This is a genomic window from Pseudorhodobacter aquimaris (assembly GCF_001202025.1).
Lineage (GTDB): Bacteria > Pseudomonadota > Alphaproteobacteria > Rhodobacterales > Rhodobacteraceae > Pseudorhodobacter > Pseudorhodobacter aquimaris.
In genome coordinates this window covers 1-115,343 of record NZ_LGHS01000069.1, presented here as the reverse complement: position 1 = coordinate 115,343, position 115,343 = coordinate 1, and the positions used below count along the sequence as shown (strand labels likewise).

105 protein-coding genes and 1 tRNA gene (1 of these 106 running past the window's edge) are annotated in these 115,343 nt (G+C 59.3%); 63 read left to right on the top strand and 43 right to left on the bottom strand.

Features of this window, described 5'->3' with window-relative positions; translation table 11 throughout:
- From mepA to AKU94_RS14155, 3 genes are all read left to right on the top strand, one after another.
- On the top strand, positions 1-526 hold the 3' portion of the coding sequence (gene mepA / locus AKU94_RS14165) for a penicillin-insensitive murein endopeptidase (protein WP_050527911.1). Its footprint begins 365 nt before the window's first position; the window shows 526 of its 891 coding nt (coding positions 366-891); its start codon lies beyond the left edge, outside the window; it ends in the stop codon at positions 524-526.
- Positions 499-1,344, top strand: a complete 846-nt coding sequence (locus AKU94_RS14160) for an esterase-like activity of phytase family protein (RefSeq protein ID WP_050527910.1) — start codon at positions 499-501, stop codon at positions 1,342-1,344. Before mepA ends, AKU94_RS14160 begins: the two co-directional genes overlap by 28 nt.
- Before the next feature lie 157 nt (positions 1,345-1,501).
- Positions 1,502-2,125: a queuosine precursor transporter gene (locus AKU94_RS14155; protein ID WP_050527909.1), complete on the top strand. Its 624-nt coding sequence runs from the start codon at positions 1,502-1,504 to the stop codon at positions 2,123-2,125.
- Between the two features lie 62 nt (positions 2,126-2,187).
- Here AKU94_RS14155 and AKU94_RS14150 read toward each other — a convergent pair whose 3' ends face one another.
- The 8 genes from AKU94_RS14150 to AKU94_RS14115 form a co-directional block, all read right to left on the bottom strand.
- Positions 2,188-3,147, bottom strand: a complete 960-nt coding sequence (locus tag AKU94_RS14150) for a GGDEF domain-containing protein (protein WP_232295773.1) — start codon at positions 3,145-3,147, stop codon at positions 2,188-2,190.
- Between the two features lie 66 nt (positions 3,148-3,213).
- Positions 3,214-3,801 (bottom strand): heme NO-binding domain-containing protein, encoded by a 588-nt coding sequence (locus AKU94_RS14145; RefSeq protein ID WP_050527907.1) that lies wholly within the window; start codon positions 3,799-3,801, stop codon positions 3,214-3,216.
- Between the two features lie 189 nt (positions 3,802-3,990).
- Positions 3,991-6,492 (bottom strand): cation:proton antiporter, encoded by a 2,502-nt coding sequence (locus AKU94_RS14140; RefSeq protein WP_050527906.1) that lies wholly within the window; start codon positions 6,490-6,492, stop codon positions 3,991-3,993.
- 82 nt (positions 6,493-6,574) lie between these two features.
- A complete protein-coding gene (locus tag AKU94_RS14135; protein WP_050527905.1) occupies positions 6,575-7,441 on the bottom strand; it encodes a universal stress protein in 867 nt (288 codons plus the stop codon).
- Between the two features lie 129 nt (positions 7,442-7,570).
- Positions 7,571-8,614 carry a tRNA 2-selenouridine(34) synthase MnmH gene (gene mnmH, locus AKU94_RS14130; protein ID WP_050527904.1) on the bottom strand — a complete coding sequence of 348 codons (1,044 nt, stop codon included), beginning with the start codon at positions 8,612-8,614 and terminating at the stop codon, positions 7,571-7,573.
- A gap of 34 nt (positions 8,615-8,648) precedes the next feature.
- Entirely contained in the window at positions 8,649-9,803 is a 1,155-nt protein-coding gene (argE, locus tag AKU94_RS14125; RefSeq protein ID WP_050527903.1) for an acetylornithine deacetylase, read from the bottom strand.
- 67 nt (positions 9,804-9,870) lie between these two features.
- Complete coding sequence (locus tag AKU94_RS14120) at positions 9,871-12,384, bottom strand: ABC transporter permease (RefSeq protein ID WP_050527902.1); 2,514 nt, start codon at positions 12,382-12,384, stop codon at positions 9,871-9,873.
- Positions 12,381-13,073: an ABC transporter ATP-binding protein gene (locus AKU94_RS14115; protein ID WP_050527901.1), complete on the bottom strand. Its 693-nt coding sequence runs from the start codon at positions 13,071-13,073 to the stop codon at positions 12,381-12,383. The genes AKU94_RS14120 and AKU94_RS14115 overlap by 4 nt, the downstream gene beginning before the upstream one ends.
- On the opposite strand from AKU94_RS14115, the gene AKU94_RS14110 reads away from it, so the two are divergent.
- Together AKU94_RS14110 and AKU94_RS14105 are read left to right on the top strand one after the other, a co-directional pair.
- Entirely contained in the window at positions 13,072-13,764 is a 693-nt protein-coding gene (locus AKU94_RS14110; RefSeq protein WP_198144914.1) for an arylesterase, read from the top strand. The two genes, AKU94_RS14115 and AKU94_RS14110, sit on opposite strands and share 2 nt — an antisense overlap.
- A gap of 63 nt (positions 13,765-13,827) precedes the next feature.
- Positions 13,828-15,243, top strand: coding sequence for an FAD-binding oxidoreductase (locus tag AKU94_RS14105; protein WP_050527900.1), 1,416 nt, complete (start codon positions 13,828-13,830; stop codon positions 15,241-15,243).
- Here the strand turns inward: AKU94_RS14105 and AKU94_RS14100 are convergent.
- Positions 15,224-15,955, bottom strand: coding sequence for a BUD32 family EKC/KEOPS complex subunit (locus AKU94_RS14100; RefSeq protein ID WP_050527899.1), 732 nt, complete (start codon positions 15,953-15,955; stop codon positions 15,224-15,226). The genes AKU94_RS14105 and AKU94_RS14100 overlap by 20 nt on opposite strands.
- Positions 15,933-16,877, bottom strand: a complete 945-nt coding sequence (gene hemC / locus AKU94_RS14095) for a hydroxymethylbilane synthase (protein ID WP_050527898.1) — start codon at positions 16,875-16,877, stop codon at positions 15,933-15,935. Before hemC ends, AKU94_RS14100 begins: the two co-directional genes overlap by 23 nt.
- A gap of 118 nt (positions 16,878-16,995) precedes the next feature.
- On the opposite strand from hemC, the gene hemE reads away from it, so the two are divergent.
- The 4 genes from hemE to AKU94_RS14075 all read left to right on the top strand — a co-directional run bounded on the left by hemE (position 16,996) and on the right by AKU94_RS14075 (position 21,380).
- On the top strand, positions 16,996-18,027 hold the full coding sequence (gene hemE, locus AKU94_RS14090; protein ID WP_050527897.1) for a uroporphyrinogen decarboxylase: 1,032 nt from the start codon (positions 16,996-16,998) through the stop codon (positions 18,025-18,027).
- Positions 18,028-18,067: 40 nt separating this feature from the next.
- A complete protein-coding gene (locus tag AKU94_RS14085) occupies positions 18,068-19,462 on the top strand; it encodes a DUF6880 family protein (RefSeq protein WP_050527896.1) in 1,395 nt (464 codons plus the stop codon).
- Between the two features lie 66 nt (positions 19,463-19,528).
- Positions 19,529-20,755: a glutathionylspermidine synthase family protein gene (locus AKU94_RS14080; RefSeq protein ID WP_050527895.1), complete on the top strand. Its 1,227-nt coding sequence runs from the start codon at positions 19,529-19,531 to the stop codon at positions 20,753-20,755.
- Between the two features lie 49 nt (positions 20,756-20,804).
- Positions 20,805-21,380: a DUF1190 domain-containing protein gene (locus AKU94_RS14075; protein WP_050527894.1), complete on the top strand. Its 576-nt coding sequence runs from the start codon at positions 20,805-20,807 to the stop codon at positions 21,378-21,380.
- Here the strand turns inward: AKU94_RS14075 and AKU94_RS14070 are convergent.
- Positions 21,377-21,826, bottom strand: coding sequence for a YtoQ family protein (locus AKU94_RS14070; protein WP_050527893.1), 450 nt, complete (start codon positions 21,824-21,826; stop codon positions 21,377-21,379). The two genes, AKU94_RS14075 and AKU94_RS14070, sit on opposite strands and share 4 nt — an antisense overlap.
- A gap of 120 nt (positions 21,827-21,946) precedes the next feature.
- On the opposite strand from AKU94_RS14070, the gene AKU94_RS14065 reads away from it, so the two are divergent.
- The 5 genes from AKU94_RS14065 (at position 21,947) to AKU94_RS14045 (ending at position 25,581) form a co-directional block, all read left to right on the top strand.
- Positions 21,947-23,113: an alpha-hydroxy acid oxidase gene (locus AKU94_RS14065; RefSeq protein ID WP_050527892.1), complete on the top strand. Its 1,167-nt coding sequence runs from the start codon at positions 21,947-21,949 to the stop codon at positions 23,111-23,113.
- A gap of 159 nt (positions 23,114-23,272) precedes the next feature.
- Positions 23,273-23,902, top strand: a complete 630-nt coding sequence (locus AKU94_RS14060; protein WP_050527891.1) for a 50S ribosomal protein L25/general stress protein Ctc — start codon at positions 23,273-23,275, stop codon at positions 23,900-23,902.
- A 109-nt stretch (positions 23,903-24,011) separates the two neighbouring features.
- The gene (gene pth, locus AKU94_RS14055) at positions 24,012-24,719 is read left to right on the top strand and encodes an aminoacyl-tRNA hydrolase (RefSeq protein WP_050527890.1); all 708 of its coding nucleotides are present in this window, start codon (positions 24,012-24,014) and stop codon (positions 24,717-24,719) included.
- Positions 24,720-24,757: 38 nt separating this feature from the next.
- The gene (locus AKU94_RS14050; protein ID WP_050527889.1) at positions 24,758-25,129 is read left to right on the top strand and encodes a DUF2237 family protein; all 372 of its coding nucleotides are present in this window, start codon (positions 24,758-24,760) and stop codon (positions 25,127-25,129) included.
- A 53-nt stretch (positions 25,130-25,182) separates the two neighbouring features.
- Positions 25,183-25,581, top strand: coding sequence for a group III truncated hemoglobin (locus AKU94_RS14045; protein WP_050527888.1), 399 nt, complete (start codon positions 25,183-25,185; stop codon positions 25,579-25,581).
- Between the two features lie 19 nt (positions 25,582-25,600).
- Here AKU94_RS14045 and trpB read toward each other — a convergent pair whose 3' ends face one another.
- The 11 genes from trpB to AKU94_RS13990 form a co-directional block, all read right to left on the bottom strand.
- Positions 25,601-26,833, bottom strand: coding sequence for a tryptophan synthase subunit beta (trpB, locus tag AKU94_RS14040; RefSeq protein ID WP_050527887.1), 1,233 nt, complete (start codon positions 26,831-26,833; stop codon positions 25,601-25,603).
- A gap of 112 nt (positions 26,834-26,945) precedes the next feature.
- Entirely contained in the window at positions 26,946-27,398 is a 453-nt protein-coding gene (locus AKU94_RS14035; RefSeq protein ID WP_050527886.1) for a GNAT family N-acetyltransferase, read from the bottom strand.
- A complete protein-coding gene (locus AKU94_RS14030; protein ID WP_050527885.1) occupies positions 27,395-28,033 on the bottom strand; it encodes a phosphoribosylanthranilate isomerase in 639 nt (212 codons plus the stop codon). Before AKU94_RS14030 ends, AKU94_RS14035 begins: the two co-directional genes overlap by 4 nt.
- A gap of 3 nt (positions 28,034-28,036) precedes the next feature.
- A complete protein-coding gene (locus AKU94_RS14025) occupies positions 28,037-28,399 on the bottom strand; it encodes a lipopolysaccharide assembly protein LapA domain-containing protein (protein ID WP_332307232.1) in 363 nt (120 codons plus the stop codon).
- A gap of 9 nt (positions 28,400-28,408) precedes the next feature.
- Positions 28,409-28,690, bottom strand: a complete 282-nt coding sequence (gene ihfB, locus AKU94_RS14020) for an integration host factor subunit beta (protein ID WP_050527884.1) — start codon at positions 28,688-28,690, stop codon at positions 28,409-28,411.
- A 190-nt stretch (positions 28,691-28,880) separates the two neighbouring features.
- The gene (rpsA, locus tag AKU94_RS14015; protein WP_083445076.1) at positions 28,881-30,563 is read right to left on the bottom strand and encodes a 30S ribosomal protein S1; all 1,683 of its coding nucleotides are present in this window, start codon (positions 30,561-30,563) and stop codon (positions 28,881-28,883) included.
- Between the two features lie 215 nt (positions 30,564-30,778).
- Positions 30,779-31,411: an NAD(P)H-dependent oxidoreductase gene (locus AKU94_RS14010; RefSeq protein ID WP_050527882.1), complete on the bottom strand. Its 633-nt coding sequence runs from the start codon at positions 31,409-31,411 to the stop codon at positions 30,779-30,781.
- Between the two features lie 114 nt (positions 31,412-31,525).
- A complete protein-coding gene (locus tag AKU94_RS14005) occupies positions 31,526-32,113 on the bottom strand; it encodes a (d)CMP kinase (RefSeq protein ID WP_050527958.1) in 588 nt (195 codons plus the stop codon).
- Positions 32,114-32,128: 15 nt separating this feature from the next.
- Positions 32,129-33,232: a cystathionine gamma-lyase gene (locus AKU94_RS14000; RefSeq protein ID WP_050527881.1), complete on the bottom strand. Its 1,104-nt coding sequence runs from the start codon at positions 33,230-33,232 to the stop codon at positions 32,129-32,131.
- Between the two features lie 4 nt (positions 33,233-33,236).
- A complete protein-coding gene (gene aroA, locus AKU94_RS13995; RefSeq protein WP_050527880.1) occupies positions 33,237-34,580 on the bottom strand; it encodes a 3-phosphoshikimate 1-carboxyvinyltransferase in 1,344 nt (447 codons plus the stop codon).
- Positions 34,581-34,640: 60 nt separating this feature from the next.
- Entirely contained in the window at positions 34,641-35,813 is a 1,173-nt protein-coding gene (locus AKU94_RS13990) for a MalY/PatB family protein (protein WP_050527879.1), read from the bottom strand.
- Positions 35,814-35,969: 156 nt separating this feature from the next.
- Between AKU94_RS13990 and def (AKU94_RS13985) the strand changes: the two genes are divergently transcribed.
- Genes def (AKU94_RS13985) through AKU94_RS13965 form a run of 5 tightly spaced genes read left to right on the top strand, consistent with a single transcriptional unit; the run spans position 35,970 to position 38,645 of the window.
- Positions 35,970-36,491, top strand: coding sequence for a peptide deformylase (def, locus tag AKU94_RS13985; protein ID WP_050527878.1), 522 nt, complete (start codon positions 35,970-35,972; stop codon positions 36,489-36,491).
- Entirely contained in the window at positions 36,491-36,961 is a 471-nt protein-coding gene (def, locus tag AKU94_RS13980) for a peptide deformylase (RefSeq protein ID WP_050527877.1), read from the top strand. Before def (AKU94_RS13985) ends, def (AKU94_RS13980) begins: the two co-directional genes overlap by 1 nt.
- On the top strand, positions 36,958-37,452 hold the full coding sequence (gene def, locus AKU94_RS13975) for a peptide deformylase (RefSeq protein WP_050527876.1): 495 nt from the start codon (positions 36,958-36,960) through the stop codon (positions 37,450-37,452). Before def (AKU94_RS13980) ends, def (AKU94_RS13975) begins: the two co-directional genes overlap by 4 nt.
- A 27-nt stretch (positions 37,453-37,479) precedes the next feature.
- A complete protein-coding gene (gene fmt, locus AKU94_RS13970; protein ID WP_050527875.1) occupies positions 37,480-38,376 on the top strand; it encodes a methionyl-tRNA formyltransferase in 897 nt (298 codons plus the stop codon).
- A gap of 56 nt (positions 38,377-38,432) precedes the next feature.
- Positions 38,433-38,645 carry a hypothetical protein gene (locus AKU94_RS13965; RefSeq protein ID WP_050527874.1) on the top strand — a complete coding sequence of 71 codons (213 nt, stop codon included), beginning with the start codon at positions 38,433-38,435 and terminating at the stop codon, positions 38,643-38,645.
- A gap of 5 nt (positions 38,646-38,650) precedes the next feature.
- Here AKU94_RS13965 and AKU94_RS13960 read toward each other — a convergent pair whose 3' ends face one another.
- On the bottom strand, positions 38,651-39,001 hold the full coding sequence (locus AKU94_RS13960) for a hypothetical protein (protein WP_050527873.1): 351 nt from the start codon (positions 38,999-39,001) through the stop codon (positions 38,651-38,653).
- A 148-nt stretch (positions 39,002-39,149) separates the two neighbouring features.
- Here AKU94_RS13960 and cbiB point away from each other — a divergent pair, with 148 nt between their 5' ends.
- On the top strand, positions 39,150-40,058 hold the full coding sequence (gene cbiB, locus AKU94_RS13955) for an adenosylcobinamide-phosphate synthase CbiB (RefSeq protein WP_050527872.1): 909 nt from the start codon (positions 39,150-39,152) through the stop codon (positions 40,056-40,058).
- Positions 40,013-41,050, top strand: coding sequence for a glycosyltransferase family 2 protein (locus AKU94_RS13950; protein ID WP_050527871.1), 1,038 nt, complete (start codon positions 40,013-40,015; stop codon positions 41,048-41,050). The genes cbiB and AKU94_RS13950 overlap by 46 nt, the downstream gene beginning before the upstream one ends.
- A gap of 5 nt (positions 41,051-41,055) precedes the next feature.
- Here AKU94_RS13950 and AKU94_RS13945 read toward each other — a convergent pair whose 3' ends face one another.
- Complete coding sequence (locus AKU94_RS13945; RefSeq protein WP_050527870.1) at positions 41,056-44,511, bottom strand: chromosome segregation SMC family protein; 3,456 nt, start codon at positions 44,509-44,511, stop codon at positions 41,056-41,058.
- A gap of 274 nt (positions 44,512-44,785) precedes the next feature.
- Between AKU94_RS13945 and AKU94_RS13940 the strand changes: the two genes are divergently transcribed.
- Complete coding sequence (locus AKU94_RS13940) at positions 44,786-45,238, top strand: GNAT family N-acetyltransferase (protein ID WP_050527869.1); 453 nt, start codon at positions 44,786-44,788, stop codon at positions 45,236-45,238.
- Between the two features lie 78 nt (positions 45,239-45,316).
- Positions 45,317-46,531: a TsoY family (seleno)protein gene (locus tag AKU94_RS13935; RefSeq protein ID WP_050527957.1), complete on the top strand. Its 1,215-nt coding sequence runs from the start codon at positions 45,317-45,319 to the stop codon at positions 46,529-46,531.
- Between the two features lie 7 nt (positions 46,532-46,538).
- Here AKU94_RS13935 and mnmD read toward each other — a convergent pair whose 3' ends face one another.
- Positions 46,539-47,180: a tRNA (5-methylaminomethyl-2-thiouridine)(34)-methyltransferase MnmD gene (gene mnmD, locus AKU94_RS13930; protein WP_050527868.1), complete on the bottom strand. Its 642-nt coding sequence runs from the start codon at positions 47,178-47,180 to the stop codon at positions 46,539-46,541.
- 83 nt (positions 47,181-47,263) lie between these two features.
- On the opposite strand from mnmD, the gene AKU94_RS13925 reads away from it, so the two are divergent.
- Together AKU94_RS13925 and AKU94_RS13920 are read left to right on the top strand one after the other, a co-directional pair.
- Positions 47,264-48,295 carry an NAD(P)/FAD-dependent oxidoreductase gene (locus AKU94_RS13925; protein ID WP_050527867.1) on the top strand — a complete coding sequence of 344 codons (1,032 nt, stop codon included), beginning with the start codon at positions 47,264-47,266 and terminating at the stop codon, positions 48,293-48,295.
- Positions 48,296-48,357: 62 nt separating this feature from the next.
- Positions 48,358-50,001 (top strand): thiamine pyrophosphate-binding protein, encoded by a 1,644-nt coding sequence (locus tag AKU94_RS13920; protein ID WP_050527956.1) that lies wholly within the window; start codon positions 48,358-48,360, stop codon positions 49,999-50,001.
- On the opposite strand, the gene AKU94_RS13915 is transcribed toward AKU94_RS13920, so the two are convergent.
- On the bottom strand, positions 49,998-51,944 hold the full coding sequence (locus AKU94_RS13915; protein ID WP_083445075.1) for a lytic transglycosylase domain-containing protein: 1,947 nt from the start codon (positions 51,942-51,944) through the stop codon (positions 49,998-50,000). The two genes, AKU94_RS13920 and AKU94_RS13915, sit on opposite strands and share 4 nt — an antisense overlap.
- Before the next feature lie 154 nt (positions 51,945-52,098).
- Here AKU94_RS13915 and dapA point away from each other — a divergent pair, with 154 nt between their 5' ends.
- The 5 genes from dapA to AKU94_RS20045 all read left to right on the top strand — a co-directional run bounded on the left by dapA (position 52,099) and on the right by AKU94_RS20045 (position 56,095).
- Positions 52,099-52,974: a 4-hydroxy-tetrahydrodipicolinate synthase gene (gene dapA / locus AKU94_RS13910; protein WP_050527866.1), complete on the top strand. Its 876-nt coding sequence runs from the start codon at positions 52,099-52,101 to the stop codon at positions 52,972-52,974.
- Between the two features lie 225 nt (positions 52,975-53,199).
- Positions 53,200-54,153: a Bug family tripartite tricarboxylate transporter substrate binding protein gene (locus tag AKU94_RS13905; protein ID WP_050527865.1), complete on the top strand. Its 954-nt coding sequence runs from the start codon at positions 53,200-53,202 to the stop codon at positions 54,151-54,153.
- Positions 54,153-54,599, top strand: a complete 447-nt coding sequence (locus AKU94_RS13900) for a tripartite tricarboxylate transporter TctB family protein (protein ID WP_050527864.1) — start codon at positions 54,153-54,155, stop codon at positions 54,597-54,599. Before AKU94_RS13905 ends, AKU94_RS13900 begins: the two co-directional genes overlap by 1 nt.
- A 9-nt stretch (positions 54,600-54,608) precedes the next feature.
- The gene (locus AKU94_RS13895) at positions 54,609-55,775 is read left to right on the top strand and encodes a tripartite tricarboxylate transporter permease (RefSeq protein ID WP_198144913.1); all 1,167 of its coding nucleotides are present in this window, start codon (positions 54,609-54,611) and stop codon (positions 55,773-55,775) included.
- Entirely contained in the window at positions 55,772-56,095 is a 324-nt protein-coding gene (locus tag AKU94_RS20045; RefSeq protein WP_198144912.1) for a tripartite tricarboxylate transporter permease, read from the top strand. The genes AKU94_RS13895 and AKU94_RS20045 overlap by 4 nt, the downstream gene beginning before the upstream one ends.
- A gap of 75 nt (positions 56,096-56,170) precedes the next feature.
- Here the strand turns inward: AKU94_RS20045 and AKU94_RS13890 are convergent, their stop codons facing one another.
- Entirely contained in the window at positions 56,171-57,823 is a 1,653-nt protein-coding gene (locus tag AKU94_RS13890; RefSeq protein WP_050527954.1) for an FMN-binding glutamate synthase family protein, read from the bottom strand.
- A gap of 170 nt (positions 57,824-57,993) precedes the next feature.
- Positions 57,994-58,671: a DnaA N-terminal domain-containing protein gene (locus tag AKU94_RS13885; protein WP_050527863.1), complete on the bottom strand. Its 678-nt coding sequence runs from the start codon at positions 58,669-58,671 to the stop codon at positions 57,994-57,996.
- Between the two features lie 507 nt (positions 58,672-59,178).
- On the opposite strand from AKU94_RS13885, the gene AKU94_RS13880 reads away from it, so the two are divergent.
- From AKU94_RS13880 to AKU94_RS13870, 3 genes are all read left to right on the top strand, one after another.
- Positions 59,179-60,486: an AAA family ATPase gene (locus AKU94_RS13880; RefSeq protein WP_050527862.1), complete on the top strand. Its 1,308-nt coding sequence runs from the start codon at positions 59,179-59,181 to the stop codon at positions 60,484-60,486.
- Entirely contained in the window at positions 60,483-61,592 is a 1,110-nt protein-coding gene (locus AKU94_RS13875) for a ParB/RepB/Spo0J family partition protein (RefSeq protein WP_050527861.1), read from the top strand. Before AKU94_RS13880 ends, AKU94_RS13875 begins: the two co-directional genes overlap by 4 nt.
- A 203-nt stretch (positions 61,593-61,795) precedes the next feature.
- Positions 61,796-62,830 (top strand): hypothetical protein, encoded by a 1,035-nt coding sequence (locus AKU94_RS13870; RefSeq protein WP_050527860.1) that lies wholly within the window; start codon positions 61,796-61,798, stop codon positions 62,828-62,830.
- On the opposite strand, the gene AKU94_RS13865 is transcribed toward AKU94_RS13870, so the two are convergent.
- A complete protein-coding gene (locus AKU94_RS13865; protein WP_332307231.1) occupies positions 62,827-63,378 on the bottom strand; it encodes a cupin domain-containing protein in 552 nt (183 codons plus the stop codon). The two genes, AKU94_RS13870 and AKU94_RS13865, sit on opposite strands and share 4 nt — an antisense overlap.
- Positions 63,379-63,817: 439 nt before the next feature.
- On the opposite strand from AKU94_RS13865, the gene AKU94_RS13860 reads away from it, so the two are divergent.
- The 7 genes from AKU94_RS13860 to AKU94_RS13830 all read left to right on the top strand — a co-directional run bounded on the left by AKU94_RS13860 (position 63,818) and on the right by AKU94_RS13830 (position 74,485).
- A complete protein-coding gene (locus tag AKU94_RS13860) occupies positions 63,818-64,777 on the top strand; it encodes a TAXI family TRAP transporter solute-binding subunit (RefSeq protein ID WP_050527858.1) in 960 nt (319 codons plus the stop codon).
- Between the two features lie 106 nt (positions 64,778-64,883).
- Positions 64,884-67,628, top strand: coding sequence for a TRAP transporter permease (locus tag AKU94_RS13855; protein WP_050527857.1), 2,745 nt, complete (start codon positions 64,884-64,886; stop codon positions 67,626-67,628).
- Between the two features lie 17 nt (positions 67,629-67,645).
- Positions 67,646-68,077: a universal stress protein gene (locus AKU94_RS13850; RefSeq protein WP_050527856.1), complete on the top strand. Its 432-nt coding sequence runs from the start codon at positions 67,646-67,648 to the stop codon at positions 68,075-68,077.
- 61 nt (positions 68,078-68,138) lie between these two features.
- On the top strand, positions 68,139-69,158 hold the full coding sequence (locus AKU94_RS13845) for a carbon-nitrogen hydrolase family protein (protein ID WP_083445074.1): 1,020 nt from the start codon (positions 68,139-68,141) through the stop codon (positions 69,156-69,158).
- A 73-nt stretch (positions 69,159-69,231) separates the two neighbouring features.
- Complete coding sequence (locus AKU94_RS13840) at positions 69,232-71,970, top strand: aminotransferase class I/II-fold pyridoxal phosphate-dependent enzyme (RefSeq protein WP_050527855.1); 2,739 nt, start codon at positions 69,232-69,234, stop codon at positions 71,968-71,970.
- A gap of 52 nt (positions 71,971-72,022) precedes the next feature.
- Positions 72,023-73,483, top strand: a complete 1,461-nt coding sequence (locus AKU94_RS13835; RefSeq protein ID WP_050527854.1) for a biotin carboxylase — start codon at positions 72,023-72,025, stop codon at positions 73,481-73,483.
- Positions 73,484-73,504: 21 nt separating this feature from the next.
- On the top strand, positions 73,505-74,485 hold the full coding sequence (locus tag AKU94_RS13830; protein WP_050527853.1) for a C45 family autoproteolytic acyltransferase/hydolase: 981 nt from the start codon (positions 73,505-73,507) through the stop codon (positions 74,483-74,485).
- On the opposite strand, the gene AKU94_RS13825 is transcribed toward AKU94_RS13830, so the two are convergent.
- Together AKU94_RS13825 and AKU94_RS13820 are read right to left on the bottom strand one after the other, a co-directional pair.
- Positions 74,482-75,021: a carboxymuconolactone decarboxylase family protein gene (locus AKU94_RS13825; protein ID WP_050527852.1), complete on the bottom strand. Its 540-nt coding sequence runs from the start codon at positions 75,019-75,021 to the stop codon at positions 74,482-74,484. The genes AKU94_RS13830 and AKU94_RS13825 overlap by 4 nt on opposite strands.
- An 11-nt stretch (positions 75,022-75,032) precedes the next feature.
- The gene (locus tag AKU94_RS13820; RefSeq protein ID WP_050527953.1) at positions 75,033-76,361 is read right to left on the bottom strand and encodes an aspartate aminotransferase family protein; all 1,329 of its coding nucleotides are present in this window, start codon (positions 76,359-76,361) and stop codon (positions 75,033-75,035) included.
- A gap of 288 nt (positions 76,362-76,649) precedes the next feature.
- On the opposite strand from AKU94_RS13820, the gene rfbA reads away from it, so the two are divergent.
- The 9 genes from rfbA (at position 76,650) to AKU94_RS13780 (ending at position 87,346) form a co-directional block, all read left to right on the top strand.
- Positions 76,650-77,525, top strand: a complete 876-nt coding sequence (gene rfbA, locus AKU94_RS13815) for a glucose-1-phosphate thymidylyltransferase RfbA (RefSeq protein ID WP_050527851.1) — start codon at positions 76,650-76,652, stop codon at positions 77,523-77,525.
- 61 nt (positions 77,526-77,586) lie between these two features.
- On the top strand, positions 77,587-78,492 hold the full coding sequence (gene cysD / locus AKU94_RS13810) for a sulfate adenylyltransferase subunit CysD (protein WP_050527850.1): 906 nt from the start codon (positions 77,587-77,589) through the stop codon (positions 78,490-78,492).
- Positions 78,492-80,405 (top strand): sulfate adenylyltransferase subunit CysN, encoded by a 1,914-nt coding sequence (cysN, locus tag AKU94_RS13805; protein WP_050527849.1) that lies wholly within the window; start codon positions 78,492-78,494, stop codon positions 80,403-80,405. The genes cysD and cysN overlap by 1 nt, the downstream gene beginning before the upstream one ends.
- 192 nt (positions 80,406-80,597) lie before the next feature.
- On the top strand, positions 80,598-82,223 hold the full coding sequence (locus AKU94_RS13800; RefSeq protein ID WP_050527848.1) for an ABC transporter ATP-binding protein/permease: 1,626 nt from the start codon (positions 80,598-80,600) through the stop codon (positions 82,221-82,223).
- Positions 82,220-83,854 (top strand): amino acid ABC transporter ATP-binding/permease protein, encoded by a 1,635-nt coding sequence (locus AKU94_RS13795; RefSeq protein ID WP_050527847.1) that lies wholly within the window; start codon positions 82,220-82,222, stop codon positions 83,852-83,854. Before AKU94_RS13800 ends, AKU94_RS13795 begins: the two co-directional genes overlap by 4 nt.
- Positions 83,855-83,972: 118 nt before the next feature.
- Positions 83,973-85,574 carry a cytochrome ubiquinol oxidase subunit I gene (locus AKU94_RS13790; RefSeq protein ID WP_050527952.1) on the top strand — a complete coding sequence of 534 codons (1,602 nt, stop codon included), beginning with the start codon at positions 83,973-83,975 and terminating at the stop codon, positions 85,572-85,574.
- A 5-nt stretch (positions 85,575-85,579) separates the two neighbouring features.
- Entirely contained in the window at positions 85,580-86,746 is a 1,167-nt protein-coding gene (cydB, locus tag AKU94_RS13785) for a cytochrome d ubiquinol oxidase subunit II (protein ID WP_050527846.1), read from the top strand.
- A 14-nt stretch (positions 86,747-86,760) separates the two neighbouring features.
- Positions 86,761-86,904 (top strand): cytochrome bd-I oxidase subunit CydX, encoded by a 144-nt coding sequence (gene cydX / locus AKU94_RS19325; RefSeq protein ID WP_083445073.1) that lies wholly within the window; start codon positions 86,761-86,763, stop codon positions 86,902-86,904.
- 1 nt (position 86,905) lies between these two features.
- The gene (locus AKU94_RS13780) at positions 86,906-87,346 is read left to right on the top strand and encodes a hypothetical protein (RefSeq protein WP_050527845.1); all 441 of its coding nucleotides are present in this window, start codon (positions 86,906-86,908) and stop codon (positions 87,344-87,346) included.
- A gap of 35 nt (positions 87,347-87,381) precedes the next feature.
- Here the strand turns inward: AKU94_RS13780 and AKU94_RS13775 are convergent, their stop codons facing one another.
- Genes AKU94_RS13775 through AKU94_RS13765 form a run of 3 tightly spaced genes read right to left on the bottom strand, consistent with a single transcriptional unit; the run spans position 87,382 to position 90,708 of the window.
- A complete protein-coding gene (locus AKU94_RS13775; RefSeq protein ID WP_083445072.1) occupies positions 87,382-88,914 on the bottom strand; it encodes a phospholipase D family protein in 1,533 nt (510 codons plus the stop codon).
- Position 88,915: 1 nt separating this feature from the next.
- Positions 88,916-89,632: an endonuclease/exonuclease/phosphatase family protein gene (locus AKU94_RS13770; protein WP_050527844.1), complete on the bottom strand. Its 717-nt coding sequence runs from the start codon at positions 89,630-89,632 to the stop codon at positions 88,916-88,918.
- Positions 89,629-90,708, bottom strand: a complete 1,080-nt coding sequence (locus AKU94_RS13765) for an AI-2E family transporter (RefSeq protein WP_232295772.1) — start codon at positions 90,706-90,708, stop codon at positions 89,629-89,631. The genes AKU94_RS13770 and AKU94_RS13765 overlap by 4 nt, the downstream gene beginning before the upstream one ends.
- 188 nt (positions 90,709-90,896) lie before the next feature.
- Between AKU94_RS13765 and ftsH the strand changes: the two genes are divergently transcribed.
- Complete coding sequence (ftsH, locus tag AKU94_RS13760; protein WP_050527842.1) at positions 90,897-92,729, top strand: ATP-dependent zinc metalloprotease FtsH; 1,833 nt, start codon at positions 90,897-90,899, stop codon at positions 92,727-92,729.
- Between the two features lie 15 nt (positions 92,730-92,744).
- Here ftsH and AKU94_RS13755 read toward each other — a convergent pair whose 3' ends face one another.
- The 4 genes from AKU94_RS13755 to AKU94_RS13740 all read right to left on the bottom strand — a co-directional run bounded on the left by AKU94_RS13755 (position 92,745) and on the right by AKU94_RS13740 (position 97,965).
- A complete protein-coding gene (locus AKU94_RS13755; RefSeq protein WP_050527841.1) occupies positions 92,745-93,032 on the bottom strand; it encodes a sll1863 family stress response protein in 288 nt (95 codons plus the stop codon).
- An 80-nt stretch (positions 93,033-93,112) separates the two neighbouring features.
- Complete coding sequence (locus AKU94_RS13750; RefSeq protein WP_198144911.1) at positions 93,113-94,237, bottom strand: ABC transporter permease; 1,125 nt, start codon at positions 94,235-94,237, stop codon at positions 93,113-93,115.
- Positions 94,234-96,954, bottom strand: a complete 2,721-nt coding sequence (gene rbbA, locus AKU94_RS13745; RefSeq protein ID WP_050527840.1) for a ribosome-associated ATPase/putative transporter RbbA — start codon at positions 96,952-96,954, stop codon at positions 94,234-94,236. Before rbbA ends, AKU94_RS13750 begins: the two co-directional genes overlap by 4 nt.
- A 3-nt stretch (positions 96,955-96,957) precedes the next feature.
- Positions 96,958-97,965, bottom strand: coding sequence for an HlyD family secretion protein (locus tag AKU94_RS13740; protein ID WP_050527839.1), 1,008 nt, complete (start codon positions 97,963-97,965; stop codon positions 96,958-96,960).
- Positions 97,966-98,185: 220 nt separating this feature from the next.
- Between AKU94_RS13740 and atpD the strand changes: the two genes are divergently transcribed.
- From atpD to AKU94_RS13690, 10 genes are read left to right on the top strand one after another with little or no spacing between them, the layout of a single operon-like run.
- Positions 98,186-99,592 carry a F0F1 ATP synthase subunit beta gene (atpD, locus tag AKU94_RS13735; protein WP_050527838.1) on the top strand — a complete coding sequence of 469 codons (1,407 nt, stop codon included), beginning with the start codon at positions 98,186-98,188 and terminating at the stop codon, positions 99,590-99,592.
- Positions 99,589-99,996 (top strand): ATPase, encoded by a 408-nt coding sequence (locus AKU94_RS13730; RefSeq protein ID WP_050527837.1) that lies wholly within the window; start codon positions 99,589-99,591, stop codon positions 99,994-99,996. Before atpD ends, AKU94_RS13730 begins: the two co-directional genes overlap by 4 nt.
- On the top strand, positions 99,993-100,271 hold the full coding sequence (locus tag AKU94_RS13725) for an AtpZ/AtpI family protein (protein WP_050527836.1): 279 nt from the start codon (positions 99,993-99,995) through the stop codon (positions 100,269-100,271). Before AKU94_RS13730 ends, AKU94_RS13725 begins: the two co-directional genes overlap by 4 nt.
- Positions 100,268-100,567 (top strand): N-ATPase subunit AtpR, encoded by a 300-nt coding sequence (locus AKU94_RS13720; RefSeq protein ID WP_050527835.1) that lies wholly within the window; start codon positions 100,268-100,270, stop codon positions 100,565-100,567. The genes AKU94_RS13725 and AKU94_RS13720 overlap by 4 nt, the downstream gene beginning before the upstream one ends.
- Complete coding sequence (locus tag AKU94_RS13715) at positions 100,558-101,256, top strand: F0F1 ATP synthase subunit A (RefSeq protein ID WP_050527834.1); 699 nt, start codon at positions 100,558-100,560, stop codon at positions 101,254-101,256. The genes AKU94_RS13720 and AKU94_RS13715 overlap by 10 nt, the downstream gene beginning before the upstream one ends.
- Positions 101,253-101,543 (top strand): F0F1 ATP synthase subunit C, encoded by a 291-nt coding sequence (locus AKU94_RS13710; protein WP_050527833.1) that lies wholly within the window; start codon positions 101,253-101,255, stop codon positions 101,541-101,543. Before AKU94_RS13715 ends, AKU94_RS13710 begins: the two co-directional genes overlap by 4 nt.
- Positions 101,544-101,545: 2 nt before the next feature.
- A complete protein-coding gene (locus AKU94_RS13705) occupies positions 101,546-102,292 on the top strand; it encodes a F0F1 ATP synthase subunit B family protein (RefSeq protein WP_050527832.1) in 747 nt (248 codons plus the stop codon).
- Positions 102,282-103,796 (top strand): F0F1 ATP synthase subunit alpha, encoded by a 1,515-nt coding sequence (locus AKU94_RS13700; RefSeq protein WP_050527949.1) that lies wholly within the window; start codon positions 102,282-102,284, stop codon positions 103,794-103,796. Before AKU94_RS13705 ends, AKU94_RS13700 begins: the two co-directional genes overlap by 11 nt.
- Positions 103,780-104,667, top strand: a complete 888-nt coding sequence (locus AKU94_RS13695; protein WP_050527831.1) for a F0F1 ATP synthase subunit gamma — start codon at positions 103,780-103,782, stop codon at positions 104,665-104,667. Before AKU94_RS13700 ends, AKU94_RS13695 begins: the two co-directional genes overlap by 17 nt.
- A gap of 12 nt (positions 104,668-104,679) precedes the next feature.
- Complete coding sequence (locus tag AKU94_RS13690) at positions 104,680-105,096, top strand: CBS domain-containing protein (RefSeq protein ID WP_050527830.1); 417 nt, start codon at positions 104,680-104,682, stop codon at positions 105,094-105,096.
- On the opposite strand, the gene AKU94_RS13685 is transcribed toward AKU94_RS13690, so the two are convergent.
- From AKU94_RS13685 to AKU94_RS13675, 3 genes are all read right to left on the bottom strand, one after another.
- Entirely contained in the window at positions 105,093-105,836 is a 744-nt protein-coding gene (locus AKU94_RS13685) for a Crp/Fnr family transcriptional regulator (RefSeq protein WP_050527829.1), read from the bottom strand. The genes AKU94_RS13690 and AKU94_RS13685 overlap by 4 nt on opposite strands.
- Positions 105,837-105,963: 127 nt before the next feature.
- The gene (locus AKU94_RS13680; protein WP_050527828.1) at positions 105,964-108,690 is read right to left on the bottom strand and encodes a trypsin-like peptidase domain-containing protein; all 2,727 of its coding nucleotides are present in this window, start codon (positions 108,688-108,690) and stop codon (positions 105,964-105,966) included.
- Positions 108,691-108,876: 186 nt separating this feature from the next.
- Positions 108,877-109,659: a DsbA family protein gene (locus AKU94_RS13675; protein ID WP_198144910.1), complete on the bottom strand. Its 783-nt coding sequence runs from the start codon at positions 109,657-109,659 to the stop codon at positions 108,877-108,879.
- Positions 109,660-110,031: 372 nt separating this feature from the next.
- Here AKU94_RS13675 and AKU94_RS13665 point away from each other — a divergent pair, with 372 nt between their 5' ends.
- Positions 110,032-111,147, top strand: coding sequence for an AI-2E family transporter (locus AKU94_RS13665; RefSeq protein ID WP_083445068.1), 1,116 nt, complete (start codon positions 110,032-110,034; stop codon positions 111,145-111,147).
- 22 nt (positions 111,148-111,169) lie between these two features.
- Here the strand turns inward: AKU94_RS13665 and AKU94_RS13660 are convergent, their stop codons facing one another.
- Positions 111,170-112,087: an XdhC family protein gene (locus AKU94_RS13660; protein WP_198144909.1), complete on the bottom strand. Its 918-nt coding sequence runs from the start codon at positions 112,085-112,087 to the stop codon at positions 111,170-111,172.
- 908 nt (positions 112,088-112,995) lie between these two features.
- On the opposite strand from AKU94_RS13660, the gene AKU94_RS13655 reads away from it, so the two are divergent.
- Together AKU94_RS13655 and AKU94_RS13650 are read left to right on the top strand one after the other, a co-directional pair.
- Positions 112,996-113,085: transfer RNA gene (locus tag AKU94_RS13655), tRNA-Ser, on the top strand.
- Between the two features lie 148 nt (positions 113,086-113,233).
- On the top strand, positions 113,234-114,409 hold the full coding sequence (locus AKU94_RS13650) for a tyrosine-type recombinase/integrase (RefSeq protein WP_050527824.1): 1,176 nt from the start codon (positions 113,234-113,236) through the stop codon (positions 114,407-114,409).
- 352 nt (positions 114,410-114,761) lie between these two features.
- Here AKU94_RS13650 and istB read toward each other — a convergent pair.
- Positions 114,762-115,343: IS21-like element helper ATPase IstB (gene istB / locus AKU94_RS13640; protein WP_050527822.1), on the bottom strand; the 582-nt coding region annotated here is incomplete at its 5' end.

The window sequence follows — 115,343 nt, the reverse complement described above, 5'->3', positions numbered from 1 at the left end:
GGATGCCGATGTCTGGATGCGCCCGCCCAGCCGGTTGAACCTGTCGCGCAGTGAGCGGGAAAAGATCGGCTCCATTCCTGTGCGATCCGCCAACCAGCGCGCTGTGACCAAAAACTGGACGCGCAGCCACCATGCGCTGCTCAAGGCTGCTGCCTCTGACAAGCGGGTGGACCGGATTTTCGTGGCCGCCGCCGTCAAGCTGGAAATGTGCAAAACCGCGCGGCCCTCAGACAAGAAGTGGTTACAGAAAATCCGACCCGTGGCCGGGCATGACACGCATTTTCATGTGCGTCTGAAATGTCCGCGAGGGGCTTCGGGCTGTGTCACACAAAAGCCAAGCGTTGCCACGCTGTCCAAGGGGGGGAACGGCTGTGATGACACATTGCGCTGGTGGGTGACCGATTATCTGAACCCACCCAAAGCCACCCCGAAACCGAAAAAGAAAACCGCCCCCCGCAAAAGACCACGTCAATTCACAATGGCGGACCTGCCGAACCAGTGCAAAAACGTTCTCAACGCACGCTGATTGTCGGGCTGTGCGGGCTGCTTGCACTTGAGGGGAGTGCGGCACCCCTGCGCGGGCCGGGCTTCCTTGCCACCTTTGCCTGGCACAGCGATGACCCAAAACATGGTGGCTTTTCGGGAATGGAAATCTCTGCTGACGGGCTGCATTTCACCGCGATAAGCGACCGTGCCGGCTGGACCGAGGGGCGGATAATCCGCGATGCCCAAGGCAATATAGAGGCAATAGAGGCCACCCCCGTGGCCCCTTTGCGTGACATCGATACCGCCCAGCTAAGCGGGCACCGGGCCGATACCGAAGGCATGGCGCGCGCGCCAGATGGGCAAACCTATATCAGCCTTGAGGGGCATGCCTTCGCGCGGATCATGGCCTTTGACGATCTGGCCCAGCCCGGCCGTGACCTGCCTCGTCCGCCGGAATATGCCACGCTGCGCGACAATTGCGGGTTGGAAGCCTTGGCCATTGATGCCGATGGCGCACTTTATACCCTGCCCGAAAACCCGAGGGGCCGGGGCCCCTTGCCCGTTTACCGCTATGCCAATGGGCGCTGGAGCAAAACCCTGCAAATCCCGCGTACCAGAACATTCGATCCTGTTGGCGCCGATTTTGGCCCCGACGGGCGCTTTTATCTGCTGGAGCGCGGCTTTCACGGGGCGTTCGGCTTTTCCAGCCGGGTGCGCAGCTTTGCACTCAACAGTGGGGGATTTCACGATGAGCAGATCGAGATGCAAAGCCCCCCCCGCAACATACGACAATCTGGAGGCGCTTGCCGTTTGGCGGGATGCCGGGGGGGATATTCATCTGACTATGATGTCGGATGACAATTTCTTTTGGGCGCAGCGCACCGAAATTGTGGAATACCGCGTAATTCGATGACTGGGCCGCATTGACAAACATCCATGCAGGCGCGTAAGGCCAAGACGTCCCGAACATTTTTGGGGCCAAGTCTCCGCCACCTTGATAAAACGGAAAATAGCAATGACCCGAAATCTGATCCCCGGCGTCCTCGCCATGGCGGCCATCGTTGTGGCCTCGAATATCCTTGTGCAATTTCTTTTTGGCCAATGGCTGACATGGGGTGCATTCACCTATCCCTTCGCATTTCTGGTTACCGACCTGATAAACCGCATCTATGGTGCCGCCGCCGCGCGGCGGGTGGTTCTGGTCGGGTTTGGCGTCGGGCTGCTCTGCTCTTTCATCGGCACGCAAATCGTCGGAGACTTCGGGCCGCTGGTCACATTACGCATCGCGATTGCATCCGGCACGGCATTTCTGACAGCCCAGCTGTTGGATATCGTTATTTTTGATCGCCTCCGCAACGGGGCGTGGTGGCGTGCGCCGATGGTTTCCACACTGGTGGGGGCGACGGTGGATACGATGATTTTCTTTACCATCGCCTTTTCGACATGGCTGATCTGGTTGGAGCCGGCCAATGATATTGCATGGGCGAATGAGCCATTGCCCCTGCTCGGTTTTGGTGCGGAGCTGCCCTTGTGGGTATCCCTGGCAGTGGCGGATTGGGGCGTGAAGCTATCGCTCTCGGTGGTCGCGCTGATCCCCTTTCGTTTGATTGTCCAAAGGCTATTACCCAAATCCGCGTGATCATCGGCGCGAGCGTGCCTCGGCCACAAAGGTGGATAGAAACCGGTCCTTTACGACTTTATTCAGTTGCCTGATACGCGCCTGTCATCCATCGGCAACCTGAACATTTGTGCCTGTCCGCGGCCCGCATTCTTGGAGGCATACAACGCCTCATCAGCATCGCTCAACATACGATCCGCTTCTGGCGGGTTGTAGTTTGTGGATATGGTAATGCCGATACTGGCCGAAATGCGGCATGGCTTGCCTCCAAAAAAGGTAGGCTCTCTTAGGCGTTCCACAACGCGGTCAGCGATACCAGAAAGCTTGTCGGCGCTGGTCAATTCCTTGAATATAATAACAAATTCATCTCCACCCACGCGTGCAACGGTATCGCATTCCCGTGTCTCGGACAAAAGCGATCTGGCCACCTCACGCAAGACATGATCGCCCGCGGCATGGCCCAACGTGTCGTTGACGGCCTTGAAGTAATCGAGATCGATATGCATCAAGCCAAAGGGTATCTGCCTGTCGATCAATTCGCTCATCGTAAGATCCAGGGCGCGACGGTTACGCAGCCCGGTCAGCATATCGGTCAAAGCCTGTAGTTCTGCCGCATCACGGGCACCTTTCAGGCGCAAATTCAGCTGGCGCAACTCTTCGGTGACGGCCGTCTTTGCCTCTACCAGATAGAGCAATTCCATCGCCAGATCCGTCGCCGCGAAATCAGCAGCGGTCAGTTGAAAAGCCGAGACCGCCTCAATAACGCCAACCCCGAATGAAAGGTTCAGCAGAACCGACCCTTCCTGCACCAGCGGAACCGCAATTCCGCGCAAGGAATATGCGCCCGATGCAATCCGGGGGCCAATGGATAAGGCCTCTCCCGCGCGGCGGTGCAGATCATCTACTGCGAAAATCCCGCCCGGACCGCGGACCTCGAACACATCGAAAAAGCACTCACCCTCTAACTTCGTTTTGCCAAAAACTTTTCGCAAGGTCGTACCGGCAGATTCGATCACACCCGTTGATGACACCCAGATATGCATTGGCATCAGCCTATTTACGGATGCCCGCTCAATCAGCAGCGGTTGTTTTAAGGCTTCGCTTACCATTTACACACCCCTAAGGGTCAGATCGAAACTCCGCCCCTCTGCATAAGATACTTCCAGCAAATGAATAAGGACCACCTCGCCATCAAGGCTATTGCCGTCATGGTCCAGCAGAACCAGTGCACCGTAATCATCCGCCATTGCACGCAACAAACCCACAAGGACGTGTCCGGTTCCTGCAATCGGGAACTGGCATTGCAGCGCATAAAGAGACGGCGATATCTCATAGAGATCCAACACCGGCAGATCTATGTCCGGCAGCGCAAGCTGCCCGCGTCCCCGCGTATCCTCCAATGTCAGCAAGAAATCCGTAAAAGTGGCACCCCCAAAGCGCAACAAACGGCGCAGGCTATCAAGCCCGGGGTTGGACACAAGGAAGGTTCCCAGATCTTCCAGGATCACCTCACGTGGACGGTTCAGCACCCGTTCTGCGGCGGTCAACACCGCCTCGGTCAGGGAAATATCATAGAGCAACATCGCTTCGAAACCCTCGAAGCCAAGCCCGGCTTGCCGCGCGACCTGAGCCCAAGCGGCATCGCCATGCGTATCACGCACATAGCGTTGAATTGCCCTGTTGATCAGCCCATGCATTCCCGCGGTCCCTGTTACTTGCTACATGACGTTAGGTCCAAAAACCTTAATTATTTCCCAACTAGCGTCTGAAAAACCTAATTTTACGGTTATGGGCGCTTTATCGGTAACAAGATGCCGTTCAAAGCAGCATATATGACGCTTTATGTCATCAGGCCATATTTTGCCCAAAGGCAACACGGCCCCGTCCTATCCCTCCATCGACAGTTGATCGATCGGAATTCCACGTCTTTTAGCACTGGCACGCACGGCCTCCTGAATGGCTTTACTGCGTTTGAGCAGGCGCAAAAACCGGGCCTCATCCAGCATCAGCAAGGTGGAAGGTGCAATCGCGCGGACCGCAGCGCGTGAGGGTTTGCGCATCAGCATCCCCATTTGGCCGAACATCTCTCCTCGTCCCAGACGCCAGGTCTGACCTGCCACATCCATTTCCACCGCCCCGGAGGCGACGAAATAGACGTTGCGGGACGCGCTGTCACGCCGCAGGATCCATTCACCGGGATTGACGTAGCGCGTGACAAGATTGCGGGCCAGGCGGTTCAATACGGCGTCATCCATTTCCGAAAACAGTGGGAACTGGCGCACCAACTCTTTCTTTTGCATCGCCAGATCCAGCAGAGGAGAGGCCTCTGCACGGTCACGGCGCGCACCGATATCCAGTGTCAGCGCCGAATGCACCTCTTCGCCGATCAGGCCGTCTTCCATCAAGGAATCGTATTCACGTTCTTCCAGCCGCAATGCGACACGCCGGATAAAGCGCCGCTCCATCTCTTCGGCATAACCGGGGTATTGCAGCCGCAACCCGTCCAGCGCCTGCTCCACCCCCTCAATCCGGCGGTCGAGCATAGCATGCAGCAATTCCGCCACACGGCGGCCATGGATGCGGCGGATGCGCCCATCAATAAAACCGTGCAAATCCCGCAGAACCAGCCGCTGTGACAGCAGCAATCCAAACCGCGTCGCCGTGATATGTGCCAGAGGACGGGAAAACCGTAGCCGATTGTGCATAAACACCGCCAGACGCAACCAGCGTCCGAAACCAAGACTGCGGTTGGAGGCCGCCTTATAGCCGTCACGCCCGGCAAATCGAGACCCCTCGATCAATGCATCCGCATCCAGCAGCAAACGTTCGGACAAGCCGGCCGAAATTGTCCGGTCCCGAAACCGCGCCAGCAGGGAATCACGCTCGGCACTTGCAAGCGCGACCAGTCCCAGGGTGATCCGGTCACGGTCGGGGATCTCGGTCTTGCCATCAGCAGATTTCACGGCTGATTCCAAACGCTCGCCGAATTTCTTGGCCTCGGCGCGCACGGTTTCCTTGGTCAGGTCATAGTTGTCCGTCACCTTCGCCAGATCTTCGCGCACGGTTTGCAAGGCAACCGCGATCACCTGACTGTAAAGCGCGTTATCCAGCGGTGACAGCTTGTCCAGCCCCAACCAGCCGATCACCAGACGCAGGGTGGTCCCCTGCACCAGCAATGTGAACAGGGTAAAGCCGGTGGCCAGAACCGCGACCTGCCGTTTGATCTCGGGCGGGATGGTAAGGCTCTCGGTGACAGCCAGCGCCAGCGAGAGCGTCACCGCCCCGCGCAACCCCCCCCACATGATCGCCACGCGGTAAGGACGCTCCACCTTGGGTGAAAGACGCAGCCGGGTCAGCAGCGGCAACAAGCCGTAAAGAATGATCGCGCGGGCAAAAATCGCCGCCACAACGACCACCACGATCAAGCCCAGATCCGACCATTGCACCGTTTCCAACATGCGCGGAATCAGCAAGGCTGCCAGAATAAAGATCAGCGCGCCGGCCCAATGCGCCAAAAGCCCCCAAACCTCACGCAGGTTTTGCCATGTTCCGGGCGGCAAGCGCCCCGGCCCCGTAAGTTGCAGCGTCATCGCCGCAACCACAACGGCAATCACACCCGACGCGCCAACGCTTTGCTCCGCGATGATATAGGATAAATAGGGCAAGGTGATGGAAACCGAAATCACCGCCAGCTCATAACGGCTGAAAAGAGCCATGATCCAGATCGTGATCCGCGCGGCAATCCAGCCGACAACAGCCCCGCCGATCAGCAACACCGGAAACTGTGCCAGCGCGCTTTGTACCGACGGGTCGGGGGAATTGGTCCGCACATATTGCATGAACACCGCAGCCAGCGCGATGGCCGCGGCGTCGTTCAACAGGCTTTCACCTTCAATGATCCGCGCCAGACGTCGCGGCGCCGAGATCGACCGAAAGATGCTCACCACCGCAGACGGATCGGTGGTAGAGACAATCGCCCCAACCAGCAATGCCGCCGCCAGACTAAGCGAACTGACATAGGCCAGCGAATATCCGACCACAAAGGTCGCCACAAAAACCGCCACCACGGCCAGCACCAAAATCGGCACCCAATCATCTGCCATGCGCCGCAGGTTCAACCCCAAGGTCACCTGAAACACCAAGGTCGGCAGAAACACATACAAAAACACATTGGACCGTATCGGCAGCGCCAAAATCGCCACTGCCACCGGATTAAGCGCATCGGTCAATTCGGTGCGCAAAAAGAACGTGGCCCCCGCCGCAACCATAATCCCAAGAACAGCAATGATCACCGCATAAGGCAGCCGCAAATGCTTTGCCAAGGGTTCTGCCGCGCCAATCAATAAGAAAAGCGAGGCAATGATGGTGGTGATCACAATAATGTCCATAAAACCCAAATATACCAAAAATCCATAGGGGGTATCAGACGGTGCAACGCTGCGGGCCTGACGGTGAACTATCTACGGGGGGTCATTCCTCTGTTTCAGGCGGAATTATCAGCACATCACGATCAGCGCGGCGCAAAACCTCCTCTGCCACGCTGCCCAGAAGCGTTTTTCTAAGGTCATTGCGGCCTTGGCTGACAGCCACGATCAGATCTGCCCCCTGCTCACGCGCCACCTGCAAAATAGAGTCGGAAACACTGGACTCATAGGGGCTGGCCATCATCTTGGGGCTCATCGGTGCAAGCGATGCAAGGAAGGTTGCAAGCGCGCGATCGGCCTCTCGCTTTAATTCGAACTGGTGCCGCGCCATTTGCTGTGTCGTCAGCGCGCTGCGAAACAGCATCTGTTCGGCCAAGGTCTCATAGACATGGAGCAAGGTCACATCATGCGGATCTGCCAGATTCAGCTTGGCAAGTGTCTGGGCCGCAGCACGCGATGCATCAGAGAAATCCGTGCTCAACATCACATTGCCATAATCACGGGTGGGCGCCGCATTGACCATCAATACCGGCCTGCGCGTGCGGCGGATCGTACGCTGCGCCGTGGTGCCGACAAAGACATCCCGCAACAAGCGGCGGCGATGGGCGCCCAACACCACAAGCGCTGGCGCAACACTGTCGGCCGCTTTGCCGATACCCTCAAACGGGTCGCCCAGCACGACATCGGTGGTGCAGGTCAGCCTGGCATGGGCCGCGCGCAACCTTTGGGCGTCCTCTTGCAACAGCTCCTGCGAAGCGGCGATTTCACTGTCAATAAGCCGCTGTTTCTGGTCATCATCGACGGCATGCACAATATGCAGCCGTGCATCCCTGCGGACGGCGATCAAAGCGGCGCGTTCAACGGCTTGATCTGACCGGTCCGAAAAATCGGTGGCAACCACAATTGTTCCCATGCCGCTCCCTCTTGGTTAATTTGATGACCTTACTGCACATTACTTAAACTGCACCTGATTTGACAGAGGTTTCAGCGCCCCGAAAACCGGCCAATACCGCAAATTTGAACAGCCCGGCCAAGGGCAAAATCATCCCAACTGCATCATCAACCGATCGGCCAGGCGATCAAGCGCCTCACTTTCAAGGCTATCGGTTTCAAAGGTCTCCACCCCTTGATCCAGCCTTGCGCGATGCTTGGCATATCGCGGATCGTAATGCTCGGTCATCAGCCCCGCTGCGAGGTCTTCAAATTCACCCTCGGTGGCCATCGCCAGCCACGCCGTAACCTGCTCTTGCGGTTGTGCGCCACGCAAGCGGGAAATGACCGCGGCCAGCCTTGCGGGGTCTTGCACCATATCGGCATAGGCAGACACAAGATAGCGCGCGCGCGCCGGAACCGGCGCGACCACCTCTAATCGCGGGGCGGCTGTCATCGCCTTCCACAGGCCCGGCGGCAAACGGCAATTCCCGACCTTGGAGCTTTCGGCCTCCACCACCACAACGCGGTCGGGGTCCAGCTTGGCCATTGCGGCGGCAAGACGCGATTCAAAAGTTTTCTGGCTTGGCTGCCCCCCTGCCATCGCGCCGAACAGCGAGCCGCGATGATTGGCCAAACCCTCAAGGTCCAGCATCTGTGCGCCCCGCGCGGCCAATCTGTGCAACAGCGCGGTTTTGGCCGTTCCGGTATCACCGCCAAGCAAGACAACGGGGCTGGGGCATGGCATATCATAAAGCGCATCGACAACCAGATGCCGGTACGCTTTGTACCCCCCCGAAACCAATTCCACCCGCCAGCCGATCTGCGACAGGATCGAGGCAAAAGACCCCGACCGCTGACCACCACGCCAACAGTACACCAAGGGCCGCCAGCCACCGGGCTTATCTGCCAGCGCGCCTTGAAGATGCCGCGCCGCATTGGCCGCAACCAATGCCGCCCCCACTTTTCGCGCCCGAAACGGGCTTTCCTGTTTGTAGATCGTACCGACCTCTGCCCGTTCCGCATCATCCAGAACCGGAAGGTTTATCGCGCCGGGGATGTGATCCTCGGCATATTCTGACGGGCTGCGCACATCGATGATGTCGTCATAGTCAAGTCCTGCGATCTGGGGCAGAGAGGTCAGGGTCAATCCCATAGGCGGTCAATCCTGTCTGCACAATGCATCATGCTCAAAACCCCACCTCGCAGCGTGCCAGCAAAGCATCCAGCATCGCCTCGCAACGTTCCAGCTGGGCAATTTCGACATATTCATCCGGCATATGCCCTTGGGTCATGGAACCAGGGCCGCAGACCACCGTGGGCAGGCCAAGCCGCTTTGCAAACATGCCGCCCTCGGTGCCAAAGGCAACTTTGCCGTGGGTGTTCCCGCCGGTCAGCCCTTTGACAAGGCTGACAACATCGGCATCCGGCGCGGTGCCAAGTCCGGGGTAATCCCACAGGCGTTCTATCTCGATCGCGGCCTCGGGGAAATCACCGCGCAGGGGGGCGACAATCGCCTCGGCCTCGGTCCTTAACCGCTCGATCAGCCGCGCCGGATCGTCCTCGGCAAGCGACCGGATTTCCATATCGATCACACAGGCGTTAGCAACGACATTCACCTGCACCCCGCCGTTGATCTTGCCGACATGCAAGGTGGTATAGGGCACGCCGTAATCGCGATCAAAGGGACCGGATGCGGCCACCTCTGCCTGCAGCTTCCGCACGGCGCCGATAAAATCCGTCGCCAGATGGATCGCGTTCAAGGCATTGGGTGCGGCCGAGCTATGCCCGCCCCGCCCCGTACAGCTGACCCGCAGCGCGATCTTGCCCTTATGGCCAATCGTCGCCTCCATGCTGGTCGGTTCGCCAACAACGCAAAGGCGCGGCTGCACCGGCCATTCGGCCATCGCATCGATCATGGAGCCGACTCCACGACAGCCGATTTCCTCATCATGCGACAGCGCGAGGATCAACGGCACCTTCAAATCCCGCTGAGCCGCCTTGAGCATGCAGACAATCGCGCAGGCATCGAAACCCTTCATATCGGTGGTGCCGCGCCCGTAAAGCCGGTCACCCTCTTGGGTCAGCGCGAAAGGCGGGCGGGTCCAGGCCTGCCCCTCAACCGGGACCACATCGACATGGCCCGACAAAACCACCCCCGGCACATCCTCTGGCCCGACCCGCGCATAGAGGTTCACCTTCTCGCCGGTCTCGTCAAAGATCAGCGTCGAGGTAATCCCCGCATCGGCCAAGAGCCCTTCGACATAGCGTATCAACGGCACGTTGGTCATATGGCTGACAGTTTCAAAACCGATCAGCCGGTCAAGGATGGCACGCATATCCATAGCAATCTCCGGTAAAATATCGCGGCCAGCCTAGCGCAAACCGCTGCCCTTGCCAGCCCCCAAAGCATCATTCCTGCGCACGCAAAACCTGTGCCGGACGTGCCTTGAGCGGCCGCCAGACAAAGGCCAGACCCGCCAGCAATGTCGCCAGAACACCGCCGCCGACGATGGCCAGCGCCGAGACGGGTTCGAACACGAAATCCACTTCCATCACAAAATGCATCACGGCCCATGCCGCCGCCCCGCCCGCAGCAATTGCCACGATGCCCGCCGCCGCCCCCGTCAAGCCCGATCGCAGCGCGAAACTGCCCATGATCTGTGCCCGGCTGGCGCCAAGGGTTTTCAGGATCGCGGCCTCATAAACGCGGCTGCGTTCCCCTGCCGCCGCCGCCCCGATCAGCACGACAAAGCCGGTCAGCAAAGTCGCCCCCGCCGCCCAGGCGGTCGCCGTGGCAATCGCCGACAAGGCATCCGCCACACGGTTGATCGCATCACGCACGCGCACCGCCGTGATATTGGGATAGGCCCCCGCCACATCACGCAGCAAAGCGGCCTCTGCCTCGGGCGTGGAATAGACCGTAGCGATATGGGTATGGGGCGCCCCCGCAAGCGCCGAAGGGTTCAGCATCATCACAAAGCCCATACCGCCGGTGGAAAAATCCACCTCGCGAAAGCTGGTGATCTCGGCCTCGATATCGCGCCCGAGGATATTCACGGTGACGGTATCGCCAAGGGTCAGGCCGATCTCATCCGCCTCCTCTTGGGCAAAGGAGAGCTGTGGCGGGCCTTGGTAATCCTCGGGCCAGAATTCGCCGCCGGTCAGGATGGTATCTTCGGGCAGGGTCGCGGCATATGTCACGCCGCGATCCCCGCGCACGACCCAATGTTCGCCCGCAACCTGCCGCGCATCGACCCCGTTGATCTGGGTCACAACCCCGCGCAACATCGGAGAGCTTTCGACCTTGCTGACCTCGGGGTCATTCTCTGTGCGGTCCAGAAAGCCATCTATCTGGTCGTTCTGGATGTCGACAAAGAAATAGGACGGTGCGATGGCAGGCAAGTCGCGGTCAATCGCGGCGCGCAGGTTTGCATCAATCTGACCCACGGCGGCAAGCACCGTCAGCCCCAGACCCAGCGACAAGATCACCGAGGCCGCCTCATCCCGCGGCCCGCCGATGGCGGCCAAAGCCGCGCGCAAGCCAACCCGACCGCGCGTCATCCGCGACCGCGCCAGCATCCGCGCCCCAAAACGCAAGGCAAAAGCCGCCAGCCACAAGATCGCAAGCGCCGCAACCACGCCCGCCGCCGACCACAGCGCCAAAAGCGCCAGCCCCGAAAGCCATGCCGCCCCGCCAATGAGCAGCACCACAAGTGCCCCCATCGCCAGCCACAACGGCCAGCTTGGCCAAGCGACCTTGCCCTCACCGCCACGGTACAGCACCGCCACCCGCACATTCTGCACCCGCGCCAAGGGCCAGAGCGTGAACAAAAGCGCCGTCACGATCCCGTAGAATGCAGCCTGCGCCAAGGGTGCGGGATAAACCCCGAAGGCCACCGGAAAGGGCAAAGAGGCCGCAATCACCGGCGAAAGCGCCAATGGCACCCCCGCGCCCAGGATCAGCCCCATCATCACGCCCAGAACCGTCAGCACACCGATTTGCATCAGATACGTCTGAAAAATCATCGCCCCCGAGGCACCAAGCGTTTTCAGCGTGGCAATCGTGGTCACCTTGCCTTCCAGATAGGCGCGCACAGCGGCCGAAACCCCGACCCCGCCCACGGCCAGACCAGCAAGACCGACCAGCACCAGAAACGATCCGATCCGGTCAACAAATCGTGCCACACCGGGCGTTGCCCGGCGGCTATCGGACCAGCGCATGCCCTTGTTTCGAAAGGCATCCTCGGCCTGTGCCTTGGCCACGTCCAGCGCGGTATCAGGCGGCAACATCAAACGGTATTGCGATTCAAACAGGCTACCGGCACCAATAAGACCGGACCCTTCAAGGCTCTCGGTCAAAACCATCGACCGCGGGCCAAGGCCAAAGCCGCCCGTAGCGCTATCAGGTTCGGTCACCAGAACGGCCGAAAGGTAAAAGCTCTGACTGCCCATCATAAAGCTGTCGCCAATCGCAAGGCCAAGCCGATCCACCAGCACCCGGTCCAGCACCGCGCCGGGCAGGCCGTCAGCACCCGCAAGCGCCACCTCCAGCGGCATCACCGGATCCAGCACCACCTCGCCGATCAAGGGATAGGCCGCATCCACCGCCTTGACCTGCGTCAGCGCGCGGTCATCGCCCACCACCGCCATAGAGCGGAAATCGATCACCTCGGATGTGGCGGCGGCCATATCCTCCATAAAGGCCAGCTCTTCGGGGTTGGCACGGCGGTAAGTGAATTCCATCTGCGCATCACCGCCCAGCAAGGCCGCACCCTGTTCGGCCAGCCCGCCCTCAATCGCGGCGCGGACCATGCCAACGGCGGCAATCGCGGCAACGCCCAGCGTCAGACAGGCCAGAAACACGCGAAAGCCGCGCAAACCGCCGCGCAATTCGCGCCGCGCAAGGCGAAAGGCCTGCTTCATGCGGCGGCCTCCAGACCTTCGCCATCAATCCGGCCATCTTTCAGACGGATCACACGCGAACAGCGCGCGGCAAGCTCCGGCGCATGGGTGACCATGATCAAGGTCGCCTCATGCCGGTCGCGCAGGCCGAACAGCAAATCCATGATCGCCTCACCGTTTTTACCGTCCAGATTGCCCGTAGGCTCATCCGCCAGCAAAATCGCAGGGCGCGGGGCGGCAGCACGGGCAAGCGCCACACGTTGCTGCTCCCCGCCCGACATCTGGCTAGGGTAATGATCCATGCGCGCACCAAGACCCACAGCATTCAGTTCCTCGGCTGCGCGGCCAAAGGCATCCTGCACCCCGCCCAGTTCCAAGGGCAGTGCCACATTTTCCAGTGCGGTCATTGTCGGGATGAGGTGGAAAGATTGGAACACCACCCCCATATTATCCCTGCGAAACCGTGCAAGCGCATCTTCGTCCATCGCGGTCAGGTCATGCCCCAGTGCAAGCACCCGCCCCGAGGTGGCCTGTTCCAACCCGCCCATCACCATAAGGAGAGATGATTTGCCAGACCCCGACGGCCCGATCAATCCAAGGCTTTCCCCCGGCATGACCTCCAGCGTGATGTCACGTAATATATTTACCGGACCCGCATTGCCTGCCAGTGTCAGGCTTGCATCTTGCAGCCCCAGAATAGGTGTCGTCATGAAATCAGCCCTTCGGTCTTGCCCTGCCCTTGGATATGGGGCTGTGCGCGCAATACGCAACATTGTTTTTACGTCACTGCTTGGGCTTTCCGTCGCAGCAGGGGCGGTTTTTGCCGAACCGCCCCGCATTTTGGCATTAGGTGATAGCTTGACGGCAGGCTACGGATTGCCACAGGCAGATGGTTTTGTGCCGCAGCTACAGGCCTGGCTGGATGAAAACGGTGCCAAGGCGCAGGTGCTCAATGCCGGTGTGTCGGGCGATACCACCGCAGGGGGGGCGGCGCGGCTGGAATGGGCCTTGGCATCAGGGGCCGAGGCGATGATCGTCAACCTTGGCGGCAATGACATGCTGCGCGGGCTTGACCCATCGGTTGCCCGCGCCAACCTCACGCAGATTTTACAAACGGCGCAGGACAAAGGCCTGCCGGTCTTGCTGGTGGGCATGATCGCGCCCAGAAATTACGGTGCGGATTACAAGGCCGAGTTTGAGGCGATCTTTCCCGAGCTGAGCGCCCAGTTCGATACCTTGCTGCTCCCGGTCTATTTCGCGCCCATCGCCGCTGCGGATGGCGGGATCGACCCGGCCTTTATGCAAGACGATGGCATCCACCCCAATGTCGAGGGCGTGAGGCGCATCGTTGCGGCAATGGGCCCGGAAGTTCTGGCGCTTCTGGCCCTGACAGGGGGCTGACAAGCCCTTGCACCCACGGCTGATTTGCGCGACAAACCCCTTGCAAAACAAAGGGGCCGAGACATGAGTTTAATCGCCGATCTGACCGAACTTCTGGGCGAGCCCCATGTGCTGACCGGTGCGCAATGCGCGGCCTATACCACGGATTGGACCGGAAAATACACCAGCGATCCGGTGGCCGTGGCGCGCCCCGCCACGACGGATGAGGTCGCACAAACCCTTAAACTTGCCGCGCACTACGGGGTTGAGGTGGTGCCTATGTCGGGCCGGACCGGGCTTGTCGGCGGCGCCATGACCCAAGGCGGGTTGATCATCAGCCTCGAACGGCTCAACAAGATCCGCGAGCTGCGCCCCGAGACACGCATCGCCATTGTCGAGGCGGGCGTGATCCTTGACAGCCTGCACAGTGCGGCTGCGGCCGAGGGGCTTTACTTTCCGCTTTGGTTTGGGGCGCGCGGTTCTGCGATGATTGGCGGCGTTTTGTCGACCAATGCCGGCGGATCAAACGTGCTGCGCTATGGCTCTACCCGTGCTTTGTGTCTGGGACTGGAGGTGGTTCTGGCCGACGGTCGTGTGCTGAATTTGATGAGCGAGCTGCACAAAGACAATTCCGGCTATGACCTGCGCAACCTCTTCATCGGGGCCGAGGGTACGCTTGGCATCATCACCGCCGCCGTCATGAAGCTGGTTCCGCAACCGCGCGCCTATGCCACGGCCACGCTGGCGGCAAAATCGCTGCCCGACGCGCTGGTGCTGCTGAACCGTCTGCAAGAGGCGACGGGTGGCGCGGTCGAGGCCTTTGAATATATGCCCGCCTCTTACATGGAAGGATTGGCGGCGATGCGGCCCGATATCCGCCAGCCCTTTACCCCGCCCCATCCGGTAACCATTTTGGTCGAACTGGGTGCCACCGCCCCCCGCGATGCCATCCCCGACGATACCGGCGAAATCCCCGTTACAACCTTGCTGCAGGAAATCCTGGCCGGGATGATGGAAGAGGGCACAGTGCTGGACGCCGAAATCGCCCAGAACGAGGCACAGCGCGCAACCATGTGGGAACGCCGCGAGCTTGCCGGCGAGGTGATGTTTGCGCCGAAATCCGCAATCGGCACCGATATTGCGCTGCCGTTGGAACTGGTGGAAACTTTTCTGACGCGTATGGCGGCCCGCTTGCCCCTGTTGGATGCGCAGGCGCGTGACACCTGCGTGGCGCATCTGGGCGATGGCAATGTGCATTATTCGGTTTTCCCAAGCAGTGATGACCCCGCCATTCACGACAAAGTGGTCGAGGCTGTCGAGGATGAGGTTGCAGCCCTGCGCGGCAGTTTCTCGGCGGAACATGGCGTGGGCCTGTCCAAGCGCCCCTCGATGGCGCGGCGCAAAGACCCTGTGGCGCTGGATGTCATGCGCAGCATCAAGGCCGCTCTTGACCCCGACAACCGGATGAACCCCGGCAAAGTTATCCCCGATCGCGGCTGAACAGGCCTAATGTCGGGCCAAAGGCGCGAAAATCGCGTGACCCTGATTTCAACCGCGTAATCGGGGTCAGCCAGCGCAGCCATGCGGCGGTGGTTTGTGCCTGCGCCCAGATGCCGGGGGCCAGATCGCGGTATGCGGTCAGCGCTGCGTTATGCAAAGGCACCGGATCGGGCACCCGAAACCCGTCCGCCACAAGGCTGTGGGCAAACATCAGCAAATCCAGCGCCAAGCCACGCGGGTCGGACTTAACCGGGGAGAACCGTTCCAGATCAATGAAATGGATGTCCGCACCATTCCAGCAAAAATCCCGGATGGCCGGGCGCCCGTGGCGATAACTTTGCAGATGAAGCCGCGCCAGTGCAGTGCCCGCAGCGGCAAAGACAGGCACGATATCGCCCGAATGGTCCCACATCAGATGACGCAAGGTCGGGCCCAAATCAGGGGTGACAAACCAATCCGGCCCCTCGGCCAGAATAGGGGCTGCGGGCAAGCCCGCCTGCCCCAAGATATGCAAACCATCACGTTCACGCGCGAAACCTTTGGCCCCGTCGCCCTTTTGCAACCGCATCCGGCCTGTCAGGCGCTCTGCCCGTTTCAGCCAGACCTTGCGGCCATCGGCCAGATTCAACGCCATAATCCGGTGATAGGGGCCGGTGAGGGCCGCATCAACCGCAGCCCCCAGCATCGGATCAATCCCAGTCAAAGAAGCCACTGGGCGCGCGCGCCTTGAGGCCCCGCGCCAGATCGCGGCCCATTTCCGGCCCGTCGGCAATCGGCCCGCGAATATCATCGGCTATGGATTCGCTGCCGTCGGGGCGCAAAACCTCACCGCGCAACCAAAGCGTGTCACCCTCCAACAGCGCCAGTGCAGCAATCGGGGTTTCACAAGACCCGTCAAGCTCTGCCAAAAAGGCGCGCTCGGCCGTGATGCGGTGGCCGGTCGGGGTGCAATGGATCGCCTCTAGCAGCGCGGTCACCGTCGCATCATCGCTGCGCCGTTCAATGCCAATCGCGCCTTGGGCAACAGCGGGCAGCATCTCTTCGGGCGCGATTGCGGATTTCGCAACATGGGCCATGCCCAAACGGTTCAGCCCCGCCATAGCAAGGAAAGTCGCCACCGCCACACCGTCGTCCAGCTTTTTCATCCGCGTCTGGACGTTGCCGCGAAATTCCACCAGCTTCAGATCAGGGCGCCGCAACGCCAGCTGTGATCGCCGCCGCAAGCTGCTGGATCCGACAACCGCACCTTGGGGCAGTTCCGACAAAGCGTTGATCGAATTGGAGACAAAGGCATCGCGCACATCCTCGCGCGGCAGATAGCAATCAAGCGTCAGGCCGCCGGGTTGCTGCGTTGGCATATCCTTCATCGAATGCACGGCAATATCGATACCGCCATCCAACAGCGCCTCTTCGATTTCGCGGGTGAACAGGCCCTTGCCGCCGATCTCTTTCAGCGCGCGATCCTGGATCATATCGCCGGTGACCTTGATCACCACCACCTCAAAGGCGTCTTGGGGCAGGTCATGGGCCACCATCAGGCTGCGACGGACTTCATGCGCTTGCCACATCGCCAGAAGCGAACCACGGGTGCCAATGCGCAAAGGACGGGCGGGGGAGGGGAGTGCGTGTTTCATGGCCACATCTCTAGCGCCTAGTCGGCGCGCATTCAACGGGCACTTTGACGGGCGATGTGTCATATTGACAACTGCGCCCTATCTTGGGAAGGCAGGGCCAAGCCAGAGGAGATGCCCAATGACCAAAAAGACAATCCTGCGTGCGCTGAAAGGCGAAACCCTGCCGACGCCCCCGATCTGGATGATGCGCCAGGCCGGGCGCTATTTGCCAGAATATCGCGCCACCCGCGCGCAGGCCGGCGATTTCCTGAAACTGTGCTATAATCCAGAACTGGCGGCCGAGGTAACCTTGCAGCCGATCCGGCGCTTTGGCTTTGATGCGGCGATCCTCTTTGCCGATATTTTGCTGCTTCCCCAAGCGCTTGGGGCGGACCTGTGGTTTGTCACCGGCGAGGGGCCACGCCTTTCGACCATCACCGATATGGCGGGTGTGCAGGCCTTGCGCCCCACCGCCGATATTCATGAAACCCTATCGCCGATCTATGAAACTGTGAAAATTCTGGCACAGGAATTGCCCGCCCAGACCACGTTGATCGGCTTTGCCGGCGCACCCTGGACGGTGGCCACCTATATGATCGCAGGGCGCGGCACCCCCGATCAAGCCCCGGCGCATAAGCTCAAAGATACCGACCGCGCAGCCTTTGTTGCGCTGATTGACCGCATCACCGATGGCACCATCGAATATCTGGATGCGCAAATCCGTGCCGGCGCCGAGGTTATCAAACTCTTCGATTCATGGGCCGGCAGCCTGAAGGCGCAGGATTTCCATGATTTCGCCCTGCTCCCGGCCAAGCGCATCATTGCCGAACTGAAATCCCGTCACCCCGGCATTCCCATCATCGCCTTCCCGCGTGAGGCGGGTGACGGCTATATCGGTTTTGCCAAGGCCACAGGGGCGGATTGCGTGGCGCTGGACAATTCGGTCACACCCGAATGGGGCGCCGAACATGTGCAGGTCGATGGCTGTGTGCAGGGCAACCTTGCCTCGCGGCATATGGTCACGGGCGGGCAGGAACTGGTCGATGAAACCCGCCGGATCGTAAAGGCCTTTGCCGGTGGTCCGCATATCTTCAACCTCGGGCATGGGATCACACCCGATGCCGATCCCGATAATGTATCGCGCATGATTGATGCCGTTCGGGACGGGTAAGGACGTTTCTTTCTCTCCCTTCCGGTGCCAAGGTTGACGCATGTCAAAAAAGACCCTGAACCAAACCAATCTGGAGGGGCTGGGCGCGGCCAGTCTGGCGGCCCTGCTGATGGAGGTCAGCACGGGCAGCGCCGATATCAAACGCCGTCTGCGGCTGGAGCTAAGCCATAACCTCGGCGCGGCTGAGCTGGCGCATGAGGTCCGCAAACGCCTGATCGCCCTGCGCAAGGCCCGCAGTTTTGTCGGCTGGCGCAAGCGCAAGGCTTTCGTCAAGGATCTTGAAACCCAACTGTCGATGATCCTTGACAAGATCGCCCCCGAGGATGCCTCCGCTGCCTTTGATCTTTTGTGGAATTTTGTGACGCTGGCCCCATCCATCTATGCGCGCGTCGATGACAGCCGCGGCGAGGTTGGCAATGTCTTTCGCACCGCCCGCGACCATTTCGCCGATATCGCCCCCCGCGCGGCGCTGGAGCCGCTAACGCTGGCCGATCGTATCTGGACCGCCTTGCAAGACAACGCCTATGGGGAATGGGATGGCATCATCACCCTTCTGGCCCCCACGCTTGGGCCCGCTGGCCTGATGCAGCTAAAGGCAGCCGTCGAGGCACATGACCAAACAGAGCCGCCCTTTATACGCGCATTGCGCCGGGAAAGCGGCCAGACCACGACCCGAACATCGCGGCTTGTCAAACGCTGCCTGCAAGAGATCGCCACCTCCATGGGCGATACGGCCGCCTATATCGCCCAATATTCCAAGGATGAGCTGACCCGCAAGGATATCGCCGCCAAGGTCGCTATGCTGATGCTTGAAACCGATGCCAAGGCCGCGCTGGACATCCTGGAAAACGCCGACCAAGCGGGGCGCGATTACGGGCAGGAACCATGGGACACCGCCTATATCGCCTGTCTCACCGCCCTTGGCCGCGGCGAGGACGCCCAAGCCCACCGCTGGACCTGTTTCACCACCCGTCTCGATAGCGGGCATTTGCGCAACTACCTGAAAACCCTGCCTGATTTCGACGATGTCGAGGCCGAGGACCGCGCCAAAGAGCTTGTGCTGACATGGCCCAACACCTCGGTCGCGCTGCGGTTTTGCCGCGACTGGCCCGATCTGTTGACCGCCGCGAAAATAATCGAGACCCGCACCACGGAAATCAACGGCGAGCACTACCCGCTTCTGACCCCGCTGGCCGAGGCCCTTGGTCCCCGCCACCCACGCGCCGCCGTATTGCTTTTGCGGGCGATGATAAATGACACGTTGGAACATGCCCGCACGTCGCGCTACGCCTATGCGGCCAGCCATCTGGCGGATTGCGCCAATCTTGATACAGAGATTGACGATTACGGGTCCCATCCCGACCATGCGCAATATCTGCAATCCCTGAAATCGCAACATGCGCGGAAATCATCCTTCTGGGCGCGGGTCGGGTGATCCGCAGCACTGGCCTTCCCCCCGCAAAACCGCTTTAACATCGACAAACGCCCAAGGGGTCAGCACATGAAGAAAATCACTTTGCCCGAGCGCCCCCATTGGCGCGACCATGCCCGCGAGGTCGGCTTCAGCTTTGCCGATATGCACGGCGAACCCTATTGGGATGAATCCTCGGCCTATGCCTTTACGCTGGAGCAGATCGAAACCGATATCGAGGACCCGTCCACCGAATTGCATGCGATGTGCCGTGAGGCCGTGGCCCATATCCTTGCCAATGACGCATTGATGGAAAAGCTGGCCATCCCCGAGGCGCACCGCGACCTGATCGCCACAAGCTGGCAACGCGGCGATCCTGAAATCTACGGGCGGTTCGATCTGGTCTATGATGGGGAGGGACCAGCCAAGCTGTTGGAATATAACGCAGATACGCCGACCTCACTTTATGAAAGTGCTGCCTTTCAATGGCAATGGCTGGAGGATCAGCTGGGCGCAGGCGTGCTGGAACCGGGTTGTGACCAGTTCAACGGGCTGCATGAGGCGCTTGTGGACCGGTTCAAGGCCGTGTTTGAACCCGAAAGCGATCTGCATTTCACCGCCATCAGCGGCAACCCCGAAGATTACGCCACCGTAGAAGCCATGGGCTGGGCCGCGCGAGAGGCGGGCTTGGGCGCGCATTACTGTGATCTGGAGAAAATCGCGATCAGCAAGGACGGCCAGTTTCTGGATGACGAGGACCGTGTGATCGGCGTGCTGTTCAAGCTCTACCCTTGGGAAGACCTTTTGCGCGATGAATATGCCGATCATATCGCGGGCTCGCGCTGTTTGTTTCTGGAACCGGCATGGAAGGCGCTTTTGTCCAACAAGGGCCTATTGCCGGTACTCTGGAGCATGTTTGAAGGCCATCCGAACCTGCTGCCCGCCTTTTTTGCGGCCGATATCGCCGAGGCACTGGCCGGTCGTGGCCCCGCCGCACCCGATATCGCCGCAAGTTTCGACCGCGCCGCCAACCAATTGGCCAAAGGCCATGTCCGCAAGCCGATCTTTTCGCGTGAGGGGGCCTCGGTCTCTATCCTCAAAAACGGCGCCACGGTGGAGGCGGCACAGAACACCGCCTACAGCGAACACCCCTGCATTCTTCAGGCCTACACCCCCCTGCCGCAGTTTGAGGGCTTTCGCCCCGTGATCGGCGCATGGATTGTCGGAGAGACCTGCGCCGGGATCGGCATCCGTGAGGACCGCTCCCGGATCACCCAAGACCTATCGCGCTTCAAGCCGCATTTTATTTCGGTGTGAACTGCGCTAGATACATAACTGGATTTGACGAAAAGGGAGGCTTGCCACAATGAAACGTTCCAGCCGCGTTGCCATCACCATTCTGGGCGCTGCCGCCTTTACGCTTGCGGGCTGTCAGGAAGAGCAGGTCGACGCGCAGGCCTTTCCTGATCTGCGCAGCTGCATCAACGCCGCGCAAAACGGGGGCATGTTCACGGCCGAGGATTGCGATGCCTCCTTTGCCGAGGCCGAGGCCCTGCACGTTGAGGCCGCCCCCCGTTACGACAGCCTTGCCGTTTGTGAGGAACAGCACGGCGAAGGGGCCTGCGGATCAGAAGAAGCCGCCGCCCAAGGCGGATCGGGCAGCATCTTCATGCCGCTAATGATGGGCTATCTGATGGGCAACATGCTGGGCGGGCGGGGCACGGCAGCCAGCCAGCCTATGTATAAAACCGCCGATGGGAAATATACCAACGCCGCGCGTTCCAGCACGTTTTCCAGCAACTCAGGGGCCGGCAAGCTCAGCACTTCGCAGTTCACCAAGCCTGCCGCAACCGCAGGCAAGGCCCCTATGACCCGAGCAACCGCCACATCACGCGGCGGTTTCGGATCCTCCAGCACGGGCCGTAGCAGCGTGGGCGGTTAAGTGGGCAACTGGCCTTTTAGCACGTAGCGCAGGATCTGGGCGACTTGGGCGGGGTGTTCGACTACGGCCAGCGCGGCGGCGTCCACCTCTTTGAGGGCGTGCTGATGATCGGCACCGTGCAGCACGATCAGCGACTTGCCAAGGGCCGCCGCCTGCCCCGCATCGAATGCCGCGTTCCACTGTTTGTACTTGTCGCCAAAGCGCACAACGACCACATCCGCCGCCCCCAGATCGTGCCGCGTGCGGATCGCGTTCAGCTTGGCCCCTTTGTGGTCATGCCAGAATTTGTCCTCCTCAGCGCCCATGATGGCCACGCCGCAATCATCCGATGCCGCATGATCGGTAACGGGACCGCTGAACACAACATCAAGACCCTCACAGCCCGCGGCGATCTCATCGCGCCAATTGCTGTGGATCTCACCTGCAAGATATACATTTAGCGTCATAATCGCCTCCTCTTTTGTCGCAGCCTAACAGCCACGCGGGTCGAGGCCAAGCCACACAAACTGTTGCGCAACCCTGCTGTGATTGGTAACCAAATCTTACCACATAAAGGAGCTGCCCTCATGCCCGTCATTACCTGCATTGATGACCTCAAGCGCCTGCACAAACGTCGCACGCCGAAAATGTTTTATGATTACGCAGAAAGCGGAAGCTACACCGAACAGACCTTTCGCGAGAACACATCCGATTTCGCCAAGCTGCGCCTGCGTCAGCGGGTGGCGGTCGATATGTCGGGGCGCAGCACCAAAAGCCAAATGATCGGTGAAGATGTGGCGATGCCAGTGGCCCTTGCGCCGGTGGGGTTGACCGGAATGCAGCATGCCGACGGTGAAATTCTGGCCGCCAAGGCCGCCGAGAAAATGGGCGTGCCCTTTACCCTTTCGACCATGAGCATTTGTTCGATCGAGGATGTGGCAGAACACACCACCAAGCCCTTCTGGTTTCAGGTCTATACCCTCAGGGATGATGACTTCATGCGCCGCTTGTTTGAACGCGCGCGGGCGGCAAATTGCTCGGCCATTGTCATCACCGTGGATTTGCAGATCCTCGGGCAACGTCACAAAGACCTCAAGAACGGGCTGTCGGCCCCGCCCAAGCTGACGCCCGCCTCCATCGCCAATATGATGACCAAGGTGAAATGGGGTCTTGGGATGCTACAAACCAAGCGGCGGTTCTTTGGCAATATCGTTGGTCACGCCAAGGGCGTGTCCGACCCCACCAATCTGGCAGCCTGGACGGCAGAGGCGTTCGATATGTCGCTCGATTGGGCGCGCATTGCCAAGTTCAAGGAAATGTGGGGCGGCAAGATTATTCTGAAAGGGATTCTCGATGCTGATGATGCCCGCAAGGCGCTGGCGGTGGGGGCCGATGCGATTGTGGTTTCCAACCACGGCGGGCGCCAGTTGGACGGCGCCATTTCGTCAATCTCAGCATTGCCCAGCATTATCGATGCTGTTGGCGACAAGATCGAGGTCCATATGGACAGCGGTATCCGGTCGGGTCAGGATGTGCTCAAGGCGCTGGCATTGGGCGCCAAGGGCACTTACATCGGGCGTGCCTATGTCAACGGGCTGGGCGCGATGGGTGAGGCAGGCGTGACCAAATCGCTTGAGGTGATCCAGAAAGAGCTGCTGACAACGATGGGCCTTGTGGGTGAACGCAGCATTGACGGCCTTGGGCGGCACAACCTTTTAATCCCCAAAGGGTTCGAAGGCGATTGGGAAAAATAACGCGCCAACACCCATATCCGCGTCAAGAATAGCAAAAGACCCGAGTTTTCACGGTTAAAGCTGTTTTTCACCTTTCAACGCAGACGATTCCCCGCTATGGACCCCAAGTCGCGTCGCACACCCTTGGAGGGCGGCGGATTTAACATATGGAGAATTACAATGGCAAAAGAGATCCCGGATCTTGTAGCCGAGGCACGCGTGGGGACAGGCAAGGGGGCCGCCCGCCAAGCTCGTCGCGATCATTTGGTACCCGGAGTTGTTTATGGTGGCGGCGCTGACCCCCTGCCACTGAACATCAAATACAACTATTTGATCAAGCACCTGAGAGCAGGCCGCTTCCTTTCGACCCTGTTCAACCTCAAGGTTGAAGGTCAGGAAGATGTGCGCGTTATCTGCCGTCACGTTCAGCGTGACGTCGTAAAAGATCTTCCTTTGCACATCGACCTGATGCGTTTGCGTCGTACCAGCCGCATCAAGCTGTTCATCCACGTGGACTTCATCAACCATGAGGCAGCTCCCGGTCTTAAGCGCGGCGGCACCTTGGTTGTTGTACGCAACGAAGTTGAACTGGAAGTTACCGCAGGCGATATTCCGGAAAAGATCACCGTTGATCTGACCGGCCTGAACATCGGCGACGTGGTCCATATCAACGACATCAAGCTGCCCGAAGGCGCAAAGCCAACGGTTGACCGTAACTTTGTTATCGCGAACATCTCGGCCCCATCGGGTCTGCGGTCCAGCGACAACGAAGACGGTGATGATGCCGAAGAGGCAGCAGCCGAAGAATAATCCCCAGCCCTCGGGCCGGATATAAAGACGCGGCGGGGCAACCTGCCGCGTCTTTTGCTTTTCGCGCGGTGGCTGTTATAGACAGCTTGGCAACAACAAGGATCGCATGATGAAACTCTTTGTCGGTCTGGGCAATCCCGGCACGAAATATGCAGGCAACCGTCATAACATCGGCTTTATGGCGATTGACCGGATCGCGGCCGATCATGGGTTTTCCCCGTGGAAAAAGGCGTTCAAGGGGCTAGTCTGCGACGGGCGGCTGGGGGACGCGCGTGTGCTGCTTTTGAAGCCGGAAACCTTCATGAACCTGTCAGGGCAATCGGTTCAGGCCGCAATGGCCTTTCACAAGATCGCGCTGGCTGATGTCGTGGTCTTTCATGACGAGCTGGACCTCACCCCCGGTAAGATGCGCCTGAAACAGGGCGGCGGCCATGCGGGCCATAACGGGCTGCGATCAATTCATGCCTGTGTCGGAGAGGCTTACGGCCGCGTGCGGCTTGGTATCGGCCATCCGGGGCATAAGGATGCCGTGGCCAATTACGTGCTGCATGATTTTGCCAAGGCCGATCAGGGCTGGCTGGATGACCTGCTGCGCGGCCTGTCCGACGGTGCAGAGGCATTGGCCGCCGGTGACGGCGCAAAGTTTTCCAACGCGGTGGCATTGCGAACCGCACCCCAGCGTCCCTCTAGCGGGCAGGCCCGCCCCGAAGGCAAAGCCCCTCGTAAACCGCCAGAGCCGAAACCCGCCAAGCCCGAGGCGCCGCCGGAAACAGACACCCGCAGCGCGCTGCAAAAGCTGGCTGACAGGTTTCGCTAATCGATTCTGACCTATCTAAACATCTCAAGGGGCACGATATGACCAAAGCACAATCCATCAACGTCGTCGGCGGCCCGTTGGCGCCATGTTCCACGGCGCCGCTGACCGGGTATTTCCGCAACGGATGCTGTGATACTGGCCCCGAAGATGTCGGCATGCACACGGTTTGTGCCGTGATGACCGCCGAGTTTCTGGCGCTTTCGAAATATCTGGGCAATGACCTGTCCACCCCGAGGCCCGAGTTCGATTTTGCCGGCCTCAAGCCTGGTGATCGCTGGTGTCTTTGCGCCGCGCGCTTCTTGCAAGCGCATGAAGAAGGCGCCGCGCCCCGGGTAGACCTCGCCAGCACCCATATCCGCACATTGGAGGTGGTCACCCTGAAAATCCTGCAAAGCTACGCATTGAACTAGCTGCGGCAGCATGACGCTTGCAGCAAGGGCCGCGGCGGTCTAATCTTGATGGCATGAGCTTGGCGCGTTTCCCCATCACCCATGAACAGATCGACCTTGTTGTCGCCAGCTTTTACGCGCGCATCCGCAGCCATCCCAAACTTGGCCCCATATTTGCATCCCATGTCACCGACTGGCCAGAGCATGAGGCGAAGATCGCCAGTTTCTGGCGCAACGCGATTTTGATGGAGCGCGGCTATCACGGCAATCCAATGGCGGTTCACAGCGCGGCAGGAAACGTCCGCCCCGGTATGTTTGAACCTTGGCTGGAACTGTTCGACATCACCCTGACCCAACATCTGCCACCTGAAACAGCGGCGCAATGGTCGGCCCTTGCGCATCGTATCGGACGGGGGCTGCGTTATGGTTTGGTACAGCACGACGCGCCCAATGGTGAGGTGCCGCGCTTTTAACGCGCCACCCCTGCGGGCCTTAGGCCTTCATGTCGAAGCCAAGGTGTTTGGCCACGGTAAAGATGTCCTTGTCGCCACGGCCACACATATTCATCACTATGATATGGTCTGCAGGCAGGTTCGGTGCAATCTTCATCACATGGGCCAGCGCGTGGCTAGGCTCCAACGCCGGGATAATCCCCTCCAAGGCGCAGCTAAGCTGAAACGCCTCCAACGCCTCGGCATCGGTGATCGCCACATATTGCGCGCGACCCGTATCATGCAGCCAGGAATGTTCCGGCCCGATACCCGGGTAATCGAGGCCCGCACTGATGGAAAACCCTTCCAAAATCTGCCCGTCGTCATCCTGCAACAGATAGGTGCGGTTCCCATGTAGCACACCGGGCCGACCACCGGTCAGAGAGGCGCAATGCTCCATCCGGTCATCAACGCCTTTGCCGCCCGCCTCAACCCCGATGATATTCACCGAAGGATCATCAAGGAATGGATGGAACAACCCCATCGCATTGGACCCGCCCCCAATGGCCGCGACAAGCGTATCGGGCAAGCGACCCTCGCCCTCTTGCTCGGCCAATTGCCAACGGACTTCCTTGCCGATGATCGATTGGAAATCGCGCACCATCGCAGGATAAGGGGCCGGCCCTGCCACCGTCCCGATGCAGTAAAACGTATCGCGCACATTGGTCACCCAATCACGCAGCGCGTCATTCATCGCATCCTTCAACGTGCCACGGCCCGAGGTGACAGGAACCACCTCAGCCCCCAAAAGCCGCATCCGAAAGACGTTGGGAGCCTGACGTTCGACATCATGCGCGCCCATGTAAACCACGCATTTCAAACCGAATTTCGCACAAACCGTGGCGGTTGCAACACCGTGCTGCCCCGCGCCCGTTTCCGCAATAATACGGGTTTTGCCCATGCGGCGGGCAAGGATGATCTGGCCCAAGACGTTGTTAATCTTATGCGCGCCCGTGTGGTTCAGCTCATCCCTTTTCAGATAAACCTTGGCACCGCCCAGATGTTCGGTCAGCCGTTCAGCATAATAAAGCGGCGATGGGCGACCAACGTAATGCTTCCACAGATCATCCATCTCAGCCCAGAATGTCGGGTCGGTCTTGGCAAATTCATAGCGCTCTTCCAGCTCCAGAATCAGCGGCATCAGGGTTTCAGAAACGAACCGTCCCCCGAAAATTCCGAAACGGCCGCTCTCATCCGGGCCAGTCATGTAGCTGTTCAATCCATTCTCGGCCATCTGTTCCTGCCCTTCGTTCAATCCCTACATACCGCGTCAAATCATTGACGCAGCAAAAACCTAAGTCACCCACCGATCTAGCGCAGCCAAGCACAGTTGGAAAGGTTTCACGTCAGCTTTGATCCAGTCGTTTTTTGAACCCGATGTGCGAAGGCGCATACCCCGCGCGCTCATAAAACCGCAGCGCATCGTCTCGGGTTTTGTCGCTGGTCAGCTGGATCAAGCTGCAGCCCGCATGGGTCGCGCGCATTTCGGCATCCCGCATCAACGCAGAGCCCACGCCTTCGGATCGGACCTTGGCCGCAACACGTACCGATTCCACCTGCGCACGACGGCTGGCGCGCAAGGAAAGGCCGGTGATGAAGGTCAGTTGATAGGTTGCAACCACGCGGCCCTCGGCCTCCCCGACAATCAGCGTATTGCCGTACTCATAGGACATCGCGTCAAAGGCGGCAGTGTAATCGGCGATATCCGCGCTTTCACGGGCTTGGCCCAAGGCATCCTCACGCAAGAGGGCGACAATCGCGGGGACATCGGCGCGCAGCGCCTCACGCCAGCGGATCATGTTGCTGCCTTTACGAATGCATCGATTTTGGCGGCATCCTTGACGCCCGGCGCGCTTTCCACACCAGAGGAGACATCAACCTGCCGCGCACCTGTCAGGCGGATCGCCTCGGCCACGTTTTCAGCTGTCAGCCCACCGGCCAGCATCCACGGGCGCAACCACTTACGGCCCACCAACAAGCGCCAGTCAAATGAAAGCCCATTCCCACCGGGCAAATCCGCGCCTTTGGGTGGTTTGGCGTCAATCAGGATCTGATCGGCCACGAGGGAATAATCCGTCAGCATGGCCAGATCGCCCTCATCCGCGACGCCTATCGCCTTCATGACAGGCAGACCATAACGTTCCCGGATTTCGGCAACACGTTCCGGTGTTTCCTGACCGTGAAGCTGCAGCATATCAAGCGGCACCGCATCAATGATCGCGTCTAGTGCGGCATTGTCTGCACCCACCGTCAGCGCGACCTTGGCAAGTCCCGGCGGTGCTGCAAAGGCCAAAAGTCGGGCCTCTTCCAAGGTCAGATGACGCGGCGATTTCGAAAAAAACACAAAACCGGCATAGCCCGCACCCGCCGCAACGACCGCAGCCATATCAGCAGGGCTGCGCAATCCGCAGATCTTTACTCTGACATCCGCCATATTTCAGCTTGCCTTGGCGGGACGGTCCAGCAGCGCAAGAACCTCATCCTTGGGTTCGGGCTTGGCGCGGCGCAACAACTCCAATTCACGCTCCAACCTCTTGATCTCGCGGGCGCGGGCGGCGGCGGTGGCGCGATGCTTATGCTCACGGAACCATTCCCAGACGAAACCGATCATCAAACCGGCGACGATGCCCGCAAAGATGACCATGTAAAGCGGCACGGTCAGCCCAAAGTTCAGATTGGCAAAAGCCGCAATATCCGCGGGCAAGGCGTTCAAGGTCACAGCCTCCCGGTTGGCCAAAGCCACCGTAAGCAGAACAATGGCCAGCACAACCAGAAGCAAATAACGCAAATAGCGGATCATCTTGGACCTTTACCTTCCGTTCAATCTGTCGCGCAACAGTTTGCCGGTCTTAAAGAAGGGAACCTTCTTATCTTCAACCTGCACTGATTCCCCCGTGCGCGGGTTTCGTCCGATTCTCGCATCGCGTGCCTTGACAGAGAACGCGCCAAAACCGCGCAGTTCAACCCTGTCGCCACGCGACAGCGCCTCAATGATTTCTTCGAACACAGTGTTGACGATACGCTCAACATGGCGCTGCGTCAGGTGCGGATTTTCATCTGCAATCTTTTGGATCAGTTCCGAACGGATCATCCCTACATTCCTCCCCTGAGGCCAACAACGGTTTTGGCACCGCCGAATATTTCATTTTCAACTATAGGGAAAAATAAGTCACTGACAAACAGGAAAACCAGTTAAGTCCGTGCATTAGCAAAGATAAAGCAAAGGCCCCGCAAAAACGCGGGGCCTTTAAAGACGTTTTCAAGCCATCAATAGCCTGAGATCAATCCTTGTCGCCTTTCAGCGCCGCGCCAAGGATATCGCCCAGCGACGCGCCCGAATCGGAAGAGCCATACTGTTCTACGGCTTCTTTCTCTTCTGCGATCTCGCGGGCTTTCACCGACAGACCCAAACGGCGGGTTTTGCTGTCTACATTGGTCACGCGCACATCGATCTTGTCGCCAATGCCGAAACGCTCAGGGCGCTGGTCGGCACGGTCGCGCGACAGGTCGGAACGACGGATGAAGGATTTCATACCGTTGTAATCCACCTCGATGCCGCCCTCTTCGATCGCTGTCACTTCAACCGTGATGATGGAGCCGCGCTTCACGCCGTCAACCGCATCGGAGAAGGTATCTTCGCCAAGGGCTTTGACCGACAGGCTGATACGCTCTTTTTCAACGTCCACTTCGGTAACAGCGGCCTGAACCGTGTCGCCCTTGCGGTAGTTGGCAATCGCTTCTTCGCCGCGCTGGTCCCAAGACAGGTCGGACAAATGGACCATGCCGTCGATGTCGTTGTCGAGGCCGACGAACAGACCGAATTCGGTGATGTTCTTGACTTCGCCTTCGATGTTGGTGCCGACTGGGTGGGTTTCTGCAAACACTTCCCATGGGTTACGTTGCGTCTGCTTGAGGCCGAGGGAAACGCGACGCTTGGCGCTGTCGATCTCCAGAACCATGACGTCAACTTCCTGGCTGGTCGAGACGATCTTGCCGGGGTGTACGTTTTTCTTGGTCCAAGACATCTCGGAGACGTGAACCAGACCTTCGACACCAGCCTCCAATTCGACAAATGCGCCGTAATCGGTGATGTTGGTGACACGGCCTTTGTGCACGGTGCCAAGGGCGTATTGCGTTTCAACCGCATCCCATGGATCCGACTGCAACTGCTTCATGCCAAGGCTGATGCGGTGTGTCTCTTTGTTGATTTTGATGACCTGAACCTTGACGGTTTCGCCAATCGCCAAAATCTCGGACGGGTGGTTCACACGGCGCCATGCCATGTCGGTGACGTGCAACAGGCCGTCAACGCCGCCCAGATCAACAAAGGCACCGTATTCGGTGATGTTTTTCACAACGCCGTCAACAGTTTGGCCTTCGGTCAGGTTGCCGATAACTTCGGCGCGCTGCTCGGCACGGGATTCTTCGAGGATGGCGCGGCGCGACACAACGATGTTGCCACGGCGACGGTCCATTTTCAGAATCTGGAACGGCTGCTTCATGCCCATCAAGGGGCCTGCATCGCGCACAGGGCGCACGTCAACCTGCGAGCCGGGAAGGAACGCAACAGCGCCGCCCAGATCCACAGTAAAGCCGCCTTTGACGCGGCCAAAGATAGCACCGTCAACGCGGGTTTCATCAGCGTATGCACGCTCCAACCGGTCCCAAGCTTCTTCGCGCTTGGCCTTGTCGCGCGAAATCTGTGCTTCGCCACGGGCATTTTCGACGCGGTCGAGGAATACCTCTACTTCGTCGCCGACTTCGATCTCAGCAGTTCCGCCGATTTCGGCAAATTCTTTCAGATCAACGCGGCCTTCCATTTTGTAGCCGACGTCGATGATGGCCTGGCCCGCTTCGATTGCGATAACCTTGCCTTTGACAACAGACCCTTCTTGAGGGGTGTCAATCTCGAGGCTCTCTTCCAAGAGTGCTTCGAATTCTTCCATGGAGTTCATAGTAGCCATTAAAAATAGTTTCCTTTTCGTCGTTTTGCTGGCCTTGCGGTTGTCTCCGCCGGTCTTGGAGTGGAATCGAGCAAAAAGCCAAAAGCGCGCCGAAATGCGGCACGCATGGAATCTTGTCAAGATTGCGCGGGTATTAACGCGGAAAAGCCTTACTGGCAAGGGCTACGCAAAAGCCCGCAAGCAAAGCGGGGCGGATTGCGCCGCCCCCGCTTGGTTCAATCCACAACCGTCACAAAGTCTTCCATCGGGCGGCGCACCTTTTTTGCACCCTTCAACCAGTCGCCTTCATTGGCGCTGTAACCCAAGGGCAAAATCGCCACCGAACGCAGGCCGCGTCCGCGCAAACCAAGGATTTCATCGAATTTTTCAGGGTCGAAGCCTTCCATCGGGGTGGCGTCCACTTCCTCAAAGGCGGCGGCAGTTACGGCAAGGCCAAGGCCGATATAGGCTTGGCGCGCCGCATGTTCGAAATTGGTCTTCGCATCGCGGGGCAAATAGGATTGCTTGAGCCGGTCATAATATCCTGTCAGCGTCTCGGATTTCATCCCGCGCTGATCTTCGGTCATCGACAGTACCCCGTCGATTCGCGCCTCGGTGTAATTGTCCCATGCGGCAAAAACCAGTACGGCGGTGCCGTCGGTGATCTGCGCCTGATCAAAGCCCGCCTCGCGCAATTTCTCGCGGATCCCGGGATTTTTGACCACGATCACCTCGAACGGCTGCAACCCGCTAGAGGTCGGCGCAAGGCTTACCGCCTGCAGAATTCGGTCCAGCTTCTCTTGGGGGACGGTTTTTGACGGGTCCATTTTCTTGGTGGCATAGCGCCAGTTCAAACGTTCGTTCAGCATCCGGTATTCCTATTCTATGGCCTGCTCTTTTCTATGGGACAGACCTAAGCCCTCGCGGCTGTGCAGAAAACACGCATAGGCGCAAAGCTTCTGTGCAAAAATCAGGGAGAATGATCAGCGCCGCGCCGAAACCTCGGCCACCGCCCGTGCCACGGCATCCTCCACCGTCATCGCGGAGGTATCAAGGGTGACGGCCCCCTGTGCCGGTTTCAGCGGTGCATCAAGCCTGTTCATATCACGGTCATCGCGTTCGCGCACTTGGGCAAGGATATCATCGAAATCAGCGTCTTCGCCCAGCTCCAGCCAACGGCGGCGGGCGCGGATCTCGGCGCTGGCGGTAACGTAAAGCTTCACATCCGCATCGGGGCAGATCACCGTGCCGATATCGCGCCCGTCAAGCACCGCCCCACCTGCACGGCGCGCAAAGCACCGCTGGAAATCGACCAAAGCGGCGCGCACCTCAGGGATGGCGGCAACGCGGCTTGCGGCCTGCCCGGCCTCCATGCTGCGCAAATCGTCGCGCGCCAGATCCTCTTCGGTCAGGCTGCGGGCGGCCTCTACCGGATCGCCGCCCTTGACGCCAACGGCACGGTACAAAAGCCCCGTATCCAGATGCGCAAAGCCGAAATGCGCGGCCACTGCACGGCTGATGGTGCCCTTGCCCGCCGCGGCCGGCCCGTCAATCGCAACGATAAATGTCATATCCATATCTCCTGCTTAGGTCAGCGCCGCGTTTATGGCCGCCCAAAGCGGCTCTGCCGGCTCCACCCCCACCGAGAGCCGGATAAAGCCGGGGGCCACATTATCACCCCAGCGCGCACGGCGTTCGCCCGCCGTATGGGTGCCGCCAAAGCTGGTGGTCTGCGTCATCATCGGGCAAGTCGCCAAAAATGCCTCGGCCGCCGCCTCGGAGGCCAGCTCAAACCCGATCAAAAAGCCGAAACCCGACATCTGCCGCCGCGCCAGCGCATAAGAGGGATCATCCGGCAAACCCGGATAACGCACATTGGAAACCGCGGGATGGGCCGCAAGCCGTTCCGCAATGATCTGGGCCGAGGCGCACATCCGCTCCAGCCGCACCTCCAAAGTCTCGATCCCGCGGTGCATCAACCATGCCTCAAAGCCGCCCGGCACAGCCCCCGACAGCTTGCGCCAGTTGCGCACCCTTTCCGCCAGCGCCGCATCGCGGGTGGCGACATGGCCAAACAGCACATCCGAATGCCCGCCCGGCGCCTTGGTATCAGCGGCCACAACCATATCCGCCCCCAGATCGAGCGGGCGTTGCATGAGCGCGGTCATGGTCGTGTTATCCACGATCAACAGCCCCCTCGCCGTGCGCACCCGCTGCGCAATCAAGGCGATATCACAGCAATCAAGCCCCGGGTTGGACGGCGTTTCCAGAAACACCACCGCCCCGCCAGACAAATCCGCCGTCTCCATCTCGGCGGTCGGAACCTCGATCACCTCTACCCCATAGGTGGCCAGAAAGTTTTCGGAAAACACACGCGTGACGTAATAGCCATCCGCCGGAATGATCAGACGTTTGCGATCCGTCAGCACCGCCATCAACGCTGCGGAGATTGCCGCCATGCCCGACGGAAAGGCCACGCAAGGCGCATCCTCCAGAATCCCAAGCTGTGCCTCTACGGCCTCCCATGTCGGCATCGCAACACGGCCGTAGGTATGGCTGGCCCCTTCGATATCCGGCAAATGAAAGGTCGTCGCCGAGACCAGAGGCGGTGCAACCGGCTCTCCTTTTTCCAACATGGCCGCGCGGTGATGCAGCAGCTTGGCGAAACGCTCTTTTCCTTTGGCATCCATCAGATCAGGCCTTTGTCAGGGTCGCGCCAAGTCCCGTCATCAACCCTTCGAACAGGGGGAAGGACGTAGCAATAGGTGAGGCATCATCAATGGAAATTGGTGCCGCGCTCGCCATGCCCGCCACAAGGAACGACATCGCGATCCGGTGATCGAGATGGGTGGCACAGGTCGCCCCCCCCGGCACCGATCCCGGCCCGCGACCATGCACGATCAGCGTATCCTCATCCTCTTCAACCGTCACACCACAGGCCTCAAGCCCGCGTGCCATCGCGTCGATCCGGTCGGATTCCTTGACCCGCAACTCCTTGATACCGCGCATCACCGTGCGCCCTGTGGCATTGGCCGCCACAACCGCCAAGACCGGATATTCATCGATCATCGAAGGGGCGCGTGCCGGTGGCACCTCGATACCCGTCATCTCAGAAAACTTCACCCGCAGATCGGCAACCGGTTCGCCGCCCTCTTCGCGCGGGTTCTCAAATGTGATGTCGGCACCCATTTCAACAAGCGTCAGGTAAATCCCGTTGCGCGTCAGGTTTTGCGAAACGCCCGGCACGAAAATATCCGACCCCTCCACGATCAAGGCCGCACAGACCGGAAAGGCCGCCGAGGACGGATCGCGCGGCACCGCCACCACTTGAGGGCGCAGCTCTGGCTGGCCGGTCAGGGTGATCATATTACCCTCGTCGGTTTGCTCGACCACCAGCTCTGCGCCAAAGCCGACAAGCATACGTTCGGAATGGTCGCGCGTCGCCTCACGTTCGATTAGGACCGTTTGGCCCGGCGCGTTCAACCCCGCCAGCAACACCGCTGATTTCACCTGCGCCGAGGGCACCGGCGTGGCATAGCGCACCGGCACCGGATTGGCCGCGCCCACCAGTGTCATCGGCAAACGCCCGCCGCGGCGCCCGTAGGCCTGCGTACCAAACAACGCCAAGGGGTCGGTCACGCGCCCCATGGGCCGTTTGCGCAAACTGGCATCGCCGGTAAAGGTTGCGGTCATCGCCGTGGTCGCCATCGCGCCCATGATCAGGCGCACACCCGTGCCGGAATTGCCAAAATCGATCACGTTCTCCGGTTCACGAAACCCGCCAACACCCACGCCATGCACCGACCATGCCCCCGGTCCGTGCTGTGTTACCTCGGCCCCAAAGGCGCGCATGGCACTGGCGGTATCCAGAACATCCTGCCCCTCAAGCAGGCCAGTGATCCGCGTCTCACCCACCGCCATCGCGCCGAAAATCAACGCGCGGTGGCTGATGGATTTATCGCCCGGAACCTCTGCCCGACCTGCCAAAGGCCCGGATTTGGTTGCGGTCATCACTTGGGCTGGGCCGTGGCCTGACATATCGCTCTCCTGCAAAATCTGGGGGTTTGATAGCCCAAGCGGCCCAGCCCGTCCATGCACCTATTGAAGATCACCAAAGGCTGCCTTCAGCCGTGCGACCGCCTCCACCACCCGCACACGCGGGGTCGCAAGATTGAAGCGCATCCAGCTTTCGCCACCCTTGCCAAAGCTTGGGCCGTGGTTCGCCGCAATCCGCGCATCTTTTTCGACGCGGGCGGTGAATTCATCGCGGGTCATGCCAGTGCCGGAAAAATCAACCCATGCCAGATAGGTCGCCTCCATATTCATTGACGACAGACCGGGGATCGCATTCACGCCTTCATCAAAAATACGTTTGTTTTCGGCCAGATAGGCGATCAGCGCATCCAGCCATTCCGCCCCCTCGGGCGAATAGGCCGCCGTTGCCATCATCAACCCGAAAGAGTTGGGCGAAATGCCAAGCCCGCCCATCACCGCCGCAAATTTAGCACGCAAAACAGGATCATGGATAATTACATTGCCGGTATGGCTGCCCGCAATGTTGAAGGTCTTGGTCGTCGCCGTCATCATCACCAAACGATCGGCAATATCGGGGGCAGCAAGCGGCATAACCGTATGCTTATGGCCCGCAAACACCAGATCGTGGTGGATCTCATCCGAGATGACAATCAGATCATGACGCTTGGCAAAATCGGCAACGCCGCGGAGTTCCTCGGCGGTCCAGACCTGCCCGCCGGGATTATGTGGCGAACAAAGGATCAGCATCCGCTCATTCCCAGTCATCTGGTCATCCCATGCGGCGAAATCCATCACATGCCGGCCATCCTCAACCGGCAACTGACATTCCACCACCTTACGGCCCGCCGCCGAGATCACCCGCGCAAAGGCGTGATAAACAGGTGTCATCAAAACCACACCGTCGCCAAGCTCGGAAAACGCCTGAACACACAGGCCCGTGCCATTGACCAAACCATGGGTGGTGAAAATGGCCTCTGCATCCACATCCCAGCCGTGGCGGTTCTTCATCCACCACTGGATCGCGGCCAGATAGGCGCTGTCATCCCCGAAATAGCCGTAGATCCCATGGGCGGCCATATCCTCCACGGCCTTTTGCACACAGGCAGGGGGCCGGAAATCCATATCCGCCACCCACATCGACAAACCGTCCTGCGGGGACACACCATAAAGCGCCTCCATCGCGTCCCATTTGACCGAATGTGTGCCGACGCGGTTGATCTCTTCATCAAAATTCATGGCATGTCCCCGATTGTTTGCGCCACCCTAACGGCAGGCCCGCCGCCGTTCCAGCCCCCGAATGTGCGGGTTACAATCCCACAGGTGCCGCAAAATCCGGCCAACCGAAGCCGGACAGGATTGCACGCCCGCGCAGAACACCTTACATCATTGCCCATGAAACGCCCCATCCTGCTCCATCCCGACCCGCGCCTGAAGAAAAACTGCCTCCCTGTTGAGGCGGTCTCGGCCGAGGTTGGCCAATTGGCCGAAGATATGTTGGCCACCATGTATGACGCCCCCGGTATCGGGCTGGCCGCGCCGCAAGTTGGCGTGATGCAACGGCTTTTGGTTATGGATTGCATCAAAGACCCGGAACAGTCACCGCGTCCGATGGCCATGCTGAACCCCCAAGTCACTTGGTCGTCCGAAGATGTTTCCGTCTATGAAGAGGGGTGCCTCTCGATCCCTGACCAATATGCCGAGGTGACCCGCCCTGCGATCGTGCGCGTGGAATGGCTGGGCCTTGACGGCAAACCCCAAGAGGAAGAGTTCGAAGGGCTTTGGGCCACCTGCGTCCAGCATGAGATCGACCACCTGAACGGCAAGCTGTTCATTGATTATCTTGGCCCGCTGAAACGCCAAATGATCACCCGCAAGATGGAAAAGCTGAAACGCGAACTGGCACGGCGCGGCTGATGGCGATTTTGCCGATCTTATTGCTGCCCGATCCGCGCCTGCGCACCGCCTGCACGCCGGTGGATGTGTTTGACGCAAACCTCAAGCAACTGGCCCAAGACATGCTGGAAACGATGTATGCCGCCCCCGGCCGCGGGCTTGCCGGCCCGCAAGTCGGCGCGATGATCCAACTTTTTGTGATGGACACCACCTGGAAGGAAGGGCGGCCAAACCCATTGGTTTTCATCAACCCTGTGATCAAAAACAGCCACGGCGCCGCCATCAATACCGAAGGCTGCCTGTCGATCCCTGATAACACTGTGCGTATAGAACGCCCCGACGTTGTGCATTTGGCATGGCAAGATCTTGCCGGCCGCGCCTGCGAAGGGTTTTTCCAAGGTATTGCCGCGACCTGTGTTCAACATGAACGCGACCACCTTGATGGGGTCTTGTGCATCGACTACCCCGACTTACCCGAGGAAAAACCATGACCGCCCGTCTCTGCATCCCTTGGCCCGACAAACGCCTGCAAACGCCTGCCGCCCACGTCGATGCGATCACCGATGAGGTCCGCGCGATCTGGGCCGACATGGTCGACACGATGGAGGCGATGCCAGGCTACGGGCTTGCCGCCCCGCAGATCGGCGTGATGCAACGGCTGGCCGTGGTCGACGGCTCAACCGAACGAGGTCAGGCCGTTTTGATGGCCAATCCCGAAGTGCTCCACGCCTCCGCCCAGCCCCGCGACCATGATGAAGCCAGCCCGAACCTGCCGGGGGTTTTCGCCACGATCACCCGCCCGCGGGCCGTTACCGTCCGGTTTCTGAATGCAGATGGCAAGATCGAAGAGCGTGACTTTGTCGACCTTTGGGCCACCAGCGTTCAGCATCAGATCGACCATTTGAACGGCAAGATGTATTTCGACCACCTCAGCAAAACCAAACGCGATATGTTGCTGAAAAAAGCCCGTAAACTCCGGTAGCCCCCACCCAGACCAAAGGAAAAGCCGATGCGCGTGATTTTCATGGGAACCCCGGATTTTTCCGTTCCGGTGCTTGAGGCGCTGGCCGAAAAGCATGAGGTGATCGCCGTCTATTCACAACCACCCCGCCCCGCCGGGCGTGGCAAGAAAGACCGCCCCTCACCCGTGCATCTGCGCGCCGAGGCCCTTGGCCTGACCGTTCATACCCCTTCCTCATTGCGCAATGAGGTGGCCGCACAAACCTTTGCAGCATTGCGCGCAGATGTGGCCGTTGTGGTGGCTTACGGGTTAATCTTGCCGCAAAATATTCTGGATACGCCAGAGCATGGCTGTCTCAATATCCATGCCTCGCTTTTACCGCGCTGGCGCGGGGCGGCGCCTATCCACCGGGCAATCATGGCCGGCGATAAGGCGACCGGCGTTTGCATCATGCAGATGGAGGCGGGGCTGGACACCGGTCCCGTATTGCTGCGCGCACAAACACCCATCAACGCGACCGAAACCACCCAAGACCTTCACGACCGCCTCTCCAGCATGGGGGCCGAACTGATCGTGCGGGCGCTGGAAGAATTGCCCGACCTGACCCCCACGCCGCAACCCGATACAGGCGTGACCTATGCCGCCAAGATCGACAAGGCCGAGGCGCGTGTGGATTGGTCCCAACCCGCCGAGGCCGTCGACCGGCAAATCCGCGGGCTCTCGCCCTTTCCGGGCGCGTGGTGTGATGTGGCAGGTGAGCGGGTGAAACTTCTGCGGTCGCGCCTTGTTGATGGAAAAGGGACAGCGGGTCAGGTTTTGGGCGGGTTTACCGTGGCCTGCGGCACCGGCGCTGTTGAAATCCTCACCGCACAGCGCGAAGGCAAACGCCCCGCCGAGGCCCATGAAATCTTGCGCGGCTTTACCCTGCCTGCAAGCCTGTCATAATCCTGCCCCTTTGCGGGGTAAAACGGCCAAGCCACCCCTGGCCCATGGTACACCCTATGAAGACACTCATATTTTTCCTTATTCTGAGCGGCCCCGTAGGCTTTTTGGTCACCGGCTTTCTGGAAATGCAAACCGATATCGTGACGATATTCGGTATCGGCCTTACCACATGCGTTCTGGGCTGGGTGCTTTTCAGATTGCTGATGGCATGGATGATGGCCCTGATTATCCTAGGGGTTGCCATCGGTGCCTTTGTTATCTGGATGTAGCCGCCCTAGTTCTTTGACAAATAGCCGACCGGCGCCGCCTCATCCTGCACAAAATCGAGCGCGGCCTTTTGTGCCACATGGCTGCACCGTTTGAAATCACAGATCAGCTCACCCTCCTCGGTCGTAGAGGCGATGACAAGACACTGCGAGATATGATTGGCCCCGTCATAAATATCGATCAAACCACGCAGCTGGGTCATGCTATCCGCATCCAGCGCCAATCCGTTTTCCCACATCCGCAACACCGGGAACACATCATCCCCGACATGCACCCGCAACCGCGAGCGACGCTTTTGGTCTCGCTTCTGCGCGGCCATCAAACCGTCCCTGATCTCTTGAGGTAAAAATTCCAGCATGATGTACCCTTTCGTTAACACATAGTTTGATCGCATCTGTTTAAAATGCAAGTTAAGGTTTTATGGCATTGTCAAAGACCTGAAATCCGGCGTTGCGCTTTGGGGTAAAATCGGGTCTCTCCTCCCCTACCCAATCCAAGGCCCCAAGATGAGCGCTACTCTCCTGATCCCTGCCCTACTCCTCGATGCGACCATGGGAGAGCCGAAATGGCTGTGGGACCGTTTTGCCCATCCTGCCGTGCTGATGGGCCGTGCCGTAAATTTTGCCGACCGGCGGCTGAACCATGGCCGCGCCCGGCACGAAAAGGGCATTATCGCGATGGTCGGTTTGGGGCTTGGTGCATGGATTTTGGGGGCGATCATCGCCGCTATACCGGATTTCGGGATATTGGAAATCATCTGCGCCGCGATTTTGCTGGCACAGAGATCTTTGGTGGATCATGTGCGTGCGGTGGCGGACGGGCTGCGGGCCTCATTGGCCGAGGGTCGGCGCGCGGTTTCCATGATCGTGGGGCGTGATACCGCCGCGATGGATGCCCCCGCCATATCACGCGCCGCAATCGAAAGCGCGGCCGAAAACCTGTCAGACGGGGTTGTCGCGCCGGCCTTCTGGTTTTTGGTTCTCGGGCTGCCGGGGCTGATGCTTTATAAGATCACCAATACCGCCGACAGCATGATCGGCCACCGCACCCCCCGGCATGAGGCATTCGGTTGGGCCGCCGCGCGATTTGATGATCTGTTGAACTGGGTTCCGGCGCGGATCACGGCGATCCTGATCGCGGTCAGCCATATGCAGTTTCAGGCGGCCCCGATCTTGCGGGATGCGCCCTTGCACCGCTCGCCCAATGCGGGCTGGCCCGAGGCCGCGATGGCCGTGGTTCTGAATATCTCTTTGTCAGGGCCGCGCAGCTATAACGGCAAGATGCAGGATTTCCCTTGGGTCTGGGCAGAAGGCAGCCGCACCCCCGGCCCCATTCAGATAGAGGCGGCCTGTTCTGCGCTTTGGCGGACATGGGGTTTGCTGTTGCTGATCACCGCAATGGCCGCCAGCATCTGATCTTGCTACTCTGTGCCAAACCAAAGCCCGAGGCCCCGATGCACCCGCCCGTTCCCACACCGTCTGACGCATCAATTCCCCCCGCAGAAGGCATTGTGACCACTTGGGGCATCTGCACAACCGTCAAGGCACCTGCCGCACAGGTACAGGCCTTTGTGGCATATCACCTCGGGTTGGGGGCCGCGCATATCTGGTTGCATTTCGATGACCCCGACGATCCGGCGGCCGGCCTGTTTGATCATCCGGCCATCACCGTCATTCGCTGTTCTGACGCCTATTGGATGGACTACATCGGCAGGCGGCCGCCCAAGCATCAAAACCGGCAGGCGCGAAATATGCAGCGGATCTACGCGCTGACGGATCTGCCGTGGATCGCCCATATTGATGTCGATGAATATATCACCTCACAGACGGATATAGGCACGGCACTGGGCCGAACCCCGCCCGATCAGCCGATGCTGCGCATGGCCCCATGGGAGGCGTTGCATGATCCTGCCCTGCCCGATGATATCTTTACCGCCCGTCATTTCCGCGCGGCCCTGAATGGCAAACATAATGCGGCTGCCCGTGCGCGTGTTTTCGGTGAATACGCAGCGCTTTTATCCGACGGCGTTCTGTCCCATTCCGCCGGCAAGTGCTTTTTCCGCACCGGCTTGGCGCGGTTTGAACCCCGCCTGCATGGCGCGTTTCGCGCGGGCGAACGGGTGCAAGGCGTGCCGTTTTCGGATGATATCCAGCTGCTGCATTTCCATGCCCAAGACCCCGCCCCTTGGCGTAACCGACTGACGTTCCGGCTGACGCGCGGCGCCTATCAGTTCAACCCGCCACTGCAAGAATGGCTCTTGGCGGCCGATCCCGCCGCGATTGACCGCTTTTATCTGGAAACCCAAACCGCCACGCCCGAAACACTTGCGCGGTTACGGGCCGAGGGTGCCCTGCGTGAAGTCACCCTTTCACTGCGTCAAAAAGTTGCGGCTATGGGCTGGGACTGATCTGGCTACGCGACCAAGGCCTCGGCACGTTTCAGATCGACCGAGACAAGCTGGCTCACGCCTTGCTCGGCCATTGTGACCCCGAACAAACGGTCCATCCGGGCCATGGTCACGGCATGGTGGGTAATGATCAAAAAGCGAGTCTCGGTCCGGCGGGTCATCTCATCCAGCAGGTCACAAAACCGCGTCACATTGGCATCATCCAGCGGCGCGTCCACCTCATCGAGCACACAGATCGGCGCGGGGTTGGCAAGGAACACCGCAAAGATAAGCGCCATCGCCGTCAGTGTTTGCTCCCCCCCCGACAGCAGGGAAAGCGTGGCGAGCTTCTTGCCCGGCGGTTGGCACATGATCTCGAGGCCCGCATCCAGCGGATCATCGGATTCGACCAGCACAAGCCGCGCCTCGCCGCCACCAAACAGATGTGAGAACAACGTCCCGAAAGAGGTATTCACCTGTTCAAAGGCCGTCAAAAGACGTTCGCGCCCCTCACGGTTCAACCCGGCAATCCCGGCCCGAAGCGCCTTGATCGCCTCGGTCAGATCGGTCTTTTCGGCGGCCAGCGTGTCGTGTTCTTCTTGCACCGCTTTGGCGTCTTCCTCGGCACGCAGGTTCACGGCCCCCAAGGATTCGCGTTGACGCTTCAGACGGGCCACCTCTGTTTCCAGATGTTCCGCGTCGGGCATATCATCCGTATCCGCGCCCAAGGTTTCCAGCAGCTTTTCGGGCGAACACTCCAGCTCTTCATGGATGCGCAGGGCTGCGGCTTGACGGGCCTCTTCGGCGGCCTCATGACGGGCCTCGGTACGGGCGCGGGCCTCACGGGCCTCGCCGGCAAGACGCTCGGCATCGCGTTCATGCAGGCTGGCATCGCGCAGCGCCGCATCGGCCAGCGCCAAAGCGTCAGCAGCAGCAGTGCGGCGGGCCTCGGCGCTTTCCATCGCTTCGGCCAGTTCCTCGCGCTGGATAGCAATTTCTTCGGGGGCGGCCTGCGCCTCTTCCAGTTCTTCCTCGGTGGTGGTCTTGCGTTCGGCCAGCTCTTGCGCGCGGGCAAAGGCAGTTTCCAAACGGTGCTTCCAGCCCGAGATTTCTTTGGTCACCTCTTGCTGGCGTTTCAGGCGGCCTTCGCCCTCGCGGCGCAATTCATCATGTGCAGAGCGGCGCGTCATCATGGTGATCCGCGCGGCCTCAACGGTGGTGCGCAATGTCTCGATCGAGGCGCGGGCCTCCTCCAGATCGGGCAGGGCGTCAATGGCGTTGCGCGCCTCTCGCAGGGCGGTGCGCGCCTCGGCGGCCTCGGCATCATAGCGCCGAACCGAAAGCTGTGCTGCATCCAGCTTGCCTTGCGCGATGGACCGGTCCGCCTCGGCCCGCGAAAGCGCGCGGTTGCCTTCGGTCACGCGAGTATCGGCGGCGCGCCGGGCCTCACGGGCCATTTGATCGGCGCGGGCAAGATTGGCCAAACGCTCTTGCAGGGCTTCATGCGCCTGTTTTGCGCCATCGGCCTTGGCAGAAGCTTCCTCTAGGTCGCGCTTTAGCTGCACCAGCCGGTTCAATTGTTTCAAGCGCAGGGCCGCCGCCGAGGGCGCATCATCCGCGCCCACACGAAACCCGTCCCAACGCCAAAGATCACCCTCGACGCTGACCAGCCGCTGACCGGGGCGAAGGGCAGCTTGCAAAGCCGGGCCATCTGCACGCGCGACAAGTCCGATCTGACGGATACGGCGACGCAGCACATCCGGCACCGCAATCCATTCGGCCAAGGGCATGGCGCCATCAGGCAGGGCGGCGTCGGCGTCATAATCGGGCAGGCCCGCCCAGCCCGAGGCCGCATCCGCCGTCACTGCGGGCGCGCGCAGATCATCGGCCAAGGCCGCGCCCAGCGCCGCCTCATATCCCAGCGTCACGCGACATTGGTCCAGCACCTGCGCACCGGAATCGGACTCACGTTCCACCAACCGCGCAAGCGCTGCCACCTCGGCGCGCAGGGCGTTGGCCTCTCCTTCGGCCTCGGAACGCATGGCACGGGCGTCGGCCTCACGGCCTTGGGCCTCCATCCGGGCCTCTTCGGCAGATTCGAGCGCCTCTTCGGTGGCATCGGCAAGGGCAGTGGCCTCTTCCAGCGTGATCTCAGCGGCTTCAAAGGCCTCGGCGGCAGTCGTTTCGGCCTCTTGCGCCTCGACGGCGGCATCGCGGGCGCGGGAAGCTTGGGTTTCCAGCTTGTCGACCGTGGCCTGCGTATCCGCCAGCAGACGGCCCGCCGATTGGTGGCGCGCAGCAAGGCGAGCGACATCTTCGGTGATCTGCGACATGCCGCCTTCACGCTCTGCCAGCACGGCGCCCGCTTCGCGCGCCAGCTCCGCGGCTTCGGCCAAGCGTTCGTCCTGTCCATCGGCGGCGCGGGCAAGCTGCGCTGCCTCCCACTCCAGCCGCTCTATGGTTTCTTGCGCATCGCGATTCAGACCGGATTCGCGCTCCATATCGCGGGAAAGCTGTTCGATGCGGCCGCGCAGGGTGTCGATCAACTGCATGGCACGGGATTCGCTATCGTTCAGCGCGTCATGCTGCACGGTAAGGCGCTGCAAAAGGGCGGCGGCTATGGCCTCTTCCTCACGCTTGGCCGGAAGATCGGCCTCGGCCTTGGCGCGGGCCTCGGCGGCCACACGCGACAGGGTTTCGGCCTTGCCCGCCTGAATAAGCCGTTCGCGCAAAAGGGATTGCGCCTCCACCACGGCCAGATCGGCCTCGCGCCAGCGGCGGTACAAAAGCATCCCCTCGCTGCGGCGCAAGTTGCTGCCGATCTCGCGGTAGCGGACGGCCTGACGGACCTGACGCGTCAATGTGCCAAGCTGCACCGACAGCGCCTCAAGCACATCATCCACACGCGCAAGATTGGTCTCGGTCGCGTTCAGCCGCTGCTCTGCCTCATGCCGACGCTGATAAAGGCCGGAAATCCCCGCCGCCTCTTCCAGGATCCGGCGGCGAGCCTTGGGTTTGGCGTTGATCAGTTCGGAAATCTGGCCCTGCCGCACCAAGGCGGGTGAATGCGCCCCCGTCGAGGCATCCGCAAAGAGCATCTGGATATCACGCGCGCGCACATCCCGCGTATTGGCCTTATAGGCAGAACCGGCATCACGGGTAATACGGCGGGTAATCTCGATCGTATCAGCCTCGTTGAAGCCGGCGGGGGCAAGGCGTTCCTCATTATCGATCACAAGCGCCACTTCGGCAAAGTTACGCGCCGGGCGGGTTGATGTTCCTGCAAAGATCACATCCTCCATGCCGCCGCCGCGCATCGCAGTGGGTCGATTTTCACCCATCACCCAGCGCAACGCCTCCAGCAGGTTGGACTTGCCACAGCCATTTGGCCCGACCACACCCGTCAGCCCCTCATGGATGATAAGATCCGTAGGGTCGACGAAGCTTTTGAAGCCGTTCAGCCGGAGTCGGTTAAAGCGCAAAGGAGAACACCTTTGATTCTGTTGCAGTGGTGCATGGTCTGTCCAGCTGCACGATGAGTCAACCCGTTACCCCGCTGTATCCTGCGCAAGGCGGCGGCTTATCCACAACATCTTGGGCTTTGCCCAGCGACCGGCCCTCAACTGCCAAGCGTTCCGGTTTTCGGCAGCCATCAGGTGCCCCTTGCAAGTGCTGGTTTCGCGCACGCCAAAGGTTAATATCGCTTGACCAACCCCCTTTTCATGCGGAACATACGCATCCTCAAGGAAAAGCGTGATGATCCCGTTTCGACCCAAAGCACCTTATGACTGGGACGCGCTTTATGCCCTGATAAAGCGTGCCTTTGCCGGTATGGAGGGGCGAATAGACCCGCCCTCCTCGCTGCATGAAATGAGCGCCGGAACGCTGGCAACCCACCCCGGTGAAATTTGGGTGATCGGTCGGCCCGCCCGCGCCTGTGTGATCCTGACCCCCAAGCCGGATTGCCTCTATTTGGGACGTCTTGCGGTCGACAAACCATGGCTTGGCAAAGGCTATGCCCGTAGTTTGATAAACCACGCCGAGGCCCGCGCCCGCGATCTTGGCCTGCCGGTGTTGAAGCTTGAATCCCGGATCGAGCTGGTAGAAAATCACGCGATATTCTTTGCACTCGGCTTCAGGCAATCAGACGTTTCCACTCATAAGGGGTTTTCGACCCCTACCTCCCTGATCTTTACCAAAGAGGTTTAGCCGCGACAGCACGCCACAGCGCATCTTGCCGCCTTACGGGATATCATATTCAAATATTTGATTGTGATGGAGGCCGAGATGGCAAAAGCCGTACAAAATCGCCCCGCTGACAATTGGGGGCCACAGTATTTCCTTGCATCCGTTGGGGCGGGTGGCTTGGTCGTGACCTTTTTCATGTGGCTCTATATGTGGATACCACATCCGGGGCAGCCAGTTCCGGTGTTTGAAGATGTCGCCTTGGCCTTTGCCAATGGCGGGGCATTGCAACAGGCGATGATCCTGATCGCAGCCCTTGGTGTCGCTATTTTCGCGGTGCTGAACCTGAAAATGCTGTTTTGGAACATTGGTCGCCTAAACCGTTTCAAAAAGACTGACGGTTATTCCAAGCTGATCGGCACCAACGCCCAAAGCCAACTGACCGCCCTGCCCTTGGCAATTGCGATGACTGTGAACGTCGGCTTTATCCTTGGACTGGTGTTTGTGCCCGGGCTTTGGGGGGTTGTGGAATATCTGTTCCCATTGGCAATGATCGCCTTTGCGCTGACCGCATGGCTGGCATTCGCGCAGATCGGCAGCTTTGTGGCGCAGGTGTTGACGCCGGGCAGGTTCAAATTTGCCGCCAACAACTCTTTTGGTCAGGTGCTTCCGGCCTTTGCCCTTTCGATGATCGGCGTGGGGTTTTCCGCCCCGGCTGCACTTTCAGCCAGCCCTTTGACCGCAGGGGTTGCACTGATCGCCTCGACCTTGCTGTTGGTGATGGCTGCACTTTGGGCGCTGATTGCCGTGGTGCTTGGCATCGCCTCAATCCTGCAAAACGGCACCAATATTGAAACCGCGCCAACCTTGCTGATCATTGTTCCCTTGATGACTGTGTTGGGCATCTTGATGCTGCGTCAGGGTCACGGGCTGCACGTCCATTTCGGCGCGCATGAAACGGCAGGCGGCGCGTTGCGGATGTTGACGGCATTCCTGTCGGTACAGGTTGCTTTTGGCCTTTTCGGCCTCACTGTGTTGCGCGCGCAAGGCTATGGTGCACGGTTTTTGACGGGGGCAGAGCCCTCGGTCGGATCCTATGCGCTGGTCTGCCCCGGCATTGCACTAAGTGTGATGATGCAATTCTGGATTAACAACGGGTTGGTCGGTGCCGGACTGGTTGTGAAATTCGGGGTGGGGTACTGGGTCCTCTCGGCGATTGCTGTCGGTTTTCAGGTTTCGATGATCCTTTTGGTGCTGACCTTGAACCGCCGTCATTTTCGCGCGCCACAAGGGAAAGCCGCCATGCCCGCGCAATAGCCCCCCCTTACGCCAAAAGGGTTCCAACCGTCATGTGCCGCTTATGGCCATGACCGGCGCGCCGCTCTACCGCAAAACCTGCCGCCGCCAGCCCCCGCCGCACAAAGCCCGCGGCGGTATAGGTGGCGCAGGTGCCACCCGGCGCGGTGTGGCGGCCCACCTGCATCATCAAATCCGCACCCCATAGCTCGGGGTTTTTCGCAGGGGAAAACCCGTCGAGAAACCACGCATCGGCCTTTTGACCCCAAAGCGGCAGGGTATCGCGGGCATCCCCGATCACCACCTCAACCGAGACCGTCCCGATCTGGAAGGCAAGCGCACCTTGCCCCCAATGCTGCAGGAACGGGCGCGCCACATCGGCCACCTGCGGAAAGGCGGTTAACGCACGGGCAATATCATCGCCCGCCATCGGGAAGGCCTCGAACGAGGTAAAGCGGATCGGCACCTGCGCCACCAAGGCCGTGGCCAGCAGGTTCAGCCCCGTGCCAAACCCCAGTTCCGCAATCTGAAAACCGGGGCGCAAACGGTCAGGCAAACCGTTGCCCGCCAGAAACACATGGCGCGTTTCCTCCAGCCCGTTCTGAAGGCTGAAATATGGATCGTCAAAGCGGGTGGACACCGGCAAGGCACCATCTCGCCATTCCAGCATCGCATCTGTGGGGCTAGGGTTTTCGGTCACGGTCAAATCGCTTATGGCTACGTTCAGCGGGACAATGGGCAAAGGGGCGCAAAATGGCAACGCCGGATCTGACAATACATGGCGCGGGTATCTTTGGCCTTTCAATTGCTTGGGCCGCCGCCCAGCGCGGCGCGCGGGTAAGGGTGATTGATGTGGCAAAACCGGGGGCGGGATCCTCTGGCGGACTGGTCGGCGCCTTGGCCCCGCATGTGCCAGAGCTTTGGAACACCAAGAAAGCCTTTCAGCTTGAAAGTCTCTTGATGGCGCAAAGCTGGTGGGATGCCGTGCAGGAAACCGGCGGGCTGGACCCGCTTTATGCACGCACGGGCCGGCTGCTGCCCATCGCGGATGAGGCGCTTTTGGCCTTGGCCCGCAGCCGGACGGTCAACGCCGAAACCCTTTGGCAAGGAAAGGCCGCATGGAATGTGATCCCCGCCAGTGGCAACACATGGGAACCACACAGCCCGACAGGCTGGCTGGTGCAGGATACGCTAGCCGCCCAATTACAGCCCCGCGCGGCCCTTGCCGCCCTTTTGGCCGCGCTGCGCGTCAAGGGTGTGGAATTCGGCGGCACCCCCTGCGGCCCGCAGATCTGGGCCACCGGCCATGCGGGGCTGGAGGAACTGACAAGAAACCACACGCGCCAGATGGGCAACGGTGTCAAAGGACAGGCCGCCGCCTTTGGCCTTGATGCCGGACAACAGCCGCAGATCTTTGTCGACGGGCTGCATATTGTGGCGCATGGCGATGGCACCGTGGCGATAGGGTCTACTTCTGAACGCTATTGGGACAACCCGACCAGCACCGATGACCAGCTTGAAACATTGATCGAGCGCGCCCGCGCCGCCCTGCCCTGCCTTGCGGATGCCCCCGTCGTTGATCGCTGGGCCGGCATCCGTCCACGCAGCCGCACCCGCGCGCCCATGCTCGGGCCTTGGCCCGCCCGCCCCGGCCATTTTATCGCCAATGGCGGTTTCAAGATCGGTTTTGGCATGGCCCCGCTGGTCGCCGAGGTGATGGTAGATCTGGTTCTGGACGGTCATGACCGCATCCCTGCGGATTTTACCGTGACCGCCAACCTTTAACGCCTTGATCCCGGCCGCCTTCCGTCGCAACCTGCCCGCGACCAAAGGGACAGGAGGCTATGATGCGGCACGGTGGACAAATTCTGGTGGATCAACTCGCAGCGCAGGGCGTGACCCGCGTGTTTTCCGTACCGGGCGAGAGCTTTCTCGCCGCGCTGGACGGGCTGCATGACAGCGGTATCCAGAATATCGTTTGCCGTCAGGAAGGTGGTGCCGCCATGATGGCCGAGGCCCATGGCAAGATGACCAACACCCCCGGCGTGCTTTTTGTCACCCGTGGTCCGGGTGCGACCAATGCCAGCGCGGGCATCCATATCGCCAAGCAAGACAGCACGCCGATGGTGGTCTTTGTCGGCCAGATCGCGCGCAACCACCGCGACCGTGAGGCGTTCCAAGAGGTGGATTACCGCGCCGTCTTTGGCCCCTTGGCGAAATGGGCCACCGAAGTCGACCAGATAAAGCGTCTGCCGGAATATATCAGCCACGCGTTCCACCTTGCCACCTCAGGCCGCCCCGGCCCTGTGGTTCTGGCCCTGCCCGAGGATATGCTCTCGGCCATGGCTGATGTCGCCGATCTGCCCGCGCCCAGCCCCCAACCCTTTGCCATCAGCCCCGAACAAGTCAGCGCCATCACCGATGCATTGGCCACGGCCAAGCGCCCCCTTGTGCTGGCGGGCGGGCCGAACTGGTCGGCACAGGCCGCCGCCGATCTGGCCCAATTTGCCGAGGGTTGGGATATTCCCGTTGCGGTTTCCTTTCGCCGTCAGGACCGGATTGACAACGACCACCCCAATTTCGTCGGGGATCTGGGCGTCGGCATGAACCCCAAGCTGGGCCAAATGTTGACGCAGGCCGATACCATTCTGGTGCTTGGCGCGCGGCTTGGGGATACGACCACCAACGGCTATGAGTTGTTGGACCCCACGCACCCCGGCCCCCGCATCTTGCATGTTCACCCCGACCCTGCCGAGCTTGGCCGCGTTTTCCACCCCACGCTGGCAATCCCCGCACGCGCCGATCAAATGCTGACGCGGCTGGCGCAAACCACAGGCAAGGGCGCATGGGCCGATTGGACCAAAACCGCGCGCGCCAATTACGAGGCATGGCAAACCCCGGTGGCGACCCCCGGCGCGGTAAAGCTGGAAGAAGTCGTCACGTGGCTCTCAGCCAACCTGCCACAGGACAGCATCGTGACCAATGGTGCCGGCAATTACGCGGCCTTTTTGCACCGCTATTACCGGTTCCGGCAACATGGCACACAGCTTGCGCCGACCTCGGGGTCTATGGGTTACGGCTTTCCGGCAGCGATTGCGGCATCGCTGCAAAACCCGGATAGAACGGTGGTGTGCATGGCCGGCGACGGCTGTTTTCAAATGACATGTAATGAGGCGTCCACCGCCGTGCAGCATGGCGCGAAACCGATTGTGATTGTCGCCAATAATGGCCGCTATGGCACCATCCGAATGCACCAGGAACGCCATTACCCCGGCCGCACCTCAGGCACCGATCTGGCCAACCCCGATTTCGCCGCGCTTGCCCGTGCCTATGGCGGGCATGGCGAAACGGTGACCGATCAGGCCGATTTCTCCGCCGCCTTTGCGCGCGCGCAATCCGCAAATACCCTTGCGATCATAGAGCTGCGGCTGGACCCTGATATGCTGACCCCCGGCCAATCCCTAAGCCAGCTTCAGGGCAAAACGGGTTAACGGCCGGTCAATTCCGACTTGACGTTCACCACCCCCGCAGCCCCCCGCAACCGCGCGCGGTAAATGACCAGCGATTCCACGACGCGCATCACATAGGTGCGCGTCTCGGCATAGGGGATGGTTTCAACCCAATCGACAATATCCACATCGGGTTGCCGCGGGTCGCCAAACTCGGTGATCCAGCTGCGGGGCCGGCCCGGCCCCGCGTTATAGCCCGATGCGATCAACGCCACCGCCGGCCCGAACTCCTCAACCAATTGCGCAAGATAGCCCGCCCCAAGCCGCACATTATAGGCCGGATCCGATGTCAGATTACCCAAAGCATAATCCTGCCCCATCTTGGCCGCCATCAGCTTGGCGGTGCCAGGCATCACCTGCATCAGGCCACGCGCGCCGGCGGGGCTGATGACCACGGAATTAAACTCACTTTCCCGCCGCGCAATGGACAGCGCAAGCGCGCGGCTGACGGGCAACCCGTCGGGCACCATATCCACCACCGGAAAATAGGCCCGCGGCAGGATGATCGCGCGCGCGGCGGCCTGTTTGCCGATCAAGACCGCGATATGCGGCTGACCCATTTGCAATGCCGCATCGGCAAGCTGGTCCAGCGCCACAGGCCCCAGCCCCTCAGCCAGATGCAGCATGAACCGTTTTGCCAGATCCATATCACCCGCCGCCAGCAAAAGCTTTGCCGCCTCCATCACCGAGGATTTGGCAAATGCCGCCTCCTGCCAATCGGCGGGGCGCGCATCCGACAACAGGGCCGCGTCCAAGGTCAGCCCCAAGTGTTCCGCAGACAGCAGCCCGTAATAGGCGGTTTGATGCTGCGCGCCGGCCTCAAAGGCCACACGGGCGGCGGCGAAATTGCCCAAGGCTTCCTCGGCGCGGCCTTCCCAATAATGTGCGCGCGACAGGCTGATCGGGGTGCTGACGCCTTGTTTCAAATGCTGGAAATGGCCGCGCGCCGTGGCCGCATCCCCCAGTTTGCGCAGCGCGACAAAGCCGGCCAGAAACTCCAGATCCGCGTAATCCCCGCCCTCGGTCAGATGATGGTTTGCGGCGGCGCGGTAGGCCTCGGCAAACCGGCCCGATTGCATCAATTCGCGCACCAGCCAGATACGCCGCGCAGCCCATGCCTCTGGCCGACCAAGAGAGGTCGCCGATCCCGAACGCGCAAACAGCAATTCCAGCGCCCGATCCTCCAGCCCTGCCCGCATCCGCCAAACGAAACGCTCATAGGCAAGGCCCGGATCATTGGACTGTGCTGCGGGCACGGCATCGATCAGCGCATTCACCCCCTCCGCCTGACGGCGCAAGGCAATACGGGCGCGCCCCAAAGCCTGCCAATCCGCAGTGACAAGCGATAGCATCCGCTCGGCCTCATCCTCTCGGCCCTCCCAAAGCAGGGCGTCAAGGCGGGCATTATGCGCGCCCCCCAAGGCCGATCCTTGCAAGACCAGCATCTGCGTCTGTTCCTCGGCGTCAAAGCGCAGGCTGACCCAGGCATTCCGCGCCACGGCCGCCGCATCCCCCCCCTGCCCCGCCGCCATAAGCGCACGCACCAAGGCCAGCGCGCCTTCGGCAGTTGCGGGCTGGCTGTTGCCGAAATAGGCGATCACACGTGACGGGGTGGTGGACCGGGCAACGGCCTCCTCTCCCTTTTGGTGCAGCCAGGGCATACCGGGCCAATCGGGGCGACGGGCCAGAAACGCCTCGTAATCGCCCAAGTATCCTTCGCCCGCGCGCAGGCGCTGCCATTCAATGACGTCATGCGCGATGCCTTGTGGTGCCAGTGTCAGCGCCTTGTCCCAATCGCGCGATTCGGCGGCGGAAAAGGCGGCGCGAAAATCGCCCTGCGCCAGCGCAGGCAAGGCGAAACAAAGCGCAAAGAATGGCACAGCCAAAACATGAAAAGCGAAGCGGGGGGCGAGATATGTTTTCATAACGCGCAAACTGCCATTCCGGCCGAGGGGACGCAACTCACATCCCCGCGTGCACCCATAATGTCGCGCACCGCTTGGCAAGCTGCAAACATGACGCTAGGAAGGCTGGGAAACCAACGGGGCTGAATCGCCCCCCCAAGAGGAGAAGTGTGCCATGTTCAAAGGGTCAATGCCTGCCCTGGTCACGCCGTTGAAAGACGGCAAAGTGGACTTGGATACGCTCAAGAAACTGGTTGAATGGCATATCAACGAGGGCAGCGAAGGCATCGTGCCAGTAGGCACCACTGGAGAAAGCCCGACGCTGAGCCATGCCGAGCATGGTCTGGTCATCGAAGAGGTGGTCAAGGCCGCAGCGGGCCGCGTTCCGGTTATTGCTGGCACCGGTTCCAACAACACCGCCGAAGGGATCGAATTGATCCGGCACGCCCAAAAGGTGGGCGCCGATGCCGCCCTGGTGGTCACCCCCTATTACAACAAACCAAGCCAGGCCGGATTGATCGCGCATTTCACCGCAATCCATGATTGCTGCACCCTGCCGATCATCATCTATAACATTCCCGGGCGCTCTGCCGTGGACATGTCACCCGCAACCATGGGCGAGCTGGCCAAGCTGCCGCGGATTGTCGGCGTCAAGGATGCCACCGGTGATCTGTCGCGCGTCCCGAAACAACGCATCACCTGTGGCAAGGATTTCGTCCAGCTTTCGGGTGAGGATGCAACCGCGCTTGGCTTCAACGCCCATGGTGGTGTTGGCTGCATTTCGGTCACGGCCAATGTTGCCCCCCGCCTTTGCGCTGATTTCCAGAACGCCACCTTGGCGGGCGATTACGCCAAAGCGCTTGAATTGCAGGACCGTCTGATGCCCCTGCATGAGGCGATCTTTATGGAGCCGGGGCTGGTTGGTGCGAAATACGGGCTTTCGGTTCTGGGGCGCTGCTCGGAAGAGGTGCGCTTGCCGCTGGTCGATTTAACCGATGGCGCAAAGGCCCGGATCAAAGAGGCCATGCGCTTTGCAGGCTTGATCAACTAAGCCCACACCCCCAAGCACGTTTGTGCAAAGGGCTTGGGGGTCTGCTGCGGCAATAGTCGCCCGCGTATAAATTATTTGGAAACAATGGCCTGCGGCTACGTCCTTCCCTTACGGAAACCGCATGATTGCAAGGCAATCTTATTCTTGCAATCCCGATGCTTTGCTGCAAAATTTGGCAGAGCTATAAAAGACGGGCGCTGCCCGTTGTCGTAATGAGGGAACCCAATGAACATCAGTAAACGCAGTTTCGTCGCCGGCCTTGCCTTGCTTGCCGTCGCCAATACACCCGCTTTTGCCCAAGACTATCCAAGCAAATCGATCGAAATCATCGTACCCTCCAGCGCCGGCGGTTCCACCGACAGCACCGCGCGCATTTTTGCCGAAGTGGCAGAAAGCAAATACGAAGGCTTTAAATTCGTTATCAACAATATCAACGGCTCTGGTGGACAAAAAGGCTTTGAGGCCATCGCACGCGCCGATGCTGATGGCTATACGATGGGCCTCGTCTTTACCCCGCAGCTGGTGGCCCATGTCGCCGCAGGCCGGGCCAGTTACACGCTCGACAGCTTTCACATCATTGGCAACACCGCTGATGACCCCGAAATCGTCGTCGTTCCAAAAGACAGCGCCATTAAATCATTGGCGGATCTGGCAGAGGCCGCCAAGGGCGGGGATCTGACCGTTGCGGTAAACGGCATTGGCTCGGATGACTTTCTGGCCGCCAAAGCCTTTGAAAAGCTGGCCGGCGTGACCTTTAATCTGCTGCCAACCAAAGGCTCTACTGAACAAAAAGCCGCCATTTTGGGGGGCCATGTCGATGCGTCCTTTATGAATCTTTCGCAAATGGAAGCGCAGCATAAGGCAGGGGATGCGACGATCATTTCCATCCTGACCGACACGCGCAATGATCTGGTGCCAGAAGTGGAAACCGGCGTTGAGGGTGGCTATGACGTGCAGATGCGGGCAACGCGCGGTTTCGTGACCCCTGCGGGTGTCCCTGCCGAGATTCAGGCACAATTGGACGGTATCTTTGCCGATGTGATGGCCGACCCTGCGTTCCAGGCCAAAGCCAAGGCAAGCTCGATCTATCTGTTGAACATGAACAGTGCCGATTACACCGCTTACCTGCAAAAGCTTCAGGCCGAGACCCAAGAAGTCTTTGACGCGGCGCCCTGGTAATGACCCGCGCAACTCTTGACCGTCTTGTGCTTGGCGGTTTCATCGTTCTGGCCGTGCTGCTTTATATCAGCACGGCCAGTTACACTGGTATCGCCCAGAAAACCTCCGCCGTTTACGTGCGATTTCTGGCGGTTTCCTTTGGCGGGCTAAGTACGGTGCAACTGCTGTTTTCACTGCGCAAGACGACGCATGATGAGCCACTGGACCTCTTTGGTCGCGCAGCCCGGTTTTTCGGGCTGGTCGCGGGGTTGGTCCTTTTTGCAGTGTCGTTTGAGAGCCTTGGCTTCTTCATTCCGGCTGCGATCTTCATTCCGGCAATAGCCTGGATGTTGGGCTACCGCAATCCATTGGTGATTGGGCTTTCAACCGGTGCCGTCTTGTTGGGCGTCTACCTGATCTTCATCCGCCTGCTTTCGGTCAACCTGCCAAGCCCTGCGTTTTTCTAAGGTTTTTCAATGGAATATCTAGCGACCGTTTTTACGCTCGAAGGCCTTTTGTCGGTTATTATCGGCACGGTTGCCGGCGTCGTTATCGGGGCCATGCCGGGCCTCACCGCGACAATGGCCGTCGGGCTTTTGGTGCCTTTTACCTATACGATGGACCCTGTCATGGGCTTGATGCTGCTTGGCGGGATTTATGCAGGGGCGATGTATGGCGGGTCAATTCCCGCCATTTTGCTAAACACACCGGGCACTCCCGCCGCTGTGGCAACCGCCATCGAAGGCTACCCGATGAGCAAGCAAGGCAGAGGCATGCTTGCGCTGAAAATCTCGGTGGTTGCCTCCTTCATGGGGGGGACATTCTCCGTTCTGGTTTTGCTGCTGTTTGCGCCCTTTCTTGCGGCACAGGCCCTACATTTCGGCCCGGCCGAAACCTTCCTGCTGGCCTTGATGGGCCTTGCGGGGATTGTTTCCATCGCGGATGAGGAGACATCGCTGCTCAAATCCCTGCTGGCCGGTGTTTTGGGAATGATGATCGCGATCATCGGCACCGATGCGATGTCGGGCAGTCTGCGTTATACCATGGGGTCCATTAATCTGATCGACGGCATCGACTTCATGCCCGCATTGATCGGCTTGTTTTCGATGATCCAGATGCTGGAAATTGCCGGCCAACGGCACAGCACACAGATTGACGCCTCGGTTCTGAAGCAATCCCAGAAATCCGAAGCAATGCCCAAAGGGATCACTAAGTACATGGCCCTCGGATCGGGCACCGGGACAGTTGTCGGCATCTTGCCGGGGGAAGGTGCTACGATTGCGGCGTTCCTATCCTATAATTTTGCGAAACGCCTGTCCAAGGCCAAGCAAATGTTCGGCAAAGGCGCCCCAGAGGGTATTGCCGCCGCCGAGGCCGGTAATAACGGGTGTGTCGGCGGGTCGCTGGTGCCAACCCTGACCTTGGGGATTCCGGGCAACTCGGTTGCGGCGGCCTTGATGGGGGCGTTCATTATCCATGGTATGATTCCGGGGCCGGACTTGTTTGCCGTACATGCCGACAAGACTTATCCCTTCATCTACTCGCTGTTTATCGCTAATATCGTCTTCTTGGTCGTTGGGATCAGCGTTGCCCCATATCTCGCCCGTATCGCCCTTATTCCACCCGCGATCATGGTACAGTGATCAGCGCCTTTGCGATCCTCGGGTCGTATTCGCTGCATCAATCGGTGTTTGACGTCTATCTGATGATCGGTTTTGCCTTCTTCGGCCTGATCCTGAAAAAGATCGGCTACTCGCTAGAGGCGCTTATCTTGGGCCTTATTCTGGGGCCAATTGCCGAGCATGGCTTTTCTCAGGGTATGATCATCGGCAAGGGTTCGCCTTGGATATTCTTTGAGAGCCCGATCGCCAAGGTTATGTGGGTGATCATTGCGTTGCTGCTGCTTCCCCCGCTTTTGGCCCATGCCAAACGTATCATGGGAACCAAGCCTGCTGCCGAATAACGGTTCGCGCCCCTCTCTCCGGTCATTAACATTCGACCGGAGAGAGGATCTTTGTACTCTGCCCTTGAAAATCGCCTATTGAGCCGCGATCCTGTAGGGGCCGTGCGGTATTTCCTTTGGTGCAAAGCTGTCAGCAGCCGCCCTGCCCCAACGCCCATGCCATTCGCGCAAGTCCGGATGCTCTTCCTTGGCCAACAAGAAACCTTCTGGCAAATAGGCATACACCTCATTGCCGTCGCGAAATGCGCTGTCGGTTTGACGGAACATCAAGTGATAGGGTAAAAAGTCGTTCGGGCGGTCCAGCCCTGCAGCGCCGGCAATTTCGGCCAATGCCTTCAGTGTATTGGCATGGAATCGCGCCACACGTACGCTTTTGTTATCAGGGTCCAAGGCGCGCTGGCGCAGCCCGTCTTGTGTGGCAATGCCCACCGGGCATTTATTCGTATGGCATGCCTGCGCCTGAATGCAGCCAAGCGCAAACATGAACCCGCGGGCAGAGTTGCACCAATCCGCCCCCAGCGCCAAAGCCCGCGCAATATCAAACGCTGTAACGATTTTACCCGCCGCACCAATCCTGATTTCTTCGCGCAAACCAGCACCGCGCAGGGTGTTGTGAACGAAATGCAGCCCCTCCAGCATCGGCATCCCGACGCGGTTGGCAAACTCCAGCGGGGCAGAGCCTGTACCGCCCTCTTTACCGTCAACAACGATGAAATCAGGATTGATTCCCGTTTCCAGCATGGCCTTTACCATGCACATAAACTCTCTGCGGTGGCCGATGCACAGTTTCAAACCGACGGGTTTACCACCCGAAAGGTCCCGCAACCGCGCAACGAAGTCCATCAGCTCAAGCGGGGTTGAAAATTCACTATGCGCCGCTGGAGAGACACAATCGACACCCATCGGGATGCCCCGCGTTTCGGCAATCTCGGCGCTGATCTTGGAGGCGGGTAACATCCCCCCGTGGCCCGGCTTCGCGCCTTGGCTCAGTTTGATCTCAATCATCTTGACATGAGGATCCGCCGCCTGCTCCGCGAATTTCTGCGGGTCGAAACGCCCCTCATCATCCCGGCATCCGAAATAGGCCGAAGCCACCTGAAAAATCAGGTCTCCGCCTTGCCGGTGGTGGGTGCTGATGCTGCCCTCACCGGAATCATGTGCGAAACCGCCAATTTTGGCGCCCGCATTCAACGCTTTGATCGCATTGCCGGAAAGGGCACCAAAGCTCATCGCAGAGATATTATAAATAGAGGCATTGTAGGGCTGCTGGCATTGCTTGCCCCCGATCTCTACCCGAAAATCGCTGTCTGTGATATGTTTGGGCACAACCGAATGGGTCACCCAAGCATAGCCCGATTCGTAAACCCGTTCCGAGGTGCCAAAAGGCTTCTTATCCTCAACCCCCTTGGCGCGTTGATAAACCAAACTGCGTGTTTCGCGGCTGAAGGGTTCCTCATCGCGGTCACTCTCCAGCAGATACTGGCGGATCTCTGGTCGGATCGATTCCATCAAATAACGGATATGTCCGATAATCGGGTAATTGCGCAGAACAGCATGTCGCGGCTGGCGCACGTCACGAATTCCCAAGGCAAAGAACGCCGCGCAGATCACAAACAGCGAGATAAACCAGCCAGAGCCGGTCAGCACCGCACCGAAAGCGCATATAATCGTCGCGATTAGCGCCACGCCAAGCATTGCGTAGCGTTGTTGGAAATAGATCGAGCGCATCATCAGCCCCCCTCGACAGTGTCAAACCTCAGCAAATCGCGGCAATAAACCAGACGATCGGCTATAGGACGTTATATTCCGAAGCCGTCACGAAGAGGTTAAACCCGTCCGAGTCAGCGATCATCAGCCATATCACCCTCCCCCCTTTGGCGCAAACGCCCTTGCTGTGCCTAGACATCAATCCGTACGCCTGAAATTGACGGATCAATCCTGCGCAAAATGCGGGTCAGCCTATCGGCCAGATGTGTCTCTACATAGGTCTTGTGAAAGCGTGACGGGGCCAAAAGGCACAAGGTGCCGCCGTCGCGCTCTATCTCTGACAGGCGTGAAATCCACGCAGAATATGCCGCGCCGTCTTGTGCCTGAAAGGCATGCTGCGCCGCCGCCCAGACCGAGCCGTCGGCGGGTATGTTGGCGATTTGCTGAAAGGGCACAACGTTCGTTGTTTCAGGCGCAGGCATTTTGGCAGCTTGGCGTTCAATGAAATCCGGGCCGATATTTGGCCAGACACATTGCGTATCGGCCATGATCATCGCCAGATCCAAAGCATGAAGCGCCACCCTGCCCCGTGCCGCCCCGCGAGTTTCAACCAGCCATCCAAGGGCGCGTAGTTTCGCCATCTCTCGCTTTACTGTGCGTAGATCAACAGACCATAGCCGCGCAATATCCTCTTGGCCCATCGAAAGTTCGTTGCGCTGCCAGTTGTAGCGCGTGGTGATAAGCGACATCAGGCGCAGAATCCGCCGTTGTGCATGCTTGTCTTGTGACAGAGCATAGGCTGACAAGGCTGACAATATGTCATATTTCTTCGTCGAGGCATCCCGCCCGACAGGTTTGGTGACCAGCACTGCCCCGTGCCTCTCTGCTTTTGGGGACAATACCCCGCCGATGTTGTTAAGGGTCTGCGCCCTTTTTCCAGGGGTCCGCCGCTGTTTGCCAACGCTTTTGTCGAACCTTGGCCTATTTGCGTCCGAAGGTTCGATTCTGTCAAGACCGTTTCAAGATTTTACCTTGTTCCCCGGTCTTTCGATCTTCAATCTATTCTAAAAGAATAAGGTTCTATGGTAATGGGGGACACCCTGTATGTCCCCTCATCGCTGGCTTTTGTCACCCTATCTGTGGTGTGGGCGCATTACCTGTCCCCCCAAATAGCGTGGCGCGCCACCTGATTTTGACGCTCGCGGCGCAGCGATTCCCCGGGGGCCCGATTCGGCTGCTATGGCCTTTAATATAAGGGGTTTGCAGCAATATCGAGATTCCTGTGAATACTATAACTCTGCTTTTGCATTTTGTGCAAATACAGCGTAATTGGGAAAGTAGCAGTCATTAACGTCCACAAAAGAACGGAACGCCCCATGTACGATCATACGGACCTCGCCAATCTTCAGGCGCAGTCGCTCAAGATGCAGAGCTGGATTCGTCGCCAGACCTTCTCGCCTGAGATGGAGAAGACCCTGCGGCGGTTCTCCAGCTGGGAAGTGTCGGAGCTGATCTTCAAGATCAACCAGTCAACGTTTCGGGGCCGTCTGGCTGCCGAACCTGATTTGCCCAGCGGTGAGGTGGAGCCTGAAGGGCGTCAGCGCTGGTTCAGCCTGGATGAGATCAACGAGCTGCGCCGCAAGATGAAGATCAACCGCAAATCGCTGATGCCCAAGCGCCCTGCAGGCAAGCGGGCGTTTCGTGTGGCCATTGCCAACTTCAAGGGTGGTGCGGGCAAATCGACCGTGGCGTTGCATCTTGCCCATGCCTCGGCGCTGGATGGCTATCGGGTGCTGGTCGTCGATTTCGATCCGCAGGCGACGCTGTCTCATTCCATGGGCCTTAATGATGTGTCTGAGGAGCACACCGTTTGGGGCATCATGGCGCGCGACCTATTGCGTGAAACCGACCGGATGAACGCGGCGGTGACTGGCGCGGAAAGCGGTGCCGCTTTGCCCCAGCGCCGGATCCCGTCTTCGATCCGCGATATGGGCCTGGGTGATTTGCGCGTATCCGATTTCATCATGCCAACGGCTTGGCCCACAATTGACATTGTGCCCAGCTGTGCCAACGCCGCCTTTGTTGAATTTGCCTCGGCCCAATATCGCCACCTCAATCCGGACTGGACTTTCTTTGGTGCGGTCTCCCGTTACCTCGACGCACTTCCGGACGACTCTTATGACCTGATCATTTTCGACTGCCCGCCTGCGATTGGCTATCAGTCGATGAATGCGGTCTTTGCGGCGGATATGCTCTATGTACCGTCGGGGCCGGGGTATTGGGAATATGACAGCACCACGTCCTTCATCGGCCAACTCTCTGAGGCGCTCGCCGACCTGAATGACGGGTTCGGTCAAACCTTTTCCGCGGAAAAGGTTTCACTCCCCAAACAATTTTGCGACATCCGCTTTTTGATGACGCGCTATGAGCCGGGGAATGAGTTGCACCGCGCAATGTTTCAGGCCTTTGGCAAGGTTTTTGGCCCGCATGTTGCCAAGCACCCTATAGAGATGACCCGAGCGGTGGAGCAATCCGGCCGTTTCCTGTCGTCGGTGTATGAAATCGACTACCGGATAATGACGCGGGAAACCTGGCGGCGTGCGCGTGCGTCGTTCGATGGGGCCTATGAAGAATTCAAAACCTCCGTCCTTGATGCGTGGGAGAAGTTGGAGAAAACATCATGAGCAAGAAACGCCGTATGTTTGATATCGAGCTGCCGGAGGAGGACACTGTAGAAACCTTTTCCGCGGAAAAGGTTTCTCCTCCAGCAAAGGCCAAGGCAGAGGCGCGTCGTGGCCCTATGGCGACCGCGATTTCCGAGAATGCCGACAGCCTTCGGGATCGGGAGGCGCTGGTGGCCAGAATTCGCGCGGAGAACGACGCTTTGGCGCATGAGCATGTCCGGCTCAAACAGCAGGGTCTGATTGTTGATCTGATCCCGCTTGACCAGATCGAGACCCGCAAGCTGACCCGTGACCGCCATACGGGCGTTGATGAGGAACTCGAAGAGTTGGTTTCATCTATTCGCGATGTTGGTCTGTCCAACCCGATCCGCGTAGAGCAGCGCGCCGACGGGCGCTATGAGTTGATTCAGGGCTTTCGCCGGATTCAGGCCTTTACGCAGCTTTTGGCCGAAACAGGGGATGCCGAGGCATATGGCAAAATCCCTGCGGGGATTATGGCGCGCGGGGCAGAGCTTGATGTGCTTTACCGCCGGATGGTTGACGAAAACCTTGTGCGCAAGGATATCTCATTGGCTGAGATGGCGCAGCTTGCGATTGAATATGCCGCAGATCCGATGACGGATGTTACCGATCCTGATAAGGCCGTCGCCAAGCTTTACAAATCCGCCAGCTACTCTAAGCGCAGTTATATTCGCAGCTTTATTCCTGTGGTCAAAGGTCTTGGCGAGACGTTGCAATTCATCCACGAGGTGCCGCGCGCACTGGGTTTGGCCCTGGCTGCCAAGATTGACGCGATTCCAGGCTTTGTTGCAGCTGTTCAAGCGGAGCTTGAAGGATGGGGTAACCGCACTGTTGAGGATGAACTGGCAGTGCTCCGGCGCTTTGCTGGGGATGAGACGGCGCCTAAAACAGCCTCTAAGCGGCCCGATAGGCCCGCAGCCGAAGCTAAGGCAAAAACCAGCTTTCAGATTGCGCGCCCTGAGGGTGCAGCGAAATGTGTGGCCGGGGCAGGGCGGCTAGAGATACGCTTGGATCGTGATTTTTCTACGATTGATCGCCGCAAGCTGGAGGCAGCCGTGCGCGGCCTGCTTGACCAGATCAGTTGACCGTACCTTAAAACCTTTTCCGCGGAAAAGGTTTCAGCTGACCGCCCCCGACATTTAGTGTTGGGGGCGGTTTGCATTTTAACTGAAAATAGCTTGCTAATGCGTGTGGGATGGGGCAGTGTTTTCACAGGCTTCGGCACGCAAGTGATCTGCCCCTTCCCAAAACAGTGATAAAAAAACTGGTGCTGGAGTAATCCGCATTAATGGATTATTATGCGGATATGGCGCAGAAAGACCCAGAAAACAAATACATTCCAAAAGCAGGCAAGAAGCCCGCTTCATCGGGTGTTCCAGCACCCGTAGGCCCGCGTCTGCTGATTGATCCGGTCGGGTGGCGGCAGGCCGAGGCTGCCATTGCTCCGCAACTGGCGCGGACGGCGGCAGCGCTGGCGATGCTGGATCAGCGTTGCCTCACTCTTGGCGCAGGCGCGGCAGAGCGGCTTGCCTTGATCGAGGTTGAGGCAATGCTTTGGGTGCAGGGCGTACGTGTGCGGCGCGAGCAAATTGCGGCCTATTTGAGCGGGGCAGGGGGGCTGAGCGATAACCGGGCCGAGTTGGCGCGCGCATCTTGGGTGTATCGCCGGTTGTTGGCGCGGCCCGGCCCGTTACCTGCGATCCGCAGCTTTTTGGGCCTGCATGAGGTCGTCGGTGCGGGGTTGCCGGAAAACCTGAGCCCGCGGCCAAAGGGGGCCGAATTCGATCTTGCGGCGGAGGTGTTCAGCAGCGGGATGCAAGAGATGGCTGGGTGCCACCCGTTGACCCAATCAGGATATGGGCAGGCGCTTTGGCGGTTGTCCGGTGTCTCGGCACCCGAGGATTTGTTGGAACCCGCCACCGCTGCGGGGCGGATTGCCGCGGCCGAATGTCGTGCGCTCGGCTTTGCGCCTGTGGCACCGGGGGGCAAGGCGTGGCAGTTGAGCGCCAAGCCGGAAAGCCTGGGCGATTGGTTGGCAGCGGTCCGGTCCGGGGCGCAATCGGCGATGATGGAGCTGAACCGGGTTGAGGCTTGGGCGGCCTCTGCGCGCGCGCGAACGTCTGGAATGAAGGGGACTACGCCTGCGAAACTGATTGATGCGATTGCCGCGCGGCCCATTTTGACGACCGAGGCGGCGGCGATCTTGACTGGAGTTTCCCGCGACAGTGCCGAACGCGGTTTGGCGCGACTGCATGCGATGGGCGTTGTGCAGGAAATCACCGGCAGCAAACGGTTCCGGCTTTGGGTGACGGGTGCCGCCTAAAAGCTGGGCGGTGTGCAGGCCGAGACGATGATGCAATCTACCAAACCTGTGTTGTGAAATCGGTGCGGGATGCGGCTGTCGAACAGGTAGGCGTCGCCGGCAAAGAGGGTCTCCGTCTGCGTGCCGACGGTGACCTCTATGCTGCCCTCGATCACTATTCCCGCCTCTTCGGCGTTATGGCTGTATTTTTGCGAACCGGTATCGGCGCCGGGCCCGTAACGTTCGTGGAGCATCTGGATTTGATGGGCAAGGGCATTGCCAACCTGACGGATCGACAAGGAAATGGGGCCGTCACCTTTGCGCAAAAGTTTACGCGGGGTGACCTCTTGCAATTCTGCCTTGCGAAAAAACACCTGATGGTTCTCGGTGAAGTCCCCGGCGAAGAACTCTGCCAATGACATCGGCAAGGCATCCAGAACCCGCTTGAGCGAGGAAACAGACGGGCTGGAGTAATTCTGTTCAATTTGGGAGATCGTGCCATTGGTTACGCCGGCGCGGCGGGCCAGTTCACGTTGTGAAAGTTTGCGTTGCGTACGGGCGGCACGCAAGCGGGCCCCAATGTCTATCGTTCTTTCGTTTCCGCAGGCTGCCATGGGGTTATATCTATGTGCTGATTCTGTCGCCTTGACTATAGGGTAAGCGTCCCGGCCTCCCTAGAATTCCATGAAAAATAAACAGGCTTGATTGAAATCTTAAACGACCATAGGCTTACGGGTCAGGAAAAGCGGCCGGATGAAGCCGCGCACCAACAGGGTTTGCAGTGTGACAGGACCAAAAAGTCATGCGCGTGCCAATTAAGGAAAATGGCACACTTGCCAAATGCAAAAGCTACTCGCATCATCATCCTTTGATGGTGTGCCATCCAAAGCCAGCGGAGGGTCATACCGCGGGCTTCATTCCCCCCAGATCCGGGGGTGTGTGGGGATGTAACGCTGTACCGGCCGCTGTCCTGCGGCCCTTTGATTTGTGAGACCGAAAGGAAAAAGAATGATCCACTGGAAAGCTATTACTGCAGCTGCTGCCATGTCTTTGGCAGCAGGTTCCGTTGCGGCAGAAGAGAAGTTTATCACCATCGGCACCGGTGGTCAGACCGGGGTCTATTTTGTTGTCGGGCAGTCGATTTGCCGCCTGATCAACCGGGGCACCGCCGATCATAACCTGAAATGCACCGCGCCTTCGACAGGTGGCTCCATCGCCAATATCAATGCGATTGCGGCAGGTGATATGGATATGGGCGTGGCCCAGTCCGACTGGCAGTTCCACGCGTTCAACGGCTCTTCTGAATTTGAAGGCAAGAAGGTTGATAAGCTGCGCGCTGTCTTTGGTGTGCACGGAGAGCCCTTCTCGGTCATCGCGCGTCAGGACGCCAACATCAAGAATTTTGACGACCTCAAGGGCAAGCGCGTGAACGTCGGCAACCCCGGTTCGGGTCAGTTGGCGACCATGGGTGTTTTGCTGGACGCCAAAGGCTGGACCATGGACGACTTCGGTCTCGCGTCCGAGCTGAAGCCAGCAGAGCAGGCCGCGGCCTTGGGCGATAACAAGGTGGATGCCATCGTTTATACGGTTGGCCACCCCAACGGCTCCATTCAAGAAGCGGTATCGACAGTGGATGCCAATATGGTGACTGTTGACGGTGAGGCCGTGGACAAGCTGGTCGCGGACAACCCCTTCTATGCCTATGCCACCATTCCGGGCGGTATGTACAAAGGCACGGATGAGGACACCAAAACCTTTGGTGTAAAAGCGACGTTTGTGACCTCAGCCGATGTGGACGATGAAGTCGTTTATCAGGTTGTCAAAGCCGTCTTTGATAACTTTGAGCGTTTCAAGGGGCTGCACCCTGCCTTTGCGAACCTTAAGGAAGAAGAGATGATCAAGGACGGTCTGTCCGCGCCACTGCATCCCGGTGCTGTGAAATACTACACCGAGCGCGGCTGGATGTAATCGCGCATTTAACCGGGGCACAGATATCTGCGCCCCGGTTTTTTGTGAACTGTGATGTGCTGAATGACAGAATTGCCGCAAAGACGGTAACGCAGGGGGACTTTTGATGGCGACGAATGACCAACCGAAAGGCAGCGGAAACCAGGGGCTCAGTCAGGCCGAACTTGATGCGCTTGTAGCCTCCTCTGATACCGGCGCGCGCGGATCGCAAGGTTCTGTTGGCGTATTCTTGATGGTGATCGCGCTGGCCTGGTCATTGTTCCAGATCTGGATCGCCTCACCCGTGCCCTTCATGCTTGGAGTTGGCGTTTTCAATGATACCGAAGCGCGCTCGATCCATCTTGCCTTTGCGATATTTCTTGCCTTTGCGGCCTTTCCGGCGGCGCGCACCCCGATCCAGCTTGGGCTCGGGTTATTGGTTCCGCTGATCGTTGGTGGCTTGCTGATGTATTCCGCCAAAGAGGGGGCTTCGGTCTGGTGGATCATGCCGGTCGCGATTTCGATTTCGGTGATGGTTTTGCTTGGCTCTCCCAAAGACCGGATACCGGTTTGGGAATGGGCGCTGGCGATTGTCGGTGCTGCGTCGGCGCTTTATCTTTTCGTCTATTACCGCGATATTTCCAGCCGGGTCGGTGCGCCGATCACGCAGGATTTCGTGGTCGCCGTTATCGGTATCTTGCTGTTGCTGGAGGCGACGCGCCGTGCGCTTGGGCCGGCATTGATGATCGTGGCTTCGGTCTTTCTGGTCTATACGGTGCTTGGTCCCTACATGCCGTCGATCATTGCGCATAAGGGCAATAACCTGTCCGAGATTGTGAACCACCAGTGGATCACCACCGAGGGTGTGTTCGGCATCGCGCTTGGTGTGTCCACGGGGTTCGTGTTCTTGTTCGTTCTGTTCGGCTCTTTGCTGGATAAGGCAGGGGCGGGCAATTATTTCATTCAGGTGGCTTTTTCCTTGATGGGTCACATGCGCGGCGGGCCGGCCAAGGCGGCTGTGGTGTCCTCGGCGATGACGGGTCTGATTTCCGGGTCGTCGATCGCCAATGTGGTGACGACGGGGACGTTCACGATCCCGCTGATGAAAAAGGTGGGTTTCAGCGCCGAGAAAGCCGGCGCGGTTGAGGTTGCCTCTTCGGTCAACGGACAGATCATGCCGCCTGTGATGGGGGCTGCGGCATTCCTTATGGTCGAATATGTGGGCATCCCCTATTTCGACGTGGTCACCCATGCCTTTGTGCCGGCGGTGATTTCCTATATCGCGCTGGTCTATATCGTGCATCTTGAGGCCTGCAAGGCCGGTATGGAGGGCCTTCCGCGCGCCTATGTGCCCAAACCGATTGTGCAGCGTTTGATCGGCATGGCCTTTACCATTGCGGTGATTTGCGGTGTGTCCTTGGCGGTTTACTACGGGATGGGCTGGATCCGTCCGGCATTTCCGGCGGCTGCGGGCTATATCATTTTTGCCTTTTTGACGGCGGTCTATGTAGGGCTGTTGGCGATTGCCGCCCGCGAAGAGCCGCTGAAGCTGGATGACCCGAATGAGCCGGTCACCAAGCTGCCGCTCCCGGGGCCAACGGTTCGGGCCGGCTTGCATTATATTCTGCCGGTGGTGGTGCTGGTATGGGCTTTGATGGTGGACCGCCTTTCGCCCGGCCTGTCGGCATTTTGGGCCACGATGTATATGGTGTTCATCCTGCTGACACAGCGGCCCTTGATGGCGATGCTGCGCGGTTCAGGGGATATGGTTCAGGCGGTTCGGGATGGTTTCACCGATCTGATTGACGGGCTGGTGACCGGCGCGCGCAACATGATCGGCATCGGCATTGCGACCGCAACCGCCGGTATCATCGTGGGTGTCGTCAGCCAGACCGGCGTGGGTTCGGCGCTGGCGGATGTGGTTGAGGTGCTTTCGGGCGGCAATATCATGGCCATTCTGGCGCTGACGGCGGTGCTGTCGCTGATCCTTGGGATGGGCTTGCCGACGACGGCGAACTATATCGTGGTCTCGGCCCTTTTGGCGCCGGTGATTGTGACGTTGGGCCAGCAGAACGGCTTGATCGTACCGCTGATTGCTGTGCATTTGTTCGTCTTCTATTTCGGGATCATGGCCGATGTGACGCCTCCGGTGGGGCTTGCCAGCTTTGCGGCGGCGGCGGTGTCGGGCGGTGACCCGATCAAAACCGGCGTGGTTGCGTTTTTCTACAGCCTGCGCACGGCGGCGCTGCCGTTCCTGTTTATCTTCAACACCGAGCTGTTGCTGATCAATGTGACGATGGTGCAGGGTATATTCGTCTTCATTGTGGCGACGGTGGCGATGCTGCTGTTTGCGGCGGCGACCCAAGGTTGGTTCCTGACGCGCAACCGCTTTTATGAAACAGCGGCCTTGTTGTTGGTTGCCTTCACGCTGTTCCGTCCCGGTTTCTGGATGGATATGATCTATCCGCCCTATTCCGAGGAGGCCCCTGCCGCTTTGGTTGAGGCCGCTGATGCAACGCCGGTGGGTGAGGATCTGCGCCTGCGCGTTGCCGGCATGAACGAGCTGGGCGACCCCATCGAATTCGTGGCCATCCTGCCGATCACGGCCGGCACAACGGGCGAGGAAAAGCTGGATGCAGCCGGGATTGCCTTGCGCAGTGATGGCGACAAGATGATCATTGATGATGTCAGCTATGGCTCTGCGGCATCCGAGGCCGGCCTTGATTGGGATCAAGAGGTGTTGCGCGTGTTGCGGCCGATTGATGTGCCGTCGAAATACTTGATGTTCCTGCCGGCCTTGTTGCTGCTTGCCCTTGTGGTCATGTTGCAGCGCGGGCGTGCCGCGAAAACCATTCGGCCTGCCGCCGCATGAAGAAAAGGGGATAAGACATGACAAATTCAATATTGGTTGCAATCGACGTCACCGCCAAGGAATCATGGCAATTGGCGCTGCCAGAGGCGGTAAAGCTTGCCCGTTTGAATGAGGCCGCGCTGCATGTGCTTTATGTGGAACCTGATACCGGCTCGCCGCTTGTCGCGGGATTTTTGCCCAAGGACTTTGCGAAAACCGCGCTTGCAAAGGCGAATAAAGAGTTGATGACCATCGCCAATGACCAGATTCCATCGGATTTGGGCGCCAAGCTGCACGTCCGCCACGGCACCGTTCACCGAGAGATCATTGCCGCGATCAAAGAGGTCAACGCCGATCTGGTGATCATGGCCTCATTGGCGCCAGACCGCGTGCGTGAGTTCCTGATCGGCAGCCAGGCTGACAGAGTTGTGCGCAGGTCGCCGGTTTCCGTGCTTGTTGTCAGGGGATAATGCTGCGATTGCAAACAGGCATGAGGCCCGCAGCGGCCCCCCTTAACGGAGAGTATTCCCGATGACCCCCTTTGCGATTGCCGGCGTCCAGATGTACGTGAATGCATTGGTCCCCAACGTCGATGGCATGTTACAGCGGCTTGATATCCTGATGGCGCGCTTTCCATGGACACAGATGGTCCTGTTTTCAGAGCTGGCCCCGCTTGGCCCCTTGCCACGTTTCGCGTTGCCCTTTGACAACGCGCATTTGCACCGTTTTCAAAAGGCGGCGATCAAACATAATATCTGGCTGATCCCCGGCTCTATGTTTGAGCAAGCCGAGGACGGGCAGATTTATAACACAACGGCTGTGATCAATCCGCAGGGTGAGGTCGTCAAGAAATACCGCAAGATGTTTCCGTTCCGCCCCTATGAAGATGGTATTGCGGCGGGGACCGAGTTTTGTATCTTTGATGTGCCGGAGGTCGGGCGTTTCGGCCTGTCGATCTGTTATGACATGTGGTTCCCCGAAACCACGCGCCAATTGACCAGCGCCGGCGTTGAGGTGCTATTGCACCCCGTTCTGACCGGTACCACCGACCGCGAGGCAGAGCTTTCGATCGCGCGCGCCACGGCGGCACAATTCCAATGCTATGTTGTCGATGTGAATGGTTTGGGCGCGGGCGGCAACGGGCGGTCCTGTGTGATTGATCCGACCTCGACCGTTCTGCACCAATCTGCGGGACAGGAAGATATGTTCCCGATTGAGGTGGACCTCGATCAGGTGCGCCGCCAGCGTGAGACCGGCATGAAGGGCTTGGGGCAGGTTCTCAAGAGCTTCCGTGATCGTTCCGTTGATTTTCCGGTCTATGACCGGTCCAGCGGGGCGGACGCCTATTTGCACGGGCTGGGCCCATTGGCCATTCCGCAGCAGGGCACCACAGCAGGGCTTTCGCCGCTAAATCTGGGCGTGACCACCTTGCCCGAGGATATCATAAAAGGCGCGCCAAATTCGGATTTGGCCGTAGACAACCAACCGTTTCACAGCGCCACCGAGGGCACACCACCGCCATCTGTGGCGGGAAAAACCGTTTCGGGCTGATCTTTCGGGGCAGGGCTTTGCGGGCCTGCCCCGATTTCACATCGGCCCGACCCATTAGTCAAAGGATGATGCGATGCAATCCATGAGCGATTACTACTCAGCCGTGCAGCTTAGGAGCGATCATTGGAGCACATTGCGACAATCCCTTGACCAGTTGGCACGTGACCCCGAGGGCCGCTATGCAAAATCCACCCGCGCCAAGGTGGTGGCAATGTTCAACGCCTTGGAAACTATTGAGCGATACTGGGCCTTTCCGGGCATTCAGGCCTTTGACCATATGCGGCGTCAGTTTGAAACGGGCCATGTTGAGGACGTCGCCTTTACCGTGCGCCGTGCCGCGCGGGCACTGGTTACGGGGGCGTACCGGCGCCGTCATATCCCGCTGGACCGCGATATGGACGACAAGGACGAGAATGAGGATGAGGCGATCCTGTCCCCCGATGCGCGTGCATTGGCAAAACCCTATTTCGAGGTGATGATCGTCGATGATGTGAATGAGCATCAGGAACGCTGGCTGCGGCAGAATTTGGCCTCTATGCGCAGGCCGGATGATGCGTTTACCTATGCACCAGTGGTGGTGCCGACGCTTCAGGATGCGTTGATCGGGGTGCTGTTCAACCATAATATCCAGGCGATTATCGTGCGCCCCGGCCTGAAAATGGAATCCAAGGTCGATTTGGACTTGCTGACCCGTTATCTGAAACTGGCAGGCGGAATCGATGCTATCAAGGATATGAACCCCGAGGATTACGGCCCCGAGCTGTGCCGGTTGATCGCCAAGGTCCGGCCGGAACTGGATGCCTATCTGGTTACGGATCGTTCGGTTGAGGAAATCGCGGGACTGGATCTGGGGATTTGTCGGCGGGTTTTCTATAACCAAGAAGACTTTATGGAGCTGCATCTGAACATCCTGCGCGGGGTTCAGGCGCGCAACAAAACGCCGTTCTTTACCGCGCTGAAAGAATACTCCAAACAGCCGACGGGCGTGTTTCATGCCATGCCGATCAGCCGCGGCAAGTCGATTACGCGCAGCCATTGGATTCAGGATATGGGCGCGTTTTACGGGCCGAATATCTTTATGGCCGAAACCTCGGCCACATCGGGCGGGTTGGACAGCTTGCTGGAACCGCATGGCACGATCAAAGAAGCGCAGGAGCTGGCGGCGCGTGCCTTTGGCGCCAAGCATACTTATTTTTCCACCAATGGGACATCGACCTGTAACAAGATCGTGGTGCAGGCCTTGGTCCGGCCCGGCGATATCGTGCTGGTGGACCGTGACTGCCACAAGTCGCACCATTACGGCATGGTGCTGGCGGGCGCGCAGGTCAGCTATCTCGACAGCTATCCGCTGAATGAATATTCGATGTATGGCGCGGTGCCCCTGCGCGAGATCAAGCACCGTTTGTTGCAGATGAAGGCCGAGGGCAAGCTGGACCGGGTCAGGATGCTTTTGCTGACCAACTGCACCTTTGACGGGGTGGTTTATAATGTTGAGCGGGTGATGGAAGAATGCCTCGCGATCAAGCCCGATCTGGTGTTTTTGTGGGATGAGGCGTGGTTCGCCTTTGCTCGTTTTGGCCCTACCTATCGTCAGCGTACTGGCATGAATGCCGCCAACAATTTCCGCGAACGGCTGCGCACACCCGAACACGCCAAAGCCTATGCCAAACAGCAAGAAAAGCTGGTCGATGCGGATATGGACAAGCTGCTAAAAACGCGGTTGATCCCGCCGCCGAATGCGCGGGTTCGGGTCTATACCACGCAGTCGACGCATAAAACCCTGACCAGTTTGCGGCAAGGCTCGATGATCCACGTCAACGATCAGGATTTCAAGGGCGAGGTGGAGCAGGCCTTCCACGAGGCCTATATGACCCACACCTCTACCAGCCCCAATTACCAGATCATTGCCAGCCTCGATGTGGGCCGCCGTCAGGTAGAGCTGGAAGGGTTTGAATTTGTGCAGCGGCAGGTAGAGGCGGCGATGTCGATGCGCCGTGCGATCGCCACCCATCCGCTTTTGCAAAAATACTTCAAGGTGTTAAGCGCCGGCGATATGATCCCGGCCGAATATCGTGAAAGCGGGGTCAGCAGCTATTACGATGCCGAGCAGGGCTGGACCGATATCTGGGATTGCTGGGAACAGGACGAATTCGTGCTGGATGCCACGCGCATCACGCTGGCGGTGGGCGGTACCGGCTGGGATGGCGATACCTTCAAGACCAAGATCTTAATGGATAAATACGGCATCCAGATCAACAAAACCTCACGCAACACTGTGTTGTTCATGACCAATATCGGCACCACGCGGTCCTCGGTTGCCTACCTGATCGAGGTACTGGTCGAGATCGCCAAAGAGCTGGACGAACTTCTTGATGATGCCTCCAAGATGGAACGGATGTCGTTCGAGCGGCGTGTGAAAAACCTGACGCAGGATTACCCGCCACTGCCCGATTTCAGCCGTTTCCATGAGGCATTTCTAAGCCCCGGCAGCACCAATGAGGGCGATATCCGCACCGCGTTTTTCCTCAGCTATGATGAAAGCAAATGCGATTATCTGGAGCTGGACGGGTCCATCAAACGCGCGATGAAAGAAGGGCGCGATGTGGTGTCGGCATCCTTCATCATTCCCTATCCGCCGGGCTTTCCGATTCTGGTGCCGGGGCAGGTGGTCAGCGAGGAAATTCTGGCCTTTATGCGCGCGTTGGACGTGAACGAAATCCATGGCTATCGGCAGGATCTTGGGCTGCGTGTGTTTACGCCCGAGGCGCTTGCCGATCTGACAACAAAAACGACGGCACAAGCCGCAAAATGAACCGGGGGGCCAAGGCCCCTTACCATTTGCCTTTCAGGGAAGGATCTTATTTATGGCCAAATCGCAGTTGAACAACATCTCCGAAATCCGCCGTTTTTTTCACCGCAACGAGGACCCGATCTATTTCATCTCGGCCACGAATTTCAACCTGTTGGGAATCGATGAGTGGTGCAAGAACTTCAAATATATCTGCTATCTCGACTGCTATGACGGGCGTCACCCGAATGTATTTTGCCCATCCGAACAGCCCCATGCCGAATTCCAGTCGATTGAGGATATCAACAACTATCTGTTGCAGCACAAAGAGGTCATCGACCTGATCAAGCGGCGCGGCGGCAAGCCGAAATTTGTGTTTTTGATGTTCGATGAGGAAACCGAACGGCTTGCCAAAGAGCTTGGCGCCGATGTCTGGTTCCCCAAGGCCAAGCTGCGGTCCAAGATGGACAACAAGATTGAAACCGTGCGCATCGGCAATAAGGCCGGCGTGCCATCGGTGCCCAATGTCCTGGCCGAGGTGACAAGCTATGACAGCTTGCGCGAGACCTGTGAAAAGGCGGGAATCGGCCATGACCTGGTGTTGCAATCGGCCTATGGTGACAGCGGCCACACCACATTTTTCATCAAATCCGAGGCCGACTTCCGCCGTCATGAGCATGAGATCGTCGGCGAGGGTGAGATCAAGATCATGAAACGTATTGATTGCCGGGGTTCGGCGATTGAGGCTTGTGTGACGCGCGAAGGCACCATCGTTGGCCCGCTGATGACCGAACTTGTGGGCTTTAAGGAGTTGACACCCTATCGTGGTGGCTGGTGCGGCAATGAGATCCTCTCCACCGCCTTCCCGCCCAAGGTGCGCCAGAAAGCGCGTGATCTGACCTTCAAATTCGGGGAGCAACTGCGCAAGGAAGGCTATCGCGGCTATTTCGAGTTGGATTTCCTGATCGACAAGAAGACCGGCGATCTGTGGCTGGGGGAATTGAACCCGCGGATTACGGGGGCGTCCTCGATGACCAACCACGCGGCCTTTGCCCATGCCGATGCGCCCTTGTTCCTGTTCCATCTGCTGGAGTTTTCCAAAAAACCGTTCAAGCTGGACGTGGCAGAGCTGAACTCTCGTTGGGCCAACCCCGATATGATCGACAGCTGGTCGCAGATGGTGATCAAACACACCGAGGACAGCGTGGATATCATTACCGAGGCACCGCAGACCGGCATCTATAAGATGCTAGAGGATGGTCGCGTGGTTTATGACCGCTTTGACTATCATCGCCGCGCCGTGGAAAGCGAAAATGAAGCCTTTTTCCTGCGCATCCAAAAGCCGGGCGATTACCGCTATGAAGGGGCCGATCTGGGCATATTGGTGACGCGTGGGCGGTCCATGACCTCGGGGTTCCAGATGAACGAGCGGGCAAAGAAATGGGTGCATGGGATAAAGAATGCGTTCCATGCCAAGCCGTTGCCGGTGGCAGAGGCGGGGCCTGCGCTGGCCGATCCGGCCTTCAAGATCCTGTAATGAGCTGCTAGGCGCGTTGTGATGGAACTTTTATGGCGCGCAATTTCAGAACCGGAGCCTGGCCCAAAATGGGCCACGCTTTTTCAGGAATATTGGCCGGATTATCAACGCTGGTGGCTGCGTGAGGGGTTGGACGCCCGTGCGACCTATTGGGAAGGTCGCAAGGCCCTGACCGCCCATATGCCCGAGATCCTGCCGATCTATGACCAGCTTTGCGATCTGGCGGGCGGGGGCGATCTTGCGGCGCGGTTCTTGTCATTCCACAATCCGCCGCCCTATCTTTCGGGCTGTTCGCAGGCGATCTGGCAAGGCGCGGACCCGATGTTGGTGCGCAATTATGACTATGCGCCCCAGGCCTTTGACCGGTTGGTGCTGCACACCGCGTGGCAGGGCCGGCGGGTTATGGGCACATCCGACGGGTTATATGGGCTGGTTGACGGTATCAATGACGCCGGGCTTGCGGTGTCCCTGACTTTTGGCGGGCGGCGGGTTGTGGGTGACGGCTTTGGCGTGCCGTTGATCCTGCGTTATGTGCTGCAAACCTGCACCACCGCGGAACAGGCCGCCGCAGCGTTGGCGCGTATCCCGAGCCATATGAGTTATAACGTCACCGTTCTGGATGCCAAACGCAAGTTTCGCACTGTGCTTATGGCTCCTGACCGTCCGGCCCAGATCACCCATGCGGCGGTGGCGACCAATCATCAGGATCGTGTGGAATGGGATGCCCATGCGCGGGCTACGGCAACGGTAGAGCGCGAGAGGTTCTTGTTGCAACGTCTGACGCTTCATATCGAACCGCAAGGGAAATTCATCAATGCGTTTCTCAAGCCGCCGATCTATTCCACGGCTTTTGATCGCGGGTTTGGCACGCTTTATACTGCCGTTTACCGCCCCAGACGCCGCAGCATGGCGCTGCATTGGCCTAAGGCGGTTTGGCCGCTGGATCTGGACAATTTTCAGGAAGGTCACCGGATGATCTATACTCCGGAGACAGCCGCTTAGGTCAGCGGGTTTTCTTCCATTTCGGTGGCAATGGCGGGATCGATAGGCGTGTCATAGGTCTGCAAAAGATAGCCCAGAACCGAATAGAAACCGACGGTGGCGATCAGGTCGATCACGGCCTCGCGCCCGATGGCGGCGGCCAGCTCGGCCTCTTGGTGCGGTGCCAGACGTTTGTCATCCATCAGGGCATCGACGGCGCGGACGATCAACCCGTCTTCGCCTTCAGGCATCTCGCGGATTGCGGCAATGCGGGCATCATCCATCCCAAGTGCGCGCGCGCGGCTGACGTGATGCGCCCATTCATAGGCTGAACCCAAACGCAGGCCGGTGCGCAAGATCACCACCTCGGAGCGGATCGGGCCAAGGTGGCTGTCCTTGACGATATGCTGGCGTAACGGGGCCCATGCACGCAGCAATTCGGGGTGATGGGCCATGGTGCGATAGACATTCAGCGCGCCGGCGAAACCGTCACGCAGATCGGCGATGCTTTCGGGCCAATCGGCGTCGGTGACGGGCGGGCAGGGGGATTTGGTCATTGGGCTGGCCTTTAATTCTGGGATGTGACGTCATTTATCGCGGCGGCAAGCCGTTCGACGATCTGGTCGATCTCTGCCGGGGTGCAGATATAGGGCGGCGCCAAAAGCACATGATCGCCATGCACCCCGTCAATCGTCCCACCCATCGGATAGCACAAAAGCCCCCGCGCAATGGCGGCCTTTTTGATCTTGGCATAGGTTTTCAGTTTGGGGTCAAAGGGGGTTTTGCTGTTCTTGTCGGCAACGATTTCGACCCCGCGGAACAAGCCGCGACCGCGAATATCGCCAACATAGGGGGATTGGCCAAGCGCTGCCTCCAGCCCCGATTGAAGGCGATCGCCCATGGCGTTGACTTGCGCCATCATTCCGTCACGGGTCAGAATCTCGACAACCTTATTGGCCGCTGCTGCGGCAATAGGGTGGCCGATATAGGTGTGACCGTGTTGGAACAGGCCCGATCCATCGCGAAATGCCTCAAAGATCTTGCGTGACAACAGCACAGCACCGATGGGTTGAAACCCACCGCCCAGACCTTTGGCGATCGTCACCAGATCGGGCACTACGCCTTCTTGTTCAAAGGCAAAGAGGCTGCCGGTCCGGCCCATACCGCACATCACCTCATCCAGGATCAGCAAAATGCCGTGGCGGTCGCAAATCTCGCGGATGCGTTTGAAATACCCCTCGACGGCCGGCACGGCACCCAAGGTGGCCCCGACGACAGTTTCCGCGACAAAGGCCATGACTTGATCGGCACCGAGTTCCTGAATTTTCGCTTCCAGCTCATCGGCCAGACGGGTGGCATATTGGTCGTGGGTCTCGCCGTCTTGCAGGTCGCGGTAGGTATAGCAGGGCGAGATATGATGCGTTTCGGGCAGGATTGGTTGGAACTGGGCGCGGCGCATCGCATTGCCGCCAGTGGCCAGCGCGCCGATGGTATTGCCGTGATAGCTTTGCCGCCGCGCGATGATGTGGCGGCGCTGTGGTTGGCCGATTTCCACGAAATACTGCCGCGCCATTTTGAGCGCGGCCTCAACCGCCTCAGACCCGCCCGAGATAAGATAGACGTGGTCCAAAGGATCGGGCGCGCGGGCAACCAGCCGTTCGGCCAGCTCCTCGGCCACATCGGTGGTAAAGAATGACGTATGCGCATAGGAAATCGCGTTCATCTGCGTGGTCATCGCGGCCAGTACTTCTGGGTGGTTGTGCCCAAGGCAACTGACCGCCGCCCCGCCGGACCCGTCGATATAGACGCGCCCGTTGCTGTCGGTGATGGTGACACCCTGACCGGAAACAGCGCGCGGCAGTGTGGCGCCAATCGTGCGATGAAGGAGTTTTGTCATTTCAGGTCCCGCTTGATGAAGATGTTGGAATCGCGCTGCATCCATTGTGACGCAAAACCCAAGCATTGCAACAACTGTTTCATTGCGCATTAAATAAGTCCAAATGTTTCTTTTGAGGGTACTTGATCATTCGGGCGGATAATTGCCGTTCCATGCAAAGAGCTGTCATTGCGAGGGCCCACGCCACATGCAACTATGCGCCTCAATTGTTCCGTAATATCGGCTGATTTCGATATTACCCATCCGATCAAAGGCCGGTGCGGCCAAAACTGAAAGTGAGTTAGCACTATGACGCAGCGCAAAGGCATCATTCTTGCGGGTGGATCGGGCACGCGGCTTTATCCTGTGACTATCGGGGTATCCAAGCAGTTGCTGCCGATCTATGACAAGCCGATGGTCTATTATCCTTTGTCGGTGCTGATGCTGGCCGGCATCCGCGAGATTGCGATCATCACCACGCCGCAGGATCAGGATCAGTTCATCCGCACCTTGGGTGACGGCAGCCAATGGGGGCTGAGCCTGACTTATATTGAACAACCATCGCCGGACGGGTTGGCGCAGGCCTATATTCTGGCCGAGGAATTTCTGGACGGCGCGCCATCGGCCATGGTCTTGGGCGATAATATCTTCTTTGGCCACGCCCTGCCCGAGGCCTTGCGCGCCGCCGATGGTTTTGCGGTCGGCGGCACAGTCTTTGGCTATCACGTGGCCGATCCCGAACGTTACGGCGTGGTTGATTTCGATGCGGATGGCGTGGTGCGTGGCATTATTGAAAAGCCCGAGGTTCCGCCTTCGAATTACGCGGTGACGGGGCTTTATTTTCTTGATGGGACCGCACCCGCGCGTGCGCGCAAGGTGGAACCTTCTGCGCGTGGAGAGCTGGAGATCACCTCGCTTTTGGAAAGCTACCTTGCAGACGGGGCCTTGAACGTACAGCAATTGGGCCGCGGCTATGCCTGGCTTGATACCGGAACCCATGCCAGTTTGCTGGATGCGGGTAATTTCGTGCGCACCCTGTCCGAACGTCAGGGAATGCAGGTTGGCAGCCCCGATGAAATCGCCTATTCCCAAGGCTGGATCAGTGCCAAGCAGCTAGCAGAGCGGGGCGCTACCTTTGGTAAAAACCAATACGGGCAATATTTGAAGGGTCTTGCAAAAGAGTAACCCTGCTTCCCGTATGCGAATTTAGAGGGCCTGGCCTGTGACGAGCACTGCGCAGAAATCGATGTCATCCGACACGCTGACCCACCTTCAGAGGTTGGAGGCAGAGAGTATCCACATCATGCGTGAGGTGGTGGCAACGGCTGAAAATCCGGTGATGCTCTATTCGGTGGGCAAGGATAGCGCCTGTATGCTGCATCTGGCGAAAAAGGCGTTTTATCCGGCACCGCCGCCCTTTCCCTTGCTGCATGTCGATACGACCTGGAAATTTCAGGATATGTATGCGCTGCGTGAAAAGGCGGCGGCGGATGCGGGGATGGAGCTGCTGGTCTATCAAAACCCCGAGGCGGTGGAAAAGGGGATCAACCCCTTTGATCACGGGTCACTGCACACCGATATGTGGAAGACCGACGGGCTGAAACAGGCGCTAACCAAATACGGGTTCGACGTGGCCTTTGGTGGTGCACGCCGCGATGAGGAAAAATCCCGCGCCAAGGAACGGATCTTGTCGTTCCGGTCTGCTTCGCACCGTTGGGACCCAAAGCAGCAGCGCCCCGAGTTGTGGAAGCTTTATAATACCCGCAAGGCCAAGGGTGAGAGCATCCGCGCCTTCCCCCTCTCCAACTGGACCGAGCTGGATATCTGGCAGTACATCCATTTGGAAAACATCGATATTGTACCGCTTTATTATGCCGCCCCGCGTCCGGTGGTGGATCGTGGCGGGATGCTGATCATGGTGGATGATGCGCGGATGCCATTGCTGGAGGGTGAGGTGCCGATGATGCGCTCGGTCCGCTTCCGCACCTTGGGGTGCTATCCCCTGACCGGCGCGGTTGAAAGTGAGGCGGCGACCCTGCCCGAGGTTATTCAGGAAATGTTGTTGACCACCACATCGGAACGGCAGGGCCGCGCGATTGACCATGATCAATCCGCCAGCATGGAAAAGAAAAAGCAAGAGGGGTATTTCTGATGTCCGGCTCTGATCAAAGCTATATCACCGATACCCTGATCGCCGAGGATATCGACGCCTATCTGCACAAACACCAACATAAAACCATGCTGCGCTTTATCACCTGCGGTTCGGTTGATGACGGGAAATCGACGCTGATCGGGCGGCTTTTGTATGACAGCAAAATGATCTTTGAGGATCAGCTTGCCAATCTGGAAAGCGACAGCCGCGCGCATGGCACGCAAGGGCAGGGCATCGACTTTGCGCTTTTGGTGGACGGTTTGGCGGCTGAGCGCGAGCAGGGCATCACGATCGATGTGGCCTACCGCTTTTTCGCGACTGACAAACGCAAGTTTATCGTCGCCGACACGCCGGGCCATGAGCAATACACCCGCAATATGGTCACGGGCGCGTCAACCGCCGATCTGGCGGTCATTCTGGTGGATGCGCGCCAAGGGATCCTGACGCAGACGCGGCGGCATTCCTATTTGGTCAACCTGTTGGGCATCAAGAATATCGTGCTTGCGGTGAACAAGATGGACTTGGTCGGTTATAGTCAGGAACGGTTCTATGAGATCGTGAAAGAATACGCCCATTTCGCGGAACAGCTTGGTATCAAGTCATTCCTGCCGATCCCGATTTCGGGGCTGGCGGGCGATAACATCGTAACGCGGTCGGAAAATACGCCGTGGTATCAGGGGCCAACCCTGCTTGGCCACCTGGAAGATGCGCCGATCAACGCGACACAGATGCAAGACGCGCCGTTCCGCATGGCGGTGCAATGGGTCAACCGGCCCAACCTCGATTTCCGCGGTTTTGCGGGCCAGATCGGGTCGGGTACGATTGCCAAGGGCGATGCGATCCGCGTTCTGCCTTCGGGTAAGACATCCCGCGTGAAATCCATTGTCACCTATGACGGTCAGTTGGACCGTGCCATGGCAGGCCAATCCATCACCCTGACATTCGAGGATGAGGTTGATTGCTCACGCGGGGATGTGATCACCGTGGCGGATGCCCCTTGCGAGGTTGCTGACCAATTCGAGGCAACGCTGGTCTGGATGGATGAGGCAGAGATGCTGCCCGGTCGTCCGTATCTGTTGAAAATCGGCACGCAGACCATGACCGCCACCGTGACCGAGCCGAAATACGAGGTGAACGTCAACACGCTGGAGCATCTGACCTCACAAACCTTGGCGGTCAATGCGATCGGTGTGGTGAATATTTCCACCGACCGCGCGATCCCCTTTGAGGCTTATGCGCAAAACCCCGATCTTGGCGGGTTTATCCTGATTGACCGGATGACCAATGCGACCGTGGCCGCCGGCATGGTGCATTTCGCGCTGCGCCGCAGTCAGAACATCCATTGGCAAGCGGTGGATATTGACCGCACCGCCCATGCCGCGATCAAGGGTCAGCAGGCGCGGGTGGTTTGGTTCACCGGCCTTTCGGGGTCTGGTAAATCCACGATTGCCAATATTGTCGAGAAAAAGCTGCATGCGCTGGGCAAGCATACCTTCCTTTTGGACGGCGATAACGTGCGCCACGGCCTCAACCGCGACCTTGGCTTTACCGATGCCGACCGGGTGGAAAACATCCGCCGTGTGGGTGAGGTGGCCAAGCTGATGTCTGATGCGGGGCTGATCGTCTTGACCGCCTTTATCTCGCCCTTCCGCGCTGAACGCCGGATGGTGCGCGAGATGATGGAGACGGGGGAATTCATGGAGGTCCATGTCAACACCCCGCTGGAGGTGGCCGAGGCCCGCGATGTAAAGGGGCTTTATAAAAAGGCCCGCGCCGGGAACCTGAAGAACTTTACCGGCATCGACAGCCCTTATGAGCAACCGGAAAATGCCGAAATGACGGTGAACACGGTTGAGCTTACTGCCGAGGATGCCGCAGAGCAGGTGGTCGCGGCCATCCTCGCAGGGCTTTAGGCGGGAAACACGGGGGCTGTCTTGTGTCGTCGCAAGGCAGCCCGTCCTCTTGTGATGTGCTGCGATAAACCCGTTTTCCCGCATCCGTTGGCCATTGCGTTGCGGCAAAATGTATCTGTGACATGTTGCGGTGATGAAACGGGTAGAAATCTGGTATAATAGATACAGGATTATGGTGGGGTAAACGACGCTATGGCCAAATCCGATCCTTTGCGCTTGCTGCTGGCACCGGTTGCCCCTGCGATGCGCAGGCTCTCGGCGGTTGCGGTGTTGGGAAGCCTGATCTGGCCGGTACAGGCCGCTTTGGTGGCACTGGCAATCGGGGCTGCGTTACAGGGGCAGGTCGCTGGCGGTCTGGTGGCGGGCTTTGTGGTATTGGGCCTTGGGCGTGTGGCTTTGTCGGCGCTGGCGGACCGGATGGCACAAGAGGCGGCGGAGGTGGTGATAACCGGCATCCGCCACCGGATTGTCGCGCAAGAGGCATTGCGCGCGCAGCGTGATACTGGCCCCGGTGCGACGGCCTCTTTGGCGGTGGAAAAGCTTGCGGCACTGTCTCCCTGGATAACGCGTTACGCCCCGGCCTCGGCGCGGGTTGCGGTGGTGCCGCTGGTTATTCTGGTGCTGGCCTTTTGGCAATCTTGGGCAGCGGGGCTGATTTTTCTGATCTCTGGCCCGCTTATTCCCTTGTTTATGGCCTTGGTCGGTATGGCCGCCAAAGAGGCAAGCGCGCGCCAGATGGTTGAGATCGGCAGCCTTAACGATCTTTTGGTGGACCGGCTTGCCGCCCTGTTGGATATCCGGCTGTTGGGGGCATCAGAGGCGGTGACGCAAGGTTTTTCTGCACAGGCAGGCGATTTGCGACAACGCACAATGGCGGTCCTGCGGCTGGCGTTTCTGTCGTCAACCGTGCTGGAGCTGTTCGCGGCGATCGGGGTTGCGATGATGGCCGTTTTTGTCGGCTTTTCCCTTTTGGGCCAGCTTGGTTTTGGCACATGGGGGGTGCCGCTGACACCGGCTGCGGGGGTGTTTCTGCTCTTGCTTGCGCCAGAGTTTTATCAGCCTTTGCGTGATCTGGCGGCGGCTTGGCATGACAAGGCGGCGGCCGATGCCGTGGCCGATGAGCTTGCGGATTGGCAGGCCCGTGAGGGACTAACCCTGCCCGGAAACGGCGCGCGTGTGGACCCATTGGCCGGCCCCGCGACCATCGGCCTGCGCGGCTGCGTGACAGCACATGGGCTGCATTTGCCTGACATGAAGATCGCAAAGGGCGAGGCGGTTGCACTGGTCGGGCCTTCGGGGTCGGGGAAGACTTCGGCCCTGCGTTTGATGGCAGGGTTGGAGCTGTCAGCGGCGGGAAATGTCGAGGTGGCAGGGCAAGTGTTGACGGCCCCGATGGTGGACGGCTGGCGTGCGCGGATCGGCTGGATGCCACAGCGCGCTGCGTTTTTGGCGCGCTCCTTGCACTTCAATCTTGCGCTGGGGCGGAATGGGGACGCAGATGCTGCGTTGAAGGCTGCCGCGGCGCAACAGGTAGCCGAGGCGTTGCCGCGCGGGCTTGCGACCCGACTGGGCGAAAGCGGCGGTGGCCTTTCGGGCGGTGAGGCACGGCGAATGACCCTTGCCCGTGCGCTGTTTTCCAACCCCGATCTGATCCTCGCGGATGAGCCGACTGCAGATCTTGACGACACTACGGCGCAGGCGGTAACCGCGGGGCTTTTGGCCCAACATGCCAAAGGCAGCACCTTGATTATCGCCACCCATGATATGGATCTGGCCGCACGGATGGACCGGATCATCCAGCTTGGGAACACAAGATGAGGCATCTTTTCTCCATTCTGCGCCAGATATTGCGGATGCAGCGCGCGGCTCTGTGGCGGGGGGCGATACTGTCGCTGGTTGTGCTGTTGATGGGGGTGTCGCTGCTCGGGCTGTCGGGTTGGTTCATTACCGCAGCGGCGGCTGCGGGGCTGGCGGGTATGGGGGCCGGGTTTGATGTGTTTCGGCCGTCCGCAATGGTGCGGTTGCTGGCATTGGGTCGCACCGCCGCCCGATATGGAGAGAGGTTGCTGACCCATGACGCCGTGCTGCGCGCGCTTGAAGTGCTGCGTTTGGGTGTGTTGCGGGGCATGTTGCAATTGGCACCCGAGCGGATGGCGCAGGTTCGCGGCGCGCAGGCCCTGAACCGGCTGACGGCGGATATTGATGCGCTGGACGGGTTGGTTTTGCGACTGGTGTTTCCCTTGGGCGCAGGGCTTTTGGCCTTGCTCATCAGCTTTGCTGGGCTGTGGTGGTTGGTGGATCTGCGCGTGGCGCTTTGGGTTGCGGGCGGTTGGTTGTCGGGGGCGGTGCCCTTGCTGTGGTATCTGGGTCGCAAGATGCCAACGCCCTCGCGGCGAATGGAGGCGGCGACCCAAGCCCTGCGCAGTCGTTTCGTTGACCTGATGCAAAACCGCGATGATCTGGCGGTTTACGGGCTGTTGCAGGATCAGCATGCATCCATCTTGCAGGCCGATGCGCGCCGACATGCATTGCGTTGTGAACTCGATCGCGCGGACCGGCAGGCGGGAGCGGTGCTGGTGGCACTGACGGCGATTATCTCAGGTGGCGGGCTTTGGATCGGGCTGGATCTGGCGGCGGCAGGTATGATCACGGCTGCCCAAGCTGCCATCGGCTTTTTTGTGGCCCTTGCACTGGCAGAGGCGGCTGCCCCTATTCGCCGTGCCTTGGCCGACTATGGCCGCATGGTGGATGCCGCCCGCCGGATCGGGCCGGGCCTTGGCGCAGGGTCCGCGGTGCAATCGGCGGCCGTGAGTGCGGCTGCGGGCGGGATTTCTTGCGACGGGCTTAGTTTGCGTCGGCCCGCTGGCGGGATGATGCTCCGCGATTTTTGCTTGGCTGTGAACGCGGGAGAAATGGTGGCCCTGACAGGGGCAAGCGGTGCAGGCAAAACCACCCTCTTGCTGGCCTTGGCGGGGTTGCACCACGCCGAGGGCGATATCCGCATCGCGGGTCGTTCGCTGGAAGATTGGTCAGAACCGGCTCTGCGCAATTATCTGACAATGTTGCCGCAAAGGTCGGAATTGCTTTCGGGGACTGTTCTTGAAAACCTGCGGCTTGCCCGTCCTGACGCGACCGAGGCCGAGGTTTGGGCTGTGCTTGAGGCCGCGCAACTCGGGGCGGTTGTGCGGGCGCGGGGCGGGCTGGATTGCAAGATCGGGCCGCGCGCTGCGGGTCTTTCGGGTGGTGAGGCACGGCGGCTGGCCTTGGCGCGTGCTTTGTTGCGCCGCCCGCAGGTTTTGCTCTTGGATGAGCCGACCGAAGGGCTGGATGGCCCGACGGCGACAGTCGTCCTGACCGGTATTCGCAAGGCCTTGCCCGAGGCGGCGATTTTGGTTGCGTCGCATCGCCGGGCAGAGATTGCGGCCGCAGATCGGGTAATCGCGCTGTAAAGTCGCAGCTTGGATATTAGTTTTGCGCTCTGCGTGCGTTTACTTTTTTTTGTAAAAGATATATGCAATACATGGAATTTGTACCGACCAAAGTAATCACCACATAAGGATGAAGTTTATGGAATTCGGGATCGTTGAACTGTCACGCCTGCAATTTGCGGCGACAGCGATGTACCATTTCCTTTTCGTGCCGCTGACTTTGGGCCTTTCGGTCATCGTGGCCATTATGGAAACGGTCTATGTCATGACCAACCGCCCGATCTGGCGGCAGATGACCAAGTTTTGGGGTCTGTTGTTCGGCATAAACTTTGCGCTTGGCGTGGCGACGGGCATTACGATGGAATTCCAGTTCGGTATGAACTGGAGCTATTTCAGCCATTATGTCGGCGATATCTTTGGCGCACCGCTGGCTCTTGAGGGGCTGATGGCGTTTTTCCTTGAGGCGACCTTTGTCGGGTTGTTCTTTTTCGGTTGGGAAAAACTGTCCAAGGTGCAGCACCTTGCGGTGGCCTGGCTGGTGGCGATCGGCTCTAACTTTTCGGCGCTGTGGATTTTGATTGCCAATGGCTGGATGCAGAACCCGGTGGGGGCTGAGTTCAACCCGATGACGATGCGCATGGAGATGACGGATTTCTTTGCCGTGATCTTTAACGAGGTGGCGCAGGCGAAATTCGTGCATACGGTTTCGGCGGGCTATGTGACGGCGGCGGTCTTTGTGATCGGGGTTTCCGCGTGGTATTTGTTAAAAGGGCGGCATACCGAATTGGCGCGCCGGTCGATCACTGTGGCGGCGGCCTTTGGTCTGGCCTCGGCGTTCTCGGTTGTGCTTTTGGGTGACGAATCCGGTTATTCCGCGACGCATAGCCAAAAGATGAAGCTGGCCGCGATTGAGGCGATGTGGGAAACCCATGACGCCCCGGCACCGTTCAATCTGGTCGGTTTTCCCGATCAAGAGGCGCGCGAAACCCATTACGCGATTGAAATCCCCTGGGCGATGGGTCTGATTGGTACGCGGTCCCTGACCACCGAAATCGCCGGTATCAATGACCTTGTGGCGCAGGCGGAAACGCGCATCCGTTCGGGGATGATCGCCTATGACGCGCTGATGCAAATCCGTGAAGGGCGTGAGGCCACAGCGCCAGAGGTCAAAGCCACGTTCGAGGCCCATTCCGCCGATCTCGGCTTTGCCTTTCTGTTGAAGAAATACGTCGATGATCCGCGCGATGCGAGTGAAGAACAAATCGTCGCGGCCTCTAATGATACGGTGCCGACGGTCTGGCCGCTGTTCTGGGCGTTCCGGATCATGGTCGGGCTTGGCTTTGGGTTTATCGCGACCATGGGTTATTTCTTTTACCGCTCTTCGTTCAAGGGGATGGAGTTCCCGCGGCCCGCACTTTGGCTGGCGGTTATCATGATCCCCGCACCTTGGATCGCGGCAGAGATGGGCTGGTTCGTGGCCGAATTCGGCCGCCAGCCCTGGACCGTGGACGGGGTGTTGCCAACGGCGATGTCGGTTTCGGCCCTGTCGATGACCGAGGTCGCGCTGACGCTTGCGGGCTTTGTGATCTTTTACACCGTGCTTTTCATCGTCGAGATGGGCCTGATGTTGAAATACATCCGCAAAGGGCCGTTTCAGGATGTCGAGGAAACCGACCTCTGGACCAAGCGCCACAATGACCGGCTTTCGGGTCGTCCATCAGCCATTCAGCCAGCGGAGTAAGTGACATGATTTTGCATGAATTGATGAGCTATGAATTGCTGCGCATTATCTGGTGGGTTTTGTTGGGAGTCTTGCTGATCGGCTTTGCGTTGACGGACGGGTTTGACATGGGCGTTAGCGCCTTGCTGCCTTTTGTTGGCAAGACCGACACCGAACGGCGCATCGCGATCAATACTGTTGGCCCGGTATGGGAGGGAAATCAGGTTTGGTTTATCCTTGGGGGTGGCGCGATCTTTGCCGCATGGCCGCCGCTTTACGCGGTCAGCTTTTCGGGCTTCTACCTTGCGATGTTCGTTATTTTGGCGGCCTTTATCGTGCGGCCGGTGGCGTTCAAGTACCGCTCCAAGCGTAATGATCCGCGGTGGCGTTCGGCGTGGGACTGGTCGCTTTGCATAAGCGGTGCGGTGCCTGCCCTGCTGTTCGGGGTTGCGGTTGGCAATGTGATCCAAGGGGTTCCGTTCCATTTCACCGATGATCTGCACACCATCTATGAGGGTGCGTGGTATATGAAGTTCATCGGCCTGCTGGACCCGTTCTCAATTCTGGCCGGGGTGGTTTCCTTGTCGATGTTGGTGATGCATGGCGGCGCATGGCTGACGCTCAAGGCCGAAGAGGGGCCGGTGCAGACGCGCGCCCGTGCCATCGGCTCTGTTGCGGCATTAGTTGCGGTGGCGGCCTATATCTTGGCGGGGCTGTGGCTGGCCGTCGGCATAGAGGGCTATGCCATCATGGGCGATTATGTCACCGGCGGCCCGTCCAACCCGCTGCACTTTGAGGTGGCGCGCACGTCAAGCTGGTTGAACGCCTATACCGCGCGGCCATGGATTGCCGTTGCCCCTGTCTTGGGGGTTCTGGGTGCGCTTTTGACCTTTATGGGGCTGCGCGCAGGGCGTGAGGTTTCTACCCTGCTGTTTTCCAAATTGGCGATTTTCGGGGTGATTTCCTCGGTCGGGTTGACGATGTTCCCCTTCATCATGCCATCCTCCAGCGATCCGCAATCCTCGCTGACGGTCTGGAACAGCTCTTCTTCGCATCTGACCTTGTTCATCATGCTGGTGGCCACCGCGATCTTTATGCCACTGATCCTGATGTACACGGCGTGGGTCTATAAGGTTCTTTGGGGCAAGGTCACAGCGGCGGATGTCTCTGAAGATTCCCCGTCAGCCTATTAAGGAAAGGAAAACCGATGTGGTATTTTGCCTGGATTCTCGGCCTTCCATTGGCGGCTATTTTTGCGGTGATGAACGCAATGTGGCTGGAGATGAAGGAAGATGAAACGACCATCGCACAAAGCGGTGCAACTGACCCGATGCATAGAAAAGGAAACTAGGATGTCTTTCTCGAAATTGCTTACTGCTTCTGCCCTTGCTTTGGGGCTTGCCACCACTGCGCAGGCCGATGAGCCGAACAAGCTGCTGACCATCCTTACCGCGCCAGAGCCACAGACACAGCTGATGGCGATGGTGCTGACAATGAATGCAATCGCCGCCGGTGCCGAGGCCGAGATGATGCTGTGCGGTCCTGCCGGCGATATCGCCCTGAAGGATGCGCCCGAGAGCGCAACGGCCGGCCAGCCACCAAATAACGCAAGCCCGCAAGGCCTGATGAAGATGATGATTGAAAAATCCGGCCTTACGGTAAAGGTTTGCGCGATCTACCTGCCGGGTAAGGGGGCTGACGCCTCAATCCTTTTGGATGGTGTCACCGCAGCGACCCCTGATGCGATGGGTGCAAGCATCGTGGCCGATGACACGGCAGTTCTGAGCTTTTGATCGATGTGACCCGCCGCCGCGCTTGCTGCGGCGGGTTATAACAACCACTCGACCGGCAGTCGGCTGACAATGGCGATGGCCATGCGGTTGAATAGTGTTGCGCCTGGCTCTTTGGTTCTGATGGCCCCGCTTTCGGGATCAACCCAGACCGGCTTTCGGCCCCTTGTCTCTATTCGCCACGCCAGCCCGCGTAAATCGCTGTCAAAGGCCGCATGCATCGCGTTGGCCATCCGCGGGCTTTCGATCAGCAATCCCATTTCGGTGTTCAGCGTGGTTGACCGGGGATCAAAATTGAATGAGCCGACAAAGATCCGCTCCCCGTCAACGGCAAAAGTCTTGGCATGAAGGCTTGACCCCGAAGAACCGAAGGGCCCCATTTTCTGGGCCGGAATATCCCCCCCCGGTTTTGGCCGCAGCTCAAAAAGCCCGACACCGGCGCGCAGCATCGCCATTCGGCGCTTGGCATAGCCAGCGTGGACGGGCACGACATCAGTCGCCTTTAGCGAATTTGTTAACATCCGCACATCGACACCTTGGGCCTGTAGCGTGGCAAAGGCCTTTACCCCCGCCGCACCCGGCACCAGATAGGGGGAAATCCCGTCGAACCTGGTTTCGATCTTGCCGACGGCCCGCATCAACTGGGATGCCAGCAGGTCCTCACGCGCGACGGCGCCCTCACCCTTTACTGGGTCGTCGCTAATCATTATCGCGGTGGTCCATTCAAGATCGAGCGCGCCATTCCGGAGGCTGCTTACAATGTCGGATGATTGCAGAATATCTTTATACTCATGCATTTGCGGATCGGCAGAGAACCGTGCAAGGCCTGCGCCAATCGGGTCACCTTTGCCGGGACCGACGATCTGTCTGGCCTCATGCACCGAAGGGGCCGCCCAATAGCGGTCGAAATCGGCCGAGACATTATCGACCACATGCCCCAGTGCCAGCACGTCAAGATCAACAAACAACGGAGTGTTGCCTGTGCCGAAATATTCATCCCCGATATTGCGCCCGCCCATGATGGTGACATGACCGTCAACGGTAAAGGATTTGTTGTGCATCCGCCGGTTCAGGCGGAAAAAATCAAACGTATAGGACAGTAGTTTGAACCGGCGCAGGTTGAACGGGTTGTAAAGACGGACCTCGATATTGGGGTGGTCATTTAACGCGGCTAGGGTCGGATCCAGCCCGGGAACCCCGTTATCATCCAAAAGCAGACGGACCCTTACCCCCCGATCCGCCGCCCTTTGCAGCGCATCCAGCAAAAGAAACCCCGTCAGATCCCCGCGCCAGATATAATATTGCGCATCAATCGAAGAGACGGCCGCATCGGCAAGGACCATCCGCGCGGCAAAGGCGCCTGTGCTGCTTTGCAGGGCGGCGATGCCGGTTTCTCCGGGATGCCCGTGGCGTTCGCGCGCCTGGGCCAGCGGGCCGGTTGTAGCGGGGGGCAGGGCGGTGCTATTCGCCCTGTCACTATTGTGAGGCGCGGGAAACGCGCGGCGCGCCACAAGGATCGCGACCCCTGCAAAGAGGGCAAGTATCACGATGCATTTGACCAGAACCAACATGCTACCCCCTTACCGTTTGTTTGTCCGGCAACAGATCGAACTGCGCACGAATTGGCCGGTGGTCGGATGCCATTGTCGCCTGCGGGTCGCTGATGACGCTGCTGTGCAGCAGTTCAAATTCATTGCTGAAGGCCAGACGGTCCAGATGCAAAAAGGGCCGCCCTGCCGGAAATGTCGGGCCGGGGCTGTGGATATGGATCCATTCGGGCACTGTTTCCAGCCCATGCCGGTCGCGCCATTCATTATAGTCGCCAGCGATGATGATCGGGCGGCGGTCCAGCTCTGCCAGCCGGGCGGCGATGAAGGCGATTTGCTTGCGTCGGTTGCCGCGCAAAAGGCCAAGGTGAACCCCCACAACCCGAAGCGGCCGCCCCAAGACCGTCAGGTCTACGACTACAGCGCCGCGCGGCTCCAGTGCCGGCAGGTCATAGCGATGGATCGCATCAACCGTGATGCCGGGACGTTTGAGCATGGCAATCCCATGCCAGCCAAGGCCAACCCCTGTGGGTGTCAGGTCCACCACCTCAAACGGGCCGATCCGGCCTTGGGGGCTTGGCAATGCGGCGGGGCGGGGATGGCGGCGGAAATCGGCCTCTTGCAGCAAGACGACATCGGCATCAAAACCGGTGATCGCCGCGATAGTGCGGGCAGGTCTGCGTCGCAAATCCCGGCCAAGTCCCGCGCGAATGTTCCAGCTGACAAGTGAAAATTCGGTCATGGTTTTGCCGCCTTTTGAGTGCGGCCCGCGATATGGCCCACGTGGTTGGCCATAAGGATCGCGAATGGCAGCGTTGAGGGAAAGGCCGCCAGAACGATGGTCAACATCGAGGTCAGCGGCACCGCCAGCAATGCCCCCGGCAGCCCCCAGATCGCGTACCAAACAGACAGCGCAACCAGAACGACAAAGGGGCTTAGGTTGACGCGGCGGCCCACCAGTCGGGGGTCCATAAAATTGGCCACCCAGGTCTGGGCAACGGTCAATAGCACCGTCAGCAAAACGGTCCGCCCCAGATCGCCAAATTGCAATACCGACATGATAACGGGAAAGGCCACGGCGACCAAAGACCCGAAATAGGGGATGTAATTCAAAAGCCCGATCATCAAGGCCCAGAACAGTGGAAAGTCGATATCCATCCCCCACAGGATGACAAAGGAAATACCGCCAAGGCCGATATTCACCAAGGTTTTGGCCGCCAGATAGTCGCCGATCTTTTCGTTGATGTCGCGGATCATCGCCTCGGTGCGTGCGGCACTTTCGGGGTCTTTTACCGCCGCCGAAAGCTTGGCGGCAAAGCCCCCCCGTTCCGCCAGCAGAAAGGCCGAATAGACGATCACCAGAAACAGCGAGGTGCCGATATTGCTGACATTGAGCAAAGCGGTATTGATGACATCCCGCACCGACAGCCTGCCAAAGGTTGCCTCGCGGATGGTTTGCCAGTCGGGGCGGTCATCAAGCCCCAAAAGCCCCGCACCCTGCGCCACCAGACGCTCTATGTTGACCTGATATGTGGTTGCGTCGCGCAAAATCTGGGTGATGGTGTTGATCACCACCCCCGCCAGTAAAAGCACGGCGGCGGTGAAAAGCAGCAACACTAGAAACCGCCGCACCCCGCCTGAAAATCGTCCCACCAATGGTAGGCGACCCAGCGCCTCAGAGGCATCCATCAGCACATAAACCGCGATCACGGCCGCCAGAATTGGCAATAGCACGGGTTTCCCCACGATCAGCAAGAACCCCAGCAGTACCACCAACAAGGCGGCATTGACCAACAGGGCAAGCGGGGGCGTGCTCATTTTCATTCCGTATTTCCCTGTTTTATGCCCACCATCATTCGCGGCAAAATCGGCCCTTTTTTGTAATATAGCACCGCAATAGCCCCACAACAACGCGGCGACTTCACGCGGCGCGTTGACCGATATCAATGCGGGCGTGCAAAGGTCTTGGCATAGTGTGGGCTTGGGTGTCAGATCGGAAAAATATAATGAACCGCGGAACGCAGATAAATCTTTGGTATGTGCTTTTGGCTGTGATGGGCATCGTGTTCATCCGCGATATCTGGGTGCAAAGCCAGACGATCGAGGCAATCCCCTATAGTCAGTTTGAAACCTATCTTGAGACGGACAAGATAGAGGAGGTAACCATCGGTTCCTCTACAATCCGCGGTACGTTTCGCAACGCACTTGATGGCAAGACAGGTTTCGTGACCACGCCCGTCGCCCCCGAACTGGCCGACCGGTTGAGCGATAGCGGCGTGACTTTTTCCGGCGCGGTAGAAAACACATGGTTCACCACCTTGCTGTCATGGGTGCTGCCAGCACTGTTCTTTGTCGGCATCTGGATGTTTGTGATCCGCCGCATGGGGGGCGGGCAGGCGGGCGGCATGATGGCCATTGGCAAAAGCAAGGCCAAGGTCTATGTCGAAAGCGATACCAAGGTTACATTCGCCAATGTCGCCGGCGTGGATGAGGCCAAGGCCGAGTTGCAAGAGGTCATCGATTTTTTGCAAAGCCCCAAGGAATACGGCAGCCTTGGCGCGCGGATGCCCAAGGGCATCTTGCTGGTCGGCCCGCCCGGCACGGGTAAAACCCTTCTGGCCCGCGCTGTGGCAGGTGAAGCGGGTGTGCCGTTCTATTCTATCTCTGGGTCCGAGTTTGTTGAAATGTTCGTGGGGGTAGGGGCCGCAAGGGTGCGCGATCTGTTCGAACAGGCCCGCAAGGCGGCACCCGCCATCATCTTTATTGATGAGCTGGATGCCCTTGGCCGTGCGCGGGGTGCGGGCACCGTACAGGGTGGCAATGATGAACGTGAGCAAACCCTCAACCAGCTTTTGTCAGAGCTGGACGGCTTTGATCCCAGCAGCGGCGTTGTGCTGCTTGCGGCAACGAACCGGCCGGAAATCCTTGATCCGGCCTTGCTGCGCGCGGGGCGTTTTGACCGGCAGGTTCTGGTGGACCGGCCCGACCGGGCAGGGCGGGTGCAGATTTTGCAAGTTCATATGAAAAAGATCGTGCTGGCCCCGGAAATGGCGCTGGACGAAATTGCGGCGCTGACCACGGGGTTTTCGGGCGCCGATCTGGCCAATCTGGTGAATGAGGCCGCCCTTTTGGCGACACGGCGGCGTGGAAAACATGTCACGATGGAGGATTTCACCCGCGCCATCGAACGGATTGTGGCGGGCCTAGAAAAGCGCAACCGGCTGATCAACCCGCGCGAACGCAAGATTGTTGCCTATCATGAGATGGGACACACGCTGGTCTCAATGGCGCTGCCGGGGGTGGATACGGTGCATAAGGTGTCGATTATTCCGCGCGGTATAGGGGCGCTGGGCTATACCATCCAGCGCCCGACCGAGGACCGCTTCTTGATGACCCAGGCCGAGCTGCGCGACAAGATCGCGGTGCTGATGGGCGGGCGCGCCGCCGAGCAGTTGGTGTTCGGCCATCTGTCAACCGGCGCTGCCGATGACCTGGCGCGTGCGACCGATATCGCGCGGTCCATGATCGCGCGATATGGCATGGACCCCCAACTTGGCAACGTCAGCTATGACAGTGACCGCAACAGCTTTTTGGGCGATCACAGCCCAAGCTATTTCGACCGCAACTATAGCGAGGCCACCGCCGAGGCGATGGATGTCGCGGTGCGCGCGGTCTTGCAAGAGGTGTCAGACCGCACGCTGGATATTCTGGCCAAGAACCGCGATCTGCTTGACCGCACCGCCAAACGCCTGCTGGAGGTGGAAACGCTGGACGAGGATGCCCTGCATGCGCTTACACAGGGGCTGGTGCCTGCGCCGCCGGAAAAAGCCTTGGGCTGAGGGCACCGCGCCCGGTCAGGAAAACCGCTTCCACGCGCTTTTCATCGCATCGCTCATGGCGTCCCAAGCAGCTTCGGCACCGGTCTGCATGTCTTTCCATGCCTCGCCTTGCGCATCCTGGATCTCTTTCAGCTTGATCTCGGCCTTGAGCTGATGCGCGCGCAATGTGTCGATCTCTTCGAGATATTTCAGCTTGGCATCGGCCTGTGCCTGTTCTGCCTGTGCGCGTAATTTGGCAATCTCGGCGGTCCATTCGTCAAGCTGTGCCTGCATCTTTTCCTGAAAAGCGTCCTTGCGGTCCATTTCGATCCCTCCTTGATTGTGGGCCGAATGCGGCCCTGTCGCTGATAGTAAATGGCCCATTCAACATTGCAAGCGTCCTGTCATCCCCGCGCGACAGACCGGCGAAACAGGATCAGGCTGAGGACAAGAACCCCCGCCCCCAGCAGGAAGGTCCAAAGAAACGCGGGCCAGACAATGCCGAAATCCGCGCCGCGGTAGATGATGGCGGTTGCGAACTCCATGAAATGCCGTGAGGGCAAGAACCATGTGATCGGCTGCAGCCAGAGAGGTTGGCTTTCAATCGGGGTCATCCCGCCGGAAAGGATCATGATCGGCATGATCACCAGCATCAACAACAGTGCAAATTGCGCCATGGTGCGCGCCAAAATCCCCAAGAGCACCCCGATAGAGGCGGCGGCAAAAAGATACACCGCCGTCCCCGCCAGAAACAACAGTTTGGAGCCTGCGATGGGCACGCCCAAGGCCCCTTCGACCACAATCAAAAGCGAAAAGACGAAAGCGACAAAGACGACGATCCCATTGGCAAAAATCTTGGCCAGCGCAATTTCCGTGGCGGTGACGGGCAAAAGCAAGAGGTGTTCGATGGTACCATGTTCGCGTTCGCGGATAATGGCCGCCCCCGTCAGCACAATTGTCAGCATCGACAACCAGTTCAACAGCGCCGAGACTGCCCGCAACCAGACCTCGCTGCCCGTAGGGTTAAAGGAGCGGCGCAAAACCAGATCAACGGTTGAGGTGGCGGTGATATTCTGACGCGCGCTGAAACGGGCAATCTCGGCATTGAAGGTGGCCGTCATATAGCCGGTGCCAATCGCGGCAGCGGCGGTTTTGGTGGCGTCGATATTGATCTGCAACGAGGGTGTGCGCCCGGCGCGGACATCGGCCTCAAACCCGGCGGGAATGACCACGACAAAGGTTGTCTCGCCCCAATCCATCAGGCTGTCGATCTCATCGGCGCGGGCCTCTTGCGGGGGCAAATAGCGCGGCGGCAGCAGCGAATTTTGCAACGCACGGCTTAGGGTGGTGCGATCCTCATCGACAAAGGTCACGGCGGCATTGCTCAGCATATCCCCCGCGCCAGAGCTTTCGATATAAATCCCCGGCCCGAAGGAATAGATCACCAGCAGCAGCAAAATCGCCTCACGCCAAAGGGTGCGGAATTCCTTGGTCATCAGCCAAAAGATATTCGTTACGCGACGCATCATGCCTCCTGCTTTTTCAAGAACAGGATGGCGATGGTCAAAAAGGCGGGGGCAAACAGGCAGAGCAGCAGGATATTGGCGGCAAGCTGGTCAAAGCCAAGCCCCTTGTTAAAGGCGCCCACGCTCATCTGCATGAAATAATTGGTGGGCCACATCTGTCCCATGATCCGCGCGGCCCCCTCAAGGGTGGAAACGGGTTGGATCAGTCCCGAAAACTGCACCGTCGGCATCATGGCCAGAACTGCCGTTGCAAAAACCGCCGCGACCTGACTGCGCACGAATACCGCGACGATCAAACCAAATCCCGTAGACCCCGCAACATAGGCCAGAGCCCCCAGAGACAGGGCCAGAACGGATCCTTTCAGCGGCACGCCAAACAGGAAAACCGCCATGGCGGTCAGGATGATCCAGTTGATAAAACCGATCCCGACATAGGGGAGTTGTTTGCCCAACAGGAATTCCAGCTTGCTGGTGGGGGTGACATAGAAATTGGTGATGGTGCCGATCTCGCGTTCGCGACTCAGGCTGACGGCCATCAAGATTGCAGGAAACAGCATCAGCAAGATCGCCGGTACCGAAGGCGCCATTGAGGGTAGCGATTCAAATGAGGGGTTATAGCGGTAGCGCGGCTCGATATTGACGATGGGCCGGGCCATGCCCGCAAGCCCCGCCGCCGTTGCGCGGGTGGTCATGAAACTGCCATGCGCGCCCTGCACATAGCCTTCGATGGTTGCGGCGCGCGAGGGCGCCGCGCCATCAATCCAGGCCGCCACGCTGGTGGGTTGGCCGGTGGTCACCGCGCGCCCGAACCCTGCCGGAATTTCAATGGCCAGCATGACCTCGCCCGTCACCATCCTGTGGCGCAGTTCGGCCTCGCTGGCGACCTCGGGCACCTCGTCGAAATAGGTGGAGCCGGAGAAATTCGCCAGATAGGCGCGGCTTTCGGGCGTGCGATCCTGATCAAAGGCCGCAAACTTCAGGCCGGTTACATCCATCGAGATGCCGTAGGCGAAAAGCAGCATCAACAGCATGCTGCCAAGGAAGGCGAAGGCAAGGCGGATCGGATCGCGCATTACCTCCAGCGTTTCGCGGCGACTTACGGCGAAAAGACGCGCCAACCCATTGCGGCGTTTGCGGGACGTGTTTGATACAGTGCCCGAAAGGGCTTCGGCCGCGGGTTCCGGGGTATCCATTGCCTTGGTTATATAGCGGATGAAGGTCTCGTTAAGAGAGGCAGAACCGTTTTCCGTCGCCAAGTTTTCGGGCGTGTCATAGACCAGCACTTCACCCGCGTGCATCAGGCTGATCCTGTCGCAGCGCATGCCCTCATCCATGAAATGGGTTGAGATAAAGATCGTCACCTTGTCCTTGCGCGACAGATCCCCCAACAGATCCCAAAACGCGTCCCGCGCAACGGGGTCCACGCCTGATGTCGGCTCATCCAGTATCAGCATCTCGGGGGAGTGGATGATCGCACAGGCCAGTGACAGACGTTGGCGCAGGCCAAGGGGGAGCTCGCCGGCAAAGGCGTGGGCATGGGGGCGCAGGTCGAACCGTTCCAGCAGGGTGTCGATACGGGGGGCAATGCTGTTTGCGTCCATGTTGAACAGCCGCGCATGCAGGGCCAGATTCTGGCGGACGGTCAGCTCAGCATAAAGCGAAAAGGACTGGGACATATAGCCGACACGATTGCGCGCCTCTATGTTATCCGCATCTACCTGCTGCCCGAACAGCGATGCCTCGCCCTCGGTCGGTTGCAAAAGGCCGGTCAGCATTTTCATCGTGGTCGTTTTGCCACTGCCGTTGGAGCCAAGAAAGCCGAAAATCTCACCGTGCCTGATCTCAAAGCTGACATTGCTGACGGCGGTGAAATCACCAAAGCGTTTGGTCAGCCCTTTGGCCGTGATCACCGGCGCGCTGGTATCAGTGCTGTCCAAGGGGGGGATGGCCACTCTATTGCCTTTGGGTTGCTTGTCGGCGGGCAAAAGGGACACAAAGGCGGCCTCCAGCGTGTCCTTGCCGGTGGTCTGGCGCAGGGCCTCGGGGGTGCCGGTGGCAAGGATGCGGCCGTCGTCCATCGCGACCAGCCAGTCAAACCGTTCCGCCTCTTCCATATAGGCGGTAGAGACGAGGACTGTCATCTGCGGGCGGTCGATACGAATGGTGTCGATCAGATCCCAGAACTGGCTGCGCGACAGCGGGTCGACGCCGGTTGTCGGCTCATCCAATATCAGGAAATCGGGGTCATGGATCAGGGCGCAACACAGGCCCAGCTTTTGCTTCATCCCGCCCGAAAGCTTGCCCGCGGGCCGGTTCAGGAACGGGTCCAGCCCGGTGGCATGGGCCAGCCGGTCGATGCGCCGCCGCCGTTCCGGCCCGTCATGACCAAACAGGCGGCCAAAGAAATCGAGGTTCTCAAAAACGCTCAGGTCTTGATAGAGGTTTTTGCCAAGGCCTTGGGGCATATAGGCGATGCGGGCGAAAACGGCCTCTCGGTGGCGACGGCTTGTCATATCGCCGCCCAGGACCTCTATTCGTCCGGCTTGTATTTTGCGTACACCCGACAAAAGCCCCAGCAGGGTGGATTTTCCAACCCCGTCCGGCCCGATCAGTCCCAGCATCTTTCCGGCGGGCAAGTCCAACGTGATATCATCCAGCGCGCGGGTCTTGCCATAGCTATGGGTCACTGACGCGATACGAACGACAGGGGCATCTTGCATCTTCTAGTTACCCGGCAGCGCGTCGGCGGGGATCGGCTGGCCCACGAAATCGGCGGGCCATGCCAGCTCTTCGGCACCGGCAAGACGGATAAAGCCCACGCCACGCAGCCCGGTTTTGACCTGCTCGATATAGGCTCTCACCAGTTCTTCAGGCAGGCGCAGTTTGACGCGAAACATCAACTTTTCACGCTCGGACGCGGTTTCGATCTGCTTGGGGGTGAATTGCGCCTCGGGAGAGACAAAGCTGACATAGGCGGGGATGGCATAGGGGATGCTGTCCAGATGGATGCGCGCCTCGGCACCCAGCCCGGTGCGCATGGCCTGATCGGCGGGCAGGAACATTTCCATATAAACCTGCGACAGGTCCAGCAGGGTCACAACCTTGCCGCCCGCGCCCAGCACCTCGCCGGGTTGCGCAAGCCGGTAGAGCACGCGACCAAGTGTGGGTGCGGTCAGCGTGGCATCTGTGATCTGGGTCTCTATCTGGACGGCAAGCGCATCGGCGGCATCCACGCCGCGCTCGGCCGAGGTAAGCTGGGCAAGGGCGGCTTGCAGGGCTGCCTCGGCAGTGGCGAGACGGGTCTTTTGTTGGTCAACAATGGATTGGGCGTTGATGCCGCGTTCGGCAAGGCTGCTGGCGCGCTCAAACTCCTCTTGGGCCAGCGCCCGTTCGGCGCGGCGTTGTTCGATCAGGGCGCGAACCTCGGCGACCTGACTGATCGCGCGCGCAGTATCGGCCTTGGCGCGGGCAAGCTGTGCGGCAAGTTCGCGGGTGTCCATGATGGCAAGCACATCGCCTGACTGCACCAGTTCACCCTCGCGCACACGGACTTCGGCAATTCTGCCGGGGGTCTTGGTCGCGATGTCGATCTGGTCCGCCTCCAGCCTGCCATTGCCAGAGGCAAAGCCGTCGGGCAGGCCCGCGGCGGTGCGGTCCAGAACGTACCAAGCAACTGTGGCGATGGCGGCCAAAGCCACAAGGGCCACGACGGCAGGGCGAAGATATTTCATGCAGGACGCTCCCTTGACCTTGGATTGATTTACCATAGCGGTCCGGCCAGGGCGTCACAATCATACGAAGCTTAGGGATGCTTCACCCAGCCGCATTAACGCGCGTTAACGAAGAGCTTGATGCAAATCCGCCTGCGATTGATCGGGGTTAATGATCTGGCGCATGTGATCCGCCATCGTGGGGCAGTTGGCCGATGTTCGCGGTCAAGGAGATGTTGCCATGCCCATTTTATCTGATCCTCGTGCAAAGGGTGCCCCCCTGTCCGCGCCGATGGGCCATGTTGTCGCCGTGCGTGGCGGCGTTGTCGATGTGGGGTTTCAAGGGCAGGGGCCGCAGCTTGATGATCTGCTTTATGCAGGAGATGTCGCTCTTCAGGTGATGAGTTTTGTGGAAGGCGGGGCCGCGCGCTGTATCGCGCTTGCTCCGGTGGAGGGGGTCGGTCTGGGGACAGAGGTGCGTACCACCGGCGGGCCGGTTACGGTGCCGGTGGGGGAGGCGGTTCTGGGGCGGATGCTCAATGTATTCGGTGCGCCGATTGACGGCTTGCCCGCGCCGGTGACCGACATGCGCCGTTCGATCCATCGTGCCCCGCCGCCCTTGACCGACCGTATTTTACGGGCCGAGGTTCTGGAGACAGGGATCAAGGCGATTGACCTTCTGGCCCCGATTGAACGCGGCGGCAAAACCGGATTGTTCGGCGGTGCCGGCGTCGGCAAAACGGTGCTGCTCAGCGAGCTTATCCATAACACGGTCGAACATCACCACGGCGTCAGCCTGTTTTGCGGTATTGGCGAGCGGTCCCGCGAGGCAGAGGAACTCTGGCGCGAGATGGGGGAGGCGGGGGTGCGTGACAAGATGGTCATGCTCTTTGGCCAGATGAACGAAAGCCCCGGCGTGCGCTTTCTGGTGGGCAAATCCGCGCTGACGATGGCCGAGTATTTCCGCGATGACCGCGAGCAGGATGTGCTGTTGCTGGTCGATAATATCTTCCGCTTTGTGCAGGCCGGGTCAGAGGTGTCGGGGCTGATGGGGCGGATGCCGTCGCGGGTGGGGTATCAGCCAACCTTGGCGACGGAACTTGCCAGCCTTCAGGAACGGATTGCGTCGACCCGCAAGGGGGCGATTACCTCGATCCAGGCGGTCTATGTGCCGGCCGATGATTTTACCGATCCGGCGGCGGCGCATATTTTCTCGCACCTCTCGGCCTCGGTGGTCCTGTCGCGCAAACGCGCGAGCGAGGGGCTTTATCCGGCGGTTGATCCGCTGGCCTCGGCCTCGGTCATGTTGACGCCGGCGGTGGTGGGGCAGCGCCATTATGATGTCGCCCGCGCCGTACGCCGTACCTTGGCCGAATATGAGGATTTGCGCGACATCATCGCCATGCTGGGCATAGAGGAGCTTTCGGCCCATGACCGCGCCATCGTGGCCCGCGCGCGGCGGCTGGAACGGTTTTTGACACAGCCCTTTGCCACTGTTAGCGCCTCGACCGGTGCGGGTGGCAAGCTGGTCCCGCTGGAGGCAACGCTGTCAGGATGTGAGGAAATTCTTGCACAAGATGAGTTCGAGCGCCCCGAAAGCGATTACTACATGATCGGCGCGCTGACGGACCTGAAGGTGCCCGCATGAGCATGGCTGATAAAATGCAGGTCACAATCGGCTTGCCCGGGGCGCCCTTGTTTCAGGGGTCGGCCGTGGCGCTGAATGCGGTGGCCCCGAATGGTGCCTTTGGCATCTTGCCCAATCATGTGGATCTTGTGACGGCACTGGTGCCCTCGGTCTTGTTGCTCCGTCAAGAGGACGGGCGGGAACGGGTTTTCGGCATTGATGAGGGGATTTTGGTCAAGAAAGGCCATGAGGTCACGATCGCCGTGCGACGGGGGGTGGAAAGCGCGGATCTTGCCTCGCTCGATGAAACTGTGGGTGCCCTATTCGACACGATGGAGGATGAGGAACGCGTGGCCCGCGCCGCCCTGTCACGGCTGGAGGCGGATATGGTGCGCCGTTTCGCAGGATTGCGGGGGCAGCCATGAGCAAGGATAAAAAAGCCCGCGACATCGGTCGTCTCGCCAGCCGCAAAAAGGCCGCACGTGACAATCCCGGCCCCAGCCCTCTGCGCGGTATTGGGACCTTTGGCATGATCGGCTGGTCGGTGGCGGTGCCAACGGTGGGCGGCGCGTTTCTGGGGATGTGGCTGGACGGGGCACATCCGCAGGATTTCTCATGGGTGATTGCGCTGATCCTTGGCGGGGTCGCCATTGGCGCGGGGATCGCTTGGGTTTGGATAGATAAGGAGAAGGGCGAATGATCGTATCACTGGACTGGCCGCTTTTGGCGTTCGGGTTGCTGTGTGGGGCGGGTGCGGGGGTATTGTTCTTTGCCGGATTGGCATGGGGGATGCGCGTGGCCCTGCGCCGCCCGAGGCCGGTTACGGTGTTGTTGCCAAGTGCCGCGCTGCGCATCGGGTTGCTTTTGGCCGCAGGCGTATGGATCGCGGGGCTGGGAACAACGGCGCTGCTGGGCTTTATGGCAGGGTTTTTCCTGTTTCGCGTTGTGATGATACTGGCCTTGCGTCCAACACCGGGGGGTGCGGGATGGAGCTGACGCCTGATACCACCATTATCCTGACAGTTTTCGGTTTTGGGATTAATGCCACCATCGTGTTCACATGGGTGGTGATGGCGATGCTGACGCTGGCCTCGATGCTGATTACCCGCAAGCTGCGCCCTGATGTGCCGCCCGACCGCTGGCGCACCACGCTAGAGGCCATCGTGCTGACAATCCAGGGCCAGATCGATGAGATCAGCGCCCGCCCCGACCGCCGGTTGCTCTATTTTGCGGGGACGTTGTTTTTGTTCATCGTCACCTCCAATTTGCTGATGGTGGTGCCGGGGTGGCATTCGCCGACGGCCTCGCTTTCGACCACGGCGGCGCTTGCGCTTGCGGTCTTGGTGGCGGTGCCGCTGTTCGGGATCGGGCAGCGAGGGCTAAAGGTCTATCTGCACAACTACCTTGAGCCGAACATCATCATGCTGCCCTTTAACATCATTGGTGAGGCGTCGCGCGGCATATCACTGGCGATCCGCCTTTATGGCAATGTGATGAGCGGAGCAGTGATCGCCGCAATCCTGCTGGGTGTGGCGCCTTTTTTCTTTCCGGTCGTGATGGACATGCTGGGCCTGCTGACCGGCGTTATTCAGGCCTATATTTTTGCCATTCTGGCGACTGTTTATATCTCATCGGCCACGGCACCGGCTGAACCTGAAACCGAACCTGCAAAGGATGCACCATGACTGATCTTGCCCTTATTGCGATGATTTCCATCTTTACCGCCGGTCTTACGGTCTCTTTCGGGGCGCTTGGCCCCGCACTGGGTGAAGGGCGCGCGGCGGCCTCGGCGCTCAATGCGATTGCGCAACAGCCCGATGCGGCATCCAACCTGTCGCGCACGCTGTTTGTCAGCCTTGCGATGATCGAATCCACCGCGATCTATTGTTTCGTTGTTGCGATGATTCTGCTCTTTGCCAACCCGTTCTGGAACGCGCTGATTGAGACATCGGCGCAAAGCGTGGGTGGCTAGATATGTCCATCGACTGGATCACGGTCGCGGCGCAGATCGTCAACTTTCTGGTGCTGGTCTGGCTGCTCAAGCGGTTTTTGTACCGGCCTATTCTGGACGGGATTGACGCCCGCGAACGCGAGATTGCCGAGCGAATGGCACAGGCGGGTGCCATTCGCGCCAAGGCCGAAGCCGCCGAGGCAGAATTTCGCGCCCAGATTACCAAGTTGAAAGCGGGCCGCGAGGGTGTGATCGCGCAAGCCCGCGAGGTGGCTGCCCGTGCGCGCGATGAGATGCTTGCACAGGCCAGCGCCCGCGTTGCGCGCGAACAGGCCGCCCGTGCAGAGGAGCGCGCAAAAGAGGTGCGTAAATATAGCGCCGATCTGCACGCCAAGGGGGCGGCGGCGTTTTTGGCGCTTTTGCGCAAGGCGCTGCATGATCTTGGGGATGAAAGCCTGGAGCAGCGGATCGTGACCCGCGCCATTGGACGGATGCCTGACATGATGCGGGATCTGACCGATGCCGCAGGCAGCAGCGATACCGCCGTGATTGTCACACATGATCCCTTGTCTCAGGATCTTGCAGCAGAGCTGACGGCGGCACTGCAAGCCGCAAAACCCGGTCTCAAAGTGGTGTTCCAAGCCGATCCGGCGCAGTCGCCCGGTCTTTCGCTGCGCCTTGGCGGGGCGCAGCTTGGCTGGACGGTGGACAGCTATATCGACGGGTTGAAGAAAATGCTTGGCAGGCAGGAGCATGCCCATGCCCAATGACATGCCTTTGCGCACCACCGATGATCTGCTGCAAACTTTGCTGGATGCGCCGCCGCCAGAACCCGAGGTTTGTGAGATCGGGCAGGTGGCCGAGATCGGTGACGGCATTGTCATCGTGACCGGACTTGCCCGCGCTTTGGTGGATGAGCTTCTGGATTTCGGTGGGGGGCTGTCGGGGATCGTGTTCGATCTGGAACAGGGCCGGCTTGGGGTGGTCATGCTCGGGCCATCGGGCGGGGTGGTGCCGGGGGCGGATGTGCGCCGGACCGGCAAGGTCGTCAGCGTGCCGGTTGGCCAACCCCTTCTGGGCCGTGTCGTCGACGGGCTGGGCCGGCCGCGGGATGGCGGTGCGCCGCTTTCGCTTGACCGGCTGCACCCGATCGAGAGCGCCGCACCGCCCATTCTGGACCGCGCGCCCGTGACCCGCCCCTTGGCGACGGGCCTCAAGGCGATTGACGCCGCCGTGCCTGTGGGCCTTGGCCAACGAGAGCTGATTATCGGTGACCGTCAAACCGGCAAGACTTCTATCGCGATCGACACCATCCTGAACCAGAAAAACACCGGCGTTTTGTGCCTCTATTGCGCCATCGGGCAGCGCGGCGATGCCGTGGCCAAAGTGCTCGGCGCGATCCGTGAGGGTGGCATGTTGGACCAGTGCATCATGGTCGTGGCGGGGGATGAGGAGGCGCCGGGCCTGTCCTATGTCGCCCCCTATGCCGCGATGACCATGGCCGAGGCATTGGCGACCGAGGGCCATGATGTTTTGGTTGTGCTGGATGATCTGACCCATCACGCCCATTCCTATCGGGAGCTCTCCTTGCTCTTGCGTCGTCCGCCGGGGCGAGAGGCCTTTCCGGGGGATATTTTCTTTGTCCATGCACGATTGCTGGAACGTGCAGGGCAGTTCAAGAGCGGCTCTATCACGGCGCTGCCGGTGGTCGAAACGCAGGCCGAGAACCTCTCGGCCTATATCCCCACCAATCTGATTTCTATCACCGACGGGCAGATTTACCTCTCGCCACGACTGGTGCGTAAAAACCAGTTTCCGGCTGTGGATCTGGGGGTTTCGGTCAGTCGGGTGGGGGGCAAGGCGCAAAACCGGGCCTTTCGCGATGTGGCGGGCAACCTGCGGGTCACGCTCTCGCAGTTTGAGGAGCTGGAGGAGTTCGCCCGTTTCGGCACCCGTCTGGATGCGGATACGCGCAAGCGGCTGGCGCGCGGGGCCGCTGTGCGCCGTGCCTTGCGACAGGCCGAACGCGATCCGATGCCCGCGGATGAGCAGCTTTGCGTTTTGCTCGCCGCTATGGAGGGGCTTTTGGACGATAAGGCCGAGGCCGAAACGGTTGCGGCAATGGTGCGTATCCGTGCCGCTGTGCGTGCGGATGGCCCGATGACGCGGGACCTGATCCTTGCGGGCAAACGGCTGGAGGAGGCCGACCGCGCGCGCATTCTGGATCAGGCCCGCACAGCGCTTGCAGGGGGGGATAATGGCCCAAACTCTTGAACGTCTGACACGGCGCAGCGACACGATGAGCAGCATTCGCAGCATCGTGCGCACCATGAAAACCATGTCCGCCATCAACGCCGCCCCCTATGAGCAAGCCGCCCGCGCCATTGATGTCTGGCGCGAAACCGTGCTGGAGGGGCTTCATGGGTTTGTGCATCGCAACGGGCCTTTGGTGCAGGCCGATGCGCGTGATTTGCAGCCGGTGATCATCGCCATAGGGTCGGATCACGGGCTGTGCGGCAATTACAACGAGATTTTGGCGGCCGAGGTTGCGGGGCATGCGGGGGCCTATGTGCTTTGTGTGGGCGCGCAGATGCAAGACGCGCTGGAGGGCGAAGGGATCACCCCTGCCCATACGCTAATGCCGCCGGCCAATACCGACGGGCTGAACCGGCTGGCCGGTGAGTTGGTCACCCATCTGGAAACCGCACGGGAACGGGCGGCACCGGGCGATATTGCTGTGACATTGGTCTATACCCGCCGCGCGCCTTTCGGCCGCCAAGCGCCGGTTTCGCAGCCGCTTTTGCCACTGGAACCGGCCTTGTTGGAGGATTTGGCGGCCCGTCCTTGGGACTCGCGCAGCTTGCCACAGTTTACCATGCCCGCGCTGGACCTGCTTGCCGCCTTGGTGCGAAACCTATTGTTTGCAACGATTTACCGTGCTGCCGCTGAGGCACTGGTGACGGAAAACGCGGCCCGGCTGGCGCGGATGCAACAGGCCGAGCAATCCGTGGATGAAAAGCTAGAGGAATTGCGCGGGGAAACCCGCAGCGTGCGGCAAAGCGAGATTACGACCGAATTGCTGGATGTGATCGTGGGGTTCGAGGCCCTGCGCAAACGCCGCAAACCGGTTGATGTCAACGCCTAGTGGGGATGGGTGATGCTGGTCAGGGATATTATGCAAAGGCGGGTGTCTTTTGTCGGGCCGAATGCCTCGGTCCATGCGGCGGCGGCCCTGATGAACGATCGTGGCATCGGCATCTTACCTGTTTGCGAGGATGGCAAACCCATCGGTGTTGTAACCGACCGTGATCTGGCGATGCGCTTGCTGACCGATGTCGGGGTCAGGGTCGAGATGCCGGTGCGCGCCGTCATGACGCCAAAGGTCTATTTCTGCCATGCAGATCAGGAACTGACCGTCGCGGCCCATATGATGGGGGACCGCCAAATCAGGCGCTTGCTGGTCTGTGATGCCGATGGGGCCTTGATGGGTATCCTCTCACTTGGTGACCTGGCGCGCGATGCAAGCGAGGAACTGGCGGGTCAGACCTTGGGCGAGGTGGTGGAAACCCGTTAGCCCAAGGCGGGGGCAACATCTTGTATCAGGATTTCCGCGCGGAACATATCCAAATCAATACCGGCAAGATCGCAGAGCGCGGGGATGTCCAGCAGTTCGATAGAGCGGGAATCGGGATGGGCGATGATCCCGTCACGTTCCAACCGGCGCAACGTCCGGCACACATGGACATTGGTCAGCCCTGTGATCTCACCAAGTTTCTGCTGGGTGATGGGGAATTCAAAAATGGTGCCATTGGTACGGCCTACGGCGTGCAGCCGGGTGTGAAACTCGATCAGGGTAAAGGCGACACGGCTGGCGGCATTGCCCCGCCCCAGACGCAACAACATCTCAGAGGTGCGCGACTGTGTGGTCAGGATGGCGGCTGCCAACACTTCGCGCAGCTTGGCCGAGGCGGGGTCGGGGCCGTTGACCATCGGGGGGCGGATGGTGATGTAGCGGATATCGCTCAGGGCCTCGACGGTGCAGGCCGATATGGGTGCATCCTTGGCGCCGATCAGTCCGAAATCACCCGGCAACATGACGTCGATGATCTGGGTCTCTCCGCCCGCCAGCGATTTGGAAAGCGCAAGCCAGCCATCGGTCAGAAGGATGCCATGATCGGCGAAATCGCCTTCATAGGTCAGGATATGCCCGTTGCGTGCTGTGTTCACCGGGGCGGCAAGATTGGCAACCAGCGTATCCGCAAAGGCAATCTGAACGCGGCCAGGGCGGCTTGTCGGCGTCTGTGGAGGCATCATAGTGGAACGTCTTTCATGGACAAGAACGGACATCAGCGAGACACTTGTGGCATTCTTACCATGACATGCTGCAACTGCGAAGTGCAATCCCTAAGGCCATCGGCCTTTGTCCGCCTATTGCGCCCAATCAACCCTTGCAGCCCCCATCGATTTGCAGTGGCGCGTCGCGGTTGACCATGCGGATCACCAGCGGCACATGATCCGAGACATCCTGCGTGAAATCCGTCACCGATTTGTCCAGCCGCACTATGGCCGCATCATCCCCGCTGATGGGGGACATGACCACATCATTGCTGACCACGATATGATCGATCAGCGACCTATACCGCGCGCCCACATAGGACAGCGCGTTATTGGCGGCGTCATCCGTGGTCAGCGTGAACAGATCCGGCGCATCGGTAAGCGGCCTCAACACATCGGTGTTCAAGGTCTCGTTCAGGTCGCCCCCCAGAACCACCGGCAGCTTTTCGGTCTCGCGGATATCGGCAATCACCTCGGTCAGGATCTCGGCGGCAAGACGGCGGCGGGCCTTGCTTTCAGGATCGCCAAAGGCCTTGAGGTGCAGCAGAACCATGATGAATTCCACCGGTATGCCGTCTTTGGTATTTGGCGCCACTTTGACATGGGCAATCAGCGGGCGGCGCGGAAAGGCCGTGCGCCCCGTGGCGGTCGTCGCGGCCCATGCCGATTTATGGCGGTTGAGGATTTTCGCGGAAATATTCACCTCGGTGGTTTTGCTGTCATAAAGCACGGCCAGATCCTGCCGCCCTTTGACATCAAGATATTTGTAATCATAGCTGTGTCCCAGCGCCTGAAGCCCTGCGATCAAGCGATCCATCGCGTCGCGTTGCACCTCGACCAGACCAACCGCATCAAGCGACAGGTGGCCCAGAACAGATGCCACCTTATCCACCCGCATATCGGAAATGGCATCGTTGAAATGTTCGATATTCCAAAACCCGATATCGGCAAATTCCAGCGAGCCTTTGTATTCCGGCACCTCGACCTCTTGGGTGCGCGCGCCAGTGATGCCCGCAATGTCGAAAAACCCCAGGTGCGGAGAGCTGTCGGGAATGGTCGAAAGCAACTCCAGCAAAGTATTGGAGGCGCTGGATTCAACATGTTGGCGCGCCACCAGATGCGAGACGATCGCGGCGATCCGCACGCCCTCATTGGTGGTCACGCCGCCCTCGATCCAGCCCGCATGATGCAGGGCAACCAGATCCCAAGTGTTGTTGAAAACCGGACTTCCCGATGATCCCGGCTCGGTATCGGTTTCATACCAGACAACCCGGTCCTTGACCCGCAACACCTTGTTATTATGGAGGGCGACCTCTTTTGGGCGGCCGCGCGGATGCTGGACGATATTGACCTGCTCGCCACGCGTCACCGTCGAGGGGTTGCGCAACAGCGGGATCGGTTCAAAGTAATCCAGACCCGGCTCGTTACAGCCGACAATGGTGAAATCCAGTTCTTTGGAGGTGATGAAAAACCGGTCGGGATCAAGGTTGACCATCAGGCTTTCGCCGCCTTCCTCAAAGCGGAATTCGGCAATCGCCTCGCGGGCCTCGTCTTTGCTGGCGATGACATGGTTGTTGGTCATGATAAAGCTGCGGGTCGCGATCAGGAAACCGGTGCCAGACCCGCCGGGCAGGTTGATGCGGCAGACCGAAGCCGCCGCATCCGCCCCGCGATAGAGGAAACTGGCAGGCAGAAAATCCGCCCCGCCCGAGATTTTCTCAAAATGCTGCGAGATGTCTTGTTCGATCTCTTTGCGGCGGCTTTCATCATCGGTGGGCGGCAGCGGGATGTCCAACAGCTCACGGCCACGGTGGTCGACCAGTTCGCGAAATGCTTCGGGTTCCAGATCCGTGGCCTCAATCATCGCCTCTTTGCCCGGCGATAGCTGTGGCGACACCTCTTGCGGGGTGGTGGAGCCGAACATCGACCCGATCACCGCACGGAACTGATCGGCGGCTTGGGCATAGCCGATGTTATTGGGGTGCAATTCGTCATGCCAGTTGCCGCGCACCGAATTAAGGCAATTGACCCGCACGACAGCGCCGGGAAATTCATTGGCCAGCCCGACCAGAGCCGTGTTGAAACGGTCGATCATCTCGGCCACGATCTGCACCTGAAGGGTGAAATCACTGATGCCCAAGGCCGCCATCGGCTTGCCCAGCCAGCGCGCGTTTGCGGGCTCGGCATAGTCATAACCGTGGCACAGGATTTTCAGGGTGGGAAATTCCGTCAGCAGCGCGGTAAAGATTGATCTATAAATGCTGATGATCGCCTTGATACGCTTGTCAAAGGCCGCATTGGGGTAATCCTTGCTGGGCCTGCCGGTTTTAAAAGCGTGCAGGGCGGTTTGCAGCATACCGTCGCCCAATAGGTCATTGCCGCCGCCGCTGATCAACACCAGATGCGGGTTGTGATCGCGCACGGCTTGCAAAATCTCATCCTGATCCAGCATATCCTGCACCAGATCGCCCGCCGCCCCGAGGCTGTAGATCGCGTAATCCTCGGACAGTTGATCAATCACATCCTCCAACAGGAAGGGATATTGAAACCAGCTATCTCCTTCCGAGACAATCCGCAGTCCCGACCAGCCATCCTTGATCTTGCGCAGGTATTTCTTTTGCCGCCGCCGCTTGGACATCGCATTGAAAAACCGCATCGCAATCTCGGCCTCTAGGCCCTCATCATCGACCAGTTCGGGATTGATGCGCACCTGCGGGGCAAAGGCATCGGATTGCTCGGGCGCGAGTTCGAGATAAGCGGCGATTTCCGCATCCGGTGTATCGATATCGCGGATCTTGGCCTTGAGTTCGGTAAGCGTGATTTTCTTGGTCATAAGGCACCTTTGATAAATCAGGGGGCACATCTGGCGGATAGAAAAATCAGTGGGATATACTCGTTACCAGCGGTTCGGGGTGTTGATATCCAGCCTAACATGGAATGTGGACGACCCGCGCCGCGATCGGTTTCCGCAGGGGCAATCGGCTGGTTTTTGCCGATGGATCGGGCTGTTTTGGGCGGTTTACCCCGTCTGGCAGGGCAGGGGCGGCAGCTTGCGTTCGGCCTCGATGATATTGGCGACATCCGTGACGGAAAGGGCGCCCATAAACGCCGTTCGACCAATGACCGTGGCAGGCGTGCCATAAAAGCCGAACACCGAGGCGATGGCCTTGGCCTGATCCAGCGCCTGATCAATCTCGGGCCGGTTCATATCGACAATCAACCGAGAGCCATCCAAGCCTATTTCCTCGGCAAAGCTGTGAACAAGGTCGGGATCCGTCACCATCCGGTTGCGCTTGAGCCGTTCATACATCACGCCGTATCCGCCCTGCAGGTCTGCTGCCAGAACGGCCTTGCTTGCGGTGACAGAGGCCGCGCCAAGCAGCGGCAGCTGAAAGCGTTTGATCTGCAATACATCCGGATGCTTCGTTTGATAGTTGGCAAGGGTTGTCTCTAGCTGGCGGCAATTGGGGCAGTTGAAGTCCGAAAAGAAAGCAACGGGGATGCCGGTGCCCGTGGTTTGCCCAAAAAGCGCTGTACAGGGATCGGCGCGCGCGGCTGCCACGCGTCTGGCGGCATCAGGGGTTGGCGCACCATCAAGCCCGATGAGCATAGAGTTGGCACCCGATACTGTACCTGTAGTGTCCAGTTCCCGAAAAGGTGCCAGCCCTTCGAGGTCACGGTAAGCCAGTTTGCTTGGCAACCACGCTCCTAAACGCGGCGCGGCGTAGACCCATGCGCCGACGCCAAGCGCGCCGACGGCCCATAAAGCGCGTCGCCGCGTTATGTTGGGCGTATCGGTCATAATGTGCCTCACTTGAGTAGGGGCTTGTTGTTGGGCACCATAGTAGCGTGCCATGCGCGGACAGCAACCCGTGGTGCCTGAGGGAACCAGACGGCACGGCTGGCGTTTGCTTTACGGTAGGACGGCCTAAGGCCGTGCCCATTTGAAAAGGAAACAATCATGCATAATATTTTTTACATCGTTGGTGTTGTTGTTGTGGTCGGTGCGATTATCAGTTTCGTCTTTTGATTGGTGGTGCGAATAACTGCATTGCCAGCTGAGGGGTGTAAGATTGCCGATTGACCAATCGCTTGGCGCATATGATGCTGGGTGGATGCCTTTATGGGTGGCACCGTCACGGGCCTTGCCATGAACCAGACAGGAGCCCATTGAATGGTTGAGAAAAACGCCGACCCGGCCGAGACTACCCCGGTGGTCCGGCCTTACGGGCCGGTAGGGTTCGCTATTATCGGCATTTTCCTTATCATGTTGCTACAGACGCTGGTTTGGGCTGGCGACTTTCTGATACCTGTGACGGCGGCCTTTCTGGGTTTTTTCGTGTTGAACCGCCCTCGGCGCTGGTTGCAGCGCATCGGTATTCCGCCTTTCATCTCTGCGATACTCTTCACAACCGTGCTTGCCGTGTTGATCGGCCTGCTGCTGGTCCAGCTAAGCGCGCCAACGGCACAATTCATCGAGGATCTGCCTTGGCTGATGGAGCAGATCAAACAAAAGCTTGCCAATTCTGGCGGTACGCTGGAGGCGATCAATGATGCAACCGTCGCGGCCGAAAGCATCATGGATGATCAAGGCTCTGAGCGGGTCGAGGTTGAGGTGGTCTCTGGTAGCGGGCTGATGGCCACTCTTTTCAGCTTGGCGCCCGGCTATCTCAGCCGGATATTATTCGCGCTTATCTTGCTGTTTTTTTTGGTTGCCTCGGGGGATATGTTTTTGATCAAAACCGTTCAGAGCTTTGAACGGTTCGGCGAAAAGCGACGGGCGGTTGCAGTGGTCTATGCGATCGAGGATCGCCTTGGATATTATCTTGGCGGTATTACCCTGATCAATTTCGGGCTGGGGGTCGCGGTTGGGTCGGCGATGTTCTTATGGGGCTTGCCGGGGGCTGTGGTTTTTGGGTTTGTGGCCTTCGGGTTGAATTTTGTTCCATTCCTAGGTGGCCTTTTGGGCGCAGCGATTGCCGGTGCGGTCGCGTTCATCAGTCTGGACGGCACTTGGTCTGCGGTCGGTGTTTTTGTAACCTATATGGTGCTTACGTCGTTTGAGGGGCAACTGGTGACGCCCTTGCTGATTTCGCGCCGGATGCGCCTGAATACGACCGTTGTCTTTATGGCGGTGGCGTTTTTCGCGTGGATCTGGTCGGTGATGGGCATGGTTGTGGCCCTGCCGATCCTGATCGTTATCAAGATCGCATGTGATGAGACCCAGTCCCTGCGCACCGTAAGCCGCTTTCTGGGCGACAGCTCTGACGAAACCGGCACTATGTCCTGATTTGGTCTGGGTTGGCTTGCCCCTATGCTGTCTGTGCTTTGTGCAGTATTTCGGCAAGAACGGAAACCGCAAGCGTTTGGGGATCACGCGTGGACGGTATCAGCCCGACCGGCCCGACAATGCGCTTTTGCTGCTGCGCGCTGACCCCCATGGCCTCAAGCTCCAATAAGCGTGCTTTGCTGGCGGCCTTGCTGCCTTGGGCTCCGATATAAAAGGCATCGCTTCGCAAGATATTCCTCAACAGCGGCGCTTCCCATTCATGATCGTGGAAAAACAAGACGGCGGCGGTGTATTGGTCAAGCTGTATCTCTGGGGGGCAAGCTGGTGTGCAAAGCGCGATCGCGTCCCATCCATGCCGCGAAAATGTCGACAAGGCATCCTGATCCGGCGAGGCGAATTGGCCCTCATAACCCAAGACCTGCGTCAGTTGGACAAAATACCGCGCCTCGGGGCCTGAGCCAAACACGCAAAACCGCAGCGGGGGTGTCAGGGTCAGATTGAAACGGTCCCTATCCGCGATGGTTTCGTCTGCGGTGGACAGCAGCATAGAGCCGGTGCGTTTGGAAATGGTGATCTTTGTGGCTGTCCGTTTCCGCAGCACGTCGAGAATAAGGTCAAGTTCTGTTTCGCTGGGCTGCGCGATCAGCAAGATTTCCAACGCGCCGCCGCAGGGCAACTGAATGTCAACATATGGAGATCCAGCGCCGTAAGTTATGGTTTTCGCGTTGCCGGATGTGCGCACCTCAGCCGCATGAAGCGCAAGGTCGTTTTCGATGCAGCCCGAGGACAGGCTTCCGATGCGAAGTCCGTCTTCTGTGAAAATCATGCTTGCCCCGACGGCCCGGTAGGACGGCCCGGCTGTTGCTGTGACCAAAGCGAGGACGCCGCGAAACCTGCGTCGCGCAAGGTTGAAGATCGGGTTGACCGAGGTTTTACACATTGTCAGAACAATCGGAGATCCACGGGAAGCCACTATCCGCCAAGGCGTTGTCGCCAACATATAAGCCAATATATAAGAACGTGTCACCCGCCTGTTGCTGAAGCAATCTGTGCGCCCGCCTGCCGCCAATAAGTGTAAGCTTTTCCACAGAACATGCCTTTGGAAAGACTGCAAGGAAAGATGCTCTGGTGAACGGATTATGTTGGCGAATAGATCGGGCGCGACGTTTACACGCCAGACCCGATGCTATTTGCCATATCGCATCGGCTGCGTCGTAAAAACCCTCCGGCATCGTCGGTGCGGCCGCCTGTGTATGATCTAGCGAAGAGTTGGTTTTCGCAACCGGTTGCGACGGTGTTGTCCAACCCCAGGATAACAGTTTAAAGTGGGTACAAAGATCGTTTGCCTAACACATGGCAGTCAATGGTATCGGCCAGCATGCTTGGATCAATCCGACCCTGTCCGATAGGCGTGATGGTAAGGCAGCCTATAACCACGCCTCGCAGTCGAAACAGGCAAAACCTGCCCGTAGGTTGTGTCGATGTGTGCCGCTGCCCGCCGCTTTCTGGCAACGGCCCGGGCCGCAGGCGTGCCACGTCGATACGCGCAACCGCATTATATTGGCGGCCACGCCGGATATTTACTTGACTAGCCTGTTGGATACTGGTCGGCGCTGTGCATAAGGCTGCAACTCAAAACACCAGAAGGGATCGTCACTGAAACCCCTGATAGTTGGAGTCAAAAGCGCTTTGGCTTTAAAGATAATTGCCCAAATATTTTCCAAATCCGATGCGCGCTTCAGCGCCTCGGGGGCATCACTTTGAGCGGTTCTTCTTCAAGCAGGAAAATTTCAAAAACGGGAACTTTCGTCTTGTAACCCCTACGGTTAGTTGGCTATACGCGTCAGTGGAGACGTGGCCGAGTGGTCGAAGGCGCTCCCCTGCTAAGGGAGTAGGCCCGGAAGGGTCTCGAGGGTTCGAATCCCTTCGTCTCCGCCACCCACCATTTTGGTTGATTGGCATACAGTGCTGTTCTACCCTCTAAGGTATTGAACTTACGCACCACCCCGCCTCGCTTCGATACTGATCGCCTCAATTCGCTTTTGCTCGGTGCTGTTCATTCCGTGGTATAAAACGAGGTATAGGCATGGCCTACAGCACCGGTCGGCTGACGAGGAATCTCGTCCGCTCGCTTGGTCCGGGCCGTCATGGTGACGGCAATGGACTCTACCTAATAGTTGATCCTTCCGGTGCACGACGTTGGATCGTGCGCGTGACCGTGAAGGGACAACGCAATCGCATGGGCAAGCCCCTGCGCACTGACTTCGGACTAGGCGGCGCGGATGTCGTCACGCTGAACATCGCCAGAGATCGAGCTCTCGAGTATCGCAGGCTTGCACGGCAAGGTCTGAACCCCAAGTTTAACCAAGATGTCGTGATACCGTGCTTCGAAGAAGTCGCCCGCACAGTTCACGTCGAGCGGCTCCCCACCTGGAAGAACCCCAAGCATGCCCAGCAGTGGATCAATACGCTGGCTGAATATGCTTTCCCGAAAATAGGCAGGATGCCGGTTTCGGACATCGGGCAACCCGAAGTCCTGCAGGTGCTGTCCCCTATCTGGACCGTCAAGCACGAGACCGCTCGGCGCGTGGCGCAGCGGATGAAAGCTGTTCTCGATGTCGCCCGCTCACGGGGTCACCGAGAAGGCGAGAACCCCGTTGCGGTCGTCATGGATGGGCGTGTCCTACCTCGCGTCAAGGCCAAGGTGAAGCATCACAGCGCCATGCACTGGCGTGACGTGCCGCCCTTCTTTGCCGCGGTCACTCAACAGCCAGGTACTGCCGCCAAGGCTTTGGCAATGACCTGCTTGACCGGCTGCCGGACCAGTGAGGTTCTCCAGGCGACTTGGGAGGAGTTTGATTTCGAACAGCTCGTTTGGACGATTCCGGAGGATCGGACCAAGACCGGGGCTGAGCACCGGGTTCCCCTAACTGAGCAGATGATTGCAGTGGTGGAGCCACTGAAGGCGCTGCGGTCGGATTGCGTCTTCGAAGGGCAGAAGCGACACAAACCGCTATCCAACATGTCGATGCTCATGCTGCTGCGGCGCATGCAGACGGACAACATCACCGTCCACGGTTTTCGCTCGACGTTCAGGGACTGGGCTTCTGAAGAGGCAAATGTGCCCCGTGAGGTGGCAGAAATGAGCCTCGGCCACAAGGTCGGGAACGAAGTCGAGCGGGCATACGCCCGCTCGGACCTTCTCCAGAAACGACGTGAACTCATGGAAAGGTGGTGCTCCCATGTGGCCTCGCAGTGCTGAATATCTCTATCCGGGTCTTGATCCGCGACTGTCTCCCTTCAACGAAGACAACCCCGAATACTATTACGTGAGGATGCTCGAGAGGATCGCGGACTGTCTGGAAACGTGGACATACATGGACCTCGATGCGGATAGCCGACTGACACCAGGGGTGTTTCTGTTCAATTGGTTTGAAGACCCCCTCTTTTGCGACACTGGCAACGATTACGGCGTCGGTCATCTCGAGCAGGCACTGACGAGGTGCCGGAAGGCGAAGAGGCTACTTAAAAAATCCATGACTGTTGATTGTCACTGAGAACTGACCCGGCATTGTCACCGAGACTTGACCCACCCAGCTGTTATGTTCTTTGCGTCATGATGGCGTCAATGCTGCTGTCTCCTTTCGTTTCTTTTTCGCTGTCTCAGAGCTGGCCTTGAACCGATAGCTGTCATTACCTGTCTCAAGGATGTGGCAGCGGTGGGTTAGGCGGTCGAGTAGCGCGGTGGTCATTTTCGCATCGCCGAACACGCTGGCCCATTCGCTGAAGCTCAAGTTCGTGGTGATGACGACGCTGGTGCGCTCGTAGAGTTTACTGAGAAGGTGGAACAACAACGCGCCTCCCGAAGCGCTGAACGGCAGATATCCCAGCTCATCCAGGATCACCAAGTCGGTTTTCACCAACGCCTCAGCGATCTTTCCGGCCTTGCCTTGGGCTTTTTCCTGCTCCAGCGCATTGACCAACTCAACCGTTGAGAAGACGCGGACGCGTTTACGGCGATGTTCGATCGCTTGGATGCCAAGAGCGGTAGCGACATGCGATTTCCCGGTTCCTGGGCCCCCGATCAGCACTACGTTTTCGGTCCCATCCATGAACTCGCAGCGATGCAACTGGCGAACCAAGGCTTCACGGATTTCACTGGCGGCAAAGTCGAAGCCAGAGAGGTCCTTGTATGC

Bases quoted from the DNA above. Each gene is read 5' to 3' on its own strand.
- AKU94_RS14155 (WP_050527909.1), top strand. From the start codon at position 1,502: ATGACCCGAAATCTGATCCCCGGCGTCCTCGCCATGGCGGCCATCGTT.
- AKU94_RS14150 (WP_232295773.1), bottom strand. From the start codon at position 3,147: ATGCATATCTGGGTGTCATCAACGGGTGTGATCGAATCTGCCGGTACG.
- AKU94_RS14145 (WP_050527907.1), bottom strand. From the start codon at position 3,801: ATGCATGGGCTGATCAACAGGGCAATTCAACGCTATGTGCGTGATACG.
- AKU94_RS14140 (WP_050527906.1), bottom strand. From the start codon at position 6,492: ATGGACATTATTGTGATCACCACCATCATTGCCTCGCTTTTCTTATTG.
- AKU94_RS14135 (WP_050527905.1), bottom strand. From the start codon at position 7,441: ATGGGAACAATTGTGGTTGCCACCGATTTTTCGGACCGGTCAGATCAA.
- mnmH (WP_050527904.1), bottom strand. From the start codon at position 8,614: ATGGGATTGACCCTGACCTCTCTGCCCCAGATCGCAGGACTTGACTAT.
- argE (WP_050527903.1), bottom strand. From the start codon at position 9,803: ATGGATATGCGTGCCATCCTTGACCGGCTGATCGGTTTTGAAACTGTC.
- AKU94_RS14120 (WP_050527902.1), bottom strand. From the start codon at position 12,384: ATGAAGCAGGCCTTTCGCCTTGCGCGGCGCGAATTGCGCGGCGGTTTG.
- AKU94_RS14110 (WP_198144914.1), top strand. From the start codon at position 13,072: ATGAAATCAGCCCTTCGGTCTTGCCCTGCCCTTGGATATGGGGCTGTG.
- AKU94_RS14115 (WP_050527901.1), bottom strand. From the start codon at position 13,073: ATGACGACACCTATTCTGGGGCTGCAAGATGCAAGCCTGACACTGGCA.
- AKU94_RS14105 (WP_050527900.1), top strand. From the start codon at position 13,828: ATGAGTTTAATCGCCGATCTGACCGAACTTCTGGGCGAGCCCCATGTG.
- hemC (WP_050527898.1), bottom strand. From the start codon at position 16,877: ATGAAACACGCACTCCCCTCCCCCGCCCGTCCTTTGCGCATTGGCACC.
- hemE (WP_050527897.1), top strand. From the start codon at position 16,996: ATGACCAAAAAGACAATCCTGCGTGCGCTGAAAGGCGAAACCCTGCCG.
- AKU94_RS14085 (WP_050527896.1), top strand. From the start codon at position 18,068: ATGTCAAAAAAGACCCTGAACCAAACCAATCTGGAGGGGCTGGGCGCG.
- AKU94_RS14080 (WP_050527895.1), top strand. From the start codon at position 19,529: ATGAAGAAAATCACTTTGCCCGAGCGCCCCCATTGGCGCGACCATGCC.
- AKU94_RS14075 (WP_050527894.1), top strand. From the start codon at position 20,805: ATGAAACGTTCCAGCCGCGTTGCCATCACCATTCTGGGCGCTGCCGCC.
- AKU94_RS14070 (WP_050527893.1), bottom strand. From the start codon at position 21,826: ATGACGCTAAATGTATATCTTGCAGGTGAGATCCACAGCAATTGGCGC.
- AKU94_RS14065 (WP_050527892.1), top strand. From the start codon at position 21,947: ATGCCCGTCATTACCTGCATTGATGACCTCAAGCGCCTGCACAAACGT.
- AKU94_RS14060 (WP_050527891.1), top strand. From the start codon at position 23,273: ATGGCAAAAGAGATCCCGGATCTTGTAGCCGAGGCACGCGTGGGGACA.
- pth (WP_050527890.1), top strand. From the start codon at position 24,012: ATGAAACTCTTTGTCGGTCTGGGCAATCCCGGCACGAAATATGCAGGC.
- AKU94_RS14050 (WP_050527889.1), top strand. From the start codon at position 24,758: ATGACCAAAGCACAATCCATCAACGTCGTCGGCGGCCCGTTGGCGCCA.
- AKU94_RS14045 (WP_050527888.1), top strand. From the start codon at position 25,183: ATGAGCTTGGCGCGTTTCCCCATCACCCATGAACAGATCGACCTTGTT.
- trpB (WP_050527887.1), bottom strand. From the start codon at position 26,833: ATGGCCGAGAATGGATTGAACAGCTACATGACTGGCCCGGATGAGAGC.
- AKU94_RS14035 (WP_050527886.1), bottom strand. From the start codon at position 27,398: ATGATCCGCTGGCGTGAGGCGCTGCGCGCCGATGTCCCCGCGATTGTC.
- AKU94_RS14030 (WP_050527885.1), bottom strand. From the start codon at position 28,033: ATGGCGGATGTCAGAGTAAAGATCTGCGGATTGCGCAGCCCTGCTGAT.
- AKU94_RS14025 (WP_332307232.1), bottom strand. From the start codon at position 28,399: ATGATCCGCTATTTGCGTTATTTGCTTCTGGTTGTGCTGGCCATTGTT.
- ihfB (WP_050527884.1), bottom strand. From the start codon at position 28,690: ATGATCCGTTCGGAACTGATCCAAAAGATTGCAGATGAAAATCCGCAC.
- rpsA (WP_083445076.1), bottom strand. From the start codon at position 30,563: ATGGCTACTATGAACTCCATGGAAGAATTCGAAGCACTCTTGGAAGAG.
- AKU94_RS14010 (WP_050527882.1), bottom strand. From the start codon at position 31,411: ATGCTGAACGAACGTTTGAACTGGCGCTATGCCACCAAGAAAATGGAC.
- AKU94_RS14005 (WP_050527958.1), bottom strand. From the start codon at position 32,113: ATGACATTTATCGTTGCGATTGACGGGCCGGCCGCGGCGGGCAAGGGC.
- AKU94_RS14000 (WP_050527881.1), bottom strand. From the start codon at position 33,232: ATGGATGCCAAAGGAAAAGAGCGTTTCGCCAAGCTGCTGCATCACCGC.
- aroA (WP_050527880.1), bottom strand. From the start codon at position 34,580: ATGTCAGGCCACGGCCCAGCCCAAGTGATGACCGCAACCAAATCCGGG.
- AKU94_RS13990 (WP_050527879.1), bottom strand. From the start codon at position 35,813: ATGAATTTTGATGAAGAGATCAACCGCGTCGGCACACATTCGGTCAAA.
- def (WP_050527878.1), top strand. From the start codon at position 35,970: ATGAAACGCCCCATCCTGCTCCATCCCGACCCGCGCCTGAAGAAAAAC.
- def (WP_050527877.1), top strand. From the start codon at position 36,491: ATGGCGATTTTGCCGATCTTATTGCTGCCCGATCCGCGCCTGCGCACC.
- def (WP_050527876.1), top strand. From the start codon at position 36,958: ATGACCGCCCGTCTCTGCATCCCTTGGCCCGACAAACGCCTGCAAACG.
- fmt (WP_050527875.1), top strand. From the start codon at position 37,480: ATGCGCGTGATTTTCATGGGAACCCCGGATTTTTCCGTTCCGGTGCTT.
- AKU94_RS13965 (WP_050527874.1), top strand. From the start codon at position 38,433: ATGAAGACACTCATATTTTTCCTTATTCTGAGCGGCCCCGTAGGCTTT.
- AKU94_RS13960 (WP_050527873.1), bottom strand. From the start codon at position 39,001: ATGCTGGAATTTTTACCTCAAGAGATCAGGGACGGTTTGATGGCCGCG.
- cbiB (WP_050527872.1), top strand. From the start codon at position 39,150: ATGAGCGCTACTCTCCTGATCCCTGCCCTACTCCTCGATGCGACCATG.
- AKU94_RS13950 (WP_050527871.1), top strand. From the start codon at position 40,013: ATGGGGTTTGCTGTTGCTGATCACCGCAATGGCCGCCAGCATCTGATC.
- AKU94_RS13940 (WP_050527869.1), top strand. From the start codon at position 44,786: ATGATCCCGTTTCGACCCAAAGCACCTTATGACTGGGACGCGCTTTAT.
- AKU94_RS13935 (WP_050527957.1), top strand. From the start codon at position 45,317: ATGGCAAAAGCCGTACAAAATCGCCCCGCTGACAATTGGGGGCCACAG.
- mnmD (WP_050527868.1), bottom strand. From the start codon at position 47,180: ATGCTGGAATGGCGAGATGGTGCCTTGCCGGTGTCCACCCGCTTTGAC.
- AKU94_RS13925 (WP_050527867.1), top strand. From the start codon at position 47,264: ATGGCAACGCCGGATCTGACAATACATGGCGCGGGTATCTTTGGCCTT.
- AKU94_RS13920 (WP_050527956.1), top strand. From the start codon at position 48,358: ATGCGGCACGGTGGACAAATTCTGGTGGATCAACTCGCAGCGCAGGGC.
- AKU94_RS13915 (WP_083445075.1), bottom strand. From the start codon at position 51,944: ATGAAAACATATCTCGCCCCCCGCTTCGCTTTTCATGTTTTGGCTGTG.
- dapA (WP_050527866.1), top strand. From the start codon at position 52,099: ATGTTCAAAGGGTCAATGCCTGCCCTGGTCACGCCGTTGAAAGACGGC.
- AKU94_RS13905 (WP_050527865.1), top strand. From the start codon at position 53,200: ATGAACATCAGTAAACGCAGTTTCGTCGCCGGCCTTGCCTTGCTTGCC.
- AKU94_RS13900 (WP_050527864.1), top strand. From the start codon at position 54,153: ATGACCCGCGCAACTCTTGACCGTCTTGTGCTTGGCGGTTTCATCGTT.
- AKU94_RS13895 (WP_198144913.1), top strand. From the start codon at position 54,609: ATGGAATATCTAGCGACCGTTTTTACGCTCGAAGGCCTTTTGTCGGTT.
- AKU94_RS13890 (WP_050527954.1), bottom strand. From the start codon at position 57,823: ATGCGCTCGATCTATTTCCAACAACGCTACGCAATGCTTGGCGTGGCG.
- AKU94_RS13880 (WP_050527862.1), top strand. From the start codon at position 59,179: ATGTACGATCATACGGACCTCGCCAATCTTCAGGCGCAGTCGCTCAAG.
- AKU94_RS13875 (WP_050527861.1), top strand. From the start codon at position 60,483: ATGAGCAAGAAACGCCGTATGTTTGATATCGAGCTGCCGGAGGAGGAC.
- AKU94_RS13870 (WP_050527860.1), top strand. From the start codon at position 61,796: ATGGATTATTATGCGGATATGGCGCAGAAAGACCCAGAAAACAAATAC.
- AKU94_RS13860 (WP_050527858.1), top strand. From the start codon at position 63,818: ATGATCCACTGGAAAGCTATTACTGCAGCTGCTGCCATGTCTTTGGCA.
- AKU94_RS13855 (WP_050527857.1), top strand. From the start codon at position 64,884: ATGGCGACGAATGACCAACCGAAAGGCAGCGGAAACCAGGGGCTCAGT.
- AKU94_RS13850 (WP_050527856.1), top strand. From the start codon at position 67,646: ATGACAAATTCAATATTGGTTGCAATCGACGTCACCGCCAAGGAATCA.
- AKU94_RS13845 (WP_083445074.1), top strand. From the start codon at position 68,139: ATGACCCCCTTTGCGATTGCCGGCGTCCAGATGTACGTGAATGCATTG.
- AKU94_RS13840 (WP_050527855.1), top strand. From the start codon at position 69,232: ATGCAATCCATGAGCGATTACTACTCAGCCGTGCAGCTTAGGAGCGAT.
- AKU94_RS13835 (WP_050527854.1), top strand. From the start codon at position 72,023: ATGGCCAAATCGCAGTTGAACAACATCTCCGAAATCCGCCGTTTTTTT.
- AKU94_RS13830 (WP_050527853.1), top strand. From the start codon at position 73,505: ATGGAACTTTTATGGCGCGCAATTTCAGAACCGGAGCCTGGCCCAAAA.
- AKU94_RS13825 (WP_050527852.1), bottom strand. From the start codon at position 75,021: ATGACCAAATCCCCCTGCCCGCCCGTCACCGACGCCGATTGGCCCGAA.
- AKU94_RS13820 (WP_050527953.1), bottom strand. From the start codon at position 76,361: ATGACAAAACTCCTTCATCGCACGATTGGCGCCACACTGCCGCGCGCT.
- rfbA (WP_050527851.1), top strand. From the start codon at position 76,650: ATGACGCAGCGCAAAGGCATCATTCTTGCGGGTGGATCGGGCACGCGG.
- cysD (WP_050527850.1), top strand. From the start codon at position 77,587: ATGTCATCCGACACGCTGACCCACCTTCAGAGGTTGGAGGCAGAGAGT.
- cysN (WP_050527849.1), top strand. From the start codon at position 78,492: ATGTCCGGCTCTGATCAAAGCTATATCACCGATACCCTGATCGCCGAG.
- AKU94_RS13800 (WP_050527848.1), top strand. From the start codon at position 80,598: ATGGCCAAATCCGATCCTTTGCGCTTGCTGCTGGCACCGGTTGCCCCT.
- AKU94_RS13795 (WP_050527847.1), top strand. From the start codon at position 82,220: ATGAGGCATCTTTTCTCCATTCTGCGCCAGATATTGCGGATGCAGCGC.
- AKU94_RS13790 (WP_050527952.1), top strand. From the start codon at position 83,973: ATGGAATTCGGGATCGTTGAACTGTCACGCCTGCAATTTGCGGCGACA.
- cydB (WP_050527846.1), top strand. From the start codon at position 85,580: ATGATTTTGCATGAATTGATGAGCTATGAATTGCTGCGCATTATCTGG.
- cydX (WP_083445073.1), top strand. From the start codon at position 86,761: ATGTGGTATTTTGCCTGGATTCTCGGCCTTCCATTGGCGGCTATTTTT.
- AKU94_RS13780 (WP_050527845.1), top strand. From the start codon at position 86,906: ATGTCTTTCTCGAAATTGCTTACTGCTTCTGCCCTTGCTTTGGGGCTT.
- AKU94_RS13775 (WP_083445072.1), bottom strand. From the start codon at position 88,914: ATGTTGGTTCTGGTCAAATGCATCGTGATACTTGCCCTCTTTGCAGGG.
- AKU94_RS13770 (WP_050527844.1), bottom strand. From the start codon at position 89,632: ATGACCGAATTTTCACTTGTCAGCTGGAACATTCGCGCGGGACTTGGC.
- AKU94_RS13765 (WP_232295772.1), bottom strand. From the start codon at position 90,708: ATGAGCACGCCCCCGCTTGCCCTGTTGGTCAATGCCGCCTTGTTGGTG.
- ftsH (WP_050527842.1), top strand. From the start codon at position 90,897: ATGAACCGCGGAACGCAGATAAATCTTTGGTATGTGCTTTTGGCTGTG.
- AKU94_RS13755 (WP_050527841.1), bottom strand. From the start codon at position 93,032: ATGGACCGCAAGGACGCTTTTCAGGAAAAGATGCAGGCACAGCTTGAC.
- AKU94_RS13750 (WP_198144911.1), bottom strand. From the start codon at position 94,237: ATGATGCGTCGCGTAACGAATATCTTTTGGCTGATGACCAAGGAATTC.
- rbbA (WP_050527840.1), bottom strand. From the start codon at position 96,954: ATGCAAGATGCCCCTGTCGTTCGTATCGCGTCAGTGACCCATAGCTAT.
- AKU94_RS13740 (WP_050527839.1), bottom strand. From the start codon at position 97,965: ATGAAATATCTTCGCCCTGCCGTCGTGGCCCTTGTGGCTTTGGCCGCC.
- atpD (WP_050527838.1), top strand. From the start codon at position 98,186: ATGCCCATTTTATCTGATCCTCGTGCAAAGGGTGCCCCCCTGTCCGCG.
- AKU94_RS13730 (WP_050527837.1), top strand. From the start codon at position 99,589: ATGAGCATGGCTGATAAAATGCAGGTCACAATCGGCTTGCCCGGGGCG.
- AKU94_RS13725 (WP_050527836.1), top strand. From the start codon at position 99,993: ATGAGCAAGGATAAAAAAGCCCGCGACATCGGTCGTCTCGCCAGCCGC.
- AKU94_RS13720 (WP_050527835.1), top strand. From the start codon at position 100,268: ATGATCGTATCACTGGACTGGCCGCTTTTGGCGTTCGGGTTGCTGTGT.
- AKU94_RS13715 (WP_050527834.1), top strand. From the start codon at position 100,558: ATGGAGCTGACGCCTGATACCACCATTATCCTGACAGTTTTCGGTTTT.
- AKU94_RS13710 (WP_050527833.1), top strand. From the start codon at position 101,253: ATGACTGATCTTGCCCTTATTGCGATGATTTCCATCTTTACCGCCGGT.
- AKU94_RS13705 (WP_050527832.1), top strand. From the start codon at position 101,546: ATGTCCATCGACTGGATCACGGTCGCGGCGCAGATCGTCAACTTTCTG.
- AKU94_RS13700 (WP_050527949.1), top strand. From the start codon at position 102,282: ATGCCCAATGACATGCCTTTGCGCACCACCGATGATCTGCTGCAAACT.
- AKU94_RS13695 (WP_050527831.1), top strand. From the start codon at position 103,780: ATGGCCCAAACTCTTGAACGTCTGACACGGCGCAGCGACACGATGAGC.
- AKU94_RS13690 (WP_050527830.1), top strand. From the start codon at position 104,680: ATGCTGGTCAGGGATATTATGCAAAGGCGGGTGTCTTTTGTCGGGCCG.
- AKU94_RS13685 (WP_050527829.1), bottom strand. From the start codon at position 105,836: ATGATGCCTCCACAGACGCCGACAAGCCGCCCTGGCCGCGTTCAGATT.
- AKU94_RS13680 (WP_050527828.1), bottom strand. From the start codon at position 108,690: ATGACCAAGAAAATCACGCTTACCGAACTCAAGGCCAAGATCCGCGAT.
- AKU94_RS13675 (WP_198144910.1), bottom strand. From the start codon at position 109,659: ATGACCGATACGCCCAACATAACGCGGCGACGCGCTTTATGGGCCGTC.
- AKU94_RS13665 (WP_083445068.1), top strand. From the start codon at position 110,032: ATGGTTGAGAAAAACGCCGACCCGGCCGAGACTACCCCGGTGGTCCGG.
- AKU94_RS13660 (WP_198144909.1), bottom strand. From the start codon at position 112,087: ATGTGTAAAACCTCGGTCAACCCGATCTTCAACCTTGCGCGACGCAGG.
- AKU94_RS13650 (WP_050527824.1), top strand. From the start codon at position 113,234: ATGGCCTACAGCACCGGTCGGCTGACGAGGAATCTCGTCCGCTCGCTT.